The organism is Methylomonas rhizoryzae (assembly GCF_008632455.1).
Lineage (GTDB): Bacteria > Pseudomonadota > Gammaproteobacteria > Methylococcales > Methylomonadaceae > Methylomonas > Methylomonas rhizoryzae.
This window is the reverse complement of the sequence record NZ_CP043929.1, coordinates 2,765,198-2,880,540: the sequence shown is the minus strand read 5'-3', so window position 1 is coordinate 2,880,540 and position 115,343 is coordinate 2,765,198. Positions and strand designations below refer to the sequence as shown.

Genomic DNA, 115,343 nt, shown 5'->3' with positions numbered 1-115,343 from the left:
TTGCCGCCGCTGCCCGGTACTGATACCGATGCCGCCGCCGAAGCGGTAGTGGCGAATATTACTGTCAGTCGTGCCCTATACCGTACCGGTAATAATCAAATGGACGTGCGGGGGCGTATCGTTTGGCAAAAAGGCAGCACCCGCGCACAACGTGCGCTGGCAATTGCCAGAGCCGTGCAAGTGCTGGATGGCGACGGACAAAACCTATTGCTGGAGGTTCAAGCGCCGCTATCCGGTCAGTGGAAAGCCAGTTTCGCTTTGCCCTCGAGTATGAGCTCTACACCTACCAGCGTTTCAGCGGTATTTCGCGGGAGAACGAGTGAGGCTAAAGCGTTAAAGGTACGCCCATGAGCGCGTTTTTACATGGATACGCTTACGAAGCTCAACGCCGGTCGAATCCGTTAGCGTGTTGCGGAGTGATTTTGGCGATGGCGTGGTCTGCGCCGGTCCGGCCGACGACGGTGACTCTGTTACCCTCTCAGGACACGCCGATATACGCCGACGACGGCGTGACGACGTTTACTTTTGCCACACATTCCAACGGGGCCGGTGAAACGCTGTTTGTAGGTACCAACGGTACCGGCAGTGCGCGCCGCAGTCTGCTGCAATTCGACCTGAACGTATTGCCGGCGGGCAGCGTGGTAACGGATGCGCGCTTGACCTTATTTTGCGACCGGGAGCCGAGCAGCGATTATCAGACGCTGTCGCTGCACACCGTTACCGAAGCCTGGAGCACCGGGGCTTCCAATTCCGATGCCTTGGGCACGCCAGGGCAGGGAGCGTCCGCCGAGCCGGGCGACAGTACCTGGTATTACCGCAGCTGGCCGAGCACGGACAATCCCAACGGTTTGACCTGGAATACGCCGGGCGCTTCCTTCGATTCCGCCGTGTTGGTCAGCCGGCAAGTCGGGCCGTTGAGCGTCGGCGGCGATAGGCGTTCCGTTTACGTATGGAACAGCGCGGCGATGACCGACGCGTTGAACGCCTGGCTGACCGATCCGTCAAGCAATTTCGGCTGGATCATGACCGGCAACGAGAAGCAAACCCGCACCGTCAAGCGCTTTATCAGCAGCGAGGGCCGAGTTAACAATTGGCTGAAGCCGAACTTGATTTTGGAGGTCGATATTCCGGACCAGGCTCCGGCTGTATTGAGTTTGATATCGTCCGGCAATCCGGCTGATGACAGGCAGAACATCGATATTACTGCCTTGCTGTTGGGAGGGAATGCGCCGACCGGCACGGTGAGCTTCAGCGACGGCAACACGCCTATAGCCGGTTGCGAGGCGGTGCCGCTGAGCGGCGGCCAAGCCGTGTGTCGGATCAATAAAATATTGACCGGCACCTATTGGATAAACGCGCGCTATGCAGGCGACGGGTCTAACCCGGCTACTGCCGCGAACATCCTACGCCAAGACGTCGACGAGCCGAGCACGGTCAGCGACAACTCGACCACGACAGTGTTAAGCGCGTCGCAGGATAGCAGCGCCGCCGGTTCGTCGGTTACTTTTACTGCCAGCGTCCGCGGCGGTTTAGGCCCCGCCGGCCTCGTCACGTTTATGGATGGAACGCAAACGCTGTGCAGCGGGGTGGTATTGGAACACCGTAGCGCGAGTTGCACCAAGGCCACGCTGAAACAAGGGATGCATAAAATTAGAGCCTTGTATTCCGGTGACGGTAGCAATCTGGCCTCCAATTCCAAATCATTAAGCTATACCGTGTTAGCCGGACAAGCGGTTTGCAATCCCGCCAGCAAGCCGCAAATGGCGCCGATGCAGACGGTGTGGAGCGTCCGGGTAGGCGATACCCTGCATATAACGACGGCGGCGACCGATTGCTGGCAGCGTGAAATCGCGTTGCAGACCTACAAATTGCCGGCGGGCGCGGAGTTTTCGCAACGTTACGATGCCGGCGCCGTCAAGCAAATCGGCGAATTCACTTGGCAACCTAACGAGGGCGAGGTGGACACCGTCAAAACCATCCGGTTCGGCGCGACGGTAAGTGGAATTTACGGACGCAAACAGGTGATCGGTAGCGCTGTCAAAATTCGAGTGCTACCGCCGGAAAACCACGACGCGGATTGCGGCAAATTCAGTAGACCGGTGTTGGATGATTTGCCTGAACGATTGACGATTCCGGCAAACCAGACCTTGCAAGTGCAGGTATCGGCGTCCGATTGCTGGAACCGTATCCTTACCTTGAATACCGGCCGGCTGCCGGCCGGTGCCACCTTCGAGCAAAGTTTCGATCAGGCGAGCGGAAAACAAACCGGTGTGCTGCGTTGGACGCCGCAAGCTAGCGACGCTCAACGCCGCAAACGCGTGCGTTTCAGCGCATCGGCCAGCGGTTTGTACGGGAGAAAATCATCTATGAACCGGAAATTGACAGTCGAGGTGCTGTTGCCGCAACAAGCGAATTTGCCTGATGCTGAATTGGCTGCGGCGGTGGAGAGAGTGCGGATAAGCGCTGCACGTTGGCATGCGCAAAGCCAGCAGTTGGAGGTTAGGGGTAAAATCGTCTGGAAGCGCGGCGTGTCGCGCGGCGTCAAAGCCAATGCGTTGGTCGAAGTGGTGCAGTTGAAAGCCGGCGGCGACGTGTTGGCGACAGGTCAAGCCGGCATCGCCGGCAACTGGCGTCTGTTTGTCGATTTGGTATCGGCGCCGGGCAGCGTCCAGGCCGAATTCAGAGATACCTTAAGCGAGGCGGCTAGCGTTCGATAGGCTTGCTGCTCCTGGAACAAAGTGGTGGTCGGCGTGGCTCAGGCGTGTCCGGTCAGTGCGATGCGCAGGAAGCTGCATTTACGGCTAGGCTGAGTTTTGATTTTCGGCTGCAGCTTGTGGCCTATCTGCGGGTCTCGCAGGTTTGACCAAGCGGACTTTAGGTTTCTGGATGTGCCTTCGGGCCGGCGCGGAGCATTAATTCCCCATGAAAATATGGTTTTTTTAAAAAAAGTCTCTACACTACATCGAAACAAAAATACCTACTTGGTCGGTTAAGTATGGGTGCTAGATGAGGGAGGGTGCATGAAGTCAGAAAAGCGCGTTCATAGAAGGATTAAACCGAGAGGTTTGCAAGCCGGTTTAACCGTTAGCGCTGCGGATAGAGAAATTTCCCTGGACGCGGATATTTTGGATATCAGTTACAGCGGAATTCGGGTTAAATTGAAAAAACCCATCGCTTCCCATTTAACCGGTAACATTAAAATCAATTTGATTTTACCGGAGTCCAACGCCCCTTTTTGCGTGCACGGGGTGTTAAAGCACCAAAGCGCAGACGACGAGTGCGGGATTCATTACATCGATCACGTCCATGGTTCGATCGACGATTTAATGTTCGAATGCGTGGAACTGGACGAGACCACCGTTTTTATCAAAACCCATTAAAGGTACGCAAGGCGGCACAGGGCGTGTGTCCCGTACCGCCTTGCTTGTGTTATGCGGTAATGACGAAGCGCACTGCGTCCAAACGCAATTGGGTTTCCTGGATGCATTCGTGCGACAGCATGGTCATTTCTTTCAGTTGCTGAATTTCGCTGTCTTTGATGCCGGGATTGATTTTTTTCAGTCTGACCAAGCGCTTGATTTCTCCTGTTAGCGCGGTAATCATTTTGTTGCTGTTTTCGTTGATTAAGTTTTGCATTCTGGCTTGGGCTTTCTGTTCGCCCACTTTGATCATGTCCTGAATCAAGCTTCTTTGATTGTGCAAGAACTGTACGATTTGTTCTTTATCCAGCCCGTTGTCGTTGGTATCGGTCATTGATTCATGGCTGACCGCTGCCGACAAATCTATTTTATGCTGATCGATCAAAATTCGAATGGGCGTGGGCGGCATAAAGCGGCCCAGCAACAAGTGAGCCGGGGCGCTGCATTCGGCTAAAAACAACAATTCCAGCAAAAACTGGCCGGGCCGTAGTTGCGGCTGCTTCACGATGCTGACCGCAGCGTTGCCGGTTTCGCTGGAAAGTACCAAGTCCATGGCCGATAGCACCATGGGGTGTTCTTGAGTCAAAAATTGCATGTCTTCGCGCGCCAGTGCGATTTGCCGGTTGGTGGTTACCGTCAAGCCGTCGTCTTGCAGCATCGGAAAGTGTGCAATACGCAGGTTTTCGCTAGGCCACAGGATATGGCAGTCGGCGGAATGGTATTCGACGTCTACCCCGTAGCAATCGAACATGGCTTCCATGTAGGGCCACAGGCTGCCGTCGTTTTCCTCTTCCGTTAGTTGGGCGATCAGCGCGTCGGCTTGTTCCCTTCGGCAGGAATTCAACTCCAGCAATTGATCGCGGCCGTTATGCAGTTCGTCCTCGATTTTTGAGGTTAGCCGGCGCGTCTGCTCGATAAAGTCCGTCAATTCGCCTGAGTGGTGGGCGCTAAGCTGGCGTTGTAGCTCTTGGTCCAACAGTTTGGCCACGTGTCCTGCCGCCGAGCAATTTCGCCTGAACGCGTCCAAGCCTTCGTCGTACCAACGAAACAGCACGTGTTGAGCGCTGCCGACTATGTAGGGAATATGCAGCTGAATGACGTGTTTTTGGCCTATCCGGTCGAGTCGGCCTATACGTTGCTGTAGAAGGTCAGGGTTATCGGGCAAATCGAATAGCACCAGATGGCGGACGAACTGGAAATTGCGGCCTTCGCTGCCGATTTCCGAACATAACAGTATTTGGGCGCGGCTTTCGTCGTCCGCGAAAAAGGCGGCGGCTCTGTCCCGTTCGACTATGCTCATGCCTTCGTGGAATACCGCGCCGGTATGACCGACGTGCAGCCTAAGCAATTGTTCCAGTTGCACGACGGTTTCGGCCCGTCGGCAGATTAACAAGGTCTTTTCTTCGCCCAGCCGTTTTAAAAAGTCCAACAACCATACAAAGTAGGGGCTGTCTGCCAGGGGCAGGTTGTCTTCACCCTGCAACGGATAGTCGAAGCGTTGTCGCTCGGGAAAGCCTTGCACCGTATGCCGGGAATTCCGGAACAGGATTCGGCCGGTGCCGTGGTGATCCAATAATAAACCGATCAATTCTTCCCGCACGGCATCTTGTTCGGGGGCGGCCTGCAGACGCTCCAGCAAGGCATCGGCATTGTCTTGTTGCAGAATTTTTTTCAGTTGCTCACGTGCGGCGCGGTCCAGTGGGTGACCGGACAACAAGCGGTTGGCTAACTCCGCAACCGGGGCGAACTGACGTTCGTCGTTTAAATAGTGTTCGAAGCTGTAAAACCGGTCCGGGTCGAGTAAACGCAAGCGGGCGAAATGGCTCTCTTTGCCGAGCTGTTCGGGCGTGGCGGTCAAAAGAATCAGACCGTCTACGTTATGGGCCAGCCGTTCCACGAACGAATATTCGGCGCTGGGTGCGTGTTCGCTCCAGGCCAGATGGTGGGCCTCGTCCACTACAACCATATCCCAGCCGGCATCCAGGGCTTGTGATTGTCGTTCCGGGAAATCGGCGAAGAATTGCTGGCTGCAAAGCACCAATTGTTCCGATGCGAACGGATTGTCTTCTTGGCAGGCCAGACAGCGAGTTTCGTCCAATAAGCTAAAACGCAGGTTGAAACGGCGCAGCATTTCCACCAGCCATTGATAAATCAGAGCTTCGGGCACCAAGATCAATATTCTTTTGCTCAAGCCGTTCACCAAGCGGTGATGCAAGATCAAACCGGCTTCTATGGTTTTTCCCAAGCCGACTTCGTCGGCCAACATCACGCGCGGCGCTACCCGATTCGCGGCTTGGTGCGCGATATAAATTTGGTGCGGGATCAGCGCGGCACGCGCGCCTTGCAAGCCTTTAACGGCCGATTGCTGGTGACGCTGTTGGCGTTGCCAGGTGTCGAAACGCAAGCTAAACCAAGCGCTGGGATCGAATTGGCCGGTAAACAAACGATCTTGCGGTTTGTTGAACTGAATGGTGTGATTCAGTTCCATTTCGTCGATTTGCTGCAATTGGCCATCTTGGTCCAAGCCGAGGTAACTTAACAAACCGTTTTGTTGAGCGACCTGCTGTATGGTGATCTTGATGAATTCGCTGGACTCGATGATGTCGCCGACGGCGAATTTGACGCGGGTCAGCGGCGCATTGTCGCGCGCATACACCCGCTTATCGCCGGTAGCTAAAAACATTACGGTGACGCGGTTGTAATCCGCCTCCAAGATCATGCCCAAGCCCAGTTCGGACTCGGTGTTGCTAATCCAGCGCTGGCCGGGAATAAAGTCGTTCATTGTGTTACTGCGTCAAAAACGATAAGGGATCGATATTATATAGCGTTAGGAGCGTATGGCGGGTGTGCGGATGGATACGGACTTATGGAAGGTTAGGATAGACCACTGCGCGAGCGTCGTGCAGAATACTAGCGCAGTATGCAGTATATAAAAACGCGTGCTTAATTCTTCTCCGGACGTCAGTTGCTCCCGGTTGGAACTCAGTAGAAATTGTGCTGCCGAGAATAATCGGCCGTATTTAAATATAAATTGTTCGGTTCCCCAGTTAAACAATTGATAGCTCATGGGTAATGAAACAGCAAATATAATGCCTAGCATACCGGTTCTGATATACTGGCGATAGGATAATGCAGCCGCCAGGGAACTGCCGAGCCAAGCAAATAAAAATAAATAGATTAACAGGTTGATTGTTTTAAAAGAATAACCGGCGTTTGGCAATAACTCTATCAGGTTGTCTGTGCCTGCTTCTACGATCACTACCCAAAATGCCAGCCCTATACATATTCCGCTTTCAATCGCTCCTAAAATAACGGGTAATAAGGAATGGCGAGGATTGACGGCCGAGTAGATGGAGAAGAATGTTCCGGCTGTTATCATGGTGGAAAATATTCCAAATAGAAACACGAAGCGCAGCCCCATTTCCAATTCCGACGGCAGCGATAAAACCGGATTGCCGATCACGTCGTATATACTTTCCATAGGTAATGTGATTCTCACCAATAGCCAGGCGATTAGGGCATGAATCGACACGGTTTTGATGACGAAAAAACCAAGGTTTTTCGATTTGCCGCCAAGTTTCAGTAAATACCACATCGGAAACGAGAAACACCAATACAGTAAAACGGTGAAACCGAATGTATTCAGCAGCGGGTATTCCGAGGCAAACAATTCTCGAAAATTATAAGGAATCCTAGAACTGTTTTTAAGTAATGTCAGAGTTATAAAAGTCGCTAAAAAGGGTAAGGCGGAGAAAAATAAACCGAAAGGTGCGGGGGCGCTTGTCGAAATCGGCCGTGTCTGGCCGGTCGGATTTTTGGATTTTCTGTCGGTGAAAAATCCGCTTTGCGAGATTGGTACAGGCGCCGGAGCGGTGGCGAGTAACACGATGATTTTATATCCGGCGTAACCGCCCAATACTTCCAGCAGCCAATCGGTTATATCGGTGCTTTTTTGCGGTATAAAGGCTTGACCGAATTCGATCGTGAATGCGATCAAGCCTATTAAGGCTAAAATTAATGCCGGAATCTTATCGGTTTTTTTATTGAGCGGATACAGTGCGGCAAGCGCGCCTAGCGGGAAGAAAAATAAGGTTTTATGGAATACCTCGGTAATAGCTCGATATTCCGTGCCGTAATAATAAGAATAAAACGGTAGCTTGAAGAAACTTGCCGTCCAGTTTGTCAAGCCGAGTGTCGAATCGAAATGATAGGGATACCAAAATACTGCCGCTATGATAAAAGACCACGCGATAAAAGCGCCTATCAGTAGCGGTTTTAACAGTGTAATTCGGCCAGGCAAGCTTTGCCCGGATTGTGAAACGAGTTGCAAGCCGATGCCGCTTCCCATCAAGGCGGTAACAATATCGGTAGTATCGGTGGTTCGGCTATAGACAAATAATTGCAAAAATTCGATTACAGTCGCGGCAACCAGCGTTTTAATCAATAGTTGCGAACGGGTGAAATTTCCGTTCCGGCTCCACAACCACGGTACCGGGCACCACAACAGTATATCGGCGACCGTTTGATAAATGTTTTGAATGACGTCGGATTGTAAATGGGTGAAAGGAATCAGTACGATTCGGCCTTCTTGCCATTTATGAAAAAATTCCACCGGGCTGAGCGTCAAATCCAGCGGAATTACGCTGTAAAACAACAATCCGCCGATATAAAGCTTTAAATAAATCAGTGGATCCGATTTGTTTAAATAATATTTTTTAAGCCATTCAAAAAAACTATTTCCGCTGAAAAGCCAAGCAAATAAGCCGATAAATCCACCTAGGGTCTCGGCGATAATGTCGTTTAGAGAAACCGTCCTAGGAGGGAAAAACAATTGGCAAAATTCTATCGAAAATGTCAGCAGAATACAGGCAAATAAAACCAATGTATTGCCGATACCTCTTAATAGTTTGTTTTGCGTGGCCAGCGAAAGTCTGCCGCACCATAAATAGGCGAGCGGAATGAATAATAATATATTGGCAACCCAGTCCGCTCTGGAGGCTATGCCTAGATTGAGATAACGGATATTTTGAAACTTGGACCATGCTTCCGCAAGAGGAAACGGTCTGTAGTCCAATGGCACCAAGCTGCCGTAGACAACAAATATCGTATATAAAACGCATACTATAGATAATTGTTTTTTCACTGACTCATTTCCGCTACGGCAAAATATCAGCTGTATTGTAGAGTAAGATTGGCGATAAACGAGTCGAGTTGTTCGTGCGGTAAGTGATTGATCCCCGCCGCCGCCTTGCGTCCGCCGCCGGTAGGAAATTTGGCGCATAACTCGTCGGCGCCGGCTTTTTTGTGTAACGGAGCCCTAACACTTACTGTATAGCCGCCTTGCCGATTGTGGCTGAGCACGGCGTGCGCTCTGTCCGGATAGCGGTTGGCTAAGTCATTGCTCCACACTCCGCTTACCCGGCGGCTCCACCGCTCGTCCGGCAGAATAAACAACGCGGCGTTAGCCGATTCGTATTCCGGGGCAACTTGCCAAGCCAAGGCCAGATCGTTCGCATAGCCTTCACTCAAGCGGCGAAATAGTTCGTCGTGCTCGGCGATGAAATCGAGCGGAGACCGGTAGGGTCGCATCAGTTCGAAAAGCTCTTCCGGCGGAAAATGCAAATCCGCGACGCTCTCCCCGTAAGCGTTGTAATTGATGCAGATTCCCAATTGTTTGAGAGTTTCGCTGGCTGTTTGCTCGAGTCCGATCCGGTTGGCCAGGGCTTGCGCGCTGCTTGCCAAATTGTCGCCGAATGCCGCGGTCACCGCCCATGCCGAGAATTGGTGCTCTAAATGCCGATCGACCAGCAGGCTGGTGCAAACATTGGGATCCGTGTTGATTAGCGGTTGTAGCCCAGGGTGTTTGGGTATGTCTGCGCCGGGATTGTGGTGGTCGACGTAAAACACCTCGACTTGCCGGTCGAGTAACTTCGTTAAAGGCTCGCGGTTCTTTTCCAAGGCGATATCCAGCACGGTTACTTGCTTGGCGGTTTCCGGGTCTACCTGTTTTAGCAGACTGATATCGCGCTTGACGCCGGTAATCAATTTGGCTGCGCGCGGTTCGGCCAAGCGCAGCTGGATCAGCGCGCAAATTCCGTCGGCATCGCCGTTAAATACATCGAAATTCATGGGGCGGCCTTTGCCAGCGTTGCGGAATCAAGGACGCCGCGTTCAGCCAACAGTTTTAGCACTTGGTCTACGCATTGCTCGAGATTTTGGGCGCCGGTATCTACGGTTAACTCCGGTTTTTCCGGCGCTTCGTACGGAGAGGAAATACCGGTAAAGTGCTGAATCTCGCCCTGTCGGGCCTTTTTATACAAGCCTTTTACGTCGCGCTGTTCGCAGATAGTCAAATCGCAACTGCAGTAAATTTCGATAAAGTCGCCGTGAGGTACCAGTTTGCGGGCCAGCGCCCGTTCGGCTCTGAACGGGGAGATAAAGGCGGTTAAGGTAATTGTGCCGGCTTCCAGCATCAGTTTGGCGACTTCGGCGATGCGGCGAATATTTTCTTGTCGGTCCGCTTCGGTGAAGCCCAAATCGCCGCACAGACCGTGCCTGACGTTGTCGCCGTCGAGTACGAACGTTCTACAGCCGAGTTGGTGCAAGCGTTCTTCGACCGCATGCGCCAGCGTCGATTTTCCGGCCCCGGATAAGCCGGTAAACCATAGAATGACCGATTTGTGGCCGTTTTGCGCTTCGCGTCTCAGACGGGTAACGGTGGCGTGATGCCAAACGGTGTTGCTGCTTTTAGGTTCCATAGTATCTGGCGTTTGATGGTAAAGGGAGGGGACAGTTAGCGGCCGTAATCCAGTTGTTCGATATCTTTCAAAATGCCGTTTTCGAAGCGTAGGTACTCCCGAAAACGCCTAGGGCCGAAATTGTAGATCCACTCTTCGATTTCGACTTCTTCGAATTGCTCCAGCTGCAGTGCGCCGTAGGGATGGCGCAAGCGGCTGCCGCGTATGCCGCTACGTCTGTCTACAGTCGCCGGTTCGCCGCATTTGTCCAGCACGTCCAGTTTGTGATCGCCTATTCGCACCAATTCGTGACCGCAACGAAACGCATGGGCGTTGTTAGACAAGGCAAGGCCGCAAAGGCTTAAAACCAGAGTTGGCAAGATCTTCAAGGTTGGACCGGAAAGGTTTGACTGTAACTTTGCCCCTTGGCGCAGACTGCCCGGTCTATAGGGGATTCGCAGGATATATCGGTAAATTCGGCTTTTAATTCGCCGGGTTTGTCCGGTACGAAATAAAAGCGGAAATTGGGGTCGGCGCTGATGGCGATATCGATTTTAGCTTGCAAAACCGGTTTGTCGTTGAAGGTGACTTTCAACCGATCGACGAAATGCGACTTTCTAACGAAACGAGTCATTTGATCCATCTGCATGCCGGTGATGTTGGGATGGCTGATCATCAACTGCGCTAATGCCGCCTGACCGGATGGGACGCCTTCGTCCAAACGAAACTTCATTTTACCCAAACGCTTCATCGCTTCGTCCAGATCGGCGCCAATCGGTGCGGAACATCCGCCGCTGGCTTTCACGTATTTTTTGGCCATGCTCAGTTTGCCGTCGTTGGTTTCGGCAATCGCCCGAATATTGCTGTAGGTATTGACCCTTACCCGCATGGCGAGGTCAGCCTTGCCGCTTTCAGGAAAGAAGTCGAATTCGCCTACGAAGGGAAAGGGGTTGTTATCCACCAAAACCCATACCTTTTTTATGTAGCGGGCCGGCGTTTGCGCAATCTTACTGACAATTTTTACCGGAACGATCGCCGGGTCTTCGGCGCGGTACGGCGCTTCCAGTTCGATAATCGGGTTGGACTCTTCTATAGCCTTGCCGGCGAAATACTGGTTTTTCAGCAAATTGTCCCAGTTGCGCTCGTCGCCTTCGGCAAAGGCGATGACTGGCATCAATAAACACAAGCCGATTACCTTATACAATTTGCTCATTGTCGCTCTCTATGTTCAATGGTTTTCAGTCTTCCCATTCTAATTCCGCAAATGCGAGTGTGACATTTTTTCTATGGAATTGTTCGAACAGTTGCCACTGGCTTTGCTGCGACCAAGCGGCGTGTTCCATGGCATATTCCAGGGTTTTACCGTGCTTGATCATACCCCTGACTTCGTCGGCCAGTTGGCTTAAATAGGCCCGCTCGGCTTGCAGCGCTTGCGGCCAATCGCGAACCAAGCGGCCGTGTCCCGGTATTACCAATCGATAGCGTTGTTTTTCCAGTTGTTGCAGTTGCGTCAACCAACCGGTGATGCTGCCGTCGATGACCGGAACGTGTTCCAAGAATAGTAAATCGGCTGCCCACAAGGTATCGGTTTTGGCGTCGTAAATGCTTAAATCGTTATCGGTATGGGCGGTCGGATGAGCGGTCAGCAGCAATTCCCGATTGCCTAGGTCAATGCGCATGCGGTCTTGGACTTCGATGTCCGGGGCGACGATGTTTTTGGCGCTTACCCGAATATCCAACATGTCGTCGGCTTTACTCAGATAGTGCGGGGCACGGGTAGCCATGGCGCGGGCCAGCTTGGCGTGACCGACGAACCGAACTCCCGCTTGTTTGAACGCGAGATTGCCGTAGATGTGGTCGGGATGCACGTGGGTATTGATGACGTAGCAGATAGGCGTGCTGGTGACGCGGGTGATGGCGTTGCGCAGTGCCAAGCCTTGTTGCGGACTTCCGCCGCTGTCGATCACGGCGACGCAACGGTCGCCGACGATGAAGCCGATATTGGCGATTTCGCCGTGATTTTCGCGGTCGGGCCAATGATGCTCGGCAAGGTGGACATATACGCCCGGCGCGGCTTCGGTTATTTTTAAGGCCGGCAAGGCGTAGGCGTCCGCAGCCAGCATCAAGCCAATACAAAAAGACAATAAGCGCATGTTGAGTTGTTAAGCGGCGATCAATTTATAAAATTCGGATTCGGAGACGATGTCGCGGTTGTTTTCCACTCTGTCCAGATACACCAAACCCAGCAAATGATCGTATTCGTGTTGAAACACCCTAGCCGGAAAATCCTGCAACAGTAGTTGCTTTGCCGTGCCGGCGGCATCTTGGTAATAGACTCTGAGTGCGCGGAATCTGGGTACTAGCGCGCGGATGCCGGGCACGCTCAGGCAGCCTTCCCAGTCTTTGCCTATGGTGCGATCCACGATTTCGTAATACGGATTGATCATAACGACCGGCGGCATTTCCGGGGCATGGGGATAACGCGCGGTAGGGCGGGAAGCGACGATGACGATTTGTTTACCTATGCCAAGCTGTGGAGCCGCGATGCCCACGCCATTGTTTTCCAGCATTCGCTCGTGCAACGTTTGCAATAACTGCTGGAACTCCGGGCTTTTAAAATCGTCAACGGGGCTGGCGTGTTGACGCAATGCAGCGGCCCCGAGTTGCAGAATTTCCGGTTTGCTAAGCATAGGTTCCCAGATTGGCTACTAGAAAGATGCGTTCAGTATACTGTGGTTTATTAGAATTGGCTCACCTTTACATCATTGGGCTTTTTTGTGATAGTAGCCGCGCGTTTATAACGCCCGCGTTGACATGCCGGGGAATTAATCGATCAACCATCAGGAGTTACTATGAAAAAAATCCAAAAAACACCGTTCGCTCTGGCTATCGGCGCTTCGCTTCTGCCGTTTGCGGCTAACGCGGCTCAACCCGACGCCAATCCTTTTGCATTGTCGGATTTAACCTCCGGTTACATGCTGAGCGCGGAAGCGGAAAAAGATGCGTCTTCCAAGATGAAAGACGGCGCTTGCGGCGAAGGCAAATGCGGTGGGGCGATGATGCAAAAATCCACCGACGCCAAAGCGATGGAAGGCAAATGTGCCGGCAATAAACCGGCTCCGGCTCCATCCGCTGATAAATCGACCAAAAGCGACGAGAAAAAATAATTTATCCGCGCTATTTTCCGATAGCCGATGTTCGATCCAAGTCGTATCGATTCGAACATCGGTCAAAGTCGTTGCATCTTTTCCCCTCTTTTTAATCCCTCCTCAAGCTTGTGCTCTGCTGTTTGAGCGCGGCGCTTTTTTAAATTCGCAGCCAATCTTGCCGGCTGACCGGCTTTGTAGTCCGAGCAAATCAACCGGCTATGCCGGTTTATATGCACCCTCAAGCGGCTTTGTCCGGGCTTTGCGCCCGCATGGCATAACGGATTCGCGTTTGGCACGTATTCCGCTAATAACCCGATCGGATGACATCGGTGGAACCGTCTCCGCCGGTTCCGGACAACTTGCATTTGTTCGACGCCACCGCTCAGTTTGTGTAGGCCGCGACAAAGGAGGCTCAATGCGAAAAAAAATTTTGGAATGCATAAAAACAGTGCCGCTTTTCGGTTTGGCGTATGTGCCGATAGCCCAAGCACTGACCGACGATATGGGCGGGACCTGGTCCTCTTTAACCTTGTCCGGCAGTTTGCATGCCGTGTCGGCTAACTTGGCGGATGTCCGTTGGCTGCTGATGGAACAAGCGAGGACCCGGGACGATAACCCGGAGGGTATGCGCTTGGCGGAAAATTTAGCGTTTGCGCAAATAGGTTATGGGTTAAATCAACACGCCAGTGTTTGGCTGGGCTATGTGCACGATTGGGGGCATCCGCTGGGTAAAGCGTCTTATCAGGAAAGCCGGCCCTATCAAGATTTTTTATGGAATTCCTCTGCCGATGCTTGGCGTTTTACCAGTCGAACTCGATTGGAAGAACGGGTGCGGCAGGACAGCGGCGAGTTGGGTATCCGGCTTCGGCAGCTGGTGCAAGTCAGTTATCCCTTGGCCTGGATAGACGATAAACTCAGCGTTTATGCGGGTGACGAAACCCTTTGGTATCTGAACGGCAACGATTACGGCAGAAGCGGTTTTAGCGAAAACCGAGCGTTGGGCGGGGTGAGCTATCAATTCGACAAGGCGCTGGGTGCGGACCTCGGTTATCTGGGGCAATATGTCTATAGTTTGCCCGGCCTCGACAACGTCTTTACCCACAATGTCCAATTCAACCTGCGCTACCAATTTTAGCGTTAACCAGGCTTGTTAAAAGCGTATGCCGCCGGCGGTAAGGCGCTCGACGCAGCGTCCATCCAAATCAAAATGACAAGAAGGCATAGCCGCCAACCGAGAGCAGGCCGACCGCGATGATTTTAGCTTTGTCCAGCGCCGATTGTTCGCTCCACGCGTAAGCCAGGCTGGATTTTTTTCGGGTAAGGTAACAGCCGAGCCGGTAGAACGCGTCGGCCAGTTTACCGGGAAGCGTGCGCCAGATTAAATAGCCTAGTGTCAGTCCGGCAAGTAAGGTGAGATAAAACAGCAGCATCTCGGTTTGCCGGCTGTCGGTGGCCAGCGTCCGTTCGAGGGCTTTATATAAGTGGAATTGGCTGGATTCGTAAGTTGCGAGGGCTAAGTCGATCAGGCTTTCTATCGCGATTTCCGCAACCGAATAGAGATAGTCGGCGGTATCGATAGGAAAAAGCAGCACGATCAACAGGCAAGCACTCAACAGGCTGCGGCGCAACCATTGAAATCTTTGGTGGCGGCGGACGTAACGCAGCAACACCTCGCGGTCGCCGGCAGCGAGGTTGACGAATTGTGCCCCGACCGTATAAGGATAACGGTCGAGTTCGAACGGGTTGCTCGGTTTGCAATAAATCACCCGGCAGCAGGTGACGATGCTGGTCTGCGTACTCAATAGAAAAATCCGCACCCGCAACATGTCGCCTGGGTACAAGGGTTGCTCGCAGGTAAACGCGACGCCGTTGCTACTGATATTGACGCGCAGAGTGTCGTTTTCCTTGGCTTTGGAATTAGGCAAAACAGGGATTGGCGGGTATGCGCTTACCGCTGGCGGGAGCTGTTCCGGCTCTTGTTCCAGCTTGCTGAAAATCAAATGGGCTTGATCATAAACCCGGTAAGCAAGCCGGCGATTAATCGTTTTGACAGGTTCTTTGCTCATGGCAATCGCGTCCGAAATTAACAGTAGCCTCAACAGTGTAAGCGGCATGCTCACCGGATGGTCGTTTACCGAGCGTTAGGCTGTCGGGTTGTTACGGATAAAAGCTTCGATCATGCCGGCAAATTATAGGCTTTAAAATCCGAAAGCCGAGCGGCTCAGGCGTCGCTCGACGATTCCAGCATCTCCTTGGCGTGAGCCAAGGTGTTTTCGGTAATGGTGACTCCACCCAGCATGCGGGCAATTTCCTCTACCCGTTCTTGTTCGTTCAAACGTTTTACCGTCGAGGCAGTGACTTCCGCCCGTTGATTTTTGGCGACGAATAAATGTTGATGGGCTTGGGCGGCGACTTGCGGCAAATGGGTGACGCACAACACTTGCCGGTTGGCGCTTAGCCGGCGCAACTTTTGGCCGACGATTTCGGCGATGCCGCCGCCGATGCCGCTGTCGACTTCGTCGAAAATCATGGTCGGGGTGGTTTTATCGCTGCTGGTGGTGACCTGAATCGCCAAACTGATGCGCGACAATTCGCCGCCTGAGGCGACTTTTGCCAGGGGTTTGGCCGGCAAACCGGGGTTGGTGCTCACCAAAAACTCTATCGTGTCCCAGCCGTTCAGTTGCGGTTCGCGATTTTGCAAGGGACGTAATTCGACTATGAACTCGCCGTGCGGCATTCCGAGTTCTTTGATAGTGGCGGAAATGCGTTGCTGCAGTTCGGCGCCGGCCCGCGCCCGACTAGCCGAGAGTTGTTGCGCCAATTGGGTATATTGCGCTTGCAAGCGGCTGCAGTCTTGCTGCAAGGCTTCGATGCGCTCGCTGCTGTGGCTGATGCCGTCGAGTTCCGCGGCCAACTCGTCGGCCAATTGCGGTAATGTTTCCGGTTGGACTTTATGCTTGCGGCTTAAACTCTGGATGACGCCCAGCTGTTGTTCCAGCCAACCCAAGTGTTGCGGGTCCGCTTCTTGGTTGTCTAAAAAACGCCGCAGTTGTTGGCTGGCTTCCTGAATTTGGATGTCCGCTTCGGTCAGCAATTCGACCAGCGGCTGCAACTCGCCGGCGTACCGGCTTAAATCGCTCAACGCATGAAGCACATGCGCCAGCATATCGGCCACGGATTGCTGATCGTTGTCGTACAAGATTTGCAATTGTTGCTGGCCCTCGCTCAGGATTTTGCCCAAATTAGCCAGTTTGCGGTGTTGCTCGGTCAACGCGGCATAGTCGAATTGTTGCAGATCTAATTGGCGCAATTCGTCCAATTGATAGCGCAACAGTTCTTCGCGCTCGGCTTGGTCGCTGCCGGTTTTAAGTAACTGCTGCAGGGTTTTGTGCGCGTTTTTCCAGGCGGTTTGACAATCGTTGAGCGCGTGTAAAAGCGCTTGATGGTCGGCGAAATCGTCCAGCAAGCGCCGTTGGGCTTCGCTGTCCAGCAGGGTCAGATGGGCGTGTTGGCCGTGAATCTCCACTAACAGCCGGGCCAGAGCCTGCAAGGTGTGTAAATTGACCGGCCGATTGTTGATATAGGCTTTGGAGCGGCCATCTTCGCCGACCGTCCGGCGGATTAAGCACTGGCCGTCGTCGTCCAGCTCGTGTTCCGCCAGCCATTGACCGGCCAACGGCGCATCGCTCAGGTCGAATTCGATGTTGATTTCCGCGCGCTTGCAATGGGGGCGCACATAGCCGGAATCGGCGCGGTCGCCCAAAGCCAGTCCCAAGGCCGTCAACAAGATGGATTTTCCGGCGCCGGTTTCCCCGGTCAATACCGACATGCCGGGGTCCAAATCCAGATCCAGTTGATCGACGACGGCTAAATCGATGATGTTCAGATTTAAAAGCATGACTTAAGCGGGGTTGCCGCCGCTCCAATTCAATTTGCTGCGCAAGATGTGGAAATAGTCGTGGTCTTTGGGATGCAAAATAGTAATGGTTTTTTCGGCCTTTTCGATCAGAATTCTGTCGCCTATCGATACGTCCGGAATTTCCAAATGGTCGCAGGTGACCAAGGCGTTGATTTGCCGGGTTTGGTTGAAGCGAATTTCGATCACGGCGTCGTCGGCGATGACTATAGGCCGGTTGGACAAGGTATGCGGATTCAAGGGGACCAATACCAAGGCGTTCAAGGCGGGATGCAATATCGGACCGCCGGCGGACAGCGAATAAGCGGTGGAGCCGGTTGGCGTCGCCACGATCAAGCCGTCCGAGCGCTGAGTATTCAGGTAAACGCCGTCGATGCTGGTGACGATTTCTATCATGCTCGGCGTGACCCAGCGGTGAACCACAACCTCGTTCACCGCGGTTTGCCTATGGATCACCTGGCCGTCGCGGATGATGGAGGCTTGCAACAAGCAGCGGCGTTCGGTCAAGAATCGCCCGGATAAAATTTGTTCCAGGCGGTTGCCCGATTGGTCGGGGGAAATATCGGCCAAAAACCCCAAACGCCCCAAATTCACGCCGATGAGAGGGATTTCAAAATCCGCCGCGGCACGGGCTGCCGCCAAAAAAGTGCCGTCGCCGCCGACCGCGATGATCAAATCGCAATGTTGGGGCAACCGCTCCATGTGGAGGCCGCTGATGCCGGCTTCGGACAACAAGTCGGCGCTGTGATTGTCCATGACGACTTCATGCCCCCGTTCATGCAAAAAACGGAACAAATCGGCTAATGCGGAAGAAATGCCCGGATCGCCGAATTTGCCGATGATGCCGATACGGGGGAAGGTTAGGGACATGTCGTGTCAGAGCGGGTGCGTCGGTTGAAAGTGCGCCGGATTATACAAATAAAACCGTAGCTGGCTAAGGGCAATATCGAAAGACTGGGTGGGCAATAGCAAGCGGGGGCGCGCCAAACACCGAGTGGTTACATCAAAGTCACGTAGCGGCGCCGCTCCTACCAACTACCTTTCATTTGCCGGGCCTTCATGCGCGTTAGGTAAAAATCCGCCGAAGAAGTTGATCGGTAAGCGAGGCCGGCTGAAGGCGGAGCAGGCTGCTGCTCTAAACTGGATTTCTGCGCGCCGGTGCGGGTAGAATGCCGCGCTTTGAAAGCAAATTAGTTAACATTTTGTCGAATTGACGATTGCGGTGATGAAAGAAGTGTGGCGCGGTTTGACCGGTAACCGGATTGCGGGGCAGCGTTCCAGCGGACGCAGCGTTGCTTACCGTGCTGCGATTTTGTTGTTGGCGGCGGTACTGCTCGCCGGTCGGTTGATGTCGTTGGACGGCGTAGGTCTCAGTAGCGGTTTCTCGCATCCTTTAACCGGCTGGGACCACGTGCTGACCATGTTGGCGGTCGGCGTCTGGGCCGCTCAGTTGCGCGGTCACGCCGTTTGGATGCTGCCCATGACCTTTGTCGGCGTGATGAGTTTGGGCGGTTTTGCCGGAGCGGCGGGTTTTGCGTTGCCCAATGTGGAAAATATCGTGTTGTTGTCCTGCGCCGCTTTCAGCATGTTGATCGTGCGCAATGTACGGTTCAGCAACCGGACGAGTGCGGTTATCGTGGCGTTTTTCGCGTTTTTTCACGGTTTTGCCCACGGCCAGGAGATTTCGGCTTCTGCCGGTTTAATTTCTTACACGGCAGGCTTCATGTTGGCGACCTTGTTGCTGCATGGAGCCGGAATGTTGGTGGCGAAGTTGCTGGTATTGGCTGTTGGTTGCTTGGTGACGGTTTTGTTTTCAGGGCCCGCCTTAGCTAAAATCGCGCAGACTCAGTTTCCCGAGCGAACGGCGCAGGTTTCGCCGGCCGTTCGCGTGGATCAAAACGTCGACTATTTTGCCTTGTTTGCGCAGGTCCGGGGTTTTCCGGCTATGGCCGATGCAGGATTTTCAGCTCCCGGGTTTCAGCGAGCAAGTTCCCATTTCGAGATTCCCGAAACGTTGCAGGCCGAGACGCCGCAAGGCAAAGCCGCAGCGGGAACGGCGGCGGCGTCCGATCATCCGGCCCGGTTTCAAGCCGAGCGCGGGGGGAGCGAGGCGGTCTATTGCCAATTAACCGCCTTGAATGCAAGGATCGACTCGGCCGATACCCCGGGCATCGAATTCAAACGTTATTACCCCACTATCAACGCGACGCCAGGAAAAAGCGCGCGTAGCGATGCGGTTGGTCAAACCTCTCCGCCGCTACTATCCCTTGCCAATCCCATATGTCCTCCCGTTGTTACCCCGCCGCTTCCTTTTTTTGTCGAAGACAGTGTCGTTCAAACGCCTGCAGTCTTCGGTTGTTCTCCGTGTACTTCAGTCGCTAGCAACGCCGCCACGCCGCTGCAGTTAGTTCGTAGCGATCGCGACGCCGACTTTCCCTTATCTGCCGCCGGCTGTGCATCCGCCGATTTCGACGCTTCATCCCTAGTTTTTGCGGGTCCGGCTGCCGGTGCCAATGGCGCTAATCGCATGGCACTCGCTTACGCCTATCGTCAATTCGCCTCGTCCGGCTGAAACGGCGGCCATTTTTTATCACAGCATTTTTCTCAATCGGATCGAAGATCAAACCATGAGGGCATCATGAGCAAAATTTATACACATTCCGCTTTCAAATTGACGCCGTTAGCGCTCGGCTTAGGCCTTGCACTCGGCGCGTTTTCCGGGGTGGCCGGCGCGCACAACGTAGAAGAGTTGGACACCGTCGAGGTCGAAGAGGGGCGCGGCAAGGATTTGATCGGCATCGCCGAAACCGCCTCGCAAGGCGAAGTCAGTCAAAAACAATTCGAGTACCGGCCGTTGTCGCGCAATGGCGAATTGATAGAAGTAGTGCCGGGGGCGGTGGCGACCCAGCATAGCGGGTCCGGCAAGGCCAATCAGTATTTTTTGCGCGGGTACAATCTGGATCACGGTACCGATTTCACCACCTATGTCGACGGTATTCCGATGAACATGACCACTCATGCGCACGGCCAAGGCTATATGGATTTGAACAGCATCATTCCGGAACTGGTCAGCAAGGTGGAATACGGTAAAGGCCCGTATTATGCCGAGGTGGGCGATTTCTCCGCGGCCGGTTACGCCAAGATGTTTACCATGAACAAGTTGGAGCAAGGCTTGTTGAAATTCACCGCCGGCGAGTTCGACTATTACCGCACCTTGGCGGCGCATTCATCCAAGGTTGGCGACGGCGATTTGTTATATGCCGGCGAATTCAATTTATATAACGGTGTCTGGCAGGTGCCGGAAGATTCGCAAAAATTCAACGGCATGTTGAAATACACCTTGGATCAGCACGATTGGGGCTTGTCGATTAACGGTAAGGCCTACAGCAATAGTTGGACCGCGACCAACCAGATTCCGCAATCGGCAATCGATAGCGGAGCGTTGGGTTTGTACGGTTCTATGGATCCGAGCGACGGCGGCAAGAGCAACCGCTACAGCTTGTCGGCGAATTTTTGGCAATTCGGCGACAATTGGAAAAACGACGCCAACTTGTACACGCTGTATACCGATCTGGATTTATATTCCAACTTCAGCGGCTTTACCAGCGGTCCGCAAGGCGATCAGATTCTGCAAACCGAGCGGAGGGTGCAAACCGGCGGCAATATCGAGCATACCCGCTACAACAAATTACTGGGCTTCGAGATGGATAACAGCGTCGGCCTGCAATTTCGGCACGACGAAATCATGGGCTTGGGTTTGTACCATACCAGCCAACGGCAAATCCTCGATACCGTCAGCTTGAGCGATGTCGGGGTAACGACTATCGGTACCTATTTTAAAAATCATACCCATTGGCACGAAAAAGTGCGCACCATTGCCGGCTTACGCGGCGATTTCATCAACAACGATGTGAATGTGCGCGATACCGGCAGCGGCTTGGTCAGCGTCAATTCCGCCAATTCCGGCAGCCGCGGCAAGGTAATGGTCAGCCCCAAGCTTAGCTTGGTGTTAGGTCCCTGGTACGATACCGAGTACTTCTTCAATATCGGTTACGGCTATCATTCCAACGATGCCCGCGGCACCACCATCCGGTTCGAGCCGACTACCGGGGCCGCCCTGGGGAGCGAGCAGGCCCGGATTACCCCGGCGGCCTGGTCGCGCGGCGGCGAATTCGGCATACGCACCAATTACGTGCCTGGCTTGAATAGCACCTTCGCGTTATGGTGGTTGGAGTCCAGCCAGGAATTGGTGTTCGTCGGCGACGAAGGTACCACCGACGTCAACCGCAAATCCCACCGCTACGGCGTTGAACTGACCAACTATTACCAGCCTACCGATTGGTTGACCCTGGACGCCGATTACGCCTTGACTACCGCCCGTTATGCCGACGACGGCTCGTCCGTACCCAATTCGGTCGGTAGGGTGATCAGTACCGGGGTAACGGTGACGGCGCCTAACGGTTTGTTCGGGACCTTGCGTTTTCGTCATTTCGGCCACGTGCCGTTGGACGAAGCCGGCCAGTATTGGGCCGGCGATACCAATATCGTCAATTTGGGTGCCGGCTATAAGCAAAAACGCTACAAATTGGAATTGGACGTATTCAACTTGCTGGGTTCGGAAAGCAGCGACATCGCCTATGCCTACGATTACCAGTATCCCAACGCTGCGGGACCGCAATCCGGCATCTTGCGCCACCCGGTGGAACCGCGCATGGTCAGAGGTACGGTGACCATTAACTTTTAAACCGCATATCGGTTTTAGGACTTCAGCCAAGGTTATGTCGGTGGGCCGGCGTTTACGATCCGGTTCATCGCAGCTAGGACGGTATTTAAGGGGTTGGGTTAATTCTATGGTGCGAATTCGGGGGATGGGTTGCAGGGTGCTCCAGCTTATCTCGGAGCTGTGATGGCCTGAAACGAAAGAAGAGGTAGGAGCGACGCGAGTCGCGATTCGACGCCGCAATTCGTGACTCGCATCGCTATCCGGAATGGCTGAATAGTTACCTACTTGTATAGAGTGGATTGCATGCCATGACTATTTGCACCATGGATGTGCGGTTTTAGCCCGAAATGATTCAATCGTGTGCGAAAGCCCACTGTTGTAGCGAAATTTACACAGTTCCGGATGGAGCGTTTTTAGTCCTATTCATGGCGTTGTTATATAAATAATTGATTATTATCATTTTATTTTTTTGAAAATAATTGGCTGTTTTGAGTTGGCATCTCCTTTGCTAAGTAAAGGTCATAGCCCCAATGGTGGGGGCGACACCTGCTCGTAGTCGAGCAAACCGGACAAAGGCGTCTGTCGTGTGTGAGAAATCTCATATCGCGGCGACGCCTTTTTTATTTTCCGCTTCTTCGCATAGGACCACCCTCAATGATTACCAACAAAACGTTTGCTCCGAAGAAACTCTTGCTGGCGATGTCCGCAGCCTTGTCTGCGCTGACTTTTTCTACCAATCTGCTAGCTGCCGGCAGTTTGGAAAAAGAAGACTTGAAATTCGGTTTTATCAAGTTGACCGACATGGCGCCGTTAGCGGTAGCCGCTGAAAAAGGTTTTTTCGAACAGGAAGGTTTGTTTGTGCAATTAGAAGCTCAGGCGAACTGGAAAGTGTTGTTGGACCGCGTGATTAACGGCGAGCTGGACGGCGCGCATATGTTGGCAGGTCAGCCCTTGGGCGCGGCAATAGGTTTCGGCACCAAATCGGACGTCATCACCGCGTTCAGCATGGATTTAAACGGTAACGCCGTGACCGTTTCCAACGACATTTGGAATCAGATGAAAGCCCACATCCCTATGGAAGGCGGCAAACCTAAACACCCGATTAAAGCCGATTCGTTGAAACCCGTCGTCGAAAAATTCAAATCCGAAGGCAAGGCCTTCAATATGGGCATGGTGTTCCCGGTTTCCACCCACAACTACGAATTGCGCTATTGGTTGGCGGCCGGCGGTATCAAGCCCGGTTTTTACGCACCGCCGCAAGAAACCGTCGGCCAAATCAGCGCTGACGCGTTGTTGTCCGTGACTCCGCCGCCGCAAATGCCGGCAACCCTGGAAGCCGGAACCATCTACGGCTATTGCGTCGGCGAGCCTTGGAACCAACAAGCCGTTTTCAAAGGCATAGGCGTGCCGGTGGTCACCGACTACGAAATCTGGAAAGACAACCCGGAGAAAGTGTTCGGCGTGACCCAAGCTTGGGCGGATAAATATCCCAACACCCATAAAGCGGTGTTGAAGGCCTTGATCCGGGCGGCCATGTGGCTGGATGCCGAAAACAACAAAAATCGGATGGAAGCGGTCGAAATGTTGGCGCAACCGCAATACGTCGGTGCCGATGCCGAGGTGTTGGCCAACAGCATGACCGGTACCTTCGAATACGAAAAAGGCGACAAACGCCCGATGCCGGATTTCAATACGTTCTTTAGAAATAATGCGACCTATCCGTACTACAGCGACGCGATTTGGTACTTGACCCAAATGCGCCGTTGGGGACAAATCAACGAATTCAAACCCGACAATTGGTACATGGAAACCGCGAAAAAAGTCTATCGCCCGGACCTCTATATGGCGGCGGCTAAAGAACTGATCGCCGAAGGCAAAGCCAAAGCCGGCGATTTTCCGGCGGATTCCGAAACCGGCATCAAACCCCCGCAAAAAGAATTCATCGACGGCATCGTTTACGACGCCACCAAACCGAACGATTACCTGGCTAAATTCGCTATCGGCTTGAAAGGTAAACAAAAAGTAGTAGACGGCAAAGTCGTCGAATAACCAACTCTGGTGGGTGCTCGCGACAGGATGTCGGTTGGTGCAGGGATGCACTTTTTTCCCGCCTCGACATGTTTTTGGGTAAATCACTATGACTAACAAACTGATCAAATTCCTGACCATAACCGGCCTGACCTGGTTTGTGCCTTTGGTTAAAATCGCGGCCGGCGAAAACCCTGCGCAACAAATTCGGCAATTGTGGCTGATTATGGGGGTACCGCTGATCGCGTTCATGCTGTTTTTAGGCATGTGGAGCGTGTCGGCCGCCAAAGTCAACACCAGTTTAGGTACGATACCGGGACCGGTTGCCGTTTGGCACGAAGCGGGCGGACTGGTCGACGAGCATTATGTGGAAAAAGCCAAGGAAGAGGCTTTTTATCAACGCCAACAGGAACGCAATCAAGCCAAGCTGGCCGAGGATCCGAACGCCGAAGTCAAAATTCGCCCGTACACCGGCAAACCGACTTATTTGGACCAAATCGGCACCAGCTTGGAGACGGTATTTGCCGGGTTTCTGATTGCCAGTCTGATTGCGGTTCCGCTCGGCATTTTGTGCGGCATGAGCCCTGTCATCAATACCGCCATCAATCCCTTGATTCAGATTTTCAAACCGGTATCGCCGCTGGCCTGGTTGCCGATAATCACTTTGGTTGTTAGTGCGGTTTACGTGACGACCGACGATTCCTGGTTCGCCAAATCGTTTGTGACCTCGGCCATTACCGTCACGTTATGTTCGTTGTGGCCGACCTTGATCAACACTGCGGTCGGCGTTTCTTCTATCGACCGCGATTTGGTCAATGTCGGCAAGGTCTTACGCCTAGATTGGCCGACCCAGATCAAGCGGATTATTTTACCGTCGGCCCTGCCTTATATATTCACCGGCATGCGCTTGTCATTGGGGGTGGGTTGGATGGTGTTGATCGCCGCGGAGATGCTGGCGCAAAACCCCGGCTTAGGCAAATTCGTATGGGACGAATTTCAAAACGGCAGTTCCAGCTCGCTAGGACGCATCATGGTGGCGGTGTTCACCATAGGCATCATCGGCTTCGTCCTGGACCGCATCATGCACTCTCTGCAAGCCGTATTCTCGTTCAGCAAAATCTGAGGGACGCGCCATGACAGCAGCACCGGCAAAAGTAATCAATCTAGCTATGCATAAACAAGAATCGACCGTGAAACCGGCCCGGGACCTGCGCCCCTCGCTGATGCAATTGAACAATGTCTGTAAATCCTACGGCGAGGGAAAAGAGCGGGCGTCCGTGTTAAAAGACATCAATTTGGACATCAAGGAAGGTGAGTTCATTGCCATCGTCGGCTTTTCCGGTAGTGGAAAAACCACCTTGGTATCATTAATCGCCGGACTGATAGCAGCCGATCGCGGCGAAGTCTTGAAAAACGCTAAGCCGATCAGCGGGCCGGGTCCCGATCGCGGCGTGGTATTTCAAAACTATTCGTTGATGCCTTGGCTGACGGTATACGAGAACGTTGCCTTGGCGGTCGACGCGATTTTTAAAGATTGGACGCCGCGGCAACGCCGGGAACATACCGAAAAATACGTCAAGATGGTCAACCTGGGACGAGCCATGGACAAACGCCCGGCCGAATTGTCGGGCGGTATGCGGCAACGGGTGAACGTGGCCAGAGCCCTGGCGGCCAATCCGGATATTTTGTTGCTGGACGAACCCTTGAGCGCGTTGGATGCGTTGACCCGCGGTAACTTGCAGGACGAGATTCTGCAGATTTGGGATAAGGACAAAAAAACCGTCATTTTGATTACCAACGACGTCGACGAAGCCATTTATATGGCCGACCGGGTAATCCCGTTGAACCCCGGTCCGGACGCTACCTTCGGACCTAGCTTTTATATCGACATCGAACGGCCGCGCGACCGCACCGCCCTTAACCATAACGAAGAATTCAAGCGCCTGCGGGCGCAAATCACCCGCTATTTGATGGACATCGGCATGGAGAAAGCGGCCGAGACCAACGATCAGATCGCGCTGCCTAACGTCAGGCCCAACACCAGCAACGACTGGAAGTCGGACACCTCGGCCTTGAAACCGAGTCAGGAAGACTTGGGCAGACCGCGTTATCTGGAATTTTCGCAATTGTCTAAAATCTATCCGACCCCGGACGGCAACAGTACCGTAAAAGTGGTGGACGGCTTCGATTTGCGGATGAAAAAAGGCGAGTTCGTTTCGATTATCGGCCATTCCGGTTGCGGTAAATCGACAGTGCTGTCCATGACCGCCGGTTTAAACGAAATTTCCGAAGGCGGAATTATTTTGGACAACCGGGAGATTACCACCGCCGGCCCGGACCGAGGCGTGGTGTTTCAGGCGCCCAGTTTGTTTCCCTGGTTGACCGCGTTCGAGAACGTGATGTTGGGCGTGGACAAAGTCTATCCGCATGCGACTAAGGGCGAACGCATCGACATCGTCGAATATTATCTGACTCGGGTCGGTTTGGCCGACGCCATACACAAGAAAGCGGCCGACATGTCCAACGGCATGCGGCAGAGGGTTGGTATCGCCCGCGCTTTCGCACTGTCGCCCAAGTTGTTGCTGCTGGACGAACCGTTCGGCATGCTGGATTCGTTAACGCGTTGGGAACTGCAGGAAGTATTGATGGAGGTGTGGGAGCGTACCCACGTGACCGCCATCGTGGTGACCCACGACGTCGACGAAGCGATATTGCTGGCGGACCGGGTGGTGATGATGACCAACGGTCCGCGCGCCAAAATCGGCAAAATTCAACCAATCGATCTGCCTAGACCGCGCAGCCGTAAAGCCTTACTGGAACATCCCGATTATTACTACTACCGGGAAAGCTTGTTGACGTTCTTGAATGAATGCGACCACACACACTGATTTTTTTCGTTCTTACCAAGGGGGCCGTATGCCAAAACCACTCAAATCCTTACCCGGCCGATTAGGGCCGACTGCATTGTTGGCCATGCTGGCCGCCGGATCGGCGCAAGCCGATTTCACCAAGGAAGTGGAAGATGCCTTGAATTTTTACCATTACGGTAATAACGGTGCGATCAAAATGGATTTGAACTATCGCTGGGAAAACGTAGACCGCGACGCCGGCAAGGACCAAACCGCCAACGCCAATACCGCGCGCTTGCGTTTGGGCTTGTTGTCGCCGACCTTTTACGACTTGCAAGCCTATGCGGAATACGAAGGCAATTACGCGTTGCAAGAGGATTACAACAGCGTCGTTAACAAGAAAACCCAATATTCTACGGTGGTGGATCCGGACATCAGCGAATTGAACCAATTCTGGTTGAGTTACAAAGGCATAGCCGATACCTTAGTCAAAGTGGGCCGCCAGCGCATCAAATTCGACGACGACCGTTTTATCGGTAACGTCGGTTGGCGGCAAATGGAAATGACCTACGACTCCATCCTGGTCACCCATAAAAACCAAACCCTGTTCGGCTTGACGGTCAATGCCGGCTACATCGATCACGTACAAAATATTTTCGGTCAAACCGACGACATTAACGCGCCGATCTTGAACCTGAATTACAAAGTGGGCGATTGGGGCAATCTGATCGGTTACGGTTATTGGTTGGATTACCGGCAAAAAGAAAACTTCGGTAAGTCTTCGCAAACCTACGGCTTGCGTTTCGACGGTAAGTCGCCGCAGTTCTTCGATACCGTCAACGCCGTCTACACGGCCGAGTGGGGTAAGCAATCGGATTACGCGGACAATCCCAAGCACTATCAAGCGGACCGCATCAACTTGATGGCGGGCTTGAGCGCTTTCGGCTTGACCGCGTCCGGCGCGATCGAGCAACTGAACGGCTTTGGCGCCGGTAAAGCTTTCCAAACCCCGCTGGGCACCAACCATGCGTTCCAAGGTTGGGCGGACTTGTTCCTGGTGACCCCGGCCGACGGTATTCGCGACGTGTTCGCCACCGTCAGTTATAAAATGATGAACGACAGTCTGATCCTGACCGGGGTTTACCACGACTTTTCCGACGACACCGGAGTCGATCAATACGGTAAGGAATGGGATTTTTCGGTGTTGAAAAAATTCGGCAAACACTATTCGTTATTGGCTAAATACGCCAATTACAACGCCGATACATTCGGAACCGATACCCAGAAAATCTGGCTACAAGCCAACGTTAGTTTCTAGTTTGACTTTCCGCTGCCGTTCCAGCCAAGCGAAGGCCATTGATAGGGCCGGTTGAAACATTAAACCGGATTTTTGAAATTCACCAGTAACTTTCGGTTCTTCCGCTCAAAAAGGGTGGGCGCGGTTTTTTGCGCCCATGCGGATTGGCACCGGGTATTGAGATGCCGCCCCGGCGCCCGATAAAACCGTAACGCGCTTTGGGAGCGTTGCGGTTTTTCAAGGGATAAGACGGCGAGTGCCGATTGTCCGGGGAACCATAGTGTGTCCGGCTTGGTGGTTCAATCAATGGGGCGCGGTACCGGGGGTTGTGCCGCGTCGTTTGCCGAGTCTTGCGAACGTTGCAGCCAATAGTCGAGGATACCTTCCAGCCGCATCACGTCTATCGGCTTGGAAATGTAATCGTTCATGCCGGCGGCCAAACATTTTTCTTTATCGCCTTCCATCGCGTTGGCGGTCATCGCAATGATGGGCAGAGGATGGGCGTTTGCCAGCCGGGCTTCTTTGTGGCGAATTGCCGTGGTGGCTTGATAGCCGTCCAGGTTAGGCATTTGGCAGTCCATTAAAATTAAATCGTAAATCCCTAAGTCGAACGCCGCCACCGCTTTCTCGCCGTTGTCCACTACATCGACGATATAGCCCATTTTCTTCAACGCCATGCCGGCCAGACGTTGGTTGGCGATGTTGTCCTCCGCCAACAACAAGCGGCCTTTAGTGGTCGCATTCTCGGTTAGCTTTAACTTGAGTTTCGGCGCGGCTGCTACTTTCGGTCTTGCTTGGGCTTTCAGGCGGCGTTCGAATTCCACCCAAAACGTGCTGCCTTGGCCCTCTATGCTGACAAAGCCGATTTCGCCGTGCATGGCTTCGACCAGCCGTTTGGTAATGACCAGGCCGATGCCGGTGCCTTCGATGGTGCCGCGTTCTTTGCCAAGCCGGTCGAACGAATTGAATATCCGGTGCTGGCGGTCGCCGGGGATGCCGATGCCGGTATCTGTGACGTTGATCCGAATGTTGTGGCCGTTGAATTGGTGACTGAGGGTCACGTAGCCGTTGGGTTTGTTGTATTTGATTGCGTTCGACAAAAAGTTGACCAGCACTTGGCGCAAGCGGGAATAATCCGCTAGTACGCCGATGTTGTCTTCGATATCGATTTGATTGGACACGGTAACGTCGTGTTCGCAGGCCAGCGGGGAGACGATGGCTAGGCTGTCGGTCAACACGGATTTCACCGTGACGGTTTCGATGAACAGTTCGGTTTTGCCGGATTCGATGCGGGCCAGATCGATCAAATCGTTAACCAGCGATAACAGGTGATAGCCGGCGCGTTTGATTTCGTTGGCTTGATCGCGCACGTAATCCGAATGCTGGGTGTCCAGACTCAGCAGCTGCGAATAGCCGAGAATCGAGTTCAACGGTGTTCTAAGTTCGTGGCTCATGCTGGCTAAAAACTCCGATTTGGCGCGGCTGGCTTTTTCGGCTTGTTGCTTGGCGAGGGTGAGTTCGGTAACGTCGCTGATGATGCATTGCGCCGTATCGGCTTGAATCGCGGTAAAGGTCAATTGCAGGCAAATGGGGCGTTCGAGTAGTTTGACGGTATCGGTGACGGTTTGACCGGTTTTTAAACAGGTGTCCAGCGCAAGGTTCAGCTTTTCGGGATGATCGCAAGCTAAGGCGGTCAGGACTACGTTTTGACCTTGCAAGCCGGTCAGCCGCGCAAACGCCGGATTGTAAGAGCTGACGCTGCCGTGGCCGTCCAGTTGACAGATACCGGCGTCGGCATTATCGAAAATGGCGTGGTATTTCTTCTCGCCCGCTTCTCTTTGCCGGCGCAAGCTTTGTTCCGTTTTTACCGTAGACATCAAACGGCTGGCCAGAGCGTTGATGTCGTTGACCAGACTGCCGATTTCGTCGTCTTTATGTCCGGACGGAATCGCCAGCGTGTCGCCGGCGACCGCATCCATCGCGTGTAATTGGCCGGATACGCGTTTAATCGGTCTGATGATGATCAATGACACCATGGCTACGGCCACCAGGTTCAGTATCAACAGTCCGGCGATCAACAAGCCTTTTACGAAATAGACGTTACTTTGGGCGCGTTGATCTATTTCGACGAAATCGGGAATGATGGTGAGTTCGCCGACGGTCTGCTCCGGTGTGAATGGCGAAACGATGGCCCGTTTCAGCGGGGCCAAGGTTTCGGGAGGGGCTTGGGTAGGCGAAGTTCGAGACGCTTCGGCTAGAATTTCGCGGGTATCGCTGGTAATGATGGTGACGGCCGCGATTTCCCGGTTACTCAGCAAGCCTTGAACGACTTCCGCGGCCAAAGGTTTATCCGAGAGATAGCAAGCGATACTGGCAGTGCGCTCTACGGTATCGAGTAATTCGGTCAAACGGGTATGCGCTTGACGGTAGGACAATTCGGAAATAACCCACGACGCGGACAGAAAAAAGCCGCCGCAGGTCACTAACGAAGCCAATACTAGAATCAAAACGGTGCGGGCAAGTATGGTACGGGGTTTGAATACCGGCTTCATGGCATAGGCGGAGTGGGGAGTTCCAAGACGATTTTGATGCGTTTGTCGGTGCGCAAACGTTTGAGTGCGGCATCTAAATCCGCATAGCCTACGGCATTGGCGTTGTCGGCGACTTTGTCCAGCATGCGATCGGCAGTGTTGACGGCTTCGGGTGGCGACGTGCGTCCGGAAAATAACAAGCGCGCCCAATAAGCGTCAATCTCGGCCGGACTTTTGTTTACCAGGGCGCGATAAAACTGGGCTTTTTCCGGTGAGCCGGCGGGCAAGTCCAGCGGTAATGCGGCTTCGCCGTTTGGGAAACGCCGCAAACGGCCCATGTAGATATTGACGAGTTCTTCGCGCGCCAGCGCCGAGATGCCGGCTTCCGAGTTGACTATGACGGCGACATCCGCACAGACTGCATCGCAGGCTAAGCCGACCAAGGCAAAAACGATTGATTTCGGCAGTGTCACGGGCATGGAAGGCTTAGAATGCAAAGTCGAGGGCTAGCGACAACACCTGCATGCGTCCGTTCCAATCGCCGGATTCCCAGCGGTAGAGCAAACGGGAGTCCGGACTGCCTTGCATGACATCCCATTGCGCTTTTAAATCCATGCCCGGATAAAAGTCCCAGCGCAGTCCCAAGGTAAAGGTATGCTGATCCAGGCCGGTGCGAGCGATGGCGCTTTTCACCAAGACATCCAATCCGGCCGAGCCGGTCGAGTTTAGCCGGGCGGGAGTGGAACTGCTCCAGGATAAGCCGGCATAAGGGGTAAAGTCGCCCAGTCTATAACCGCCGAGCAAATAGCCCGATACGCTTTCTTGTAAAAAAGCGCTGTCCTGCTTGACGCCGCTGATCAGCAACTGGATTTGCAGCGGTCCTTCGTCGTAGATCAGACCGGCGGAAAAATGCCGCCCGGTGCTGTCCGCCGTGGCCAACGCATTGGCGGCTGCCAGCGCTCCGGGAGTGGGGGGGGTGCGCAGGACGTTTAGCAAGGTCTCGAACGAGCCGGGCAGATTGCGGCGGTTGTCGATTTGAAAATAGCCGAAGCGAAACTGCCAGCTACCGATGATGTAATCCAGGCTGCCGCCCAGAACCAAGGAGTTGTCGGATCTCCATGAGGGCGTCAGTTCCAGCGGGATTTTTTCATCGTTGAAACCGGCGAAAATTTTGCTGCGCAAGATACCGGAGCCTACAGGATAACTGAAGGAAGCGTCGACGCCGTCGAAGTAGTAATAGGGCACGCCGCCGTAGTAGTCTACCGAGGGGCGTATCGTGAGATTGGAATAACCGACCAAGCGCGAATCGGAGCGCATATAAAAATCCGTGCCTAAACGGCCGCCGCGCAAGTCCAAATCCGGACGCGGGGAATATCTGGCCAAAGCCCACATTAATTCGGGACGGTAGCTATCGTCGTAACGGTGCCGGCTGACCGCCTGGCTGACCAGTTCGAATTTTTCACCGAACTTCAGGTTGATTTGCCCGCCAATCAGAGAATCCACAGCCACCGACCATTGTCCTGCGGATGGCCCGCTGAGTTGAGTGACGTCCCGGATGAAATCGGCGTTGCCTTCCGGCACGTAAACCGTACCGCCGGTGCCGAAGGTGTGAAAAGAAAGCTGCGGAAGCTTCGGGTTGGCGTGAGCGTTAGACGTACCGATCAGACTGACGCAGCATAACATTGCCAACCGGTAGCGTCGCCAGTCTGCGCCGAGATTGGTAGCCGGGTTAAGTTGGCCTGGCGGGAGTCGTTGGAAATTGGCGGTCGGAAGCATGGTAGGCATTAACGATAACCCCATGAGTATATACGATGTCGTCCAACCCGGCGGTTTCTCATTGGGACCGGCAACCCGGACGCGGATGTGCTTTCGGGTGGACGCTGGATGGGCGGATTTGCTACAATTTTCCTCATTTTCGACGTTTAGCGCGTCGCTTCTCACGCATAATTTTTTACACTCACCCGGAGAATACTCTTATGGCAATTAAAGTTGCAATTAACGGTTATGGTCGCATCGGACGCAACGTGATGCGTGCATTGTACGAATCTGGTCGCACCAACGAAATTCAAGTCGTCGCGATCAACGACCTGGGTGACTCTAAAACCAACGCGCATCTGACCAAATACGATACCGTGCACGGCAAATTTCCGTTCGAGGTGTCCGTCGACGGCGATTACATCGTGATCAATGGCGATAAAATCCGGGTTTTCGCAGAAAGAGACCCTGCAAAGCTACCATGGGGCGAACTGGGTATCGACGTGGTGCACGAGTGCACCGGTTTCTTTACCAGTAAAGCCAAAGCCTCCGCCCATATCGCGGCCGGTGCCAAAAAAGTCATTATCTCCGCGCCTGGCGGTAACGATGTCGACGCCACCATTGTGTACGGCGTCAACCACCAAACCCTGAAAGCGTCCGATACCGTCATTTCCAACGCGTCCTGCACCACCAACTGCTTGGCACCTTTAGTTAAACCGTTGATGGACACTATCGGTGTTGATCACGGTTTGATGACTACCATTCACTCCTACACCAACGACCAAGTCTTGACCGACGTTTACCACAGCGACTTGCACCGGGCCCGTTCCGCTACTCAGTCGATGATCCCCACCAAAACCGGCGCTGCCGCGGCGGTAGGTTTGGTGTTGCCGGAAATGAAAGGCAAATTGGACGGTTTCGCGATGCGGGTACCCACCATCAACGTCTCCGTAGTGGATTTGTGCTTCCAAGCCTCGCGTAATACCAGCAAAGAAGAAATCGACAGCATTCTGAAAGAAGCGGCCGCCGGTTCCCTGAAAGGTATTTTGGCGGTCAACGAAGAGCCGTTGGTTTCCATGGATTTCAACCACAACCCGCATTCCTCCATCTACGAATTGGGCTTGACCAAAGTGACCGGCGGCAACTTCGTCAAAGTGTTGTCTTGGTACGACAACGAATGGGGTTTCTCAAACCGTATGTTGGATACGACTGTTGCATTGTTCAACGCTAAATAAAGGATTTACATGCTGTTACGAAGAACAAAAATCCTGGCTACGCTGGGACCTGCCACGGACAAGCCCGGTGTACTTGAGGACTTGTTCAAGGCCGGTATAGACGTTGTCAGGTTGAACTTCTCGCACGGTTCGGCGCAGGATCACATTAACCGCGCCAACCGTGTCAAAGAACTGAGTAAACAAACCGGCCGCAGGGTCGGCATCCTGGCCGATTTGCAAGGCCCGAAAATCCGCATCGAACGCTTCAAGGAAAACAAGGTTTGGCTGGAAGAAGGCCAGGCGTTTGCGTTGGACATCAATCTGGGCAAACTGGACGGCGACAATACCCAGGTCGGTATCAGTTACGAGCCGCTGGCGCGCGAAGTCAAACCCGGCACCCGCTTGTTGCTGGACGACGGACGGGTGGTGCTGGATGTGGTCAACGTCGAAAATAACACCCGCGTCAACACCACCGTGGTGGTGGGCGGCGATTTGTCCAACAACAAGGGTATCAACCTGTTGGGCGGGGGCCTGTCGGCGGCGGCTCTGACCGAAAAAGACAAGGAAGACATCAAAACCATCGCCATCATCAACGCGGATTACGTGGCGATTTCATTTCCCCGCACCGGTGCGGACATGAACGAAGCCCGTGCGCTGCTGGAAGCGGAAGGTTGCTATGCGGGTCTGGTCGCCAAGGTTGAACGGGCCGAAGCGATGGAAGTGATCGACGAAATCATCCTGGCGTCCGACGCCATCATGGTGGCGCGCGGCGATCTGGGGGTCGAAATCGGCGACGCCAACCTGCCGGCGGCGCAAAAATTGCTGATCCAGCGTTCGCGCGAGTTGAACAGGGTAGTGATCACGGCGACGCAGATGATGGAATCGATGATAGAAAACCCGATTCCGACCCGGGCCGAAGTGTTCGACGTCGCCAACGCCATCGTGGACGGCACCGATGCGATCATGCTATCGGCGGAAACCGCGTCCGGCAAGCATCCGGTCAAAACCGTGCAAGCCATGGTGCGAATCTGCCTGGAAACCGAAAAACAACCCAGCGTGACTCAATCCATGCACCGGATGACGGATAACTTCGCCCGTATCGACGAAGCGATTGCGATGTCGGCCATGTACATGGCCAACCATACCGAGATTGCCGGTATCGCCTCGCTGACCGAGTCAGGTTCCACGCCGTTATGGATGTCGCGAATCAGTTCCGATATTCCTATCTTTGCGTTCAGCAGTCATGAACGGACCCTGGGGCGGGTTACGCTCTATAAAGGGGTATTTCCTATTCCGTTTTCCCGGGAAGAGATGGCGTCTCCAAGCGTTACCCAATGTCTGATCACGGCGTTGAAAAAGCGCGGAGTGGTCAAGCCGGGTGATGCATTGATTCGAACCAAAGGCGATCTGACCGGCGCCAGTGGCGGAACCAACTCGCTAAAAGTCATCAAAGTCACCGAAGATTGAGTTTCCGGCACTGATTAACCGGTTTAGAGGGATGCCGCGTCAGCTGCATCCCTTTTTTGTGTCCGGCGTTTTCGAGGGTTTTATGCGGTTTCTAATTTCGCATAAGCCAGCATCAGCCATTTGATGCCGACATTGCGGAAATTGATTTGTACGCGTTCCTGTTCGCCCTCGCCCTCGGTTTGCAGCACCACGCCTTCGCCGAATTTTTCGTGTTTCACGCTTTGCCCCATGCGAAAGCGGCCGCCGGAAATGGCGGTTTTGCCGAGCGTAGAGTGGAATGCTGGAGCGGCGGGGCGGCTGACTTGGGCGCGCAAGCGGATTTCCTGCAGCGATTCCGGCGGAATTTCCCGTAAAAACCGAGACGGGGATGGGTAATTGTCTTTGCCGTATAAGCGCCGCGATTCGGCGTGGGTTAAATACAGTTGTTCCATGGCCCGGGTAATGCCTACGTAACATAAACGGCGTTCTTCCTGCAGCCGGCCGGGTTCGTCCACCGCTTGCTGGGACGGGAACAAGCCCTCTTCCATGCCGACCATAAACACCAGCTTGAATTCCAGGCCTTTTGCCGAATGCAACGTCATCAGCTGTACGCAGTCTTGGTCGGCTTCCGCCTGGTTTTCCCCGGCTTCCAACGCGGCATGGGTTAAAAACAAGTCGATTTCGCTGAGATTTTCGTCGTTTAAGCTATCGGCGTCGAACAGACGCGCCGCGTTGACCAGCTCCTCGAGATTTTCGACCCGCGCTTCGCCTTTATCCTGTTTTTCCTTTTGGTAGAGTTCTATCAAACCACTTTTCTCGACGACCAGCCGCACTGTTTCGTGTAGGGCCAAGCCGGCAATTTCGCCGGTCAGCTCCGTAATCAATTGCAGAAAACGTTTTAAAGCGCCGGCCGCGCGCGGTGGCAGACGATTCTCCGCAATCATCCGTTCCGCCGCTTGCCACAGCGACAGGTTGCCCGAACGCGCTAGTGTACGCATGTCGTCCAGCGTTTTCGCGCCGAGGCCGCGGGCGGGCGTATTGACCACCCGCTCGAACGAGGCATCGTCGTCCTTATGGCTGGCTAAGCGCAGATAAGCCAGGGCATTTTTTATTTCCATACGTTCGAAAAAACGCAAGCCGCCGTAAACCCGGTAAGGGATGCCGGTGGTCATCAAGCGTTCCTCGAATTGCCGGGATTGGGCATTGGAACGGTATAAAATGGCCGCTTCGCTACGCATGCCGCCGTCGTTGATCCATTGGCGAATTTTTTCGATGACGAAATAGGCTTCGTCTTGTTCGTTGAATGCCGAATACAGCGAGATTTTTTGGCCATCTCCGGCGTCCGTCCACAGTTCTTTACCCATGCGGGCGTCGTTGTTGGCGATCAGGGTATTGGCGGCTTTAAGAATGTGGCCGGTGGAACGGTAGTTTTGCTCCAGTCTGACCAGTTGGTGATCCGGGTAATGTTTGCGGAAGTTAAAAATGTTTTCGATTTTCGCGCCGCGCCAGCCGTAAATCGATTGATCGTCGTCGCCGACCACGAACAGATTGTTGTTACCCTCGGTCAACAGGCGCAGCCAGGCGTATTGTATGGTGTTGGTGTCCTGAAACTCGTCGACGTGCACGTGCTGGAAGCGCTGGCGGTAAAACTCCAGCAAGTCCGGGTTGTCGCGCAGGACTTCGTGCGCTCTTAGCAGCAGCTCGGCAAAATCGACCAGACCCGAACGTTCGCATAACTCCTCGTAGGCTTTATATAAGGACAGCATCTGTTGCTGAAAGAAATCGGCGCTGTCGTGCATATGACGAGCGCGCACGCCTTCTTCTTTCTGAGCGTTGATAAACCATTGCACCTGTTTGGCCGGCCATTTGCTATCGTCGATATTCAAGGTTTTCAATAGGCGTTTGACGATGCGCAGCTGATCGTCGCTATCCATGACTTGAAAATTATCGGGCAAGCGGGCTTGCCGGGTGTGTTGCCGTAACAAGCGGTGTGCCAAGCCGTGAAACGTGCCTATCCACATGGTGCGAGCGGAAATCTGCAGCAACTCTTCGATACGGCTGCGCATTTCGTTGGCGGCTTTGTTGGTGAAGGTGACTGCCAACAAGTGGTAGGGAGATAGTTGGTTGATTTTGATGTGCCAGGCGATGCGGTGTACCAATACCCGCGTTTTGCCGCTACCGGCGCCGGCCAGCACCAACATAGCTTGATTCGGAGCGGAAACGGCTTGGCGTTGGGCGTCGTTTAACGGGGCAATGATGCTGGAAACGTCCATTTCTATTGAGAGAATTCTATGAGCTGTGTATATTTGCGACTCTTGGCCGGAGAGCTTTGAATCGGGATATGTAACAAAAAATAAAACAGAGAGGGTCGAAAATGAATTTTGATTATAAACGCTTGACCAAATTCGAGTACAACATTGGCGGCAAAGACAAAAAAATTCGCATGGCAGCCGGTATCGTGCTGTTTGCCGTGTCCTTGTTTACCGCTAAAGTCTTACTGTTAATAGTGGGGTGCGCGCTGATTGCTACCAGCTTTTTCGGATGGTGTCCGGTTTATTCCGGATTCGCTAAAAATACCCTTGATCCCGAGGGTACAAGCGCTGCCGAATCGGCAGCCGAAGACAGTAGCGATACGCATTAATCGCATATTACCCTTGTCCCTGCTGCAAGCCCGTTGCGGCAGGGGCCGCTTCGAATTAGCGTCCCCCCGCTTGGCGGGACGTTGTCAACAAGTCTAGCAGCCTGTCTTTCTTTGCCGGTTCCTACCTCTTCATTCGTTTCAGGTTATCGCTGCTCCGAGATAGGCTGGAGCACCCGCTGAATATTTACGCCGCTTTACACTCAAATAACCGATTAATTTCGGGGATGTAAGAAGTAGGGCTTTCCGCATTTAAATTTCGGCAGTGGTGGGGTATTTGGCAGAGTTTTTGACGGTAGCAGGCTGTCACTAAGCCTGCGAGGCCGTATTCACTGCGCTTTCCGACAGATGCGGCGTTGCCGAATTACGAAGTGCTGAGAAGGGGGTATATGTATTTAAACTATGTTATTTAACTGATTTTAATTGAGCCATATCACTCATTTTTGTCGCGTTAGTCTTGTGTGTTATTTTGTTTCCATTTGTAAAACAGTTAATTAACATCTGGCATTTTTACTGCTGTAATCCCTAGTAGTCTTGTCACACTAGAGGATTAACATATGACGCAAGAACTGGTCGCTTCGAACTTAGCCGCTGCCGATTCCATGGGTACCGGCGCTTTATTACTCGGTGCGGGGCTGGCATTGACATCGATGATTTTAGTCCCGGCAATCGCCATGCGTCTGGGCTTGAGCGCTAGCTTGACCGGTGCCTTACGCATAGCGTTGATGAAAGCGTCCAGCAGGGCGGTGGCCAAATCCACGGCCGGTAATTTGGAACAAAAGCTATTGCGATAATAGAGTCGAGGCTACGTGAATTTCGAAACCGTCCGAATGGGGGCCTAAATGGTCCGCTCGGTTGTGTTGTTATTCAGGAAGGCTATAATGCGGCTGGAACGCTCTGGTTTTCCGGCTACTGTAAGTATTTCGAATAATTTGGCGATGAGTGATAGCAAAAAGCAGTGCGACTTGTGCGGGTTGAATGTGGAAGTCGATGGGTTTGAATTAAAAACCGTCGAAGGAGAAAAATGCTTTTGTTGCGAAGGCTGCAAAGGCATTTATCTGATGCTGCACGAGGAACAAATTATTCAAGAACAAGCGGGTAGCGAAAACTCTCCTGACAACAACTCCTGAGTATAGGTCTATATGGCACACAATCACGATTCCAAAAACATATCTATGGGTAAACAAGTCATGGCCGGCACCTTGGCAACGGCCACGGTATCTACCGGCAGCAAACTGATGGGCAAAGCCGCGAAACACCCGGCGTTAGTCTTCGGCTTGGGCGTGATAGCCGGTTGCTTGGTCTATAAATATCGTAAAGAAATCATTGCCAAAGCCAGCAAGACCATAGACGCCGGTAAGGATTTCGTCCTACACCAAAAAGAAAATCTGGAAGACATCGTTGCCGAAGCCAAGGAAGACTGATTAAGTTCGATTCGATCGTATTGATTCGCAATGTAGTTCTACCGGACGGGCGTATCTGAAATCAGGTTCGCCCGTCTTGCATTTCCGGTGTAGGGAATATGGCAATCCAAAAAGAATTCGTACTGCGCTACCGAGGGAGCGGGCATGTTCGTTTCCAAGTTCCTGCGCGCGCCACTCAAGCCAATGTTGTTCAGCTTATTACCGATAAGCTATGCGGTTTCGACGGTGTTTATCAAGTTAAACTGTTTCGCCGTTCCGCGAAGCTGGTTATTCGTTACGATGAAAAGCGTTGTAATTTCATTCAGTTGGCACGGCAACTCTCCGCCGCATTGACCGATCTGGAGCAGCAGGGTTGGTTTGATCCGCGTGCAGTCGTTCAATTGCAAAATAAATCCCGCTTCAACCTGAAATCCAAACTTAAAAACAGCCGGGTCAACCGCTGGTTGCACGCTAAAATCGTAGCCGCGCAAGAAACGGCGCAAGCCGCCAGAGTGCTTGGTAAAATCGGTACCCGGGGGCCTAAAGCCTTATTTAAAGACCCGGAAAAAGCGGTCATCGATTTTTTGAACGACATTTTGGTGTTGTACCTGATCAAAGTTCACTGGAACCGCATCACCCAACAATGGCTGGTCAAACCTATCGCCCACCGTTACGAATGGTTAGCGACTTTCTACATGTTCTTCTTGTTAGTTCGTTCGCGTAGGCCCAAATAACCCATCATCTTTCGATTCGCCGCTGCTATAGCGGCGACAGCACGCAGGTTTTCGTTTAGAGGACGTTCATGGAATCCGCTCAGACCGATTTCAAACATTTTCGCGTTATGCATCAACTGCGCAACCGATTGCGCATTGTCACGCCGGTTTTGAAAAACGATCCGGAGCGCGGATACATCTTCGAGATTTTGCTGAAAAAACGCCCCGAGATTAGCGGCGTGCGTTCGGTGTTCGGCATCGGCTCGGTAGTGATTCAATTCGATTCAGGCCGCTTGCCGGTCAAAAATTTGTTGATCATGTTGGATGCGGTGTTGGGAAACATCGCTAAAAAGCAAGCGGTAGCCAGGAAAAACAAGCGAAAGACTTTCGACGGGCCGGTGCAGGACATCGATTTGGCGGTAGAAGGCATGAGTTGCGCCTCCTGTGCGCTATTGATAGAAATGGTGTTGAACCGGGATGAGCGGGTAAAAAATGCCAGCGTTAATTTCGCGACTCAATCGGTTAGCGTACAAGGTAACCTCAGTAAGTCCGACGTCGTGGAGCACATCGAGAAATTGGGGTACAGCGCCGTTTTCGTGGATACCTTGTCGCAGCGCAAGAGGTTAATCGAAAAGGAGCGGCAGCGAATTGACGTAGCCCGGCGTCGATTTGCATCCGCAGGGCTGATGACGCTGCCGGTGGTCGGTATTGCCATGTCCATGCGGATATCGACCTGGATGCGCTGGCTGCAATTCGCCTTGACCACCCCGGTTGTATTCGGTGCAGGCGCGCAGTTTTTCGGCAAAGCATATCGTCTGTTCAAACAGCACGCCGCGAACATGGATACCTTGATTGCCTTAGGCGTGGGGGCGGCCTACGGATACAGTCTGCCCGCCTTGTTTCGCCGGCAAGGCCATATTTACTTCGAAGCGGCTTCGGCGATTATCACCTTCGTATTGTTGGGTCGATTTTTGGAGGAAAGGGCCAAGGGCAAGGCCGGAGAAGCGATTCGCCGATTGGTGGACTTGCAGCCGCAAACCGCTACGTTGCTGAGGGAAGGCAAGGAAATCGTCGTCGATGTCGATGATATTGCGGTAGGCGATTTGATGTTGGTGCGTCCCGGCGAGCGGATCCCGACCGACGGTGCGGTGGTATTCGGGTTGTCCACGGTGGACGAAGCGATGGTGACCGGCGAAAGCATGCCCGTTGTGAAAAACGTCGGCGATACCGTAATCGGCGGTTGCGTGAACGGTAACGGGGTATTGCAGGTGGAAGCGACTGCGGTGGGGATGGATACCGTGCTGGCCGGCATTGTTCACATGGTGGATCAGGCGCAAGCGGCTAAGCTGCCGATTCAAAAACAAGTCGACAAAATTTCGGCGGTGTTCGTGCCGGCGGTGATGGGGATTGCCGGGGCGACTTTGACCGGTTGGTTGCTTAGCGGTGCGCCGTTTGCGGTAGCATTCGGCAATGCGATCACGGTGTTATTGATTGCCTGCCCGTGTGCTTTGGGTCTGGCGACGCCGGCGGCGATCATGGTCGGCACCGGACAAGCCGCGAAAAAAGGCGTGTATATCCGCAACGGCGAGAGTCTGGAAATTGCAAGCAAGCTGAATGCCATCGTCTTCGATAAGACCGGAACCATTACCGAAGGCAGGCCCAAGGTCAGCGCGGTGTACAACGTTTCGGCGTTTGCGGATTATAAAATCGTCGAATTGGCCGCTTCGGCGGAATACGGATCGGAGCATTTTCTCGGCAAGGCTATCGTCGAATTCGCTCGGCAGGGTAATGTCGAGTTGCAAACCTGCAATTATTTTTACAGCGAAACCGGCCGGGGGATAAGAGCGGAAGTGGATGGCTACAAGCTACTGTTAGGCAATCGGCAATGGATGCTCGGCCAACAGGTCGAGCTTGCCGTACTGGAGGAGCAGGCCGAATGTTATGCCGGTCAGGGCAAAACCCCGGTTTTCATGGCGGTGAACGGTGAAGCGGCGGCCATTTTTGCCATTGCGGACGATGCGCGTAGCGAAGCGGCTGCCGCTATCAAACGTTTGCACGATAGAGGTATACAAACTTTGATGGTGACCGGCGACACCGAAAAAACCGCGTATTACATTGCCGATAAAGTAGGTATTACCGATGTCGTGGCCAATGCCAAGCCGGAAGAAAAACTGCAAATCATTCAGCAACTGCAAATGCAAGGCAAACATGTCGGCATGATAGGCGACGGCATCAACGACGCACCGGCCTTGGCCGCGGCAAACGTCGGTTTTGCGATAGGTAGCGGTACCGACGTGGCCATAGAGTCGGCCGATTTGACTTTGGTGCACGGCGACATTTCCCGGGTGACCGATACCATAGAATTGAGTGCCTTTACGATTCGAGTCATCAAGCAAAACCTGTTTTGGGCTTTTGGCTACAACACCATCGCCATTCCGGTTGCGGCCTTAGGTAAATTGAATCCCATGATCGCTTCCGCCGCGATGGCGGCGAGTTCGGTTTCGGTTATCGTTAATTCTTTGCGGTTGAGTAAGTAAATGGAAAACTCTATGGCGGGTATGGATCACTCCATGCACGGCGATCATATGAACCATGCCATGCACGGCATGACGGAATTGGCCGCGGCTACCGGGTTCGATTATTCTTTGGCGTTTATCGCCGGCTTTTTGGGCAGCGGGCATTGTTTAGGCATGTGCGGCGCGCTGGTTTCCGGTTATTTCATGAAGTCGGGCGCCAACAGAAGTTATCTGCCTTATCTGGCTTATCAAGTCAGCCGGATCAGCGTGTATACCGCGGTGGGCGTGTTAGCCGCCACCTTGGGGGTGGTGTTGGTGTCCAGCGGTTTGTTCGGCAAGTTGCAAAGCATTCTGCAAATGCTTATAGGCGCGATAGTGATCTTGTTGGCGATGGGCATACTCGGCTGGATTCCGTTTCAAGGCTCGATACGTTTGATACCCATGCAGTTGTGGCGCAAAGGCTATGTTTCGGCCAGTCAAAAAGGGCCGATCGCAGGTGCCGGGATTGCCGGTTTGCTAAACGGCCTGATGCCTTGCCCGTTGACGTTTGCGATGGCCGTGAAAGCCACCAGCGCTACCAGTTTGTGGGAAGGGGGAGCGCTGATGTTGACCTTTGGTGCCGGTACCTTGCCGATGATGCTGTTTATCAGTATCGCCTTCGGCAAGATTAGCGCCAAATTGCGCGGGCTCATGCTGAAGTTCGCGGCGCTGATCATGATGTTCATGGGATTGAATACCTTGCATAAAGGCATGGCTTTTTTTTCCGACCAAGACTTTCGCCACAGTACGTTTCTGAATTGGGTCAAAGGGCAGTTGGACGCTTTAGATGCCTTTCTGGCTCAAATCATGGATTACATCGCCGGTATGATCGCAACGTTGCAGGCGATGTGATGAGCGTTAACTGAGCCGTTTTGACGAATATCTTACTCATCGGTTGCGGCGACATCGGCCTTGCGCTGGCAAATGCGTTAGCCGCTCGCGGCTACCGGGTCACGGCGGTAAAACGCAGCCCTCTTAAGGTCCCCGTCGATTTTTCCGTGCTGTTAGCCGACATTTGCCGTCCGGCATCCATCCAACGTCTACCGACCGACTTTCGGCTGGTGATTTACGTAGTGGCGCCCGATCAGCGAGACGACGAGACGTATCGCGCTTTGTACTACGCCGCTGTCGACAATGTGTTGCAGCATTTTGCCCGCTTCGACCGCAAGCCCAAGTGGTTGTTCGTTTCTTCCACCAGCGTTTACGGGCAAAACCACGGGGAATGGGTCGACGAAAAAAGTCCCGCCCAGCCCGCTTCCGCGACGGGGCGTTGCTTGCTTGCCGCCGAGAATTTGTTGTATCAGGATAGCGATAAACACTGCGTGGTCAGATTTTCCGGGATTTACGGGCCGGGGAGGAATCGTTTAGCGCATCGAGCGGCTGGCGCGGACGCGGTGCAATATCAACCGGCTTACTTCAGCAATAGAATTCATCGCGACGATTGTGTCGGGGTGTTGCTGTTTTTAAGCGAAAAATTGCTGGCGGGCGATTTGCTGCAGTCATGCTATTTAGCTAGCGACGATGAGCCGGCCCCGATTTGGGACGTGCTCTGTTGGATAGCGGACCTCAACGGTTACCCGCGGCCTCAAGCTCTGGAATTAGCGGTAGGTTCCGCGCAAAACAAGCGTTGTTCGAATCGGCGGTTACGCGAGTTGGGTTATCGATTTCTCTACCCGAGTTATAAAGACGGGTACCGTTAAGCGCGCCTGCAAGGTTTGTTCAATTTGTGTCAGTTTATATAGCATATTGATTTTAAATAATAACTCATCCTAGCGAGCAGATTGTCTACATGTTTATCCACAGTTATTGTGGATATGTGCGGGAATATTTTCGGTTATATGGATAAAAACGCGTTGCCGTGGCTTGCTTGTTACCGGCGTTAAGTTGTATAAAAAGTGATCAATTTGTAGCAAGTAATTGATAAATATATGACTTTTTGCATTTGTTTCAGTTTTTCTACAGTGTTATCCACAGAAAATGGGGATAAGTCGCAATCTCTTGTATATCGTCAAATTACAGCTCCGCTACGCAGAAAATTCGTGGACGCGGCAATAGATTTAGAAGTTGGCGCAAGTTTGAACAATTGTGTAATTATATGATATTTAATAACAAACTGTGTTATTTTACATGTTGTCTACAATTTTATACACAGAATATGGGGATAAAAGCGGATATCTAACTCAATGTTGTTGAAAAGTAATGCCGCGATCTCATAGCCACCTCCGAATTGTTACTCCGTATGTCTTCAGAATCCAGCAAAAGCCGCTTTCAACGTTCCGCCGACGCCCCAGACCTGCCGACCGGTACTTTTCGTTTCGTTTTATATTGCTTAAAGCGGTTTAAGTGGCTGGTGCTAGCCATGATGGTATTGGAGGCGGGCCAGGCCGCCGGTAGCATTTTGGTGCCCTATGCGATAAAAGCGCTGATGGACGCCGTATCAGAACACAGCGTAAGCAACTTGTCTTGGCAGGCATTCGAAAAACCGCTGTTATTGCTGGTCGCTCTGAACATTGCGGAAATTCTGTTCAGTCGAGCCAGCGGTGCGTTGTTGATAGTCATAGGGCCGCGCTTGCGGCAACGGACTAACCAGTTGCTATACGCCTATCTGCAGCAGCATTCCCCACGCTATTTTGCCGATCACTTTGCCGGGAGCTTGGCGCATAGGATTAGCGAAACCGCCATGAGCGTCAATCACACCACCTGGTCGGTGTTGTGCGATTTTTGGCCGATCGCGGTAACCTTTGCGGTTTCTATCGTGTTGTTGTTTCAAGCCCACAGCGAATTGGGCTGGTTCGTGGCGGGATGGGTGTTGTTATATGTGTTGCTGTCCTATTGGCTGGCGACTCGCTGCCAGCCTTATGCGCAAAATTATGCCGCGACCCGTAGTTTGGTGAACGGCAAGATAGTCGATGCGGTAACCAATATGTTGAACGCCAAATTGTTCGCCCGCTTGGACTACGAGCGCGAATACCTGAACGGCTATCTGGAAACCGAAGTGAAACAAGGGCGGCGCACGTTCTGGTACATGGAACGGGTACGTTGGTTTCAATTCACCGCCGCTGCCGTGCTGAAAATCGGTGCGACCGCTTATGCATTATGGCTTTGGCAACGCGGGCAAATCGGCACCGGCGATTTCGCCATGTGCGCCAGCTTGGCGCTGTTGATCATCGGCGACGCCCGCAACCTGACGCGGCGATTTTTGGAGTTTTTCGAATATATCGGTAACGTGGCTAACGGCGTCGATACCATCGTCAAATCTCACGAAATCGTAGACGTTCCCGACGCCAGGCCTTTGCAGATCAAGCAAGGCCGCATCGAGTTTCGCGATGTCAGTTTCGCTTATCAGCCCGATAGGCCGGTGTTCAATCGATTGAATGTTTGTGTGGAGGCCGGTCAGCGCGTGGGTTTGGTCGGATTTTCCGGTTCCGGGAAATCGACGTTCGTGAATTTGATTTTGCGTAACTACGAGCCGCAAAGCGGGCAAATTCTGATAGACGGTCAGGACATAGGCAAAGCCACGCAAGCGTCGCTACACGGGCAAGTGAGCCTGATTCCGCAAGATCCCAGCTTATTTCACAGAAGCTTGCGCGAGAATATCGCTTACGGACGCTTGGATGCCGAGGACGACGAGATCGAACGGGCAAGCCGTTTGGCTAACGCCCAGGAATTTATTGCGGCGATGCCCGATGGTTATCAGGCGCTGGTTGGAGAAAGAGGCGTCAAATTGTCGGGCGGCCAGCGCCAGCGGATTGCAATCGCCCGGGTTATGTTGAAGGACGCGCCGATTTTAATTTTGGACGAAGCGACCTCCAGCCTGGATTCGGTAACCGAGAAAGCCATACAGGATAATCTGGACCGCGCCATGGGGCGTAAAACGGTGATCGCGATTGCGCACCGGTTGTCGACCATCGCGCATCTGGACCGGATTTTGGTATTCGACCAAGGCCAAATCGTCGAAGATGGCAGTCACGAGCAGTTATTGGCTAAACGCGGGTATTATTTTCGCTTGTGGACTATGCAAGCCGGCGGTTTCTTGCCGGAAATGCCGGCAGAGCAAACCTGAGTTGCTTACCGGCTGAATTGATTATCCTTGTGCGGCGTTTCCCCGCAATAACAACTCGGTAAATTGGTCGGCCGGTATCGGCTTTCCGAACAAATAGCCCTGCGCTTCGTCGCAATCGTGTTGCGTCAAATAGCCGGCTTGCTCTTCGGTTTCTACGCCTTCGGCAATGACTTTGAATTTGAGGATTTTGGCTATGGAAATGATAGCCAAAACGATAGCGGCAGCATCCGAATCGTTGGTGATATTGGCGACGAAAGAGCGGTCTATTTTCAGCTTGTCGAAGGCAAACCTTTTTAATTGGTTCAAGCTGGAATAACCGGTGCCGAAGTCGTCTATGGATATTTGCAAGCCGAACGCCCGTAATTTGCGCAGCACGTCTTGTTTACCTTCGGGATTCCTAATGAACAGGCTTTCGGTTAATTCCAATTCGACGTATTCCGGTTCCAAGCCGATGTCCGAGACGATGGCGAATACCTTTTCGGCAAAATGTTCTTGGTCCAATTGTTTGGCCGAAACGTTGACGGCTATGGTCAAGGCCGGATAGCCCCCGTGTTGCCACACCAGGTTTTGCCGGCAAGCTTCCCGCAACACCCAGGCGCCTATCGTGTCGATCAAGCCTATTTCTTCGGCGACCGGGATGAATTCGTCCGGCGAGATCATGCCGCGTTCGGGATGGTGCCAGCGAATCAAGGCTTCGGCGCCGATAATTTTTCCGTTGTCGAGAGCGATTTGCGGCTGGTAATGCAGCGAAAATTCGTTGCGCTGCAAGGCACGGCGCAAATCGCTTTCCAGGCGTAGTTTTTTGGAAACGGCAAACTCCATGCTTTCTTCGTAAAAACAAAAGGTATTGCCTTGTTCTTTGGCGCGGTACATGGCGGTATCCGCATGCTTGATTAACAGCCCGCTATCTTCGCCGTCCGCCGGGTATAAGGAAATCCCGATGCTGGCGCTGATGTAAAACTCCTGGTCTATCATTACGAACGGTTTGGCGATGGTATTGCAGATTTTATCCGCAACCTGCGCAGCGACTTGGGAGTGGCCGATGCGTTCCAACAGCAGGATGAATTCGTCGCCGCCGAAACGCGAAACCATGTCTCCCTTGCGCACGCAACTTTGAATTCGTTCCGCAGTAGCTTGCAGTAGCTGATCGCCAACGTCGTGCCCCATGGTATCGTTGGTTAGCTTAAACCTGTCGAGATCCAGAAACAGCACGGCGTGCATGTGCTCCTGACTGCCGGTCGTTTTGATGACCGAGTTCAAGCGGTCCATGAATTGGGTGCGATTGGCCAGGTTGGTGAGCGTGTCGTGATAGGCCAAGCGGTTCAAGGTGTTTTGACTGCGTCTGGCTTCCAACAGGTGGGAAATACGCTTGCGCATCACGGTAAAGTGAATCGGCTTGGGTATGTAATCGTTAGCCCCCATCGAGAAGGCTAATTCCACCGAGCGTTCGTTTTCCAACGCGGTGATCATCAAAATCGGTACTTCTAAGCCGTCGGGCAAGGCGCGGATAATTTTGCAGGCTTCGAAACCGTCCATTTCCGGCATCACCGCGTCCATTAGAATTAAATCCGGCATTTCTTTTTTACAGCTATTCACCGCTTGATGACCGGTACCCGCCAGTTCCACCGAATAGCCGTCTTTTTCCAGCACGTCTTGCAACGCGAAGCGCATGGTGCGGTCGTCGTCCGCAACCAGAATTCTCGGCCCGTGACACACATGGATGGATTCGTACACCGATTCGCCGGCAATTTCTTCCGACAATACTTGTTCGACAAAGGTGAATTGCTGGCGAATTTTTCTCAGCAACGCTTCGCCTTGGGCCAGATTGGAGGCCTCGCCGGCTTCTTCCAATTCCCGGGCAATCGCGGCGAGTTGAATCGCGCCTAAATTACGGCTTGCGCCTTTCAGATTGTGCGCCAATTGGCGTACTTGCACCGGGTCGGAGGCTGCCAGTGCAGCACTCAGTTGTTCGATTTGCAGCGGTACGTCTTCGAGGTAAACCTCTACCAAACGATTGAAATTTTGGCCGATTTCTTCTCGCAACTGGTGCAAGGCGTGAATGTCGAAATTGTAGGTTGTGGCCGGCGGCGCAAGTGTGGTGGCATTGCGCTTGGGTAGCCATTCCAATAATTTCTGCTTTAGCGGCTGTAATTTAATGGGTTTGGCCAAATAATCGTCCATTCCGGCGGCTTTGCATAAATCGCTATCGCCTTGTTGGGTATTGGCGGTCATGGAGATGATAGGTATACGAGCAATCGGGCTGGCCAATAAGCGGATATGGCGGGTGGCTTCGAAGCCGTCCATGCCCGGCATGTGGCAGTCCATCAACACGACGTCGAAGGGTTTGCTGGCCAGCCATTCCAAGGCTTCCGTTCCCGAGTTGGCTATCTCGTATTCGCAGCCCAGGCGCTCCAACATTCCGGAAGCGACAATCTGGCTGGCTCTGTTGTCTTCCACGATCAGCACCCGGCCGCCTAAGCCGTCGCTTTCGGAATTTTCCAGCGTCGGATGAGAGTGTAAGGCTGTACTCAGGCTTTGTCCCACGGTCAAAATCAGATCGTACAGCCTGGATATTTGTATGGGTTTCGGGAACGTGGCGGCCACATTGGGTAAACGTTTGGTGGAAATTCGATCTTGTTCGGTCAAGATGATGATTTTCAACGCCGCCAAACTGGGGTCTAGCGGAATGATGTCCAGCCAGCTGTTGTCGCCGGCATCCTTTAAATCAACGATCGCAAAATGATAGGCCTCGTCCTGCCGGCAGGCCGATTTTAACGCATCGATGGCGCGGATGCCGCTGCCGCTGTGGCGGTGCAGAATCTGCCAATGGTCCAGGCTTTGCGCTAAAAATTGGCGCATTTTGTCGTTGTCGGTAACGACTAAGATTCTTAGGTTGGCAAAATAAGCTTGTCGGGCTTCCGATAAAACCTCTATTCCCTTGGGCGGGTCGAGCGGCACGGTGAACCAGAAGGTGCTGCCTTGGCCTAATTGACTGTCTACCCCGATGTTGCCGCCCATCAGGTTGGCCAATTGCCGGCAAATGGCCAGGCCCAGACCGGCGCCTTCGTGAGCGCGCGTCGTGGAGCCGTCCGCTTGCACGAAGGCGTCGAATATGTTTTTTTGCGCGGCGGCCGGTACGCCGATGCCGGTGTCGGTAACGCTAAAGCGGACCAACAGGGATTGATCGTCGGTCGGCTCGCAACGCACGCCGATGGTAATCGAACCTTGTTTGGTAAATTTCAATGCGTTGCCAACCAAATTGATCAAAATCTGCCGAATGCGCGAGGCCTCGCCGTTGACCACCAGGGGAACGTCATCGGCAATGGAGTAATGCAGCCTTAGATTTTTGCGCTGGGCTTGTGCCGACATCAACTCGACGACCTCGTCCAGGGTTTCGTAAATGACGAAATCCACAGGTTGACGCTTGAGCACGCCGCTTTCGATTCGCGAAAAATCCAAAATGTCCTCGACCAGTTTCAGTAAGGATTCGCCGGCGTTGCGCGCGATCGTGGAATATTCCAGTTGTCGTGGGGTGAGCCCCATGTCTTGCAGCAGTTCCAACATGCCCAGCACCGCGTTAAGCGGGGTGCGTAGTTCGTGGCTGACATTGGCGGCAAATTCGCCTTTCAAGCGTGCCGATTCCAGGGCTTTGTCTCTTGCCTGTTCCAGTTCGCGTTCGCGGCTTTCCAACACGTCCATCATCGAATTGAAGGCGGCACACATGTTGGTGATGTCTTTCGGGCCGCTCAGGCGAGCCCGAACTCTTTTTTCGCCCGCCGATGCGCGGCCCATATTGTTGGCAAGTTGCTGGATGGGCGACGTCAGGCGTTTGGTGATAACCGGCAATATCAACAAAAACAGCACGGCGGCACAGATGGACACCACCAAGGTGGTCAATAAAATTTTCTTTTTCATGCCGGCAAGCGATTGCTTGCCTAACGTTAAACGCACGTAGCCGATCAATTCCGAAGTCGGAATCTGTGCTTCGAAGGGGGAATGTTCGGCTTCGCTGCCTATGCGTGCGAACACCGGGGCGCTAAAGTACCACGCCTGCTCGGTTTCCTGGCTTAATTGCAGCTTTTCCGGCCAGCCGCTGTTGCTTAGGCCCAACGGCACGGTGGTTTGGCCGCGCTCCAGCAACGGTTCGTGTTTGTCGTTGAATACCGCGACGCCCAGCACGTCCGGGAAAGCCAGGAAACGCCGAGCAGGATCTTCCGCGTTTTCTTGGCTGCCGTACAATAGCGCCAGTGTGCTTTGCGCGGCAAAGGTTTCCGTGGTTTGCAGGCCTTGGGCTATCCATTTGTCGCGGACGATTTGGTAGCTCAAGGTCGAAATGGCAAATGCCGAGAGCAGGGCAAATATAAATAAGCCGGTCGAGAACGAAATGGTCAGCTGTTGTAAGAAGGTCGCCCGTTTCGATTTGGGGTTCGGCAAGTGTTTCATTGATGGTTAAGGCGTTGGAAAAACCAGGGCGAATTCGCGCCGGGTTTGGTTGGAGATGCGCAGGCCTAAATGATCGGCTGTCCGTAAATTGACCGCGACTTGCAAATCTTTTAATAGCTGCACGGTCGAACCGGTCTGTTCGCCGCGCATTTTTCGGAGCGCTAAATTCGCCAAGCTGCGGCCCATTCCGAAATTATCCGGGAATAGAGAAAACAACACGCCTTTGCGTACATGCTCCAGGTTGCTGGAAAACACCACAAAATTTTTTTCCCAAGCTTCTTTCAGTATTTCGGGTAATAAGGATTGTTCGTCCATCGCTGCGTTCTCGCGCGGCAACCATAGTGCTTCCGTGCTGTCTTGAGCCGTATCCAGCAACTGACGGTACAAATCGGACGAATCTTTTAAGTTTCCGGTAGCTTGGGCATTCAATTGTAGCCCCAAAATTTTTGCGGCTTGCACGGCATGATCGACCTCCCAGGCGGATTGTCTGGGGTCGTAGATGACGGTGATTTTTTTGATTTCCGGAACCAGTTGCTTCAGGTAAGCGAACATGGCTTCCGGCGCAGGCGTCAAGCTAATTGCCGTCGCGTTGGACGGGACTTCGTTGGGATGAATGACGGTGGCGCCTATCACTATCGGCAGTGCCGGATCCAGGGATTTTGCGACATAAACTCCGGCCCGGCCGAGAGTGACTGCTACATCGATGCTATCTGCGCGCAGTTGTTCTTGCAGCACGGCGGGGTTGGTGATTTGACTCTCGCTGAGTTGGTAGTGGATGACCGCGCTGCCGAGTTCTTGCTCCATGCCGCGTGCGATTTCCTCGAATACCGTGCGGTAAGGTTCTCGAACTTCCGGATAGATCACGCCTACGGTAGGCGGTTTTGCATGCGCTGGGTTGCATATCGGCAGAAAACACCACCAAAACAGCAGCGTAAGTACGGCGCGAATGGTCAATGGCGCTCCTGAATTTTATAGTCCTTTTTGACGCGATAAGGCAGGTCACGGGCAAATTTAGAAATGGATGTTGATTTCTCCGTAAAAGCTACGCGGAGCCAAAGGCAAGTCGTTTGGAATAGCGGCAGTTGGGTTGCCGGCCAGACTGGGTTCACGGGCGCTGACGTCAAGAAGGTTGCGAATTGAGAACGCCATATCAACATATTTTGCTAAATTCTGTCTACGTAGGGTCAAATCTACCCAAGTATAGTCGGCAATAGGTTCGCGGCTGTCGCCGAAGCTGCGCTTGCGGTCTACCACCCACTTGGCTTGTGGGGAAAAAATCCAGTCGGGGAAAAACTCCCAGTTCATCCTTAAATAAATTTGGTGATGCGGCGCGTAACCGGCATCGTGATTCAGTGCCTGATCGCGGCTGTGCTGGTAGGCATAGTTACCGATCAATTTGAGGGTGTCGTTGGCCTGCCATTCCACTTCGAATTCTGTGCCGTAACCTTGTAGGTTTCCGGCATTTTGCGCGGTTGCGCTGGTTGTGTTGCTGTCCGGAACGAAGCGGATAATATCCTTCCACCAATAATTGAAGAAATTTAATCCCAGGCGCAGGTTTTCTTGAGGCCGGTAGTCGAAACCCAGTTCCACATTATCCAGGGTTTCCGGTTTCAACGCCGGATTTCCCAATTGCGCCGGATTGTTAATGATATACATTTCTTGGAACGATGGCGCGCGAAATGCCGAACCGTACATTAATTTAGCGGTTAAATCGTAGCTTGCCTCCCACACCAATGCCGCGCGGGGGTTAAACGTGTTGCCGAAATCCGAATAGCGGTCGTAACGGGCGCCTGCCGTCAAGGTCCAATCGTTGGCGAAATTCCATTGGTCCTGCACGAATAAATAAGCCACTTTACGATCTACCGTGGGTATGAAGGTAGAATCCGTATTGGAAACGTCGATGATGGGAATGCCCGGTAGAGTAGGAATGGGTTGGCCGGTGTTCGGATCTATGCCGAAATTTTGCGAAATTCTGGCCTTAAATAAACTGTCGTAATTAAAGCCGATTCCGCTACGCAGTTGGTGATGCTGAAAACCGCTGTAGGCGAACATCTGACTAATCCGTACATGTCGCTCCCAGACTTCCGGATTGCCGATATAACCGTTGGGAAAGGTGACGGGCACGCCGGTCGGGTCTATTTGGCCATTCGAGCCGATAGGCAAGGTGGTTCCGGGCGGAAAAAGGGTTAAATTCCTTTCTATTTCCTGACTGGTTTCGAAATAACTGACTTGCGTGGTCAAATCCCAATTTTCCGCCAACTCGTCGGTATGATAGGTGATATCGGCGTTCCAACGGTCGCTGGCATAGCGGTTGATGGAGTCCAAGGCTTGAGCGATGCCGCTGCCGCTGCCCCAGTTGCTGCGATGTTGCAAGCCTCCGCGAAATTGCCAATTTCCGCGGGAAATGTCTATTCTCGCGTCGATATTGTCGCGGGACAAGTTGACGGGTCCGGGAGCCAGCGATGCGTGGGTGCCGAAAATTTGATCGAATTGGGTTTGCTGGTCGGCGTCGATGATGGAATTTTGGCCTTGAGTTTTGTGGTATTCGAATGCCAGCGCGACGTCGAAGCCTCCCCATTCGCCGCCGTGTAGAGCCCAGCCGTCGTAAGTATCGAAGCTACCCACGCGGCCGCCGACTTCGTTGCCTTCTATGTCTTGCCGGGTTTTGGTGATGACGTTGATAACGCCGGCGAAGGCATCAGCCCCGTACACTGCGGAACCCGGTCCCCTGACCACTTCGATGCGAGCAATATCGCGTATCGGCATGCCTCCCCAAACTTCGCTACGGCTGCCGGTATAACTATTGGTAATCGGTATGCCGTTTATCATCATCAGCACTTGCGGGTTGAACGCCGAATAAATGCCGCGAAAGGTATAGATGGGGTTATAACCTATCGTATTTCGTTCCACGTGCAAGCCGGGTACGGTTTCCAGGACTTCGTCGATGTCGGTTGCGCCTATGCGTTTGATGTCCTCGGCGGTAATGACCGTGGCAATCGAAGGCGCTTTGGAGATGGGTTGTTTGTAGCCGCTGGCGATACTGACCATTTCTTCATCGCCATAGATTTGCGATAAGGCTTTTTCTTCCTCTTCGAGTAGCACCGGTTGCGCCCAAACCGCAGAGCTCAACCAGGCGCAAATATTTAATAACATCAAACGGTTAGACATATATGCGTCCTGATTGTGGAATGTTGCCAAGCAGGCGGGAGTTCCAACCTGACGGGGGTTTGGCGGGAGGCTATGCCAAGCCGGCGTCGGTTGGATTTATTATTTAGATATGCAGTGTAGGCGGAATTCTATTTATGCCAAGGCCGCTTAGCTTGGCCGTCATAGGTGACGTCGGGGCAGGGGATGGGATACAGAGTGCCTTCCGGGCGTTGTCGGGCTTCGATATAACCGGGAGGCATGCCGGCTAAAAACAACGGAAAAATAAATAGACATAATTCGTCGACGCTTAAGCCCAAGTCTTTGCCCAATGCGGCGATCAAGGCGGCATAGTTCATCTTCATGCGCCAGCGGCCACGCAACAAGAAGTCTTCGACCTCAAAAGCGAGTTTCAGATGAGGGCCTTCGTTTAAGCCCAAGCGCTTGGCCAATTCGAGCAATGGCACGATACGTTCGTCGCCGTTGACCAAAGGGCGGCCATACCCGGCGATGCTGCGATGCGCGGCAAATTCCTCGCGGACACAGGTTTCCAAATCGCTTCCACTCGCCATTTGCCGCAGACTGCGTTCTAAAAAGACTACCGCGCGCCGAAACACGCCTCCTCCGTATATTTCGGCTTCGGATACGGCCAACGCCGCAGCCAACCCTAAAGTACCGGTGCTGCGGGTGCTGCCGGCCAGCGCTGCGATGCGGTTATTCCATAAGCGTACATCCGGATAGCTGGTGTAGGTCCAAATCGCTTGCAGCAACTTCATTTCGGCCTGGCCGAACGTTTTGCCGGTAATGCCGTACAAATACAGTGCCAGCCAATCCATGTCGTTGAGCTCGTGTAGCAGATCCCGGCCGCGATACACGACGCGTTCGCCGGGGTAAAAGGTTCCCATCCGGCTACTCAATTTGCCAACGTGTTGTTTTAGTAGTTCCGGTCCGTTCATGCTGTTGACTCCTGTGTATCGTTTTCTAATTCGACCGTACCGAAAGGAAATTTTTTGTAACCCAAAGGATATTGCTCCAGTGCATGCGCTGCCGCACCGGGCAAGCGCAGTAACAGAAACAGCATTTCGCTTTGCTGAGCTGAAAAACCGAGTTCCGCCAACGCTGCCGCCGCCACTCCGGAGAGTGCGAGCGGTTTGCCGGCCAAGGCCTCCATGGCTTGTAAATTAGCGTGCAACCAAGGAAGAATGGAGCCGACTGCGTATCCCGCCAGACAATCCAATGTTTGGATCACAGTTAAGCCGGTGCTGACGCCATAGGGATCGAAGCCGGGCGGGTGATCGATTTCCGGCCAGATGTCGGCCTCGGTCGATTTTGGGCTGGTAAAAAAGTTTTTCCAAGCCGCTAAATCCTTACCGCACTGATGCCAGCCCGAGACGGCGTAAAACACCTCGCGTCCGCCTGCCAAATGGCCGGCGCCAACGGCTAATGCCGCTATCAGCGACGACGCGGCGCTGGAGCCGCACACGCCGCCGCACATCGCCGCATGCACCGAAGCGTCGCGCGGCCCCGGATTGGCTAAAGCCAAGGCCAAACTATCCAACAAATCCGCTTGGGCTTTGCCGGGTGCTTCCTCCTTAAAAAGCAAATAAAGCATATCGGACCAACGGGCGTGACCCAGCATCTCCCCGTAGACGTCGTAGCCTCTGCAATAGGCGGCGCGGGTGGCGAATGGGTTATCGGGTTCGGGTTCCTCCAGCCAGATTCGGGTACGAATGGTGTGTGGGGCGTTGCTGCCGCTCATTGTTGCTCCTAAGGTAGGCAAACCAGGGATATCCCGCCGTCGACGACAATCTCTTCGCCTACGACATAGGACGAGTCTTCGGATGCCAAGAATAGCGCAACTTTTGCAACTTCTTCGGCAGTACCTAGCCGCTTGCTGGGAGAACGGCCTTCGATGTCGCTTTTGATGGCCTGAAAAACTTCGTCGGGTACCGGAATGTTATTGAAACCCTCGGTATCGATGGGGCCGGGATTGACTGCATTGATGCGAATATTTTTGCCGATCAAACTGAGGCTTAAGGACTGAACTAAAGAACGCAACGCGGCTTTGCTGGCGGCGTACAAACTGAAGTTTTCGGTACCGCTACGATTGGTTATCGACGTGGTGACGACAATCGATGCGTTAGGCCGCAGTATAGGTAAGGCTTTTTGTATGGTAAAAAAAACACCTTTTAGGTTGACTTGCATGATGCGGTCGAATTGGTCTTCGCTTGCCGATTCCAGCGGGGTTGGCTCGGCAATCCCGGCATTCAAGAACAATATGTCCAAATGGCCGAATTGACGTTCGATGTGTGCCAGCAGGGCATCGATGTCCTCAAGGTTGCCCGCTTCGCTAGTGATGGCTAGGGTATTGGCACCCAATTCTTTTTTTGCGGTTGCCAATCGGCTGGCGTCTCTGCCGGTGATGGCCACTTTAGCGCCTTGAGCAATAAACAATTTAGCCGTCGCTAGGCCTATGCCACTGGACCCACCGGTAATCAGGGCGGTTTTATCGAGTAATTTTCCCATGACGATCCTCGTTATTTGCCGGACGTCAATACACGCATTCTGACGTTCATGGGCGGTTCCTCTTCGGGATCTATCAATACATCCAACAAGGTGGGGCCTTTTCTGGAGCATATTGCTTGAAAGTCCAGGGCAATCAGGTCGTCAGGCGTTTTGATAGTGTATGCCTCTGCGCCTAATGCACGGGCAATCGCCGCGAAATCGCTCGGCGGTAATTCGCAGCCGATTTGTTCGGCGCTGGCTAGCCGTTGGCCGTGCTTGACCATGCCGAGCGATTGGTCGTTGAGAACGACGAAAATGATGCTGAGTTCCTCGGCGACGGCTACCGAAATTTCTTGACCGTTCATCAGCATGCTGCCGTCGCCGGTGATGCAGACCACCGGACGTTTACGGTCTGCGATTGCAGTGCCGACCGCACCGCCTATGGCCCATCCCATGGCGGCAAAGTTCATGGTTACCCGTAGCCAGCCGCCGTCGTTTTTACGTTGTCCGGGCGTGGTTTTACGTCCGCCTCCACCCATTCGGCGCTCTCCAACCCGTCTGTCAATAGACGGATGCAGATAGTGTACCGACCAGGATACGCTATTGCCTGTGTCGGCTAAAAAGCGGGTGCTGGGTGGAAGATGTAAACCTAACTCCCGCATCAGTCGCTGGGGTTTTAACGGAATAGCGTCGCTTTCATATTTATCTTGTTCCGCTAATAAGCGTAGAGGATCTCCGTTTTGGATTGCATTTCTGTCGCGAGAGGCGCGATTGCGTGCATAGTCGAAGTCATCGGGTTTATGCCGGTTATGTAAATTTTCGACTAAACGGCTAAAAACGGACAAAATCCTGCCGCGCACGTGCAGCCGGGCCATAGGCGTGCGGGCCAAGTTTTCTTCGGACTCGTCGATGTGAACCAAACGCTCGTTCAACAAGCTTTCACTCCAACCGCCGCTGTTCCATTCTCCCATATTGGCTCCGACCGCCAGTATCAAATCGACTGAGTTGTCTCTGAGCGCGGCATCCGCCGTTTCGTGACCGCCGAACCCGAACACGCCCTTAAACAAAGGATGTCTGGGATTGACCAGTCCTTTAGCGTCCGGCGTCGTGACTATTGCCGTGCCTTTTAACGATGCGAACTGCAAGATCGAGCCGATTGCTTCGCCGCAGCCGCCGCCTATCAGCAAAACGATTTTTTGGGATGTGGATAGCTTTTCGGCTAAATGGTCTACCGCGTCGGCGTCAATCATCGATGCCGGAGCCAACAATTCATGCAGGTCGTAACTCGGCCTCTGAATGGTGGTAGGGCTGCGAAATACGTCCACGGGTACCGTCAAGTGCACCGGGCCGCGGGGTGTGCGAACCGCGCGTTGTAAAGCGGTAACCAGCTTGGTTTCCAGCTGCTTGGGGTGAGAGACCAAAGAGTTATACCGGGTACAGTGTCTGAACATGCCCAGTGTATTGATGCCGGTGCACGAGGATTCTTGTAAAGGATATTTTCCGAAGGCCGGCAATGCCGGTTGACCGGTGATGACTAGCATGGGAATGTTGTTGTCGTAAGCACAGGCAACCCCCGTGATCAAATTGGTTGCCCCAGGACCCGATGTAGAACAGCAGACGCCGATTTTGCCGGTTTCTCGCGCATAACCGTCCGCCATAAACGCCGCGCCGGCTTCGTGTCTGGCAAGGACGTGTTTAACTCCGCCGCGGCGGGTGCTGCGGGCGAGCGCATTGTAAAGAGGTTCGATAGCGCCGCCCGGAACGCCGAAAACGAACTCTATGCCCATTTGTTCCAAATAGGCGACCAGCAGGTCGGCTTGATCGATAGACGGAGCAAGCTTGAGTTCCGGATGTATTTCGGTTAAGGGTGTTTCTTTGCGGATCAGAGAAATTTGTGCACTCATGTAAAAATACCTCGCTGGTCGGATGTGGAATCAACTGAAAAGGTGCTTCGGTTTCGGCGGCTACCCGGTCTGTTCGGGAACGGATAGTTCGAGTTGTACTAGCACCAAACAAGCCTAGGGCTCTCGCCGCAGATTAACTGTTACCGGTTTTTGAAAATGTGGGCTTTGTCCGCTCTGCGTGCTAAGAACAGCCATGCATTTCGCAAATTTCGATATTGGTCAGCGTTTTGAGACTCCGCGGCTGCTTTTCGGGTGAATACCGTTACTTTTTACGGGGCTGAGTGGGGGCTTGACGACTAAACGCTGGTGGCACTGAACAGTAGGTGTTGAATTTTCCGGCGTTAACGATGCGGATTTTAGCGGTGGGCAATGCCGCTACGATTTCCAGTCTGTGTGGCGACATAGCTGCTTAGTTAACTATTCATGTTTATAAGACACCATTATTGTGAAATAAAGTTCAGCAAATACATATGTATGAAATGGCATGGACTAATAACCCGAGGCTATGGATAGCGTGTTCAGTTTGGGCTTAAGTTGAATAAGGCGCTAGCGCCAACAAGCCATACTAAGCCGACGGCTATTTCCGTTGCTGAGCTAAAGCAAAAATTATATATTTGCCGCAGGTGATTGTTGTTAGTATTTTAAAAGGGTTTACAGCGAAAACTATTTGCGTTAAAACAATGTAATACGTGATTTTTGTAGAATTAACATAAGTTTACATTTGCTGCATAAACTGGAAGAGGGTATCCGAATTATGAATGAGAAAATCTCGGCACTGGGGAATAAGTGTTTGCGTTTGGTAACTGCAGACGGAGAAATGTCGAGTTTTCTTGGCGGGAAGCCCTTGGTGGCAACTCATGTGCTTTGGCCGAGAAAGCACGATAAACCGCTTGGTTTTATTGGCCAAATTGATTTGGCCGAAATAAATAGAAATTCCGCTATCGATTGGTTGCCGGAAATAGGCCGCTTATTGTTTTTTTACGATTTGCACGAATGGCCTTGGGGATTCGATCCCGACGATAAAGGCGGTTGGGCGGTGATTTACGAAAACGGTTTAGGCGAGTTGAAATTTCAGGAAGCGCCTAGCGATTTAGCTCCCGAGTATCTGTCCGAGAAAATTAAATACCTTAAGTCCGAGCCTTTTATCAGTTACCCGGATAGCCGGCGCATTGATCCGAACCGGTTGGACTGGGAAGAAGACACGGAATATGATGAATTCATAGACAGTAATTACGGCGCGGGTCCCAGGCATCAAATCGGCGGATTTCCATACGCGATACAGAACGATACGATGGAAGAGGAGTGTCAATTGGCAAGCGGCGGCGTGTATTGCGGTAACTCGGAAGGTTACGACTGTAAGCAGGCCGAAGCATTGAAAGCGCACCCCAATGATTGGCGCTTGTTGTTGCAATTCGATTCCGACGAGGATATCGACGCCATGTGGGGCGACATGGGGATGTTGTATTTTTGGGTGAGGGAAAGCGATGCAAGAGCCGCCGGTTTCGACGATGCCTGGATGATATTACAATGTTATTGAAGGCTGTGGCGAGGGCGGGGCTAGTCGTTGATGATCCAACGGCATCGGAGGGAAGGGGCCTTAGTTCAAGATCAACGCGAACCAAGGCGTTTAACAGAAGCATGCAAGAGGGCTGGGAGCGATGCTTTGCGGTTTCTGCAGTCCGGCAACGTGCCGCTCCTCAACTTTTAGGTACTAACCAAAAGGGGTATTGCAAGTTCTAAGGCCGTTTATACGGCCAGGGCGAGTAAGAGCGATAGCCGTCGGTCAGGGTTTTCAAAAAAGCCACCAAATCGCTTCTTTCACGCGCGGTAAGATTAAGCTCGCCAAGTTCGTCGAAGTTTTCGTTGCGCTTAATTTCCGGCGCAGGCCAGCATTTACGCTTCAACGCCTCGGTGTCGTTCGGCGTATTCTTGCATTCTCGGCGTATGTCGCGGTTGTTGTAAAACAGCACTACACCTTCCAGGGTTTTAAAATAGCCGTTGTGCATGTAGGGGGCGGTAACCGCTACGTTGCGCAAGGTCGGAACTTTGATTTTTCCGCGTTCTCCGGCAAGCGGCACGTTGTTGGCCAGGCCTTTGTCCACGAAATTTTCACCGTCCGGATTTAGGTCGTTGGGCAGAGCGTAGAACAGGCTGTCCGGGTTTTTCGGAACGCCGATGTTGTCGTAAGAATGATCGGTAAACAACGGCGGCGTACCGTCAGAGTTTGGTTTGCTCGGATGGCAGGCGGCGCAATTGCCCTTGTCTTCTTCATCGAAGACCTTGAGTCCTCTCGCTTCTTTGGCGGTCAGTCTGGCTTTTCCCGCCAAATAAAAATCATATTTGGAACTAAAACGGTTGAGCACCGGCGACCTTTCGAAGCTCGCTATGGCTTGCGCCATACGTTGATAGGCCTTGATGTCGTCGTCTAAAGCCCCGCTGCCGAATACTGCTTCGAACATAGAGGCGTAGTCGGCGTTACGTACTTTGGCAATCACGCCGGCTATATCGGGATTGGCCATTTCCAAAGGGTTTAAAAAAGGCCCTTTGGCTTGTTCTTCCAAAGTAGCTGCGCGGCCGTCCAAGAATTGTCCACCGTAATACAAGCCGTCTTCGTTGTTTAAATGGAATTCCGGCGCGTACGCCGAATACATGGCGGTAGGGGTGTTGCGATTGCCTTGCAACGTGACCAATGCGCCTTGCGAGGTGGGGACGCCGTTGTCCGGATCGGTAAACGCCATAGCCGGATCGTGGCAAGTGGCGCAACTTTGGCCGGCTGGTTCCGATAAATTGGTATCGAAGAACAATTCCTGACCCAGTTTTGCTTTCAGACTTAAATTGGCGCTGCCCGGCAAGGTCGGTACCTCAGCCGAAGCCGTGGATGCGGCTATTGTTAGCAGCACAAGTGAGTGACTGAGTGTTTTTCGCATAAATACTCCAAAAACTTCGCAGTTCAAATAGGGAGCCCGGCCGAGGCCGGGCGCTTAGCCTCTTAATAAATGAAGCCTATACCCAAGTTGAACTCGTTGGCAGGAGAGTCTTGTTTGGCTTGAATGTTGCGGTAATCGGCTTTGATGACGATGTTGTCTATCGGCTTGTAGCTCAGGCCGCCTTGATAAATCCAGCGGTCCAGGCCCAGGTTGTCGGCGAATCCGGCTGCCACGGCAGCCATAGGATCGTATTTTTCAAAGCGGAAGAACGGCGCCAGATATTGGGTGCTGTCTTTCAACAGATGCGGCATGATGTCGTACGCCGCTTCGGCATACCAGCCGAAACTTTCCTTGCCTATGGTTTCGCCTATTGCTTGGCTGAGTATTTCGGTATCGTTAACTTGTCCCCAAGCGCCTAATGCCCGCAGTTCCAAACCCCGGTAACGGTATTGCATGTGTCCTTCGTACAATTGGGTGGCAACATCGAGTTTGCGTCCGAGATACAGTTCGTTTTGTCCGGAGTTGCCGATGAAAGCCGAGCCGCCCACCATCAAACCGGGCACGACGGCCGGCGAGTAGTCCACCCGGCCGGTAAATGCAAAATCTTCCGCCAAAGCCTGGCTGCCGCCTTGGCGGCCTTCGCGTATCCCTTCGCTTTCGAAGCTGCGGGCGTTCAGCCCGTTCATCGCATAGACCCGGTATTGCAAGCCGGGGATGATTTCGCCGAATAAGCCGGCACCCATCTCACGCCAGGTGGACGGGATAATGAAGCGTTCCACGTCCGGGCGGCGGTTGCCGTGAAATGTCGTGGGTTCGTGCATCTCGTTGATGAAGCCCATGGGCACTAGCATCAAACCGGCGCGGATGTTGTATTTAGGGTCGAGCAAGAAATCCAATTGCGAGAACTCCACCGATACCTCGCCTTTTTCCTCGGCTCCTTCACCGGTTGAGGCATGTTCGAATTCGATTTCGTTGTTCAAAATGATCCAATCGTTGAATTTGTAACCGGCGTATAAGACGGCGCGTTGCAAATCGAAAGAGTCGCTGGCGCCGGAGGCTTTTTCGTCGGTGTAATTGGTATAAAACGCCTCGCCGTAACCTCCGATGGATAGGCCGCGATTGACGCGATAGACATTGGACGCCGCGGGGCCCAAGCCGTATTCGCTTTTGTATTCGCGCGCTTCCGGAATGAATAACTGGGTTTTCAGTTTTTCCACTTCGCTAGCGAGTACGTCGGTTTTGCGTTCCAGTTCGCCTTTTCCCGCTGACGGGGAATTCGCGGCAACCACAGTGCCGGAAGCGGAGTTTTGTTGTGCCTGCTTCAGATCGCGGACTTCCTGTTTCAGTTGCTCGTTTTGGGCGCTTTTGGCTTTCAGCGATTCGATTTCCTTTTGTTGCTGTTGGATGATTTTCCACATTTCTTCCATGCTTGCCGGTGCTTGTTCGGCTATGGAAACATTGCTGCATAACAAACCTATGGATGCGGCTAAATACAAAGAATTCGTCGGTTTTTTCTGGAAAGTCATGTCTAACGGCCTCAATATCGGTTTAATATGCTTGCAGTTTAAAGGGTTAAAAGATTAAGCGCAAATCATTATCATTTGTAAGTCAATTATGCGCCGTACTCATATTAGTTAATTTGATGGTGTTACGCATACGACACCTAAAATGTACCCGGGGGCTGCAATAGTGCGGGCAAAGCCGGCGGCAATTTCGTATGATATTTAGTGTTTTTTATCTTGAGTGACTCATGCTTAGTTTCGAATCGTTACGCCGGTTTGTTTTAGCGCTTAGTGTTGTCGTATTTGCAATGCCTTGTTTTTCAACGGTTTATTTCAGTAAGGACGAGGCTTTGGAAATGGCGTTTGGAACGGATGCCAGCGTGGAATTGTTATCGCTGTTTCCCACTGAAAGTCAGATAGTGCAAATTGAACAGTTGGCCAAAAGTAAATTGGAGTCCAACTTAATCAGCGTCTTTGTCGGTAAAAAACAAGGACAAATTGTCGGTTATGCGATGATTGAATCGCATAACGTGCGTACTCAGCCGGAAACGATGTTGTTAGTGGTCGATGCCGCCGGCAATTTAGCCAACTTGCGCATCCTGGCGTTTCACGAGCCGCCGGAGTATCAGCCGCCAGATCGTTGGTATGCCAAATTATTGAATTTGCCGCTGGAGAAGTTGAGCTTCGATACAGACGTGCAAGCGGTTTCCGGTGCAACCTTAAGTTCGCGGGCTGCGTTAAACGGGGCTCGCAAACTATTGGCGATTTACCAAGTCATGTTGAAAAAGACTCAATAAGCCATGCGATTTTTTGTCACCGGCGAGCAGAATCGCCAACTGTTGATCAACACCTTGATTTTGCTTTTTTTAGGTTACGTGGCCTTGCTTTGGCTTAGCAACGGCTTGATGTACTTTCACAAAATGAGTCTGAGCGGCGATTCGGTTCTGGCTTATTATTTGGGGGACGAGGCACAATTCACGCAGCCTAAAAGCTATCAAAGCTTATTGGAAGTTACGCATTTTCATTTGTTTGCGATGGGTATGCTGGTGTTGACCTTAACCCATCTGATGCTGATGACGGATTTGCCGACTCCGGCAAAGGTTTGGCTCAGCGTGGTTATTTATTTTGCAGCCATCGCCGACGAGGCGGCCGGTTGGTTGGTCCGTTATGCGCATCCTTATTTCGCGTATTTCAAAATAGCGGCGTTTTTACTGTTGGAAACGTCATTATTGGCTTTGATCGTGATTGTTGCGCTGTCTTTGCTACAAGCGCGCAAACGGGCGCGCTAACTCTCTTGTGCTGTAACTTATGCGTAGCCGGTTGCTTCGCGAAAAATCGACAATGTGTTTGCGAATAGGAGGACATCATGAATAAGCACTTACAACTAGTCAGGGAGTTTCACGACAGCTTCGGCATCGTGCAGCCGGTTTATCCGGACAGCATGCATCTGGCGGATATGGACGTCGTGATGCGGCAGGCGCTACTGATGGATTGCGCCAGCGAAACTTTCAAGGCCTTAACCGCCGGGGATTTGGTGAAAATTTTGGCCGGCTTGGTCGATTTGGCCTATAACGCGTTGGCGGCAATCGCTTGTTCCGGCGGCGATGTGCTGGCTACTCCGGCCTCTTGGCGGCAAGACGGCTCGGTGTTGTCTATCGTCAAAGCGTTGTCGGAAAAAATCAGCCTGTGCGCGTCGGGAGAAACCGTGCACTACTCCGGGCTGTATATGCTTTGTGTGCAACTGGTACGCGGTTTCGTCAATGCCGATTTCGACAAGGCTTTTGAAATGGTGCACGCCAATTTGTTGAATAGCCTGTCGCAGGGCCGGTCCGGCGGCGATTACGGCGAGCGTATCGCGCGAGAAACCCTGCCGCCTGCCCCGGATTTAAGCGATGCGCTGTACGAATAAGCGATGATGGGTTCGAAACACATTTTAGGCTTCATCGGCATCGGACTGATGGGGCAACCTTTGGTCTTGCGTTTACTGGCTGCGGGTTTCGACGTTAGGGTATGGAATCGGACGGCGGAAAAACTGGCTACCGTGGCACAAGCCGGGGCCGGTATCTGTGATTCGGTGGCGGAATTGCTGAGGCAGGTCGACGTGGTTTTGCTATGTTTGGCGGATACTGCCGCGGTGGAACAGATCGCGGCAGCGGAGCTTTTTCCGCATGCCAAACCGAACACGCTGGTGATCGACTTGTCCAGTATCGCACCGGATGCGACCAGACGCTTAGCGGCGTCGGCCGGCGAATCCGGCATGCGCTGGGTAGACGCGCCGGTATCCGGCGGTACGGCTGGGGCCGAGCAAGGCAGTCTGACCATCATGGCCGGGGGCGATGCGGCGGATATTGCCGTCACCCGCACGGTTTTAGCGCCTCTGTACAGTCGATTAACCCACATGGGGCCGGTAGGGAGTGGCCAGATCACCAAAATTTGCAATCAAATGATCGTCAGTTGCAACGTGATGGTGATTGCGGAAATGATGGCACTGGCCAAACGGGCGGGTGTCGATAGTGCACAAATCCCGCACGCTTTAACCGGCGGTTTCGCCGATTCCAAACCGTTGCAAATCGTTGGGCCGGAAATGGCAGCCGAGGATTTCGCCTCGGTAAAATGGCGAGTCAAGACTTTATTGAAAGATTTAACACTGGCCGATCAGATTGCTGCGGAACACGAGTGTTCGGTGCCGATGTCCGCGTTAGCCGCGCAATTGATGCGCTTGCACGCCGGCCGCGGCTATGCCGAGCAGGATCCCGCTACCTTGATCAATCTTTACTCGAACCGGTAATGCTGCGGTTTTGTGCCAATCTGAGCATGCTGTTTACCGAGTTGCCGCTGGAACAACGTTTCGCTGCAGCGAAACGACACGGTTTTCAGGCGGTGGAGATCCAGTTTCCCTACGAATTGCCGGCCGAGCGGATTAAAGCCCTATTGGATGAACACGGCTTGCGCATGGTCTTGTTTAATGTCCCGGCCGATGATTTGCTACAGGGCGGGGAGGGCTTGGCGGCCGTGCCGGAAAAGCGTGAGCGGTTTTTAGACGGTTTGCAACAAGCCTGCGACTATGCGGTTACCCTCGATGCTTTGCTGGTGAATATACTGCCCGGCCGCTGTTTGAATCGTGCTCGTCTAAACGATTATTTATCGACTTTTATCCAAAATTTGCGCCTTGCGGCCGACCGCTTGGCCGGGATTGGCGTTACGGCCGTGTTCGAAGCGATCAATAGTGTCGATATGCCCGGTTTTTTGCTGGACGACCACGCTAAAATGCTGGCGGTGTTTTCAGAACTCGCTCATCCCAATCTGGGGTTGCAATACGATATTTATCACATGAGCCGCATGCAGCAGGATTGCACGCAGTTTTTGGCCCGGCACATCGACAAGATAAGCCATATTCAGTTTGCCGATTGTCCGGGACGCGGACAACCGGGCAGCGGCACGGTCGATTTCGATGCCTTGTTCGATTTGTTGCGGAAACTTAACTATTGCGGTTGGGTAGGCGCGGAATATAAACCGACAGGAAATACTGTAGACAGCTTGAGCTGGCTGCAAAGCCGTTAGAACGGCGGGCTATAATAGCCGTATCAATACACCCGGATGGCAGTCATGTCGAAATTCGCACTCACCCTACACCATGCCAGTTTAATCGTTTCCGATGCCGAACAATCCTTGCGGTTTTATCGTGACGTGTTGGGCATGACGCCGACCGAACGGCCCGATTTGCCTTTTCCCGGTGCTTGGCTGCAAATCGGCGAGCAGCAAATTCATCTGTTGGAATTGGATAATCCCGATCCGACTACCGGCCGTCCGGCCCACGGCGGCAGAGACCGGCATGTGGCCTTGCATTGCAATTCGGTAGACGCTTTGCGCGATACCTTGGACCGCGAAGGCATAGCGTATACGACCAGCATATCCGGACGAAAAGCCTTGTTTTGCCGCGACCGCGACGGCAATGCGCTGGAGTTTATCGAGCGCGGTACCTAGTGTCGGATCGGAGCGAACATGGTTAAGGCTATTGTGTACGGCGTATTGTTGGCTTGCAGCTTGGCTATCGGCTTGATGTTGACCGGCTTTTTCTGCTGGCGATTCGATATTCCGCTAGCAGCCGATTTTTGCTATGCCTGGGCCAATAAATTGCTATTGCTGGGTTTTGGCTGGATGCTGGTGCTCGGCGTTTTTCTCGTGGTACGTGCGATTGCGCTCGGGTTGTTTGACTTTTTCGATCGGAAAGCTGTTGCGCAGCGGCAATTGGCGTCGTTAACGGTAAGACGTCAGGATGCCGAGAGGCAGGCCTGTTTGGAAAAGAGTCAACAGCATTACTGGTTGCAAATCAAACGTAGCCGGTTGCTGGCCGCGGATAACAAAAAACAAAGCCGGCAATTGTATCAATCGATTCGGGCCGAAATAGCAGTCATGGTTCCCGAGGCCGAGCTGGAGCAGGCCTGGAAAGACTTGAAACGGCATAAACGCCTGGCGGATACCCAAGCCATGTTGACCTTGCGGCAAAAACTACTATGCCGCGGTTAGAACGCTGGTTGTCCGATGTTCTGGGGATTTGCCGGGCTAAGTTGGACGAAAATTTGCTATGGCGGCTTTCCCGGCAGGAAGACGTGGCAACATTGCGCAGACAACAGGCGCTGGCGGAACAGGCTTTGGTCGCCCAACTGAAAAAACAGGCTCAACGCTTGGCGCACGAAATGGCTATGGCGCAAGCCGAACACCAAAGCGAATTGGAAATGGTGAAAATCCGCTGCAAACAGGATTTGCGCGATTATCAGGAATATCTGCAGGCTTTGGATAACTTGAAAGACTCTCTGAAAAGCAGTTACGCGCATCTACCGGATGCCGTGGCATTTACCGTTCACCATCACGCCAAACAGCTGCTGAACAGAATGTGGGAAACCCGGAACGAGCAAGAGCGCTTGCAGAGCGAGCTAGCGTTAATTCAGTTTTTGACTGCGATACACGAAGACAGTCAGTTGTCTTTGCTGCGTAACGACGCGCTGGCGCTGCCGCGAAAAACCTTGGCCATCATCGACGGTTTGGACGGTGCGCGTTCTTAGGAGAGTTGCGGCGAAAATTTTACCCAATTGACCGGATTTTGGGTTTTGGGTCTTAGTTGAAAGATTCGATGGGCTGGAAATAGTGTTCGATCGATTTGATCAATTTCTTTTCCAAGGCGAACATGACCACGTGGTCGCCGTCGGAAAATACCGTATCGTGGTGTACCGGAATCACTTCGTGGTCGCGAATCAAGGCGCCAAGAATAACGCCTTCCGGCAGATTGATTTGGTCCACCCGCAACCCAACCACCGACGCGGTATCGTTTTGGCTGCGGTGAGCGATAGCTTCTATGGCCTCCGCGCTGCCGCCGCAGACCGAACTGACGCCGACCACGTCGCCTTTGCGTACGTGTTTTAAAATGCCGCCCAGGGTTTCCAGTTTGGGTTGAATCGCCAAATCGATTTCGCTGTTGTCCAGCAGTTTCAAGTAGGAATTGTTATTGATCAGGCAGATGGCCTTTTTGGCGCCTAACTTTTTGGCCAAACCTGCGGAAATCAAGTTGATGCCGTCGTTATTGGTGATCGCGCAAAACAAATCGATGTCTTCTATCATTTCCTCTTGCAGCAAGGATTCGTCCGTGCAGTCTCCATGTAAAATCAATGTTTTACGAAGATCGTTAGAGATTTCTTTGGCGCGGTTGATGTCTTGTTCGATGATTTTGACTTGATAGTTGTTTTCCAGGGCAATCGCTAGGCGCTTGCCGACGTGGCCGCCGCCGGCCAGCATGATGGATTTGATTGGCGACTCCAATTTGTTTAAATCCATCAATGTCTTACGTACTTTGTCGCGTGGGCAGACGAAAAAAACTTCATCCCCGGCGGTGATCACCGCTTCGCCGTTGACCGGTATGGCTTTGCCGTCGCGAAAAATGGCGACCACTCGAATCATACTGTCGGCCAGCTTTTCCTTGACGGTTTGAATGCGTTTGCCGGTCAAAAAGCCGGCTAAGGCGACCCGGATCGAAAATAAGCGCACCATGCCTTCGGCAAATTCGGAAACGTGCAGTGCGCCGGGGTATTTGATCAGGTTGTGTATGGATTCGGTGACCACTTGTTCCGGGCTGATGACGATGTCGATGCCGCCGGGTTTGAACAGCTCCGGATGGTTTAGAAAGTCGATGGCGCGAACCCGGGCGATGGTTTTGGGCTTTTCGTACAAGGTGTTGATGACTTGACAGGCCAGCATGTTGGTTTCATCGCGGTCGGTAACCGCAATGACCATGTCGGCCGAGCCGACTCCGGCTTGTTCCAATATGGTCGGATGGGCCGCGTTGCCCTCTATCGTAGCGATATCCAGTCTGCTTTTAAGCGCTGACAGCAATTGCGGATTCTTGTCGATAACCACAATATCGTTCTCTTCGCTGGCGAGTGCGCCGGCGACCGAAGAACCGGTAACACCGGCACCCAGAATGACAATTTTCATGAAAGCAAAAGATATTCGGAAATGGATGATGCGATAGCGCAGACGTATATCAGACAGGTAGGATAGACGGGTTTGCAAATTATAACCGGATCCCCTGAGCTGTACACGTCGACAACTTAGTGATTGCAACTTAGGATTGAATTATCGCTTGGCTTGATATGCCGGAACCAGTGGACTTTGGGGTAGCGTGACCGCTTTAAGCTTAGCGGCTGGGAAAAAACCAAGTCGCGCCCGCTTAAAATTAAGTAGGATAGCAGGCAACATGCGGCGTTTAGCCGTTAATCGGGACGTGGCGATGATAGAACGCATACTGATTTGTACCGATCTGGACCGAACCCTGTTACCGAACGGCAACGCGCCGGAATCGCCGTCGGCCCGGCCGCTGTTTGCGGCGTTGGCGGCCAGGCCCGAGGTGTTAGTCGCTTACGTGTCCGGCCGCGATAAAACCTTGGTACAGCAAGCGATTGCTGATTTCGGCTTACCGCTGCCGGATTATGTAGTCGGCGATGTCGGCAGCAGCGTGTACCGGCTCGATGGCAGCAGCTGGCAGGTTTTCGAGGCCTGGGAAAACCGGATCGCAGCCGATTGGCGCGGGCACGATCACGCCAGTTTGCACTTGTTATTCGCGGACCTGCCTAGGTTAACCTTGCAAGAGCCGGGCAAGCAAAACCGTTTTAAGCTGAGTTACTATTTAAACTTAGATAGGGATGCGGCCGAATTGCTGGAGATCATGCAGGCACGCATCGCCGATTGCGGCGTTAAAGCCGAGGTGATTTACAGTCTGGACGAAGCCGAGCAAGTGGTGCTGCTGGACGTGCTGCCGTCCAGCGCAACCAAGTACCACGCGGTCGAATTCTTGATGGAGCAACTTGGCATCGACCCCGGCCAAACCGTATTCGCCGGCGATAGCGGTAACGATTTGCCTGTATTGATCAGCCGGGTGCAATCGGTTTTAGTCGCTAATGCGGCCGACGCGGTGAAAACTCAAGCCCAAGAATTGGCCAGGCAAAACGGCACCGAAGCGGCGTTGTATTTGGCGCAAGGCGGTTTTATGGGTTTGAACGGCAATTACGCCGCCGGCATTTTGGAAGGCGTCGCCCATTTTCTACCGCATACCCAAACCTGGATGCAACACTATGGCTAAACCGGCGTTATACATTTTCGGCGAGGTGTTGTTCGACCATTTTCCGGACGGCAGCGCGGTGCTGGGCGGCGCGCCGTTTAACGTGGCTTGGCATCTGCAAGCCTTCGGGCAACAACCCTTGTTCATCAGCCGAGTCGGGGACGATGGGACCGGGAAACAGGTTAAACAGGCGATGCAGGAATGGGGTATGAACATGGCCGGCTTACAAACCGATAGCGTGCATCCCACCGGCAAGGTGCAGGTCGACATTAGCGACGGCGAGCCCGGCTATCTGATCGTTCCCGAACAGGCCTACGATTTCATCGCCGACGAGACGTTACAGGCCTTGCCGGCGGCCGGCTTGCTGTACCACGGCAGTTTGGCCTTACGCAATCCGGTGTCTCGGCAGGCGTGGGAGCGCTTGAAAGCTGGTTGCACCGGCTTGGTGTTTTTGGACGTCAACCTGCGCGAACCTTGGTGGCGAAAAGCCGAGGTGTTGGCACTAGCCGGCGAAGCGGATTGGATAAAACTCAACCATGTGGAATTGGCCGCCCTGCAAGCGGACAACGCGCCTGTCGAAACGGCGATGCGGCGGTTTATCGATGATTATCGGTTGCAGGGCTTGGTGGTTACCCGCGGCAAGCAAGGTGCGCTTGCCATGGATGCCGGCGGCCATCAAGCCGAGGTCGTTCCGGCGCAGAGCATGCCAGTGGTGGATACCGTCGGGGCCGGCGATGCGTTTGCCGCGGTTCTGTTGCTGGGCTTGCAACTGCACTGGCCGTTGAGCTTGAGTCTGCAACGCGCCCAATCTTTCGCTTCGGCCTTGGTCGGCCGCCGTGGCGCTACGGTACACGATCCGGCGTTTTACCGCGATTTTGTAACCGAGTGGGAGATTTGAACGGCCGGGTAGATAAAGCCCAACTGGATCAGATGTCCGCCCAGGATGTAACGTTGGCGGGCGGCTGGCGGCTCAAGGTAATCGGCAAAAGCGCTGCTATTCCGGCAACGAGGTGGGGCGAACCCGGTCAAGCGTTGTGACGCTTCAAACTCAATAAGCCCAGCAGCGTTGAGCCCATTAGCCAAATCGAGCCGGGCGGGGGCACGGCCGAGGTAGGAGCGCCGATAGTAGCTCCGTAGTAGTATTCGTAATCCGGAAGCTGGAAATGAATACTCGTATAACTGCCGTAAAACTGTATCAAGCCGTTACCTTCTTCCCCGGTTACCCGATTGCCGTCTTGAACTAAACTTCCGCCGCCCCAGTGACCGGCGCCTTCTGACACTATCTCGAAATTGCTAGTGTCGAACACGAACCTAACCTGATAGCCGGGCTGACCCACACTCCACAGCGCGAGCAAGGGATTAGTCACTGCGTGCGAAAAAGTGAAGCGACCTTCCCCGGTTCCGGTCAGCGCAATTGTGCCGTTGCTGCCGGGAGTATTGGTATAAACGGCATTGGTAAACGAACCGGGTACATCGTCGAAGATGCCGCTGGTAAAGTCTGTCCAGGCGTACTGGCCGGAATAGCTCACGTCTATCGGCTTGCCGTCTTGAACAAACGAGCCGTCTTGGCCAACCCAAGAAGCCCAACTGACCGTGTCGGCGTAGGCATACGGAGAAAGAACAGTAGAAATTAACAAGCATGTTGTAGCGAATTTATTGAACATGATGTGAGTCCTGTAAAGGTTAAGGGGGGCTTCTAAATTTCCGCCTCGACTCGGGTTCTATATGGGCAAGCTTGCATCTCTGCCGATAAGCGGCTTGCACTGGCATTTGCGCTTAACGAGGAGGCGCTAGACCGATGTCTTCATACCAGATCGCCGGCGATTGTTCGATGAAGCGCCGCATCAGCGCGATACAGCCGGGATCGTTCAGTTCGACGATTTGGACGCCGGCTTCGCGCAGCCAATCCGGATGACCGGCGAAGTTGACCGATTCGCCGATTACGACGGTGCCGATGTTGAATTGGCGGACCAGACCGGAGCAGTACCAACAGGGGGCCAAGGTCGTCACCAGGATCTTATCCCGATAATCGTTTTGCCGGCCGGCGTTGCGAAACGCGTCGGTTTCGCCATGCAGCGACGGGTCGTTGTTTTGCACCCGGCGGTTGCGGCCTTTTCCCAGCAAGCGGCCGTCGGCACCGAACAGTGCGGCACCGACCGGAACGCCTCCCTCGGCAAAACCCGTTTCCGCTTCGGCAAAGGCAACGGCTAATAGCTCCAGGTAGTTCATATCCTCTCCAAACATATCATCACTGCGGGCACGATGGGTGTCCGCGCTGGCTCATGCAAATGCTGGACAAATGACTCATTCCACAGCATTTGGCGGTACCGGGTGCCGGGCTTGCTTGGCCATCACTGCCGAGTTTGCGTCCGCCATCGGTTGACGATGTCGTCGACGTCCAGTTCGTCCGGGCCTTCGCGCCAGCCGGTGTAATAATCGACGTCGTTGCTTTTCGGTTCCGGGTTTGGACGGTAAATCTGCACCCGGGTCGGTAACGGCGCGGCTTCGCCCAAAACCAGGGCTTCGCCTCTGCCCAGCGATGTCAGAATATCGGTCAAGTCGCCTTCGGCTTCCGGCACCAAACCGCGTATATAAGCCTGGTCGTCCGGGTTGGTGGTACGCAAGCAAATGAAGGAGCTGCATTGGGCCAGCATGGTTTCCGACAACTCGGTCGGCCTTTGGCTGACCACGCCGATAGACACTCCGTATTTGCGGCCTTCTTTGGCGATCCGTTCCATCATCTTCTTGGTGCCTTCGAATGGGCCGCCTTTCTCCCGCGGAATGTAGGCATGGGCTTCCTCGCAGATCAAGGTGATCGGGAATTCGCGCCGGTGGGGATTCCAGTAGTTGAACTCGTAAGCCAGGCGACCGACTTGGGCGGAAACCGCCGGGCGCACGTCGGTAGGTACCGAGCTTAGATCGACCACGGTGATGTTGGCTTTTTTATCGCCCAGTCCGACGAATTGCCGCAATAAATCGGCCATGCTGTCGGAGGTGTTGCGCTTTTTGGGTTTCAACAAAAAGTCGTAACGCACGTCGTTGAAGCGGCTTTGCATGCGGACCAGGAATTCGTCGAATTGGCCGAATAAAGCGCCATGAGTTTTGCCGAAATCCTTGCGTTCTTCGTTGGCTGTCTTGAATTGCATATACATTTCCGCCAACGAAAAATAAATCGGGGTATCTATCGATACGCCGCTCAAGCCGATTTGTTTGGCTTCCTTGCGTTTGAGCTGCTGTAAAATCTCGCGCATGAAGGCCATTTGCATCGAAGCGCCTTTGTCGTCCCTGTCGATGAATAAATCGACCAGCTCGGCGTAAGTCATCATCCAATACGGCATTTCCAAGTCCATGGCGTCCACGTAGTTTACCCGTTCGGTGGGAAAGGCGGATTCGACGCGACCGTCTGCGGTTTTCCAGCAATATTCGCCGTGTAGATCCAACATGATCAAATGCGTTTTCGGCATGGCCTTGATCGTGTGTTGAATCAGGCTGGTGACTGTCCAGGATTTACCGGAACCGGATTGACCGAGAATCGCGAAATGGCGGCCGAACAAGGCTCTTGGATCCAGGCTCAGGTGGTAGTCTTTATGCGAGGCCAATTGGCCGATGAAAAACTGGTAATCGCGAAATTTGGAAAAGATGGCATTGATTTCGTCCAAGCCGACCGCAAACACGTTGGCACCGGGGGTAGGATAGTGACGTACCCCGCGAATAAAGGTGTTGGTTTCGTTGATTTCACCTACCGGAATCAGCGCGATAAAACGATCGCTGTAGCGATTGCCTTGCTGGTCGAAACGGTCGCGCTCCCACATTTTATAAACCAGGGCCAACACCTTGATTTGGGTTTGTTGGATCACCACGTAGGACCCCAGGTGTCCGGCCAGAATTTCCTGCTCGCCGATGCGGATGAGCGGCGCGGAAGTGGAATGCTCTGCGACGATGCGGGCGTCCATGCCGTCGCCGCGCACTTCCACCAAATGGCCGATTAGAATATGTTCGCTTTGCGCCATGTTTGTACTCGGTAACCACAAAATCCGGTAAAGCGTAGTTCAAATTTGCGGCTGCGAGGCGTGCAGTTATTGTTGCTTTGGATAGAGTGACTATTCGGTAAGCCCGAGGGATAAGCGATAAACGGAGACGTAACGAAGACGAGTGAGCGGTTTAGGTGAACATCCTGCAGCGCTGCTGCAGGATAGTGCCGGTACGATCAGGACAAGAAAGAACAGCAATAATCGCTGGCAACTTTGACTTTCATCGTGAATCGGGCGTTGCCGGGCACCTCGAAGGATTGGCCGCCGCTTACGGTTTGCCAGGCTTGGTCGGGTAACAGCACCTCCATCTCGCCTGCCAGGATTTCCATCAGCTCGGGGGCTTCGGTGTTGAAGGTATATTCTCCCGGCTGCATAAAGCCCAGGGTTTTCTTGCTGCCGTCGGCAAAGATCACGGTGCGGCTGACGACCCGGCCGTCGAAATAAACATTGGCTTTTTTGACGATGGTGACGTTTTCGAATTCAGACATTGTAATCGGCGTATAGTGATAAAAGTGGCATGATAGCAGAGCGGCGCAGGTAAAATGATCGGAATTAGCCGTAGCCGCCGCAAACGCCGTGCGTTCGGCGTTTACGGCAAAAGCCGAACCTTGGGCTCATTCACTTTTTAACCGAATATCGTTATGGATCATTTTTTTATCTGGAATATCGACCCGGTTCTGCTTGATTTTGGGGCCGTGAAAATTCGCTGGTACGGGCTAATGTTTGCTTCCGGATTCGTCGGTAGCTTTCTGACCATGCAATGGATTTATCAGCGAGAAGGAAAAAAAATCGAAGAGCTGGATACCTTGTTATGGTACATGGTGGTGGCGACCATCGTCGGCGCGCGCTTGGGACACGTGTTGCTGTACGATCCCGGCTATTATTTGTCGCATCCGCTAAAGATCCTGGCCGTTTGGGAAGGCGGGCTGGCGAGTCACGGCGCGACCTTGGGCATCATTGCGGCGTTGTTTCTGTACAGACGCCAATACGGCGACGGCTTTCTGTGGTTGTTGGACCGGGTTTGCATTCCGACCGCGTTAGCCGGGGCCTTGATTCGTGTCGGTAATTTCTTTAACTCTGAAATTCTCGGCATCGCTTCCGAGCAGCCTTGGGCGGTGATTTTTGCGCGTATCGACTGGACGCCGCGCCACCCGGTTCAGTTGTACGAAGCCTTTTGCTATTTGTTTATCTATGCGACCACTTTACAGCTTTATAAAAAATTCGCGGGGAAACAAGGCTTGGTGTTCGGTTGTTTTATTAGCTTGCTGTTTAGCGTTCGATTCGTGCTGGAATATTTTAAAACCGAACAAGCAATGTACGACAACGGTTTGACCTTGACCACAGGACAGTTGTTGAGCGTGCCGTTCGTGTTGGCCGGGCTGGCGTGCGTCGCTTTCTCGCTCACGCGGGAACGGCGCAAATCCGTCGGCTAATCGTTTATAATCGCTGGTTTTTTCAGTTTGCCGTGCTGTCGGCGAAAACAGCGTGACACTCGCATGCAAGAAATCAATCCGATCAAATACAAAATTGCCGATTTACGCGAACGCTGCGCGTCGTTGAAGGTTTATCTCGATTTCGATGCAAAAAGCGAACGTTTAATCGAGGTCATGCGCGAATTGGAGGACCCGGCGATTTGGAACAAGCCGGAACTCGCCCAAGCCTTGGGCCGCGAACGCGCCATGTTGGAAGGCATCGTCGAGACCTTGCGCGAGCTGGAGCAAAGTTTAAACGATGCCGACGAATTGTTGGCGCTGGCGGTGGAAGAACACGACGCCGATACGGTGGATACGGTTGTCGCCGATTTGGAGGAATCGGAAAAGCAGGTCGCGCAATTGGAATTTCAGCGCATGTTTGCCGGTGAAATGGATCCGAACAACGCCTTTTTGGATATTCAAGCCGGATCGGGCGGTACCGAAGCCCAGGATTGGGCTTCGATGATAGAGCGCATGTATTTGCGTTGGGGCGAAGCCAAAGGCTTTAAAACCGAATTGATCGAGGAATCGCCGGGCGAGGTCGCCGGCATCAAGAGCGCGACGATTCGCTTCGAAGGTCCGTATGCTTTCGGCTGGTTAAGAACCGAGACCGGTGTGCATCGACTGGTGCGCAAATCGCCGTTCGATTCCGGTAACCGCCGTCACACTTCGTTTGCCTCGGTGTTCGTCTCCCCGGAGATCGACGACGACATCGAAATAGACATCAATCCGGCCGACTTGCGCATCGACGTATACCGGGCCAGCGGCGCCGGCGGTCAGCACGTCAATAGGACCGAATCGGCGGTACGGATAACCCACGGTCCCAGCGGCATCGTGACCCAGTGTCAAAGCGACCGCTCGCAGCACAAAAATAAAGACACGGCGATGAAGCAACTCAAAGCCAAGCTGTACGAAATGGAGATGCTGAAACGTAGCGAAACCCAGCAAGCCCTGGAAGACTCCAAGTCGGACATCGGCTGGGGCAGCCAGATTCGTTCCTACGTACTGGACCAATCGCGGATCAAGGATCTGCGCACCAACGTCGAAACCGGCAACACCCAGGCGGTATTGGACGGCGCGCTGGATCAGTTTATCGAAGCCAGTTTGAAGAGTGGGTTGTAAAGTCATAATCTAGGTGAAAACAAATAGCAAGCCAGAGAATTCATATAAATGAATAAGCATGAGCTGGAATTATTATCTGCTATTAGAATAAAAGAAGCGGAAGTTCTTTTAAAAGCCGAGTGTTATCATGGCGCTTATTATCTCGCTGGGTATGCTTTGGAATGTATTTTGAAAGCTTGTGTTGCCAAGCAAATTAAGCAATTCGATTTTCCGGATAAAAAACTTGCTAACGATAGTTATACCCATGATCTGACTAAACTGCTTATCACCGCAGGATTAAAACAAGAGCTGATATTGCAAGAAAGTAAAGATGTTAATTTCAAGCTGAGTTGGTCTCTGGCCAATAAATGGTCGGAGGAGTCTCGTTATGATCATTCTATTCAAAGACAGGATGCCAGGGATTTATTTTTGGCTATTACCGAAAACGAATCAGGAGTATTGCCATGGCTAAAGAAGTATTTATGACGCAATGGTTTACGGACGCAATGCGCCTAGCGGGTGAAAGCTTGGTAAAAAAATTGGACGAGTCAGGTGTTCAGGTTGCCGCCGCTTTTTGGATACAGGATGTGGAAGAAAAAAATTGGGAGCTGACCATAGTATCTCCTCTGGTGGGAAGCGAAGGGCCTAGAAGTTTGTATAAAAGAATTAATGATATTTATGAGGCTTGCTCGGATGATGAAGATGTTATTTCCTTGCATGATATTAGGGTGTCTAGTATTCATAACCGTATAGTCAATGCAATGCGGAACAGTGTTTTGGCAGGGGCTCAATTAGCTAATAATCGAATGGGAAGAAATTATATAGATGGCATATATATTGAGGATATGTATCTATATAAAATTGATTGGGATATGCTTGCGAAATTAAACGATTTAAATCGGGTTGCTTAGTTTGTCCTTGTTGCCGCGCGGTGCGTGTAGTAACCAGGACGAAAGCAGCTGGAATTGACGATGCAGACTAAACTGGTGGAAGGAAATTAACAAATTTTACTAGAGGCTAGGAATGAATGCTTTTGCCGTTGACTTTCGGAGCCTGTTCCGCCAATTTTACCCTTCGGGAGTTAATCGTGTTTCTCGCCGATGGCCGAAGTATTTGGGTGGGCCATAGTGCGGTTTCCCCGTTCAGCTAAGGCAGATGCCAACCAAAGAGCCGATTTTGAAATATTGAGCTATTTCTTTGATTATTCCAAAGGTCAATAAATGCAATTCCCCGATACCAAGCGCTTTGCCTTGTTAATCGATGCCGATAATGCGCAGGCTAAAGCGATAGATGCGGTTTTGACGGAGGCGGCACGATATGGGGATACGACGTCAAGGCGTTGTTACGGAGATTGGACTAGTCAAAAACTTGCGCCATGGAAAACGGTTTTAAACAGACATGCCATTCAGCCCATTCAACAATTCAGCTATACCACTGGTAAGAATGCCACGGATTCCGCATTGATTATCGATGCAATGGATTTATTGTATACCGGAAAATTTAATGGTTTTTTTCTGGTTTCAAGCGATAGTGATTGTAGTGTTGGCTGATTTAGATCCGGAAAAATGCGCCCCGTGTATTAGTAAACGCAAAGAAATTATCGGTAACGATAATATTGATTTGGTGGTCATTGCCCGAAAAGCGATTGAGTCTTGGTTTTTAGCCGATACCGAAGCGATGAAAAGCTGGACTAAGCAAGGTCGTTTTTTTGAAGAATATCCGGAACAGACGCCCTCTATGCCCTGGGGGCGATTAAAGGAAATTGGCTTGCAGACTATTGGTCGCGGTCCCGGAAGCAGCAAAATCGCTTTTGCCGATAGATTTATCAAACACCATAATTTCAGCGTAGTTCGTGCTGCTCAGCATCCCAATTGTCCAAGTGCCGGATATTTTGTTGAGAAATTGAAATTATTGGCGTAACCAAATTATTTATTAAGCATTAGAAATTTACTAAGAAAACATGTCAGAACTCGAACACGACGAACAGGAACAGATTAAACAGCGCCGCGAAAAATTAACCGCGCTACGCGAAGAAGGCACTGCATTTCCAACCGATTTTCGCCGCAACGTGGTGGCCGGCGAATTGCTGGCGGAATACGGCGACAAGTCCGAAGAAGCATTATTGGCCGAACCGATCCGGGTCAAGATTGCCGGGCGGATGATGACCCGCCGCATCATGGGCAAGGCCAGTTTCTGTCATTTACAGGATATGTCCGGGCAGATTCAGGTTTATATCGCCCGCGATAATTTACCGGAAGGTGTCTACAACGACCAGTTCAAGAAATGGGACATCGGTGACATTCTCGGCGCCGAAGGGACGTTGTTCAAAACCAAGGTCGGTGAATTAAGCGTGCGCGTCGATGACATTCGTTTGTTGACCAAAGCTCTGCGGCCCTTGCCGGAAAAATTCCACGGCATCGCCGATCAGGAGATCAAGTATCGCCAGCGCTATCTGGATTTGATCATGAGCGACGAGGCCCGCAAGACGTTTACCATGCGCTCCAAGATCGTCAACTACATTCGTGACTTTCTGGTGGCCCGCGACTTTTTGGAAGTGGAAACGCCGATGATGCAAGTCATCCCTGGCGGCGCCACCGCGCGGCCGTTTACCACCTTTCACAATGCGCTGGACATGGAGTTGTATTTGCGGATTGCTCCGGAACTGTACTTGAAACGCTTGGTGGTCGGCGGTTTCGAACGCGTGTTCGAGATCAACCGCAACTTCCGTAACGAAGGTCTGTCGACCCGGCATAATCCGGAGTTCACCATGCTGGAGTTTTACCAAGCCTATGCCGAATACGGCGACTTGATGGATTTGACCGAAGCCATGCTGCGCGGCATAGCCGAGGACATTGTCGGCAACACCGCCATCGAATACCAGGGCGAGACTTACGATTTCGGCCAGCCGTTCGCACGGATGACCGTGCTGGAATCCATCCTGCACTTCAATCCCGAATTGACGCTAGACGATTTGAGCACGCGCGAAGCGGCGGTCAAGGTTGCCGAAAATCTGAAGATTCCAGTCAAGGACAGTTATGGTTTGGGTAAGGTGCAAATCGAGATTTTCGAGAAAACCGTCGAGCATCGCTTGATGAATCCGACCTTCATCACCGCCTATCCGGTGGAGGTGTCGCCGCTGGCACGCCGCAACGATAGCGATCCGCACGTCACCGACCGTTTCGAGTTTTTCGTCGGCGGCCGCGAGATTGCCAACGGCTTTACCGAGCTGAATGATGCCGAAGACCAAGCCGAGCGCTTCAGAAAACAGGTCGAGGAAAAAGAAGCCGGCGACAACGAAGCCATGCATTACGACGCGGATTACATCACCGCGCTGGAACACGGCATGCCGCCGACGGCCGGCGAGGGTATAGGCATTGATCGGCTGGTGATGTTGTTTACCAACTCGCCGAGCATTCGCGATGTGTTGTTGTTTCCGCACATGCGCCCTAAAGCCGTTTAGAACTCTCCGATAAACCACGATTCGGAGCGCGCCTACCTGCGACGGGCTAAATCTCCGGTTTCGGGCTAGTATAACGACAGGTAACGACTCCCAAAGCCGCGTGCCCGGCGGCTAGCCGGCTTGATGAGCGTCAGGGAGGGGATAAGCGTGGTAAATCGGCCTTTTCAAACTGCAGCGATGCCGATTCGGGAAAACAAACGAGAGATTGGCTTAATCTCCCGTCGGTACACGTATCTGATTATTCTTAACCGCGCTGAGTTTTATAAAATCGACATCATTCGGCGCCTCCATTAACATCGGTAGACGAGAACAGCATGAGCGTAGATCCAAATCAATTTAAAAGCGCATTGAAGTTGTGGGCTAGCGGCGTCACCGTCGTGACCGCTCAGTCGGCACAAGGCGCGAAAGGCATGACGGCGACGTCGTTTAGCAGCGTTTCCTTGGAACCGCCGCAAATTTTGGTCTGTTTAAATCAACACACCGATACGGGGGCTGTGGTGTTGCAGGAAAAACGCTTCGCAGTCAACATTTTACGGGCTGATCAAGAAGCGGTTTCCAATCGGTTTGCCGGGGGAAGCACTCAAGATGAGCGTTTTGCCGGCGTCGATTGGCAGGTAGGCGATTACGGCACGCCGGTTTTGAGCTGCGCGTTGGCATCCCTGGAATGCAAAATAGTGAATCAAATATTGGCCGGTACTCATTGGATCGTCATAGGCGAAGTTGAAAATGTGATTTGTCGGGAAGGCGAACCGTTGTTGTATTACCATAGTGCTTACCGGTATTTAAAATCCGAATGACCGGGAACGGCCGAGCCTGCTGGCGGTCTTTGAATGAGTGTGTATGGGTACGGAGCCGATAGCGTTATGAACGATAAGCAAAACTTTTTCGAGTTTTACAGGGTTTGTAAAGAATTCGTCATCAAATGGTGGGCTTGGGCGAATCGCTGGATTTCGTCTCAACCGGCGGAAGGAAAGCCGGCGCCTGCCGAGAATCCGGTTAGCCGACCGCCCCGTTTCGTGATTTACGTGTTGGCGTTAGTGCTGTTGGCAACCTTGATGGCCGGCGGCGAAAAACCGCAAGGCCGCGAGATTCCCTACAGCCAGTTTTTATCGCTGGTCAATGCGGATAAAGTCGATAAAGCCGTCGTTACCCAACGATTTATCAACGGCACCCTAAAAGACGACGACAAACAAATCGGCAAATATTTCTTTACCATCCCGTTGTGGGACGAGTCTCTCACTAAGCACTTGCAGGATCACAAAGTCGAGTACGTGGTAAGGAGCGGAGAAAATTGGCTCGGAAACATCGTTTTCAATTGGATTATCCCAATAGCGATATTTGCCGCGATTTGGATGTGGTTGCTGCCGCGGATGACGGGCGGGGCCGGCCGCTCTTTTTTGAATTTGGGTAATAAAATCAAGATTCAGCAAGAAAACGGCAAGATTACTTTCGATGATGTGGCGGGTGCGGACAGTGCCAAACAGGAATTGAAAGAAACCATCGAATTCTTAAAATCGCCGGAAAAATTGCAAAAGCTGGGCGGACGCATGCCTAAAGGTGTGTTGTTGGTAGGTTCACCCGGTACCGGTAAAACCCTGTTGGCGCGGGCGGTTTCCGGGGAAGCGGGCGTGCCGTTTTTCAACATCAGCGCGTCGGAATTCATCGAATTGTTCGTCGGCATCGGCGCCGCCCGGGTTAGAGACTTGTTTGAGCAAGCTCGCAAAACCGCGCCCTGTATCATCTTTATCGACGAACTGGACGCGATTGGCCGCTCTCGTAGCGGCCCGGTCAGCTTGGCCGGTAACGACGAGCGCGAACAAACCTTGAATCAACTGCTGACCGAAATGGACGGTTTCGATTCCACGTCCGGGGTAGTCGTGATGGCCGCGACCAACAGACCGGAAATTTTGGATAAAGCCTTGTTGAGAGCCGGGCGTTTCGATAGGCAAATCGTGGTCGATAAACCGGATTTGCTCGATAGGATGGCTATCTTGAAGCTGCATAGCAAGGCTATGCAATTGGCGAAAGACGTCGATTTAGCCACAGTCGCCAAACGAACGCCCGGTTTCGTCGGCGCGGACTTGTCCAATATTGCCAACGAAGCGGCGATTTTGGCGGCCAGAAACGAACGCGAGCAAGTAACCATGGCCGATTTCGAGGCGGCAATAGATCGTATCTTGGCCGGACCGGAAAAGAAAAACCGGCTGCTTGGTCCGGAAGAGAAACGTCGGGTGGCATTTCACGAAGCCGGCCACGCATTGGTGGCAGAATCCGTGCCTACCGGACAACCGGTACATAAAATATCCATCATTCCGCGCGGCGTGTCCGCCTTGGGTTTTACCTTGCAGTTACCGGTCGAAGAAAAGTATTTATCCACAGAGCAGGAATTGAAAGATCAAATGGCGATCTTGCTGGGTGGCCGAGTCGCGGAACAATTGGCCTTGGAGAGTGTTTCCACCGGTGCGCAAAACGACTTGGAAAAGGCCAGCGAGATTGCGCATAACATGGTTTGCTATTTGGGCATGAGTCAGAAGCTGGGACCGTTGATATACGGCCGGCGGCAACAACTGCAATTTTTGCCGTCGGAAGTTAGTGAACAGCGCAATTTCAGCGAAGAAACTGCACGTTTGATAGACGCGGAAATTAAAGTCTTGGTTGAAGATGCTCAGAGTCGCGCCATGGAAATTTTGTCCAAACAGCGGGACACACTGGATAGCTTAGCGGCGCTGTTACAGGAAAAAGAGGTCGTACAGCGCGAAGACATTGCCGCTATGTTGGGCAGCAGCCCCAAAAGCTAGATTATCGTCGTTATGGCTAGTCTGGACTGATGCAAATGCTCAGTACCGGCGTGAGAGGTCTCGCGCAATGCGACAAGGCGCCCGACTTGGCATTGGGTAAGCGTTTTTCAACCATTGAAATACGCTAACCGACTGAAAAAATCGGGCACGGGCTTACGAAACTGGGCTGTAAGTTGCCTAAAACTGCCATTTCACGCTGAAATATACTTGGCGTTGTACCCCGGTAGCGATGGACTGATAGTGGCTGTTCGCTTCGAAATGCACGCTTTCCAATAGATTTCGTCCTATCAAGGCGAATTCCACATCTTTGTTCAGCTGCCAAGCCAGACGGGCGTCCAGCTCGTGGTAGCTTTGGGTCGGTAAGGTGTTATAGGAAAACACGTTATTGGACTTGCCGCCCACGAAACGCCAATTGAGGTCGAAACTCCAATCGCTCGTCAATTGCAGTTGAGACCATACGGAAGCGTTGTTCACCGGATAGTTACCGGCGCTGGTGACGTAGGCTACGGATGGCGAGGTGCTGGATAGGCCGATTTCTTCGCGCGAATAGCTGTAACTCGCGCGTAACCGCCAGGCGTTGCTCACTTGCCAGTTGGCGCTCAGTTCGCCGCCGTAAATCTTGCTGAAACCGTAATTTTGAATTTTTATCGGTAGCACGACGTAGCCCGAGAACAAGGTATCCGTTTGCAAGCCGCCGCTGTTATAGGAGCGGACGTCGTCGTAGTTGTAGTAATACAAACTTAAATCGGTATCGAAGGTGCGCCGCCAATCGGCGCGCCAGCCCAATTGAAAAGCCAATAATTTTTCGGTGGTCATCCTGGGGTTGCCGTTGATGGAAATCAACGTGACCGGATTGGCAGGAGAAACCGGCTGTGCCGGGTCGGGAGGCGGGGCTAGGTAGCCCTGAAATTGTACGTTTTGCTCTATCCAATTGGGGGTACGCACCGCCCGCGCTATCGAGCCCCATACGGTATGTATTTCGTCAGGGCTCCAGGATAAACCGATGTTGGGTTGAATTTCGAATTGGGTGACGGGGTTGTGTTCGAACTTGCTGCCCAGCGTCAGTTTCAAGGTATTGGGCAGCAAGCTGATCTCGTCTTGTGCGAATAAACTGTAAATCCGGTCGGTACGTTTTTCAGGTGACAGCGCCACATAGAGACTGGGTTGATAATTATTGTGATTGAAGCGGACGCCGGCGCCCCAAACCCAATAATGCAGGGGATTGAGCCGGTAATTATGCTGAAAATCGAGGTCTATCGAATCCACTTGATAACTGACGTCTAAAGCGGGCGAGCGGCGATTGTGCCTATCCCAATAAATGCGCAATGCCGTGGTGGAGTCGGCGCTCTGCCGTTGCTGCCAGCGCGCCATGAGGTAATGGCCGGAGAACTCGTCGCCGGTCGGCAGTTGAATGTTGTAAGGTGGCTGAACCGACGGTACTTGCGGGGTTATGATATGCGGGAAAATCTGATTCGCGCCGTTCGATTCGCCGGTAAATGCCGTGCCCTGCACGGATAAATCGGCGTTGCCGAAAAAGTCTTTGTCGTAACGAAAGCCGAATTTGCTCATTTGCGCGGCATCGCCGGCGTCGACGCTACTGAAGCGGGCTTTGGAATCGTCGTGCTGGGCGTGGCGGGCGAACACGCTGACATGCGCGTCTTCGCCGGCTTCGAAACCGTAGCGCATTCCGCCGCCGTAGCGTAAAACGCCGAGGCTAATCCGCCTTGAGTGCTGCGTGCGGACTTGGTGACGATATTAATGACGCCGTTGACCGCGTTGCTGCCCCATAAACTGGCGCCCGGGCCGCGCATGACTTCGATGCGCTCGATGTCTTCCATCATGACGTCCAACTGATCCCAGAAGGTACTGGACAATAAAGGTGTGTACACGCTACGTCCGTCCACCAATACCAGCAACGTTTCGGCTAATTGGCTATTGAAACCGCGCACCGACACCGACCAACGGCCGCCGTCGATTTTGGCGACGTGCACGCCGGGCACCAGACGCAATGCTTCGGGAATTGTGGTGGCGCCCAGTCTGCGGATGTCTTCGCTGGAGACTACGTAGAACGCGGCGGGAAGCTGTTTGCGACTGCCTAGGGATTTGGTTATCGAGCTTAAATCCAACTCGACCAGCTGTTCTATGCTGAAATCCAATAACTCCGCGGTAGCGCTGTCGCTAGGGGCTTGATTGGCGGCTTGGCTGGATCCTGCGGCTAACCAGCATAAATAAACAGTTGAGCACAGCAGTTTAAACAGCGCATGGTTTCTCGGTGTTCCGGTTACGGGTGGTGCCGATTGCGCAGGGAATAGACGGGCTAAATCATGCCGTCTGCCGTAGCATCGTGTTGTTATACCGGCGAAAATGCCATACGCCAAGCCGATCATTTCGTCGAATAAATATGTTTGGCGAGTTTCAAAAGCTGCGCGCTGATTTTGACGTTGGCCTGATTAGCGACATCCAGATTGATTTCGAAACCCAGGTGGTTATCGGTTTTGATTAAGCCTATCATGCCGCCGCGTGCGGCGAAATTATCGCCGTCGCCGACGGTGACCACCGGCAGGTTTTGCAGCGCGCTAAGATCTTGATTGTTATGGCCGTTATCGGCAACGAACAACACGTTACAGGTTTTCATTTGGCTTATGCTCACCTCCGTCAAAAGAGTCAGCGGCTTGTCGTTCGGCGTTTTGCCGTTAAGGGCTGAAACGGCGCCACCAAGCTCAGCGGCGTTGACAATACAAAGAGTGTAGCCTTCCTGGGTATTGGCGCTATTAGGCCATTGAATAAATTTGAAGAAATTATAGATAAAGGCGACCTTGACCGCCGATTCGCTACCGCTCTCGCAACTGACGTTGCTTGATAGTGCCAGCAGGATTAAGCCGACGGGCAGCCGGTATTTCAACAGCCGCCGGCCGGTCAATTGACAACAAGAGCAGGGCTTGAATAGCCCGAAGCGCTTACTCAAGGCTGCCACCTGATTGTGGCGTACACTTCCCGCTGCGTGCCGGTCGCCACCTGGGTGAAGTAGCTGGTGGTTTCAAAATGTACGCTGTCCAACAAGTTGCGGCCGATTAGGGAGATCTCCAGGTTGGGCGCTAATTGCCAAGCCAGCCGGGCATCGACTTCGTGGTAGCTTCGGTTGGCAACGGTCTCGGCGGACAACCAACTCGGTGCGGTAGCGTCCACGAAACGCCACATCAGATCCAGTTTGAGGTCCGGTCTCAATTCGTGCATGGACCATAGGCTGGCTTTGTTGGCGGGATAGTTGCCTACACTGGCTGCGATGGCGCTAGGCATGGTGGCGGAGATGCCGAATTGATCCTCGGCATGGCTGTAACCGGCACGCAATTTCCAGTCGTCCGCAATTTGCCAATCGGCATTGATTTCGCCGCCGTACACTTGGGCGAAGGCGTAATTGCCCACCTCGAAAGTTTGCGTGACGTAACCGGAAAACAGGGTGCTGGTATCCGGTTTTGCCGGATTGTAGGTATGAAAGTCGTCGTAATTGTAATAATACAAGTTGAAATCGGTGTGGAAATTGTGCGTCCATTGCGCGCGCCAGCCGCCTTCGAACGCCAGCATTTTTTCCGCCGACATATCGGGATTGCCGCGGATTCTGACTAATACCGCCGGGTTGATCGGAGTAGCCGGACCGTTGCCGGCGGGAGGCAAAATCGTGCCGTTGAACAACACGTTTTGTTCCAGCCAGTTAGGCAACCGTACCGCTCGGGAAACGGCGCTCCATAGGGTATGCCGCTCGTCGGGCGTCCAGCTCAAGCGAATGTTGGGTTCGGTTTCGAATTGGGTGACCGGGTTGTGCTCGAATTTACTGCCTAGGGTCAAGGTCCATTTATTCGGTACCAGGGTAATTTCATCTTGTACGAACACGCTATAGATACGGTCGGTGCGCTCGCTGGGGTTTAGACTCAAATAGATCTCTTCATCGGTGTGACTGCTGTTGACCCGGTAACCGCTGCCCCACACCAGCATATGGGCCGCGTTCAAGCGCAGGTTGTGCTGAAAATCGATGTCTACCGTGTCGACCTGATTGTTAGCGTCTATCGAATTAATCCGGCGGCTGTGTTGATCCCAATAAAAGCGCAGCGCGGTCGTCGAATCGGCGCTTTGCTGGCTCTCCCAGCGCGCGAGTATGGAATGTCCGTGAAAGTTTTGCTCTGTGGGTAACTGAACGCTATAGGGCGGCGTTATTGCCGGTTTGTCAGGCCCGTTCATCGCCGGGAAGGTTTGGTTGGCACCACCGGATTCGCCGATGAAGGCGTTGCCTTGCAACATTAATTTGTGCCCACCTTGGACATCTTTGTCGAACCGAAAACCGAGTTTGCTCATCCCGGCCGAGTCGCCGGCGTTTTCGCGGCTGCCGCGGGCGCGGGAGTCGTCGAATGCGCCATGCCGGGCGAATACTTTAAGAAATCCGCCGTCACCTAAGTCGGTGCCGTAACGCAATCCGCCGCCGTAGCGTTCGCTGCCGTAATAGGCGGAGGCAAGCATGCCTTTGGCTTGTTGCGCCGACTGAGTGACGATATTGATGACCCCGTTGACCGCATTGGCGCCCCATAAACTGGTACCGGGCCCGCGTATCACCTCAATGCGTTCGATGTCTTCCATCAGCACGTCGATTTGATCCCACCAGGTTCCGGAAAACAGCGGCGTGTAGACGCTACGCCCGTCTACCAGCACCAGCAAGGGATCGCCGAATTGGCTGTTGATGCCGCGTACCGATACCGACCAGCCGCCGCCGTTGATTTTTGCGACGTGCAGCCCGGGCACCATGCGTAAGGCTTCCGGGATACTGGTGGCGCCGGTTCGCAGAATGTCTTCGTGGTTCAATACGAAAAGCGCGGCCGGCACCTTTTTGCTGTTGCTCGAGGTTTTGGTAATGGAGCTAATGTCGAGATCGAGCAACTGTTCGATCTCGAGATCGACTAGGCTTGCGGTGCCCGGCTCGATTGGATAATCGTTGGCGGCCAAGCCGGCTTTGCTGCCGATAGCGAACAATAGCCAAGCCAAGGTCGAAATACAGCGATGTACCGGACTAGTCATATCCATACGAGTTGTCGTCAAAATGTCAGTTGCAGCTTGAAACGGAATTCACGCCCGTTGCCGGGCAGTATAGCCGAGCGTATGTCGGCCGGCCCGGTGCCCCCGAGCATCGGATAGTGGCTGTCGAATGCGTTATACAGGCTAAAGCCAAGGTCTACCCCGCGCCAAAGCGTGTCGCTGGTCAAACTGATATTCAACTGGTAATAGCCGTCTGCCACAGTGCCTTGGGGCGTGGTCCGGGGGCCTATGTAAACATTTTCGATGCCGATTTTGGCCCGATCGGCGAACAGCGGTTCGGCGTAGTGCAATTTGAACAAATCGTTGGCCGTGCCGGCGTTGTGTACTTCGCCGTCGCCGTGGCCGGAAGCTTCGAATTCGTTATGGGTGTAGGAAATTTTGAACAAGCGGCCGTTATCCCAGCGTTTTTCGGCTTCGAGTTCGATACCGTAGATATCGTGGGCATCCGCGTTGACGAAGGGGCCGGTTGAACCGTAACCCGCTATGCTTTCCTGTTCGAGTAAGCGGGAAATGTGGTTGTAAAACAAGTCGGCGGTTAGTTTTAAACCCATGGCGGTGCGCCATTCCGCCACGGCTTGGTAGCTCTTGATCCGCTCTTCGGTATTATTGGGATTCGCCGCGGTCGGATACAGTTGGTATTGGCGTTCCCAGACGTTGGGCGCGCGAAAGGTGGAACTGTACAGCAGTTTGTAGGTGGCGGAATCCGTGGGATTCCAGATCAAGCCTAAGCGTGGGTTGAGCTGCAGATTGTTCAGCATGTGATGGTAATCCAGCCGCAGGCCGCCGCTGAATATCAGTTGGTCGGTCAGCCGGTAATCGTCTTGGGCGAACAATTCAAGCCGATGCCCGCTGTTGTGGGAGTCCAGGTAAGGCAAGTAAGGCTGGATATCGTAATCGAACATGTGCTGGCGCTGGTCGAACTGGTATTCCAGGCCCAGCAGCCAGCGGTGGTCTTCGAGCGCCGTGGTGGTCAACTGCAGTTCGCCGCCCCACCAGCGACCGCTGGCGGCATCGCGGTTGATGACAACGCTGTTGTCCACGTCGTAAGCTTCGTCGGAGGAATAGTCGTAGCCTTGGTAAAATCCGCGGGCCTGGATTCGGGTGTCTTCGCTTAGATTGGCAAGATATTTCAGGTTACCGAAGAATTGCCTGTCTATCGTGGAAAATGTCGGATCGTTGAAAATGCCTTCGTAAGCTGCAGTCGGTACCTGTTTGACCCGTCTGACCATGCCGGCGCTGGCGGTAAAACCCTGATGCTCCAGACGGGCAAACAGGCGTTCGGATTTTTCGCCGTCCAGTTTGTGGGCGATGCCGTTATTGGTGGCCGGCGAGTCATATTCCGGGAAATACAAATTCTCTATGCCCGCGCTGTCGAAGCGCGATGCGGAAATCAATACGTCGGTGCCGTTTTGCAGTTGCGTGCCGTAACTGACCCGGCCCTGGTAAGTGTCGAAGCTGGCGGCTTGGCCGTTGATCTGTAAACCGTTGATGGCGGCGCCTTTTTTTGTCACCACGTTGATCATGCCCAAAAATGCGTTGGCACCGTAAATGGTCGAACCGGCACCGGGAACGAATTCGATGCGATCCACCAAATCGACGTCCAACAAAAATTCTTGACTGATGTAGCCGCCGTCGTAGATGTTTTCGTTCATCCGTTGGCCGTCGATCATGATCAACACCCGGGAGTTGTAATCGTTGGGATGCAGAAAACCCCGGCTGCCGAGATAGCTGTAGCTACGGTCGTTGTTGACGTAAAGTCCGCGGATGCCGTTCAGCGCTTCGGCCAGTGTGCGCCAACCGAAGGTTCGAATGTCCTCGGCACCGATGATGGAAACCGAGGCCGGGGTTTCTGTGGATTTTTGCCCTAAGCGCGCGGCGCTGACGATCTCCACTTCCATCAGTTCTTCTATGGACAGCGCGGTCAAATCCTCGGCGGCGGCTCCGGCCATCACTGCCAAACCCAGTGTTAGCAAAGAGAGTGGTGGAACGATTCCCCTTGAGTGTCTCATTGTGAGTCGTCGGGCATGGCAGAGGCGATAAAATGCGAATCAATCGAAATTTTTAAGGGATTTGCCGATAGTCTAGCCGGGATGAATTCGCTTTTGGCCGGCCTTATTTTGATTGACGTCACATAAATTCGACGGTAGTTGGGGTAGGAGCTAGCCTTGAGGCAAGGCTACGGACTTGTTGTCCGAAGGCCATGAGCACCGGTTTACAAAGTCAGTTCGATTCCCACCGGACAATGATCGGAACCCTGAATCTCGGGCAGGATGAAGGCTGCCGAAATACGGTTCAGCAATACGGCATCGGTCAAGACGTAATCGATTCTCCAGCCGATGTTTTTTTCCCGGGCATTGGCTCGGTAGCTCCACCAGCTGTAGGCGACGGTATCCGGATGAAAATGCCGAAAGCTGTCCACCATGCCGGCCGCCAGCAGCGTGCTGAAGCCGTCGATTTCGACTTGGGTGTAGCCGGCGGATTTGTTGTAGTTGGCTTTGGGCCGGGCGATATCGATTTCCCTATGCGCCACGTTAAAATCGCCGCAGGCGATTACGGGCTTTTGCAATCGCAACTGTTGTATATAAGTCAGCAAGGCGGCGTCCCAGGTTTGCCGATAAGCCAAGCGTACCAATTGATCGCCGCTATTGGGCACGTACACGTTCAACAAATAAAACCGGTCGAATTCGGCGACGATCACCCGGCCTTCTTGATCGTGCTCGTCTACGCCGATGTCGTGCACTATGCGCAGGGGTGCGGTGCGGCTGAGAATCGCGACTCCGGAATAGCCTTTACGGTCGGCCGAGTTGCTGTAGACATGGTAGTGGTCGATGTCGGCCAGGGCGGTGACTACCTGTTCGTCCTGGGCTTTGGTTTCCTGCAGCAGCAAGCAGTCGGCGTTTAACTGCGCTAGGGTATCGGCAAAACCTTTGTCTTTAACGGCGCGGATGCCGTTGACGTTCCAAGAGACGATTTTCATGGTTGATTCCAAGCGGGCTAATTTGAACGATTCGGGATGCGATTGGGCAAGGGCGAGAGTATAACGGCTACAGCGGCTGTGTCGGTTTAAATCTTGGCGCCATTCGACCATCCGTATGGCGCGTTAACCGCGTTTTACCTTTGTACTCGGCGAATATCGTTCTGAGTTTGCCCTTAGCTTGTTATAATGCCGGCTGTTTTTGACGACGTTTTACGAGAGATTTGCATGATTCAAGGTAGTATCGTTGCTTTGGTAACCCCGATGACGGAAGACGGCGCGGTAGACGACGCTAGCTTGAAGAAATTGGTGGAGTTCCATATCGAGCAAGGTACGGATGCTTTGGTTGCCGTCGGTACCACCGGAGAATCCGCAACCTTGGACGACGACGAGCATTGTCACGTCATTCAAACCATTATCCAATGCGCGAACGGCCGCATTCCGGTGATCGCCGGTACCGGCGCCAACTGTACCCGCGAAGCGATAGCGCTGACGCGTAAAGCCCAACAACTCGGCGCCGATGCCTGTTTGTTGGTGACGCCTTATTACAACAAGCCTACCCAGCAAGGCTTGTATCTGCATTACAAAGCCATTGCCGAAGCGGTGAATATCCCGCAAATCCTCTATAACGTGCCCGGCAGGACAGGATGCGATTTATTGCCGGAAACGGTGGGGCGTTTGGCGGCGGTCGACCATATCGTCGGAGTTAAAGAAGCGACCGGTAAACTGGAACGGTTGACGCAAATTCGCGCGCTGACCGGCGACGACTTCGCCATCTATTCCGGCGACGATGCCACCAGCATGGAGTTTTGCCTGATGGGTGGCAACGGCAGTATTACGGTAACCGGCAACGTGGCGCCAAAATTGTTGCACGACATGATAGCCGCGGCAATCCGCGGCGAGCGGGCAAGCGCGCAAGCGTTGGATGCGCGCTTAAGTGGCTTGCATCGCGAGTTGTTCATTCAATCCAACCCGATTCCGGTCAAATGGGCGGTCGCGGAAATGGGGTTAATGGGCAAAGGTATACGCTTGCCTTTAACTTGGCTGAGCGAGGAATGCGTCGAGTCGGTCAAAACGGCCATGCGGCAAGCCGGCGTTTTAGCGGCATGAGAACCTGGGTGCGGCGGGGCGGTTTAGCCGGGGTTTTGCTGGCGGGTTTAAGCGCTTGTAGTACCATCAAAAGTTGGTTTCCCGACAAGGAGCGGGATTACCAATTCACCTATGAAATTCCCGAGCTGACGGTACCGGACGACTTGAAAAATCGCGGCTTGAAAAGTCCGACGCCGTCCGCCCGAGTCGCGCCTGCCGAGGTGGCGGAACCGGTGCGGCAAGCCGAGTCCGCCGAACAGTCGGAAAAAACCGCGCAAGCGGCTGCCGCACCGGCCGAAAAACCGGTTACGGCTTCGGCTTCCGGTGCCGGCAGTAGCCTGCAGATCGATCAGCCGCACGCGCAAGCGGTACGTATGGTGGCGCGGGCATTGAGCCGGCAAAAGCTGGAAATCGTCGAGCGTAACGTCGAAAAAGGGTATTTTTATATCAAATTCGATCCCAATGCGGTTAAAGCGCAAGATGCCAGTATTTGGGACGAATTCACTTTTTTATTCGGCGACGACCCCAGCCAAGAACAGGAGTTCAGGATCAATACGCAGGAGGTCGGTCCGCAATTGACCGAAGTGACGGTGCAAGACAGTGCCGGGCACAGCCTTTCCGACGCGACCGCGAACAGTCTGCTGCAACTGATTACCGACGCGATTAACGATACGGTCAAAGAAGACGCGTCGCAAAATCCTCAAACTCCGGCTGCGCCGGAAAACTAACGTTTTCACCATCGGTTATCCGTTCAGGATTCAACCGGCTTACTCTTTTGCCATTTGTACCATCAGATCCCCATGTTGACGATCCCAGGCTCATCCGCACTTTCTTCGTTTCGAATCGAAAAACTGCTAGACCGTTTGCGAGCCATCGATAGCCGCGTCAAGGCGATTGGCGCCGAATTCGTACATTTCGTGCAAACCGGCGAAGCCTTGCAGCCGGAGGCTTACCGGATTTTGTCCGGCTTGCTGGACTATGACGCGCACGCCGGCCAAGCGGAATTTGCCGTAGCCGAGGGCGAATGTGTGCACCGCATTTGGGTGGTGCCGCGTTTGGGAACGATTTCCCCATGGTCCAGCAAGGCTTCCGAAATCGCCCAGCGTTGCGGGTTGGCAGAAGTAAGCCGTATCGAACGTGGTATTCACTATCGGCTACTGGCAAGCGCACAATTGCAGCCGGGCGATTTGCAGGCCTTAGCGACGTTGTTGCACGACAGAATGACGCAACAAGCGGTTTCGGATCCGGCCGAATTGGTGTTGTTTGCCGAACACCAACCCAAACCATTGCAATCCGTAACGCTGATGGAAAACGGCCGTACGGCTTTGGAACAGGCAAATCTGCAACTCGGCTTAGCCTTGTCGCCGGATGAAATCGATTATTTGACCGAGGCCTTTACCCGGCTGGGCCGCAACCCGACCGACGTCGAATTGATGATGTTCGCCCAGGCCAACTCGGAGCATTGCCGCCACAAAATCTTCAACGCCAGTTGGAGCATAGACGGCGAAGAGCAGGCCAAATCGCTGTTCGCGATGATCCGCAATACCCACAGCCTGTACCCGCAAGGTGTGTTGTCGGCTTACAAGGACAACGCCTCGGTACTGCAAGGCCCGACCGCACAGGTGTTCATCCGCGACGCCCACAGCCATCGCTACGGTTACGTCGAGGAAGCCGCGCATATCTTGATGAAGGTGGAAACCCACAATCATCCGACCGCGATTTCGCCGCACCCCGGCGCGGCGACCGGCTCCGGCGGCGAGATTCGCGACGAAGGCGCCACCGGTCGCGGTTCCGCGACCAAGGCCGGCCTGACCGGTTTCAGCGTGTCGCATCTGAGAGTTCCCGGTTTCGAACAACCCTGGGAGGTCGACAACGGCAAGCCGGAACGTATCGCCTCGGCCTTGGACATCATGCTGGAAGGGCCGATCGGCGGCGCGGCCTTCAACAACGAATTCGGCCGGCCCAATCTGGCCGGCTATTTCCGCAGCTTCGAACAACCAGCGGAAAACGGCGAGGCCAACCAGTACCGCGGCTACCACAAGCCGATCATGATCGCCGGCGGCATGGGCAACATCCGACCAATGCTGGTGGAAAAACAGACCATACCGGCCGGGGCGTTGATTGTGATTTTGGGCGGGCCGGCCATGCTGATCGGTCTGGGCGGCGGCGCAGCCTCGTCGCAAACTTCCGGCGCCAGCGCGGCGGAACTGGATTTTGCCTCGGTGCAACGCGAAAACCCAGAAATGCAGCGCCGCTGTCAGGAAGTGATCAACCATTGCAACTCGCTGGGTGACAACACACCGATTGTGTCGATCCACGATATCGGCGCCGGCGGCTTATCCAATGCGGTGCCGGAAATCATCCACGATGCCGGCAAAGGCGGCCGCTTCGAACTGCGCAGGGTGCAGAACGCCGACAAAAGCATGTCGCCGATGCAAATCTGGTGCAACGAGGCCCAGGAGCGCTACGTGGTGGCGATCAAGCCCGAGTCGCTGGAATTGTTCCAAAGCTTTTGCGAGCGCGAGCACTGCCTGTACGCGGTGATTGGCCACGCCACCGATGAAGAGCATTTGACCCTGAGCGACGAATGGTTCGGCCACTCGGCGCCCATCGATTTACCGATGTCGGTCTTGTTCGGCAAGCCGCCGAAAATGCACCGCGATGTGCAACGGCTGCACAAAGCCTTGCCGGATTTGGCTTTAGATCAAGTCGAGCTGGCTGAAGCGATTAAACGGGTATTGGCGTTTCCGGCCGTTGCCGACAAAAGCTTCTTGATCCATATCGGCGACCGTTCCGTCACCGGCTTGGTGGCGCGCGACCAGATGGTCGGCCCTTGGCAAGTGCCGGTGGCCGACGTCGCGGTCACCGCGTCCGGCTTTTACGCCTACACCGGCGAAGCGATGGCGATGGGCGAGCGCACGCCGCTGGCGCTGATCGACGCCCCGGCCTCGGGTCGCATGGCGATCGGCGAGGCCTTGACCAATTTGGCCGCCGCCCGCATCGGCAAGTTGAACGACGTCAAGCTGTCCGCCAACTGGATGGCGGCCTGCGGCAGCCCCGGCGAAGACGCGGCCTTGTTCGATACCGTCAAAGCGGTTGGTATGGAACTCTGCCCGGAATTGGGCATCGCGATACCGGTCGGCAAGGACTCTTTGTCGATGAAAACCGTCTGGCAGGACGATCATGGCAACAAAACCATGACCTCGCCGCTGTCGTTGATCATCACCGCCTTCGCGCCGGTGCAAGACGTGCGCAACACGCTGACGCCGGAATTGCGCGATGAGGACAGCGTCTTGTTGCTGATCGACTTGGGACTAGGCAAAAACCGCCTCGGCGGTTCGGTACTGGCTCAGGTTTATAACCAACTCGGCAGCCAGGCGCCCGACCTGGACGATGCCGGCCTGTTCAAACGTTTCTTCGACACTGTCCAAGCCCTGAACCGGCAAGGTCTGATTCTGGCTTACCACGACCGCGCCGACGGCGGCTTGCTGGCAACGGTTGCGGAAATGCTGTTCGCCGGCCGCCAGGGCGTCGATCTGGATTTGTCCGATTTGCCCGGCGATACGCTTTCGGCGCTGTTCAACGAGGAATTGGGCGCGGTGTTGCAGATCAAAAGCAGCGAGTTGAATCGAGTCGCCCGGCTGTTGGATCAGGTCGGCCTGGACGACCACAGCTTCGTGGTGGGCCGCGTCGTCGATGGCCGGCAGTTGCGCATCTTCAAAGCCGGTCAGCAGCTCTATAGCGCCTCGCGCACCGAATTGCAGCAGACTTGGTCGGAGGTCAGTTACCGGATGCAGGCCTTGCGCGACAATCCCGATTGCGCCAAACAGCAATTCGAGCGCATCGCCGACGATAACGATCCCGGTCTGACGGTGCAGCTGACGTTCGATCCGAACGACGACATCGCCGCCGGTTTTGCCGGGCAGGTAAGGCCGAAAGTCGCCATTCTGCGCGAGCAAGGCGTCAACGGCCACGTCGAAATGGCGGCGGCCTTCGACCGCGCCGGCTTCGATGCCATCGACGTACACATGACCGACATTATCGGCGGCCGGGTCAGCCTGGGCGAATTCAAGGGTTTGGTGGCCTGCGGCGGTTTTTCCTACGGCGACGTGCTCGGTGCCGGCGGCGGTTGGGCCAAGTCGATATTGTTCAATGCCAAGGCCCGGGACGAGTTCGCCGCCTTTTTCGCCCGCCCGGATACCTTCGGTCTGGGCGTGTGCAACGGCTGCCAGATGATGTCCGGCTTGAAGGATATCATTCCCGGCGCGGAACACTGGCCGGCCTTCAAACGCAACCTGTCCGAGCAGTTCGAGGCGCGGGTGGCGATGGTGAAAATCCAGGCCTCGCCGTCTATTTTCTTTACCGGCATGGCAGGTTCGCTGCTGCCGGTGGTCGTCGCCCATGGCGAGGGCCGGGCGGAATTCGGCTCGGCGAATCCGGCGCAGGCGCAGGTGGCGGTCAGTTATGTGGACAATTACAGCCAGGAAACCGAAGTTTTCCCCGCCAATCCCAACGGTTCGCCCTACGGCATTACCGGCTTGACCACCGTTGACGGTCGTTTCACGATTATGATGCCGCATCCGGAACGCTGTTTCAGGACGGTGCAAAACTCCTGGCATCCGGCGCAATGGCAGGAAGACGGCGCCTGGCTGCGGATGTTCCGTAATGCCAGAGTTTGGGTCGGATAGTGTATGTCGGCCCATCCCGCGGAGATTCTGGCGCTGCTTGAGCGCGGCGATTGGGATGCTGCCCACAGGGCGGTGCAAGTCCGTTCGGATACTGTAAGCTGCTTGATCCACGCTTATCTGCATCGGCTGGAGGGCGATTTGTCCAATGCGCACTATTGGTATACCCGGGCCGGAGAGTCGTTTCCGGCAAATAATTTGGTGCAGGAATTGGCGCGTTTGCAGGCTTTGGCTGAGAGAGAAAGCTAGCCGAAGCGCGGGTAGTGGTACTGCTCGCGCCGTCGTACGAGAGCTTGTTCAGGTTTAGCGCTTGTCCGCCTGTCTACCGATACTGAATTTCAAGCAGGCGATCAGGCGGCGGAAACTTCCGGCCGGTAGGGCGTCGGATAATACAGGCAGATATTTTTTACGGCCGCGGCAGCGAATGTGCAGAAATATCGCGAAAGGAGTCAGCGTGGTGCCGGGCAACAATGTGGCCGGCTCAAACGCTTGGCCGGGCTCGGCGTATTGCCAAGCGCCGGCGCGGTAACGCAGTTGGAAACCGCTTGCTCGCTGCCGTTTTACCGAGCGCCACCACGAGCAGAGGAGTGCGATCGTCAATCCGCCACGCCAAATGCCGGACAGATCGTTCAGCCAACACGCCGGTAATGCGCACGAATGCAATAAGTGAATGAAACATTGCAAGCGCGGCGAATCGGTTACGACGAATTCTTGTAAGGAATTGAGATATTTCGGCATATTCCGATCGGTGTTGTTGTCATCTGACGGTAAAATGAACCGGCTGTCCAACTAAGATTGGCAGTGAGAATCCCGTTTTTTATTACTAGCTCATGAATCCAGCAAACTCAAACTCCGCTACTTATTATCCGTTACGGCATTTTGCGGTCATCGAAATTACAGGTGCGGATGCCGAATCATTCTTACAAGGCCAATTGACTTGTAACGTCAAGGAAATCGACTCAAGCTGCGCCGGTATTGCCGGCTATTGCAATCCGCAAGGGCGGGTAATCAGCACCGTGTTGCTGGTCAAATCGCCTGACGGTTTTTTAGCGATACTGCCGCGTAGCCTAGCTGAAAAGGTGTCCAAGCGCTTGCAGATGTACGTGTTGCGCTCCAGGGTCAATCTTGCCGTTGACGGCGGCTGGCGTTTATTCGGCTGTTGCCCGGAGCAGGCGGCGGAGTCGCGCGCACCGGCCGATAGGCTTTTCCCTTGCCACTTGGAAAACGCCAATCTGTGGGTCTGTTTGCCGGGCGGGCCGCTGCGTTATTTAATACTGACCAAGGCCGTACAGCCTATAAGCGCCGACGGGGACGACGCGCAGTGGGGCTATTGGGACGTGTTGGCCGGGGTCCCCTGGTTCGGGCTCGAACAATCCGAACAATTCATTCCGCAAATGTTGAATCTGGACCGATTAGGTGGAGTCAGTTTTACCAAGGGTTGTTATACCGGCCAGGAAATCGTGGCCCGCACCCATTATTTAGGCAAGAGTAAGCGCGCTTTATGGGTAGGGCGGGTAGCGGCGTCATTGCCTGTTGGTGATTACAAGGTTTTGGCAAGCGACGGCCAAACTAAGCAGGGAGACGTGCTGGCGGTACAATCCTATCAAGCCGAGACAGCGCTCCTGATGGTTTTACAGTCGCTTGATGAGATCGGGAAACAACTTATACTTAGCGATCAAAATCACACGCCGGTCACGGTCGTTTCCGGGTAAGCGCTGGATAGCTAACTATGCAATTTAAATCCGTTCAAGAGTTTTTGCACCACGTTCGAACCGAGTTGGAAGCTAATCGTCTGGTGCTGCCTACCTTGCCCGACGTGGCAATTAAAGTACGCGATGCGGTTTCCAAGGGAGAGGCATCGGCTCAGCAGCTTTCGGAAATCATCGTGACCGATCCGGCTTTGTCGGCAAGGCTGATCCAAGTGGTTAATAGTCCCCTGTACCGAGGCGCTAACGAAATCAGCAATATCCAAATGGCGGTGACCAGACTGGGCAACAGTACCATTCGCACCTTGGTAACCAGCTTGGTCATGCAGCAGATGTTCAAACCCACCAGTCCTTTGTTGGAGGGCTATTTCCGCTCCATCTGGGAACAAGGGGTGAACGTGTCGGCCATTTGTCGGGCTTTAGCGACTTTCGTGCCGCATTTGAACTCGGATGAGGCCATGTTGGCCGGCTTGCTGCACCAAATCGGCAAGCTGCCGATTTTGACCTTGGTGGAAAAAATTCCGGAGTTCAAGGACAGCCCGTCGCGTTTGGAAAAACTGTTGGAAAAGGCTCATCCGCACGTGGGAAAAATCATCATGGATACCTGGAATTTTCCGGAAGAGTTAAAACTGGTAGCCTCTGCCTATGTCGAATTTCAGCGCGACCATGACGGTCCCGCCGATTATGTCGATCTGGTGCAAGTGGCCTTCCTGCAAAGCATCGCCGGCACCGATCATCCGGCCTGCCGGGTCGATTGGCGTTCGGTAGCGGCCTTTGCCAAGGTGGGTCTGCAAGCCGACGCCGAGATTCTGGAAATCGAAGGTGTATCCGAAGAAATCGAATTAGCTCAATCCATGTTGCGATAAATGACAGCCGTAATAGAACCTAAAGCCGCGTCCCGGTTTCGCCGTTTAGGCACGTTGACCATCTGTGCCGTGTATTTCGTGATCTTGGTCGGCGGCATTGTGCGTGCTTCCGGTGCCGGCATGGGCTGCCCGGATTGGCCGACGTGCTTCGGCCAATGGATACCGCCGACCGACGAAGCCCAACTGCCGACCAATTATCACGAAATTTACGCGGCGCGAGGCTACCAAAGCACCTTGTTCAATCCGGTCAAAACCTGGACCGAGTACACCAACCGTTTGATCGGGGCGACAACCGGCCTCTTGGTGTTTTTGACCGCGTGGGCTTCGCGCATCTATCTAAGGACCGACAAAGCCACTTTTTATTTGTCTTTGAGCGCGTTTTTTCTGGTCGGATTCCAAGGCTGGTTAGGTTCGGCAGTCGTCGCCAGCAATTTGAAACCGTTGATGATTACCTTGCACATGTTGTTGGCGCTATTCATCGTCGCCCTGCTGATTTACGCCATTAGCCGATCGCAGAAAGAGCTGCTTAGTGCATTGAATACCGTCTGGGTCAGTGCGCGGTTTCGGTTGGTCCTTAACGTTGCGATGGCCATGACCTTGCTGCAAGTGGCCATGGGTACGCAGGTACGGGAAGCGGTGGATTTTATTTCCCACCAGCACGCTTACATCGAGCGCGAATATTGGCGCGACAGTTTTCCGCTGATTTTTTACGTGCATCGTTCGTTTTCGTCGCTGATTTTGTTTACCAACCTGTGGCTGGCTTGGCAGGTTTATCGGCACACCCAGGTACAAGATTTGTTGCGCCGGGTTGCTTACGGCTTGGTCGGTTTGATCCTAACCGCGATCTTGGCCGGCGTGAGCCTGGACCGCTTGGGCTTTCCGGCCGTCGCCCAGCCCTTGCATTTGTTGATGGCCAACCTGATATTCGGTTGCCAGTTTTTTCTGTTTATTTGCTTGCACTATTCGGCCGATAAGTGGCGTGCTTTTACCTAAATATCAACGCGTTAGTTAATTTCGGCCGGATTTAAGGTACAATAGTTGCTGTGCCCGCAATTTCGCGGGCATGTTTTTTTCTACAGGTATTATTTGATGTCAGACACCCCTGCGCCTTCCTTTCAAGATTTAAATCTCTCCGAACCCGTACTTAAAGCATTGCAAAACGTAGGCTACGAATCGCCTTCGCCGATTCAGGCCCGCATTATCCCGTTCGTGATGTCCGGACGAGACGTGCTAGGACAGGCGCAGACCGGAACCGGCAAAACCGCGGCGTTTGCATTGCCGATTTTGACCCGCATCGACGTCAAGCAAAAAGAACCGCAAGCCTTGGTGTTGGCGCCGACCCGGGAATTGGCCATTCAAGTGGCCGAGGCCTTTCAAAGTTATGCCGCTCATATCAAAGGTTTTCACGTATTGCCGATCTACGGCGGTCAGGATTACACCACCCAGTTGCGTCAGCTGAATCGCGGCGCGCACGTGGTCGTGGGGACGCCGGGCCGGGTGATGGATCACATGCGCCGCGGCACCTTGAAGCTGGATAACTTGAAAACCCTGGTATTGGACGAAGCCGACGAAATGCTGCGTATGGGATTCATCGACGATGTCGAATGGATTCTGGAACAAACGCCATCCGATCGACAAACGGCCTTGTTCTCCGCCACCATGCCGGCGGAGATTCGTAAAATCGCGCAGCAATACTTGAACGATCCCGAACAGGTGACGATTAAAGTCAAAACGACTACTGCGGAAAACATTCGTCAGCGTTATTGTTTCGTCAGCGGCCCGCACAAGATGGATGCCTTGACCCGGATTTTGGAGGCGGAAAATTTCGACGGCATGATTATTTTCGTCAGAACCAAAACTGCGACCGTCGAAGTGGCCGAAAAATTGGAAGCGCGCGGTTTTTCCGCCTCGGCGATTAACGGCGACATGTCGCAAGCCTTGCGGGAACGGGCGATAGAGCATTTGAAAAACGGCAAGCTGGATATTTTGATTGCTACCGACGTGGCTGCACGCGGTTTGGACGTGGATAGGATTACTCACGTGGTCAATTACGATATTCCGTACGACACCGAGTCGTACGTGCACCGCATCGGCCGCACCGGGCGGGCGGGGCGTACCGGTGACGCGATTTTGTTCGTATCGCCGCGGGAAAAACGCTTGTTGGCCAATATCGAACAGGCGACGCGGCAGAAAGTGGAAGAAATGCCGTTGCCGTCTACCGAGTTCATCAACAATGCCAGGGTCAAGCGGTTTAAACAACGGATTACCGATACCCTGGCGGCCGAAGAGTTGAGCTTTTACAGTCAGCTGATCAACCAATACCAGGTCGAACATAACGTACCGGCAACCGATATTGCGGCGGCGTTGGCCAAATTGCTGCAGGGCGATACCCCGCTGCTGCTGAAAGACACCGTCAAGAAAGCGGCTAAGGATTACGCCCGCGACGAAGCGAAAGACCAGGGCGGTAAAAACGAGCGCAGCCGAAAGCGCGAGCGGAATACCAATCGGGCGGGAGGGGTGGAAATGGAAGTGTTTCGCATCGAAGTCGGTCACCGCGACGGGGTGAAACCCGGCAACATCGTCGGTGCGATTGCTAACGAGATAGGCATAGACGGCGATCATATCGCCCGTATCAAAATCGAGGATCAATACAGCACGGTAGAGCTACCGGCCGGCATGCCTAAAGATTTGTTTCAAGCGCTGAAGAAGGTGAGGGTGGTCGGTAAGGCGTTGAATATTTCCCGGTTGGACGAAGCTTCGGTAAAAAAGGACAAAAGCAAAAAGCGCGTGGGTTCCTCATCCAAACGCGGCAAGTCGGCGGGAAGCGAGTAGTCGGTCCCGTGTAAGAAGCGGGTTAGGTAAACTGCCGGTTTATACCACAGCCCAAAGGCGGCGCCAGTTCATCGGATTCGGCTGGCGCGGCTAAATGGGTTTGATCGGTAATCACGAGGCCGTCCCCGGCCAATAAAAATCCCATAGACTAAAGACGGCATAACCGTTAAGTCCCGGGTTATTCCGGGGTATTCTTACGGCCTTGCAGGCGGGCCAGCTTGGGCGCGACTGCCGGTACGGTCAACATGGTGCTAAGTAGAGCCATCACTAGCAAGGCGGTAAAGGTTTGGCCGGTGATGATTTGTTTGTCCAACAGCACGTTGGCGAAAATAATCATGATCAAAGCCTTGGTTTGCAATAGCCAGCCGATGATGGACGCTTCGCCCGGTTGCCAGTTCAACAGTTTTCCGGCCAGTCTAAGGCCCAGTAATTTGCCGCTGACGGACGCAATCAGCAGGACGCCGGCGGCGATAAGCACTTCGAGCCCGCCGGACGACCAGTGAGTTTTTAGCCCGGTACTGAGAAAGAACACCGGCATTACCGTCAGCAACAAATTTTGGCGTAATTGGTCCATCCGGCCGTGTTCGAACCAGGCGCTGTCCAGAATGGCGCCGGCCAAAAAGGCGCCAACCATAAAATGCAAGCCCGCCCAATCCGCGCCCAGGCCGAAAAAAGCCAGACTGATGATGCCGAGATACCAGCGGTCGCGTTCCGGCAGCCAAGCCATCAAGCGGCGCACGCCATAAGCGAAGAGAGGAAATAGCACTAGAAAAGTCAGTTGCTTGCCGATTCGGGTCCAGTCCAGCAGGATGATCGACAATATGGCCCAGATTGCAATATCGTCTAAACTGGCGTACCGCAGGATGCGCTGGCCGAGGGGGTGGCGCAAGATCCGCAGTTTATCCAGCAGCAAAATCAATATCGGCAATGCGGTGACGGCACAGGACATACCTATGCCTAAAATAAACTGCCAATTCATGGCGCGTTCGCCTATCCAGCCCGGATAAAACTGGATGAGCATGGCTGCCGCGCATCCGAATAGCAGAGGAACTCCTAGGGCCAAGCCCGCAGTCACCGAGCTCTCCAAGCGGTATTCCCAGGCTTTGCCCAAATCCAGTTCGATGCCGGCCACCCAAACAAACAGCATCACCGCCCACCAGGCGATCCCGTTCAAGGCTTGCAGCACCGAAGGATTGAAAACAAAGCTGTAGTATTCCGGATAAACCGCGCCGAGCACCCCCGGCCCCAACAAGATGCCGGTACCGATTTGCACCACCACCAAAGGGGCGAAGTAGTCGGTTCTGGCGATGCGCCAAATCAGGTAAGGCAGGGTATAAATGCTGGAGATTGCAATCAGGAAAATTTCGCTGGTGGACATGACGGATAGTGATCGGCATTGTGAAACCGAGCATTATGACAAACATGGATTGGCCGCAGCTATGGCCGCGGTTTATTCGCTCGCACAAGCCGACTGCTGGCGTGTTATTTTGTAGAGGCGTTTGTGTTACCGATGGCGGTATCACCAATCAGGGAGAAATCCGATGACATCAGGCGAATATTTCAACGCCGTAGTGATAGGCGGCGGTCCGGCCGGCAGTAGTGCGGCAATTTTGCTGGCTCAGGCCGGTTTACGGGTGGTGCTGTTCGAACGCGAGCGCTTTCCACGCTTTCAAATCGGTGAATCGATGCTGCCGGCCGCTTGGGAAATTTGGCGCCGGTTGGGAGTTACCGAAAAAATAGAAGCCGAAGGCTTTACGGTTAAGCAGGGTATTCACTTCGGCATGTTCAATCAAAAGCCTGAGGTGCTGTTGTTAACTGCCGAGTATCCGGACTATTTCGAACGGCCTTATACCTACCATGTCGAACGCGCTCGTTACGACCAAATACTTTTGGAACACGCCGCATCGTGCGGTGTCGAGGTGCGGCGCGAATGGTCGGTAACGCAAGTGCTGTTCGACGGCGACGCGGCGATAGGCGTGACCGCCGGGCCGATAGGGGGCGAAGCACGGCCGATCCATGCGCCGGTCGTGATTGACGCGTCGGGGCGGGAATCCTTGATCGCGCGCAGGTTCGGCTGGCGGCGGCCGTTGCCGGAGTTAAACAAGATCAGCCATTTCGCCCATTTCAACGGCGGTTTTCGCCGCAATCCGCACGATTTCGTCAGCTTCGGCGCAGTCATGGAAGGTTCGGTAACGACCGATATTCATAGCATAGACGGCGGCTGGCTTTGGTATATTCCGCTACGCAACAACGTGGTCAGCGTCGGTGCGGTGTTGGATGCGAGATATGCCAAACGCTTGGGGGAAACTGCGCAACAACGTCTTCGCGCGGCGATAGACGGCTGCGATTGCATACGTCTATGGCTGGAGCACGCCGAGCAGGCGATGGACGTCAAGACGATTTCGGCTATCGGTTATACCACTGAACGCTTTCACGGCGATGGTTTCGTATTGGTCGGCGACGCGTCGATGTTCGTCGACCCGGTATTTTCCGCCGGCGTTACGTTGGCGATGCGTAGCGGAGTATACGCTGCGGAAACCATCTTGGAGGGGGTAGCGGCGGGCGGCGATTTCGGCGCCGCCCGCTTGCAGCGTTACGAACAGCGCATTCGCGAGCCGATGGAACGCATCTTTAAAATGATTTACAACTGGTACCGAATTTTGGAACAGCAGGATGCCAATAACATTATTGTGCGCTCGCGGAACAGTCCGATGTTGCGCGAGCGGTTCATCGTGCTGTTATCGGGCGGTTACGACAAAGTCAGTATGGAACAAATTTTGGAGGCCGCGCAGGAGCCGGAATCGACGTATTTGATGTCGTGACCGGTCATAGGGGAGCCTAGCCGGCAGCTGATTGCCACGGCTTTATCAAGCCTTCACAGCCTAAGATCCCCCAGGTTTTTTACTGAAGCTGATCATGCAGCCAAGCCCGATCATAAGCAAACCTAGGCCGGCAGGCACAGGCACGGGTTTAACGCTCAAGCGGGCAATTTCGACGTTGGCACTGTTATCACCCGTCAGATTGCCGAAATAAATTTGATAAGGCACAAACGCACCGGGGGCTATGCTTTGTGTCGCGATCAATTGCCCATCCACTGTAAATTGTAACCACCCGGCATCGGTCACGCGGAATCGATAGTCGTGAAATTGACTATTGTCGTAAACGACGCTGTTGACCGTTCCCGATTGCGACACGTAAAACCAATCCAGATAGGCGTCGTATAAAAATAGCGAGAGCACCGAGCCCAGTGGTTGCGAGCTTAGTTGAAATTGGAAGCCCGTCCTGTCGGATTGCGGGTCGAAATCGACTACTCTGGCGCGGATGTCGATTTCGAAGCCGTGCGAATAGGCTTGATCGAAGGTCCAACGGTAAAAATAGCGGGCGCCTTCGTTTACCGAGCTTGTTTGAGTTAACGTATCGTTTTGTGTCTGAAAAACTTCCGTTTCCGGTTGCAGGTATTGACCTTGCTCACCCCAGGTTCCGAAGTATTCCCAGCCTTGGGCGCTCGGTAAACTGTCGAAGGCCAACGAAACCGGGGACGCATGTGCGACGGATCCCAGCGACAAACACAACCATATTATTGAACGATCGAGTTTCATAAATTTCTCCGGATACGGTTAAACTGCTGCGGCTTGACGGTTTTTCCTGGTACGCAGGCTGATCGTCGGCGCCGGGTTGGCGGCCGATTGTGACCGCTTATATTCGGAAGACCTGCAGCACGGTCAAGTCATCAATCATCAGTTGCTTAGCGCTAATCCGTTTGGCGATTTACCTGCTGAGTGATTTCTGACCCGGCCATAGCTCCAATACGCCGCGCAAGCGCCTTCCGACGACACCATGCACGAGCCCATCGGGTTTTCCGGGGTGCAGACGGTTCCCAATAATTTGCAATCCTGCGGCTTTTTGGCGCCGCGCAAAATGGCCGGGCATTCGCAGCCTTTGACGTCGCTGGCTTTAATCGCCGGCATCGCGAAACGGCGTTCGGCGTCGAATTCGGCGTACTGCGGTTTGATGCGTAACGCGCTGTCGGGAATCAGTCCCAGGCCGCGCCACTCGAACTGCGGGCGCAATTCCAATACTTCAGCGACCAGCGCCTGGGCTTTGCTGTTGCCGTCGCGGGTGACGGCGCGGCTGTATTCGTTTTCGACCTGACGCCGGCCAGCATTGAGTTGGCGGATCAGCATCAGTGCCGATTGCATCACGTCCAGCGGTTCGAAGCCGGCGATGACGATGGGTTTGGCGTACTGCTCGGCGAAGGTTTCGTAGGGCCGGCTACCGATTACGCTACTGACGTGGGACGGGCCGAGAAAGCCGTCGATCTGCACCGGTTCCGGAGCGTTCAAGATGGCTTGCATCGCTGCCGGGGTCAGTACGTGGTTGCAGAATACGCTGAAATTTTTCAATCCTTCGGCCTGCGCTTGCTTGACGGCAACGGCGGTGGGCGGTGTTGTAGTTTCGAAACCGATGGCGAAAAACACCACTTGGCGGTCGGGGTTGTCGCGGGCGATATTCAGCGCATCTTGAGTCGAGTAAACCATGCGGATGTCGCCGCCGGCCGCCTTGGCTTTGATCAGACTTTGCCGCTCGCTGGCCGGAACCCGCATCAGATCGGCGTAGGTGCATAAAATCACCTCGTGCTCGCGCACCAGTTGGATGGCGTTGTCGATCCGTCCGGTCGGCAGCACGCACACCGGGCAACCGGGGCCATGGATGAATTCGACGTTGGCCGGCATCAGATCCTGCACGCCGTAACGGAAAATGGCATGGGTATGGCCGCCGCAAAACTCCATCAGCCGATAATGGCGGGCAGGATCGACAGTTTGGGCAATCGCGCCGGCCAGTTGTTGGGCAACGTCGCGCTGGCGGAATTCGTCGATGTATTTCATGAGGCAATCAAACCGGCTTCGGCAAACAAAGCCAGGGTCTTCAAGGCTTCGTCTTCGTCGATTTTGTTCAGGGCGTAACCGACATGGACCAATACATAATCACCTACTTTGATGTCTTCCACCAATGCCAGCGACACCTCGACCTTAACGCCGTCCACCGATGCGGTGGCCATGTCGCCGGCGGGTGCTATTTCAACAATTTGGGCAGGGAGAGCAAGGCACATCAGCAAAATCTCGTGATAATAAAGTCAAGACGTTGGACTATTTAACCGGCTTGCGATCCGGATCGGATTACGCCGTAAATCGAGCACCGCAACGACGATAATCGCCGAATCGGTAACGTCGTAATAAATCGCATAAGGAAAGCGTTTGGCCAGCATGCGGAATAAACCGAATTGCTTTTCATGTATGCCGGCGTATAAGTGCAGGGATTCAATATCGGCAATCAGGCTGTCAAAAAAGTATCCACCGACTCCAGGTTGGCTGGCGTCGTAAAACCGTTTGCCCGTTTGTAAATCGGCGGCCACTTTTTCTAAAAACAGCAATTCTTTAGCGATCATCGATTGCGGTCTTTCAACTCCTGCAACGTCAGCAATTTGGCTTGATGCGAGGCGAGGCGCTCCATTCTGCCGTTGAGCACCTCTTGGTGCCATTGCGGCGAGGCGATCGGCTCCGGCTCTCGGCAAAGACTGTCCCAGATTTCCTCCATTAACAACATGCGTTCGCTGACGGGGAGCGATTTGATTTCGGCTATGGTCATGGCGATACTCCTACTCTGCTCAAAGCCACTATACCCTATCTTTCGAGTTTGAAATGCAGGCGTCAGGCATAGCCAATCCCCTGCAACGCCAACTCCGCCCGCAGCCATTGCAGCCAATTGTCCATGCCCTCGCCGGTTTTGGCAGAAAGCTGCAACACGCGGATTTTCGGGTTGACCTGTTTGGCGTAGCGGATGCATTGTGCCACGTCGAAATCCAGATGCGGCAGCAGGTCGGTTTTATTCAAAATCATCAAATCGGCGGCATGAAACATGTCCGGATATTTGATCGGTTTATCCTCGCCCTCGGTGACCGACAGAATCACCACCTTGTGGGCTTCGCCCAAATCGAAGGCGGACGGACAAACCAGATTGCCGACGTTTTCGATGAACAGCAGGCTTTTTTCCGGCAGATTCAGACTTTCCAGGGCATGACCGACCCGGTGTGCGTCCAGGTGGCAGCCTTTGCCGGTGTTGATCTGCACGGCCGGCACGCCGGTAGCGCGGATGCGGTCGGCGTCGCGGGCTGTTTGCTGGTCGCCTTCGATTACCGCCATCGCTATCTGGTCTTTCAAACGCAGCACGGTTTCAGTCAGCAAAGTGGTTTTGCCGGAGCCCGGACTGGACACCAGATTTAACGCCAAGATACCGCGCTCGCCGAAATAGCGCCGGTTGTCGCCGGCATAACGGTTATTGGCGGACAAAATATCCTGTTCGATCTGCACCATCCGTGCCGGGGTCAAGCCGGGCGCATGCGCGTGTGCCGGACCATGGCTGTGGTTGTGTTCGTGGTGATGGTGGTGCTGGCTATGGCTGTGGGCACGCACATGGTGGTGTTCGTGCACGTCGCCATGTTGATGATCGTGATCGTGTTCATGCGAGTGGTTCAGGCCCTCGCCGCAGCCGCAGACGCCGCACATTACTCTACCTCCAATTCTTTAATCCGCATTTGATCGCCGCCGCTCACTTGAATCTGATGACTGCCACATAGCGGGCATTCGTCGTATAACTGCCGGACCGGCACGTTGCGCCCGCACGGCATACACCAGGCTTCACCCGGTATTTCGATAATTTCCAGTTTGGCCGCGTCGGCCAGAGAGCCTTTTACCACTAGATCGAAGCTGAACTTTAACGCTTCGATTTCCACCCCGGCCAAAGCGCCAATTTCCAGCCAGACTGTCTTTACCTTGGCATAGTTTTGTAGCGGCGCCTGCTGCTCCAGGGTTTGTAAAATACTTTCGCAGAGCGACATTTCGTGCATGGTGGTTATCGCGTCAGGTTGGTTAGAACAGTTAAATAGCGGCTATTGGGCGCATGCTAGATTTCCTCCAAAGTTAACCGATACGGCACGCAGGGATCTATCGCTTGTATCCACCATTGCGCTTGCCGGCGTAGCTCCTCATTGTCCTTCGCTCGTAAGTTGGCTAAACCGCGCGCCGCGACACCTTGCGGATGAAAATTCCACTCGGTCGGCGCCACGATGCGGTAATCGTACACCCGCTCATCGCGCAGTTCCAGCGCGTGAATTAATACGCCGCGAGCCGCCTGTACCTGCGCCAAGCCGGCGTCGCCGTCACCCACGCTATCGGTCAAAAGCACATTGGATTCAGTTGTGCGTAAGTGAGCACAAAACAGGCTTACCTCTTGCAGCAAAGCGACGAAGCGGGCGAGCAGACCGTTGCCGTAGTTAACACGCAATGCCGCCAGCAACGGTGACTGCTGCAAACTGTAAGGTGTATTCTCGAAGCACACTCCTTGCCAAGTCGGCGTAAGGCAAAACGCTTCGGCATCGTCCGCGCGCAGTCGCTGTAGCAGTTCATAACTGTCCAAATTCGGTAGTGCTGCTATCGGGTTGCAGCCGGCGGCTTGCCAGCCCCAGGGATACAAGCGCTGTACGATTCGACCTGCCCAACTGTTGTTGCCCGCCAACCAAGACCGCATATCCTCTTCATACTGCAACGCCGCGAACTCGGTCATGCAGCCGGAGAATACTGCGGCATCGATTAAATGAACCAATTCGTCCGCAACCAGTGCTGCGGCACTGAAGTTTAACGACGACTTTGCATCCAAGCTAAACGCCGCTGCTTCAACGAATAAGGCCGATTTAAAACGGCGGCTGCAGTTCAGCACACCGGCCAGCGCGGATTTGTCGGCCGCTTCATCGAGCATAACAGGCCAGTCGAGCAAGATACGCCAGACGTGTTCGCGCAAGGTTTCGGCATATAGCAGCTGTACGTGTGCTAAATCGGTTTCCTCGTCGTACGCTTGGTCCAATGCAGCTAAACACGCCATTAAAGCCGCGTAGCTATGCGCATCGGCACATAGCGAAAACAGCATGGGTACCAGCGCCAATACTTCGTTCGGCGTTTTGCCGATTAGCACCCGCGCTGCCAGCGGACGGGTCGAGCTAATCTTCGCGGACTGCGCTGTTCCGCCGCGATGGCGTAACAGAATCTCTAATTCGCCGCCGGGACTCATTTAGCAGGGCCGAACTGTCCGCGCAGTAAATCTCTACGGCTCATTGGTTGTTGCGGCACACTCAACAGGCCTTGCAACGCCGCTTCGCCAGCGGCGACTGCCGCCTTTTGATCTTCGAATTGGAACATCGGCGAAAACAGCGAGCATAGTCCGTAACGGCCTAAATCTTTTTCTTCGGCAACGGTAAACGTAAAAGAGCCGTACGGAAAAGCGCACTCGAACTTGCAACCTGGGGCTTGAGCAACCCAATCGCTATGCGCTCCTGGCAGTAACAGCAGGTTCATGAACCAGGGTGTCAGCAATATACCAACCCAGTCGCCGTTAAACGGGTAAAACGGCAACGCCTGCACCGACAATTTTGGATTGAGCAACGGCACGTCCTGCATCCGCTCGGTCAATATGGCGTTAAAGCGCGCTTCCAACGCGTGTTGGATTTGTGAGCTGTCCTGCCATTCCACGCTTACGATTCCAACAACAGGAAATCCCGTTTCGGCGCGCCGCATTCCGGGCAGCTCCAGTGATCGGGCAAATCGGCGAAAGCGGTACCCGGCGGAATTTGCCACACCTCGTCGCCGCAGTCCGGGTCGTACACGTGCCAGCAAATCTTGCATTCCAGCTTGGCTTTAGCATCCAGCCGTGCGGCATCGCCGCCGTAAGCGCCGGAGAAAAAGCTCTCGCTCATAGATAAACCTTCAATATTTCCTCCAGCCGCTGGGCGCTGTCGGCGATGTCTTCGCTAGAGGCGCAGGCGACGTTGGGCATGTCGCTGACTTCCAATGTGTTCAAAATCAACGTGTCCTGTGAATTAAAATAGCGCACCCACCAAACGTTACGGGTGGCGGTCGCCGTTATCCGGCAGTTGCCGTAGCCGCGCGACAATATCGTTACCGGCCCTTTGCCCAAGCGTTGTTCCAGCAAAGCCAAGTCTTGTTCGGTTTGCGGCAACAGGCTTAAATTGATGACGTGAGCTTCGGTGCCGGGCCGGTACTCGGCAATCTTGGCATTCAGTTCCGCTAGCAGCGGCAACGCATTCATCACGCCTTCCGGCAAGTTGACGATATCGGTCTCGACCTGCGCTGCCGCGCCGGCGAACGCCGACTGCAACAAGGCTTGCGGGATCACGCCGACTTCCAGGCAGTCGGCAATCACTTGCTGCCCCTCAAGCTGTTGCGAGCGCCATACTCCGGCCAAAACCGATTCCTGCACCCGCAGTCCGCCTGCACCCAGGGCACTGACTTCTCCCTCGCCGAGCAACTCATCGATAAACGCGCGGTTCGCCGAATCCAAACCGGTCAGATCGATGACCGGCATTACCTCAGGATAAGCCAGCAATGCCTGCTGCAAGCACTCGGCTACGGCCCGTGCCGGAGCCAGTTCCGGCGCTTTCAAGTCGGAAGAGATCTGCGGCATCCGATAGATGGCCATTTCTTCCGGCATGGTCAGGTAATCCAGCTCGGCGCCGTCTTCTTCGGCGGGTTGGGAGCCTTGGCCGAAAATTGGGAGGGGTATGCTTGTCATGTTTCGGTTTTCTGTTGAATTAAACTGTTGGCTGGATGAGCGAAGCGTCTCCGGCATTGGGTAATTGTTTATTCGGTGTCGCTAACGCGGTTGTCGTTTTCCTCGTTCCCACGCGCCGCGTGGGAATGCAGATTAACCGCGCCAGCGGTAACATAGAATCCAATCAAACCAGCAAGGTCAACTCCATGGGTCGCAGCCGATACCGCATTCTCCAGTCAGAGTATCCGCACTTTTTGACCTGCACAGTCTTGAACTGGATACCGCTATCCACCCGCCCGGCCACCGTGCAAATCGTACTGGACGCTTTGTCTTATCGCCGACAACAGAACGGCTGGCGGATTTACGGGTATGTGATATTGGAAAATCACATGCATTTACTGATACAAACCGACGATCTAGCCAACCAACTCGCCCATTTCAAATCTTACACTGCCCGCCAGTTGATCGACTATTTTCACGGAATCAAAGCCGAGCGGCTATTGGTCCAACTCACATGGTTTCGCAAAGCGCATAAAACCGACAGGGCATATCAATTGTGGGAAGAAGGCAGCCATCCGCAGTCGATCGATAATCCCGAAGTCTTAAGGCAGAAGCTGGATTACATCCACCTCAACCCGGCCAAACGCGGTTATGTCGATTTGCCGGAACATTGGCGATATTCCAGCGCCCGCGATTATGCTGGGTTGGCGGGTTTGTTACCGGTTTATCGCGATTGGTTTTAGCTTTACCGCAGCGCGGTTAACCTGCGCTCCCACGCGGCGCGTGGGAACGAGAGGAAAAAACCTATTAATTAACTCCTCGTTTTCACTCCGGGCGAGGGAACGGAAACTTTAAAATTCGTCGCCGCTTAATGGTGGTCTGTCGCAAACGTTTTGCAAAATAGCATCAAACGCATTTTTATCCGCTCGCTCGGAACGAGCGTTCAAGTAATCCTCAGTTGCCAATGCCGATACCTTTTCGGCCACGGCGCTAGCGATGAATTGGTTAATGGAAACCCCTTCCTTTTGTGCAAATTCTTTGACGTGTCTATGAACGGAATTGGGGAGTCTTAGGCTTAATGCACTCATTTCAAACGCTCCAGTAATGTTTTTGGGATGATGGCTCCAACGCCTAATTTTTCGCGGCCGGCAAAGTTCTAATTGTTGTGTAGTAACAATGGTTTTAACACTAGCAGCAACAGCCCTATCCGGCAGGATTCTACTAAAGCATGGTAGATGCAAACTTTTTGCTAGGCTTCTTAGCTCGAAGAAACTCATTGAGCCGGAAGTGCTACCAAATCACTTTGGTCTCCGGCGGTAGTATATAGAGTTGCTGATCCGCGAACGTCTGACTTTTTTCCATCCACTACTGTAAATTTACAAAATTGCGAATCTGTGTCTGAGCCACTTATAGCCTTAATGGAATTAGGCAATATAAGTACTGTAGAGTTTCTAACTAATTCTCCATTGCCATTATAAATTTCTAAAATAACTTTTTTTGAGGATTTATTGATATTAGCTATTTGGCAGTAAAACGAAGTACTGCTGCTAGGGCTTAATGGTGGGGTGTATAAAATTGCCTTTGCAGATGTGCCAGCAGAAAAAAACATAATAAATATTATTAGTGAAATATGTTTCATTTTATTCCTCTTAATATATAAAAATAACGGTGGATTGTTATTAGTTTTAATGCGAGATTTCCGCCTGTCGAAGTGACTCGTGGTTCATCTGAGCAATGTGCGGGCTTACTCGGCAACCGCTGTTCCGGAAATTGATTGCACTTTGCCCGAGTCAAAATCAGCCAAGCGACGCGCCGATTCGTCCCCCCAACAATTGCTCGAATTCCGACTCGGAAACTTCTTCGACACTCAATAACAAGCGTCGTGCCAGTGCGGCACGTTCTTGATGCGGTAGAGAAAATATTTCAGCTTCCAGTTGTGCGAGATTCATATCTGCAATACTCCTCGAAACTTAAGACAACAGGCTACTACGGTGCTGGCGCAGCAGGGATAGTATACGTCCAAGCGCAATCGGTCAGGATAGCGACACCAAATTGTTAAAGAGCTGTTGAGACTCTTAGTCTCAACAGGGAACCGCGGAGCGGTTCAAGCCTGGCTTCCACGCTGAGCGTGGGAGCTATAAAAAGTTACAGGTTTTCCAACGTATAAAATTCAGGCCTGCCCGCTACACACCTTGCCGATGTCAAACCCCGGCGGCGCGCTGGGCTGCGAGGCCAAGATGCGGCTGAATTCCCGGCCGTATTCCTGCCAGTCCTTGATGCCGGTAATCGCGCCCAAATACTCGCCGCGGCGCAGGAATATCAGGGTAGGCCAGCCGGTAAAACGGTAGCGGGCTTGTAGTTCGCGCTCAACCGTGCGGGCAATCAGCGCGCCGTGCAAGCGGCCGGCGTAGGCTTTAAGCAGCTCGGGCAACACGATGGCCACGTCGTGGCTTTCCGGAAATATACCCGGATCGTTAGCGAAAAACAGCACGACGTCGGCGTGGCCGTAAACGAACAGGTCGAAGTTGTCGGCGTCCAGCAGCGGTAGCCCGTGGCGGGTTTGCAGCTGTTCCAGTAAGGCGCTCATCGGCGTAAAAACTCCGGCAGTTCCGGCTCGCGGTCGACTAAGTCGGCAAATAAATGGTCAATGTTGGTTTGTCCTTGCATGGCCAAGCGCATGGCTTCCAGGGCGTCGCTGATTTGCGTGGCCTTTTCCGCGCTGACCACTTCGCGGGCGGTATCCAGAAACACCAAAATCCAGGTGCCTACCGGCTGGTCGCCAACCAGCATCATGTCGATGCGGCTCAGCTGGCCGCGATACTCGCAAATTGCCGAACCTAAGCCTGTTTCCACGACTTGCATGGGTATGCCTATGCACATCAGTATTTTCCCCGGTAGTCGACATCCACTTGCATGGCGTCCTCTAAAGAGTGCGGTGGACGTATTTCGAATGCGGCGGAGCGAACCACGCGTTCGTCGCCAAGCCGGCAGGCAAGCTCGGCATCGGGGCGCTCTTGCTCGTAGCGATGCATATTCAATGCCGGATCGTCCAACTCGGCGGCGCTATCCAACCGCTGCGCCGATACCCCAAATTCGGCTAGATAGGCCAGGGCCAGATCGATCGCCGGCTGGATTTGCGCTTTGACCGCCGGCCGCAGGCTG

General features: G+C 53.6%; 106 protein-coding genes and 1 pseudogene (2 of these 107 running past the window's edge). 52 read left to right on the top strand and 55 right to left on the bottom strand.

What is annotated here, in order from left to right; all coding sequences use genetic code 11:
* The 3 genes from F1E05_RS12865 to F1E05_RS12855 all read left to right on the top strand — a co-directional run.
* On the top strand, positions 1–351 hold the end of the coding sequence (locus tag F1E05_RS12865) for a hypothetical protein (protein ID WP_150049070.1). The gene continues 1,116 nt to the left of window position 1, outside the view; 351 of the gene's 1,467 nt are visible here — the last part of the coding sequence; its start codon lies off the left edge, out of view; it ends in the stop codon at positions 349–351.
* A complete protein-coding gene (locus F1E05_RS12860; protein WP_150049068.1) occupies positions 348–2,717 on the top strand; it encodes an Ig-like domain repeat protein in 2,370 nt (789 codons plus the stop codon). Before F1E05_RS12865 ends, F1E05_RS12860 begins: the two co-directional genes overlap by 4 nt.
* Before the next feature lie 303 nt (positions 2,718–3,020).
* Positions 3,021–3,380, top strand: a complete 360-nt coding sequence (locus F1E05_RS12855; RefSeq protein ID WP_150049067.1) for a PilZ domain-containing protein — start codon at positions 3,021–3,023, stop codon at positions 3,378–3,380.
* A 49-nt stretch (positions 3,381–3,429) separates the two neighbouring features.
* Here the strand turns inward: F1E05_RS12855 and rapA are convergent, their stop codons facing one another.
* From rapA to def, 8 genes are read right to left on the bottom strand one after another with little or no spacing between them, the layout of a single operon-like run.
* Positions 3,430–6,201, bottom strand: a complete 2,772-nt coding sequence (rapA, locus tag F1E05_RS12850; RefSeq protein WP_150049065.1) for an RNA polymerase-associated protein RapA — start codon at positions 6,199–6,201, stop codon at positions 3,430–3,432.
* 45 nt (positions 6,202–6,246) lie between these two features.
* Complete coding sequence (locus tag F1E05_RS12845) at positions 6,247–8,562, bottom strand: VanZ family protein (protein WP_190303132.1); 2,316 nt, start codon at positions 8,560–8,562, stop codon at positions 6,247–6,249.
* Positions 8,563–8,588: 26 nt separating this feature from the next.
* The gene (locus F1E05_RS12840; RefSeq protein WP_150049062.1) at positions 8,589–9,548 is read right to left on the bottom strand and encodes a DHH family phosphoesterase; all 960 of its coding nucleotides are present in this window, start codon (positions 9,546–9,548) and stop codon (positions 8,589–8,591) included.
* Positions 9,545–10,177 (bottom strand): adenylyl-sulfate kinase, encoded by a 633-nt coding sequence (gene cysC / locus F1E05_RS12835; protein ID WP_150049060.1) that lies wholly within the window; start codon positions 10,175–10,177, stop codon positions 9,545–9,547. The genes F1E05_RS12840 and cysC overlap by 4 nt, the downstream gene beginning before the upstream one ends.
* Positions 10,178–10,212: 35 nt before the next feature.
* The gene (locus F1E05_RS12830; RefSeq protein ID WP_232056649.1) at positions 10,213–10,500 is read right to left on the bottom strand and encodes a DUF2845 domain-containing protein; all 288 of its coding nucleotides are present in this window, start codon (positions 10,498–10,500) and stop codon (positions 10,213–10,215) included.
* A gap of 41 nt (positions 10,501–10,541) precedes the next feature.
* Positions 10,542–11,369 carry a quinoprotein dehydrogenase-associated SoxYZ-like carrier gene (locus tag F1E05_RS12825; RefSeq protein ID WP_150049058.1) on the bottom strand — a complete coding sequence of 276 codons (828 nt, stop codon included), beginning with the start codon at positions 11,367–11,369 and terminating at the stop codon, positions 10,542–10,544.
* Between the two features lie 25 nt (positions 11,370–11,394).
* Positions 11,395–12,309, bottom strand: a complete 915-nt coding sequence (locus F1E05_RS12820) for a quinoprotein relay system zinc metallohydrolase 2 (protein ID WP_150049056.1) — start codon at positions 12,307–12,309, stop codon at positions 11,395–11,397.
* Between the two features lie 9 nt (positions 12,310–12,318).
* Positions 12,319–12,846 carry a peptide deformylase gene (def, locus tag F1E05_RS12815; RefSeq protein WP_150049054.1) on the bottom strand — a complete coding sequence of 176 codons (528 nt, stop codon included), beginning with the start codon at positions 12,844–12,846 and terminating at the stop codon, positions 12,319–12,321.
* A gap of 162 nt (positions 12,847–13,008) precedes the next feature.
* Here def and F1E05_RS12810 point away from each other — a divergent pair, with 162 nt between their 5' ends.
* Both F1E05_RS12810 and F1E05_RS12805 read left to right on the top strand, forming a co-directional pair.
* Entirely contained in the window at positions 13,009–13,323 is a 315-nt protein-coding gene (locus F1E05_RS12810; protein WP_150049052.1) for a hypothetical protein, read from the top strand.
* Positions 13,324–13,720: 397 nt separating this feature from the next.
* Complete coding sequence (locus F1E05_RS12805; protein ID WP_150049050.1) at positions 13,721–14,440, top strand: DUF2490 domain-containing protein; 720 nt, start codon at positions 13,721–13,723, stop codon at positions 14,438–14,440.
* 67 nt (positions 14,441–14,507) lie between these two features.
* Here the strand turns inward: F1E05_RS12805 and F1E05_RS12800 are convergent, their stop codons facing one another.
* The 3 genes from F1E05_RS12800 to F1E05_RS12790 all read right to left on the bottom strand — a co-directional run bounded on the left by F1E05_RS12800 (position 14,508) and on the right by F1E05_RS12790 (position 18,091).
* Positions 14,508–15,371, bottom strand: a complete 864-nt coding sequence (locus F1E05_RS12800) for a PilZ domain-containing protein (RefSeq protein WP_190303131.1) — start codon at positions 15,369–15,371, stop codon at positions 14,508–14,510.
* Between the two features lie 155 nt (positions 15,372–15,526).
* Positions 15,527–17,203, bottom strand: coding sequence for a DNA repair protein RecN (gene recN / locus F1E05_RS12795; RefSeq protein WP_150049046.1), 1,677 nt, complete (start codon positions 17,201–17,203; stop codon positions 15,527–15,529).
* Positions 17,204–17,206: 3 nt separating this feature from the next.
* Entirely contained in the window at positions 17,207–18,091 is an 885-nt protein-coding gene (locus F1E05_RS12790) for an NAD(+) kinase (protein WP_150049044.1), read from the bottom strand.
* A gap of 355 nt (positions 18,092–18,446) precedes the next feature.
* Between F1E05_RS12790 and F1E05_RS12785 the strand changes: the two genes are divergently transcribed.
* The 6 genes from F1E05_RS12785 to F1E05_RS12760 all read left to right on the top strand — a co-directional run bounded on the left by F1E05_RS12785 (position 18,447) and on the right by F1E05_RS12760 (position 28,139).
* Complete coding sequence (locus F1E05_RS12785; protein ID WP_150049042.1) at positions 18,447–19,793, top strand: HupE/UreJ family protein; 1,347 nt, start codon at positions 18,447–18,449, stop codon at positions 19,791–19,793.
* A 66-nt stretch (positions 19,794–19,859) separates the two neighbouring features.
* Positions 19,860–21,965, top strand: coding sequence for a TonB-dependent receptor (locus F1E05_RS12780; protein WP_150049040.1), 2,106 nt, complete (start codon positions 19,860–19,862; stop codon positions 21,963–21,965).
* A gap of 633 nt (positions 21,966–22,598) precedes the next feature.
* Positions 22,599–23,993, top strand: coding sequence for a CmpA/NrtA family ABC transporter substrate-binding protein (locus tag F1E05_RS12775; RefSeq protein ID WP_150049038.1), 1,395 nt, complete (start codon positions 22,599–22,601; stop codon positions 23,991–23,993).
* An 88-nt stretch (positions 23,994–24,081) separates the two neighbouring features.
* Complete coding sequence (locus F1E05_RS12770) at positions 24,082–25,095, top strand: ABC transporter permease (protein WP_150049036.1); 1,014 nt, start codon at positions 24,082–24,084, stop codon at positions 25,093–25,095.
* 10 nt (positions 25,096–25,105) lie between these two features.
* Positions 25,106–26,860 carry an ABC transporter ATP-binding protein gene (locus F1E05_RS12765; protein ID WP_150049034.1) on the top strand — a complete coding sequence of 585 codons (1,755 nt, stop codon included), beginning with the start codon at positions 25,106–25,108 and terminating at the stop codon, positions 26,858–26,860.
* 28 nt (positions 26,861–26,888) lie between these two features.
* Positions 26,889–28,139 carry an alginate export family protein gene (locus F1E05_RS12760; RefSeq protein ID WP_150049032.1) on the top strand — a complete coding sequence of 417 codons (1,251 nt, stop codon included), beginning with the start codon at positions 26,889–26,891 and terminating at the stop codon, positions 28,137–28,139.
* Positions 28,140–28,417: 278 nt separating this feature from the next.
* Here F1E05_RS12760 and F1E05_RS12755 read toward each other — a convergent pair whose 3' ends face one another.
* From F1E05_RS12755 to F1E05_RS12745, 3 genes are read right to left on the bottom strand one after another with little or no spacing between them, the layout of a single operon-like run.
* The gene (locus tag F1E05_RS12755; protein ID WP_150049030.1) at positions 28,418–30,670 is read right to left on the bottom strand and encodes an ATP-binding protein; all 2,253 of its coding nucleotides are present in this window, start codon (positions 30,668–30,670) and stop codon (positions 28,418–28,420) included.
* Positions 30,667–31,122 (bottom strand): hypothetical protein, encoded by a 456-nt coding sequence (locus tag F1E05_RS12750; protein WP_150049028.1) that lies wholly within the window; start codon positions 31,120–31,122, stop codon positions 30,667–30,669. The genes F1E05_RS12755 and F1E05_RS12750 overlap by 4 nt, the downstream gene beginning before the upstream one ends.
* Positions 31,123–31,135: 13 nt before the next feature.
* On the bottom strand, positions 31,136–32,434 hold the full coding sequence (locus tag F1E05_RS12745) for a hypothetical protein (RefSeq protein WP_150049026.1): 1,299 nt from the start codon (positions 32,432–32,434) through the stop codon (positions 31,136–31,138).
* 191 nt (positions 32,435–32,625) lie between these two features.
* Here F1E05_RS12745 and gap point away from each other — a divergent pair, with 191 nt between their 5' ends.
* Both gap and pyk read left to right on the top strand, forming a co-directional pair.
* Positions 32,626–33,639 (top strand): type I glyceraldehyde-3-phosphate dehydrogenase, encoded by a 1,014-nt coding sequence (gap, locus tag F1E05_RS12740; protein ID WP_150049024.1) that lies wholly within the window; start codon positions 32,626–32,628, stop codon positions 33,637–33,639.
* A gap of 9 nt (positions 33,640–33,648) precedes the next feature.
* Positions 33,649–35,085, top strand: coding sequence for a pyruvate kinase (gene pyk / locus F1E05_RS12735; RefSeq protein WP_150049022.1), 1,437 nt, complete (start codon positions 33,649–33,651; stop codon positions 35,083–35,085).
* 80 nt (positions 35,086–35,165) lie between these two features.
* Here pyk and uvrD read toward each other — a convergent pair whose 3' ends face one another.
* A complete protein-coding gene (gene uvrD, locus F1E05_RS12730) occupies positions 35,166–37,337 on the bottom strand; it encodes a DNA helicase II (protein ID WP_150049020.1) in 2,172 nt (723 codons plus the stop codon).
* Positions 37,338–37,438: 101 nt separating this feature from the next.
* Here uvrD and F1E05_RS12725 point away from each other — a divergent pair, with 101 nt between their 5' ends.
* The 9 genes from F1E05_RS12725 (at position 37,439) to F1E05_RS12685 (ending at position 46,436) form a co-directional block, all read left to right on the top strand.
* A complete protein-coding gene (locus F1E05_RS12725) occupies positions 37,439–37,705 on the top strand; it encodes a YgaP family membrane protein (protein WP_150049018.1) in 267 nt (88 codons plus the stop codon).
* 554 nt (positions 37,706–38,259) lie between these two features.
* Complete coding sequence (locus F1E05_RS12720) at positions 38,260–38,496, top strand: hypothetical protein (protein ID WP_150049016.1); 237 nt, start codon at positions 38,260–38,262, stop codon at positions 38,494–38,496.
* A gap of 87 nt (positions 38,497–38,583) precedes the next feature.
* On the top strand, positions 38,584–38,832 hold the full coding sequence (locus F1E05_RS12715) for a metal-binding protein (protein WP_332095485.1): 249 nt from the start codon (positions 38,584–38,586) through the stop codon (positions 38,830–38,832).
* Between the two features lie 45 nt (positions 38,833–38,877).
* Complete coding sequence (locus F1E05_RS12710; RefSeq protein WP_232056648.1) at positions 38,878–39,126, top strand: hypothetical protein; 249 nt, start codon at positions 38,878–38,880, stop codon at positions 39,124–39,126.
* A 98-nt stretch (positions 39,127–39,224) separates the two neighbouring features.
* A complete protein-coding gene (locus F1E05_RS12705) occupies positions 39,225–39,839 on the top strand; it encodes a hypothetical protein (RefSeq protein ID WP_150049013.1) in 615 nt (204 codons plus the stop codon).
* Positions 39,840–39,907: 68 nt separating this feature from the next.
* Positions 39,908–42,355 carry a heavy metal translocating P-type ATPase gene (locus tag F1E05_RS12700; RefSeq protein WP_150049011.1) on the top strand — a complete coding sequence of 816 codons (2,448 nt, stop codon included), beginning with the start codon at positions 39,908–39,910 and terminating at the stop codon, positions 42,353–42,355.
* Entirely contained in the window at positions 42,356–43,225 is an 870-nt protein-coding gene (locus tag F1E05_RS12695; RefSeq protein ID WP_232056647.1) for a sulfite exporter TauE/SafE family protein, read from the top strand. It abuts the gene before it with no gap.
* Positions 43,226–43,245: 20 nt separating this feature from the next.
* Entirely contained in the window at positions 43,246–44,073 is an 828-nt protein-coding gene (locus F1E05_RS12690; RefSeq protein WP_150049009.1) for an NAD-dependent epimerase/dehydratase family protein, read from the top strand.
* A gap of 539 nt (positions 44,074–44,612) precedes the next feature.
* The gene (locus tag F1E05_RS12685) at positions 44,613–46,436 is read left to right on the top strand and encodes an ABC transporter ATP-binding protein (protein WP_150049007.1); all 1,824 of its coding nucleotides are present in this window, start codon (positions 44,613–44,615) and stop codon (positions 46,434–46,436) included.
* Between the two features lie 21 nt (positions 46,437–46,457).
* On the opposite strand, the gene F1E05_RS12680 is transcribed toward F1E05_RS12685, so the two are convergent.
* From F1E05_RS12680 to F1E05_RS12650, 7 genes are all read right to left on the bottom strand, one after another.
* A complete protein-coding gene (locus F1E05_RS12680) occupies positions 46,458–50,879 on the bottom strand; it encodes an EAL domain-containing protein (protein ID WP_150049005.1) in 4,422 nt (1,473 codons plus the stop codon).
* Positions 50,880–50,885: 6 nt separating this feature from the next.
* Positions 50,886–51,833 carry an ABC transporter substrate-binding protein gene (locus F1E05_RS12675; RefSeq protein WP_150049003.1) on the bottom strand — a complete coding sequence of 316 codons (948 nt, stop codon included), beginning with the start codon at positions 51,831–51,833 and terminating at the stop codon, positions 50,886–50,888.
* 57 nt (positions 51,834–51,890) lie between these two features.
* Complete coding sequence (locus F1E05_RS12670; RefSeq protein WP_150049001.1) at positions 51,891–54,047, bottom strand: TonB-dependent receptor plug domain-containing protein; 2,157 nt, start codon at positions 54,045–54,047, stop codon at positions 51,891–51,893.
* 128 nt (positions 54,048–54,175) lie between these two features.
* On the bottom strand, positions 54,176–54,979 hold the full coding sequence (locus F1E05_RS12665) for a citrate synthase family protein (RefSeq protein WP_150048999.1): 804 nt from the start codon (positions 54,977–54,979) through the stop codon (positions 54,176–54,178).
* Positions 54,976–55,782 carry a citrate synthase family protein gene (locus F1E05_RS12660; RefSeq protein ID WP_150048997.1) on the bottom strand — a complete coding sequence of 269 codons (807 nt, stop codon included), beginning with the start codon at positions 55,780–55,782 and terminating at the stop codon, positions 54,976–54,978. The genes F1E05_RS12665 and F1E05_RS12660 overlap by 4 nt, the downstream gene beginning before the upstream one ends.
* 8 nt (positions 55,783–55,790) lie before the next feature.
* The gene (locus tag F1E05_RS12655) at positions 55,791–56,549 is read right to left on the bottom strand and encodes an SDR family oxidoreductase (protein WP_150048995.1); all 759 of its coding nucleotides are present in this window, start codon (positions 56,547–56,549) and stop codon (positions 55,791–55,793) included.
* Positions 56,550–56,560: 11 nt separating this feature from the next.
* A complete protein-coding gene (locus F1E05_RS12650; protein WP_150048993.1) occupies positions 56,561–58,432 on the bottom strand; it encodes a thiamine pyrophosphate-binding protein in 1,872 nt (623 codons plus the stop codon).
* Positions 58,433–59,186: 754 nt separating this feature from the next.
* Here F1E05_RS12650 and F1E05_RS12645 point away from each other — a divergent pair.
* Positions 59,187–59,969, top strand: a complete 783-nt coding sequence (locus tag F1E05_RS12645; RefSeq protein ID WP_150048991.1) for a YwqG family protein — start codon at positions 59,187–59,189, stop codon at positions 59,967–59,969.
* Positions 59,970–60,168: 199 nt separating this feature from the next.
* On the opposite strand, the gene F1E05_RS12640 is transcribed toward F1E05_RS12645, so the two are convergent.
* Together F1E05_RS12640 and F1E05_RS12635 are read right to left on the bottom strand one after the other, a co-directional pair.
* Positions 60,169–61,359, bottom strand: a complete 1,191-nt coding sequence (locus F1E05_RS12640) for a cytochrome-c peroxidase (protein ID WP_150048989.1) — start codon at positions 61,357–61,359, stop codon at positions 60,169–60,171.
* A gap of 62 nt (positions 61,360–61,421) precedes the next feature.
* On the bottom strand, positions 61,422–62,885 hold the full coding sequence (locus F1E05_RS12635) for a porin family protein (protein ID WP_150048987.1): 1,464 nt from the start codon (positions 62,883–62,885) through the stop codon (positions 61,422–61,424).
* Between the two features lie 224 nt (positions 62,886–63,109).
* Here F1E05_RS12635 and F1E05_RS12630 point away from each other — a divergent pair, with 224 nt between their 5' ends.
* The 8 genes from F1E05_RS12630 to F1E05_RS12595 all read left to right on the top strand — a co-directional run bounded on the left by F1E05_RS12630 (position 63,110) and on the right by F1E05_RS12595 (position 67,924).
* A complete protein-coding gene (locus F1E05_RS12630) occupies positions 63,110–63,658 on the top strand; it encodes an FMN-binding protein (protein WP_150048985.1) in 549 nt (182 codons plus the stop codon).
* A gap of 3 nt (positions 63,659–63,661) precedes the next feature.
* The gene (locus tag F1E05_RS12625; RefSeq protein ID WP_150048983.1) at positions 63,662–64,150 is read left to right on the top strand and encodes a hypothetical protein; all 489 of its coding nucleotides are present in this window, start codon (positions 63,662–63,664) and stop codon (positions 64,148–64,150) included.
* A gap of 77 nt (positions 64,151–64,227) precedes the next feature.
* Positions 64,228–64,770, top strand: a complete 543-nt coding sequence (locus F1E05_RS12620; RefSeq protein ID WP_150048981.1) for a nucleoside triphosphate pyrophosphohydrolase family protein — start codon at positions 64,228–64,230, stop codon at positions 64,768–64,770.
* Positions 64,771–64,773: 3 nt separating this feature from the next.
* The gene (locus tag F1E05_RS12615; RefSeq protein WP_150048979.1) at positions 64,774–65,649 is read left to right on the top strand and encodes an NAD(P)-dependent oxidoreductase; all 876 of its coding nucleotides are present in this window, start codon (positions 64,774–64,776) and stop codon (positions 65,647–65,649) included.
* A complete protein-coding gene (locus F1E05_RS12610) occupies positions 65,649–66,422 on the top strand; it encodes a hydroxypyruvate isomerase family protein (RefSeq protein WP_150048977.1) in 774 nt (257 codons plus the stop codon). The genes F1E05_RS12615 and F1E05_RS12610 overlap by 1 nt, the downstream gene beginning before the upstream one ends.
* 45 nt (positions 66,423–66,467) lie before the next feature.
* The gene (locus tag F1E05_RS12605; protein ID WP_150048975.1) at positions 66,468–66,845 is read left to right on the top strand and encodes a VOC family protein; all 378 of its coding nucleotides are present in this window, start codon (positions 66,468–66,470) and stop codon (positions 66,843–66,845) included.
* 18 nt (positions 66,846–66,863) lie between these two features.
* Positions 66,864–67,388, top strand: coding sequence for a hypothetical protein (locus F1E05_RS12600; RefSeq protein ID WP_150048974.1), 525 nt, complete (start codon positions 66,864–66,866; stop codon positions 67,386–67,388).
* The gene (locus F1E05_RS12595) at positions 67,376–67,924 is read left to right on the top strand and encodes a hypothetical protein (RefSeq protein ID WP_150048972.1); all 549 of its coding nucleotides are present in this window, start codon (positions 67,376–67,378) and stop codon (positions 67,922–67,924) included. The genes F1E05_RS12600 and F1E05_RS12595 overlap by 13 nt, the downstream gene beginning before the upstream one ends.
* Before the next feature lie 52 nt (positions 67,925–67,976).
* Here F1E05_RS12595 and trkA read toward each other — a convergent pair whose 3' ends face one another.
* A complete protein-coding gene (gene trkA, locus F1E05_RS12590; protein ID WP_150048970.1) occupies positions 67,977–69,347 on the bottom strand; it encodes a Trk system potassium transporter TrkA in 1,371 nt (456 codons plus the stop codon).
* 262 nt (positions 69,348–69,609) lie between these two features.
* Here trkA and F1E05_RS12585 point away from each other — a divergent pair, with 262 nt between their 5' ends.
* Positions 69,610–70,491 carry an HAD-IIB family hydrolase gene (locus tag F1E05_RS12585; protein WP_232056646.1) on the top strand — a complete coding sequence of 294 codons (882 nt, stop codon included), beginning with the start codon at positions 69,610–69,612 and terminating at the stop codon, positions 70,489–70,491.
* Complete coding sequence (locus tag F1E05_RS12580) at positions 70,484–71,368, top strand: carbohydrate kinase family protein (protein ID WP_150048968.1); 885 nt, start codon at positions 70,484–70,486, stop codon at positions 71,366–71,368. The genes F1E05_RS12585 and F1E05_RS12580 overlap by 8 nt, the downstream gene beginning before the upstream one ends.
* A gap of 127 nt (positions 71,369–71,495) precedes the next feature.
* On the opposite strand, the gene F1E05_RS12575 is transcribed toward F1E05_RS12580, so the two are convergent.
* From F1E05_RS12575 to ppnP, 4 genes are all read right to left on the bottom strand, one after another.
* Positions 71,496–72,134 (bottom strand): hypothetical protein, encoded by a 639-nt coding sequence (locus F1E05_RS12575; RefSeq protein ID WP_150048966.1) that lies wholly within the window; start codon positions 72,132–72,134, stop codon positions 71,496–71,498.
* Between the two features lie 112 nt (positions 72,135–72,246).
* Positions 72,247–72,699 (bottom strand): nucleoside deaminase, encoded by a 453-nt coding sequence (locus F1E05_RS12570; RefSeq protein WP_150048964.1) that lies wholly within the window; start codon positions 72,697–72,699, stop codon positions 72,247–72,249.
* Positions 72,700–72,821: 122 nt separating this feature from the next.
* The gene (locus tag F1E05_RS12565; RefSeq protein WP_150048962.1) at positions 72,822–74,480 is read right to left on the bottom strand and encodes an ATP-binding protein; all 1,659 of its coding nucleotides are present in this window, start codon (positions 74,478–74,480) and stop codon (positions 72,822–72,824) included.
* A gap of 197 nt (positions 74,481–74,677) precedes the next feature.
* Complete coding sequence (gene ppnP, locus F1E05_RS12560; protein WP_150048960.1) at positions 74,678–74,989, bottom strand: pyrimidine/purine nucleoside phosphorylase; 312 nt, start codon at positions 74,987–74,989, stop codon at positions 74,678–74,680.
* A 153-nt stretch (positions 74,990–75,142) separates the two neighbouring features.
* Between ppnP and lgt the strand changes: the two genes are divergently transcribed.
* From lgt to ftsH, 9 genes are all read left to right on the top strand, one after another.
* The gene (lgt, locus tag F1E05_RS12555; protein WP_150048958.1) at positions 75,143–75,934 is read left to right on the top strand and encodes a prolipoprotein diacylglyceryl transferase; all 792 of its coding nucleotides are present in this window, start codon (positions 75,143–75,145) and stop codon (positions 75,932–75,934) included.
* A 63-nt stretch (positions 75,935–75,997) separates the two neighbouring features.
* Positions 75,998–77,095 (top strand): peptide chain release factor 2, encoded by a 1,098-nt coding sequence (gene prfB / locus F1E05_RS12550; RefSeq protein WP_150048956.1) that lies wholly within the window; start codon positions 75,998–76,000, stop codon positions 77,093–77,095.
* A gap of 48 nt (positions 77,096–77,143) precedes the next feature.
* Positions 77,144–77,560, top strand: a complete 417-nt coding sequence (locus F1E05_RS12545; RefSeq protein WP_150048954.1) for a HEPN domain-containing protein — start codon at positions 77,144–77,146, stop codon at positions 77,558–77,560.
* A complete protein-coding gene (locus F1E05_RS12540) occupies positions 77,539–77,985 on the top strand; it encodes a hypothetical protein (RefSeq protein ID WP_150048952.1) in 447 nt (148 codons plus the stop codon). Before F1E05_RS12545 ends, F1E05_RS12540 begins: the two co-directional genes overlap by 22 nt.
* Positions 77,986–78,294: 309 nt before the next feature.
* On the top strand, positions 78,295–78,624 hold the full coding sequence (locus tag F1E05_RS12535; protein ID WP_232056645.1) for an NYN domain-containing protein: 330 nt from the start codon (positions 78,295–78,297) through the stop codon (positions 78,622–78,624).
* Positions 78,578–78,994 carry a hypothetical protein gene (locus tag F1E05_RS12530; RefSeq protein WP_190303130.1) on the top strand — a complete coding sequence of 139 codons (417 nt, stop codon included), beginning with the start codon at positions 78,578–78,580 and terminating at the stop codon, positions 78,992–78,994. The genes F1E05_RS12535 and F1E05_RS12530 overlap by 47 nt, the downstream gene beginning before the upstream one ends.
* 40 nt (positions 78,995–79,034) lie before the next feature.
* Positions 79,035–80,534 carry a lysine--tRNA ligase gene (gene lysS, locus F1E05_RS12525; RefSeq protein WP_150048948.1) on the top strand — a complete coding sequence of 500 codons (1,500 nt, stop codon included), beginning with the start codon at positions 79,035–79,037 and terminating at the stop codon, positions 80,532–80,534.
* Between the two features lie 314 nt (positions 80,535–80,848).
* Positions 80,849–81,331 carry a flavin reductase family protein gene (locus F1E05_RS12520; RefSeq protein ID WP_150048946.1) on the top strand — a complete coding sequence of 161 codons (483 nt, stop codon included), beginning with the start codon at positions 80,849–80,851 and terminating at the stop codon, positions 81,329–81,331.
* A gap of 66 nt (positions 81,332–81,397) precedes the next feature.
* A complete protein-coding gene (gene ftsH / locus F1E05_RS12515) occupies positions 81,398–83,332 on the top strand; it encodes an ATP-dependent zinc metalloprotease FtsH (RefSeq protein ID WP_150048944.1) in 1,935 nt (644 codons plus the stop codon).
* A gap of 177 nt (positions 83,333–83,509) precedes the next feature.
* Here the strand turns inward: ftsH and F1E05_RS12510 are convergent, their stop codons facing one another.
* The 6 genes and pseudogenes from F1E05_RS12510 to F1E05_RS12485 all read right to left on the bottom strand — a co-directional run bounded on the left by F1E05_RS12510 (position 83,510) and on the right by F1E05_RS12485 (position 91,388).
* On the bottom strand, positions 83,510–85,018 hold the full coding sequence (locus F1E05_RS12510) for a TonB-dependent receptor plug domain-containing protein (RefSeq protein ID WP_150048942.1): 1,509 nt from the start codon (positions 85,016–85,018) through the stop codon (positions 83,510–83,512).
* A 134-nt stretch (positions 85,019–85,152) separates the two neighbouring features.
* Positions 85,153–85,719: pseudogene (locus tag F1E05_RS20620) on the bottom strand (TonB-dependent receptor plug domain-containing protein); the annotation flags it as partial.
* Positions 85,716–86,297 carry a YfiR family protein gene (locus tag F1E05_RS12500; RefSeq protein WP_190303129.1) on the bottom strand — a complete coding sequence of 194 codons (582 nt, stop codon included), beginning with the start codon at positions 86,295–86,297 and terminating at the stop codon, positions 85,716–85,718. The gene F1E05_RS12500 and the pseudogene F1E05_RS20620, both read right to left, overlap by 4 nt.
* Positions 86,294–88,393 carry a TonB-dependent receptor plug domain-containing protein gene (locus F1E05_RS12495; RefSeq protein ID WP_190303128.1) on the bottom strand — a complete coding sequence of 700 codons (2,100 nt, stop codon included), beginning with the start codon at positions 88,391–88,393 and terminating at the stop codon, positions 86,294–86,296. Before F1E05_RS12495 ends, F1E05_RS12500 begins: the two co-directional genes overlap by 4 nt.
* Positions 88,394–88,410: 17 nt before the next feature.
* Positions 88,411–90,360, bottom strand: coding sequence for a TonB-dependent receptor plug domain-containing protein (locus F1E05_RS12490; protein ID WP_232056644.1), 1,950 nt, complete (start codon positions 90,358–90,360; stop codon positions 88,411–88,413).
* A 263-nt stretch (positions 90,361–90,623) separates the two neighbouring features.
* The gene (locus F1E05_RS12485) at positions 90,624–91,388 is read right to left on the bottom strand and encodes an exodeoxyribonuclease III (RefSeq protein WP_150048933.1); all 765 of its coding nucleotides are present in this window, start codon (positions 91,386–91,388) and stop codon (positions 90,624–90,626) included.
* A 225-nt stretch (positions 91,389–91,613) separates the two neighbouring features.
* On the opposite strand from F1E05_RS12485, the gene dapA reads away from it, so the two are divergent.
* From dapA to F1E05_RS12465, 4 genes are all read left to right on the top strand, one after another.
* The gene (gene dapA / locus F1E05_RS12480; protein ID WP_150048931.1) at positions 91,614–92,495 is read left to right on the top strand and encodes a 4-hydroxy-tetrahydrodipicolinate synthase; all 882 of its coding nucleotides are present in this window, start codon (positions 91,614–91,616) and stop codon (positions 92,493–92,495) included.
* Positions 92,492–93,202: an outer membrane protein assembly factor BamC gene (gene bamC / locus F1E05_RS12475; RefSeq protein WP_232056643.1), complete on the top strand. Its 711-nt coding sequence runs from the start codon at positions 92,492–92,494 to the stop codon at positions 93,200–93,202. Before dapA ends, bamC begins: the two co-directional genes overlap by 4 nt.
* A gap of 72 nt (positions 93,203–93,274) precedes the next feature.
* Positions 93,275–97,162 (top strand): phosphoribosylformylglycinamidine synthase, encoded by a 3,888-nt coding sequence (gene purL / locus F1E05_RS12470; protein WP_150048928.1) that lies wholly within the window; start codon positions 93,275–93,277, stop codon positions 97,160–97,162.
* Positions 97,163–97,165: 3 nt separating this feature from the next.
* Positions 97,166–97,408, top strand: a complete 243-nt coding sequence (locus F1E05_RS12465; protein ID WP_150048926.1) for a hypothetical protein — start codon at positions 97,166–97,168, stop codon at positions 97,406–97,408.
* A 54-nt stretch (positions 97,409–97,462) separates the two neighbouring features.
* Here the strand turns inward: F1E05_RS12465 and F1E05_RS12460 are convergent, their stop codons facing one another.
* Positions 97,463–97,897 (bottom strand): protein YgfX, encoded by a 435-nt coding sequence (locus tag F1E05_RS12460; protein ID WP_150048924.1) that lies wholly within the window; start codon positions 97,895–97,897, stop codon positions 97,463–97,465.
* Between the two features lie 92 nt (positions 97,898–97,989).
* Here F1E05_RS12460 and ygfZ point away from each other — a divergent pair, with 92 nt between their 5' ends.
* From ygfZ to F1E05_RS12440, 4 genes are all read left to right on the top strand, one after another.
* The gene (ygfZ, locus tag F1E05_RS12455) at positions 97,990–98,871 is read left to right on the top strand and encodes a CAF17-like 4Fe-4S cluster assembly/insertion protein YgfZ (RefSeq protein ID WP_150048922.1); all 882 of its coding nucleotides are present in this window, start codon (positions 97,990–97,992) and stop codon (positions 98,869–98,871) included.
* 17 nt (positions 98,872–98,888) lie between these two features.
* Entirely contained in the window at positions 98,889–99,731 is an 843-nt protein-coding gene (locus F1E05_RS12450) for an HDOD domain-containing protein (RefSeq protein ID WP_150048920.1), read from the top strand.
* Entirely contained in the window at positions 99,732–100,724 is a 993-nt protein-coding gene (locus F1E05_RS12445) for a COX15/CtaA family protein (protein ID WP_150048918.1), read from the top strand.
* Positions 100,725–100,820: 96 nt separating this feature from the next.
* A complete protein-coding gene (locus F1E05_RS12440) occupies positions 100,821–102,563 on the top strand; it encodes a DEAD/DEAH box helicase (RefSeq protein WP_150048916.1) in 1,743 nt (580 codons plus the stop codon).
* A 178-nt stretch (positions 102,564–102,741) separates the two neighbouring features.
* Here F1E05_RS12440 and F1E05_RS12435 read toward each other — a convergent pair whose 3' ends face one another.
* On the bottom strand, positions 102,742–103,941 hold the full coding sequence (locus F1E05_RS12435) for a cation:proton antiporter (RefSeq protein WP_150048914.1): 1,200 nt from the start codon (positions 103,939–103,941) through the stop codon (positions 102,742–102,744).
* 163 nt (positions 103,942–104,104) lie between these two features.
* Between F1E05_RS12435 and F1E05_RS12430 the strand changes: the two genes are divergently transcribed.
* Complete coding sequence (locus F1E05_RS12430; RefSeq protein ID WP_150048912.1) at positions 104,105–105,385, top strand: NAD(P)/FAD-dependent oxidoreductase; 1,281 nt, start codon at positions 104,105–104,107, stop codon at positions 105,383–105,385.
* 60 nt (positions 105,386–105,445) lie between these two features.
* Here F1E05_RS12430 and F1E05_RS12425 read toward each other — a convergent pair whose 3' ends face one another.
* The 11 genes from F1E05_RS12425 to F1E05_RS12375 form a co-directional block, all read right to left on the bottom strand.
* Complete coding sequence (locus F1E05_RS12425) at positions 105,446–106,162, bottom strand: hypothetical protein (RefSeq protein ID WP_150048910.1); 717 nt, start codon at positions 106,160–106,162, stop codon at positions 105,446–105,448.
* Between the two features lie 138 nt (positions 106,163–106,300).
* Entirely contained in the window at positions 106,301–107,449 is a 1,149-nt protein-coding gene (gene hypD, locus F1E05_RS12420) for a hydrogenase formation protein HypD (protein WP_150048908.1), read from the bottom strand.
* The gene (locus F1E05_RS12415; protein WP_150048906.1) at positions 107,446–107,673 is read right to left on the bottom strand and encodes a HypC/HybG/HupF family hydrogenase formation chaperone; all 228 of its coding nucleotides are present in this window, start codon (positions 107,671–107,673) and stop codon (positions 107,446–107,448) included. Before F1E05_RS12415 ends, hypD begins: the two co-directional genes overlap by 4 nt.
* Positions 107,674–107,697: 24 nt before the next feature.
* Positions 107,698–108,009: a type II toxin-antitoxin system RelE/ParE family toxin gene (locus F1E05_RS12410; protein WP_197737360.1), complete on the bottom strand. Its 312-nt coding sequence runs from the start codon at positions 108,007–108,009 to the stop codon at positions 107,698–107,700.
* A complete protein-coding gene (locus F1E05_RS12405; RefSeq protein ID WP_150048904.1) occupies positions 108,006–108,209 on the bottom strand; it encodes an addiction module protein in 204 nt (67 codons plus the stop codon). Before F1E05_RS12405 ends, F1E05_RS12410 begins: the two co-directional genes overlap by 4 nt.
* 62 nt (positions 108,210–108,271) lie before the next feature.
* Positions 108,272–109,126 (bottom strand): hydrogenase nickel incorporation protein HypB, encoded by an 855-nt coding sequence (hypB, locus tag F1E05_RS12400; protein WP_150048902.1) that lies wholly within the window; start codon positions 109,124–109,126, stop codon positions 108,272–108,274.
* On the bottom strand, positions 109,126–109,467 hold the full coding sequence (gene hypA / locus F1E05_RS12395; protein WP_150048900.1) for a hydrogenase maturation nickel metallochaperone HypA: 342 nt from the start codon (positions 109,465–109,467) through the stop codon (positions 109,126–109,128). The genes hypB and hypA overlap by 1 nt, the downstream gene beginning before the upstream one ends.
* Positions 109,468–109,523: 56 nt before the next feature.
* Positions 109,524–110,684, bottom strand: a complete 1,161-nt coding sequence (locus F1E05_RS12390; RefSeq protein ID WP_150048898.1) for a nickel-dependent hydrogenase large subunit — start codon at positions 110,682–110,684, stop codon at positions 109,524–109,526.
* Complete coding sequence (hybE, locus tag F1E05_RS12385; protein ID WP_150048896.1) at positions 110,681–111,142, bottom strand: [NiFe]-hydrogenase assembly chaperone HybE; 462 nt, start codon at positions 111,140–111,142, stop codon at positions 110,681–110,683. The genes F1E05_RS12390 and hybE overlap by 4 nt, the downstream gene beginning before the upstream one ends.
* 2 nt (positions 111,143–111,144) lie before the next feature.
* Complete coding sequence (locus F1E05_RS12380) at positions 111,145–111,366, bottom strand: rubredoxin (protein ID WP_150048894.1); 222 nt, start codon at positions 111,364–111,366, stop codon at positions 111,145–111,147.
* Complete coding sequence (locus tag F1E05_RS12375) at positions 111,363–112,202, bottom strand: hydrogenase expression/formation protein (RefSeq protein WP_150048892.1); 840 nt, start codon at positions 112,200–112,202, stop codon at positions 111,363–111,365. The genes F1E05_RS12380 and F1E05_RS12375 overlap by 4 nt, the downstream gene beginning before the upstream one ends.
* A gap of 185 nt (positions 112,203–112,387) precedes the next feature.
* Between F1E05_RS12375 and F1E05_RS12370 the strand changes: the two genes are divergently transcribed.
* Positions 112,388–112,924, top strand: coding sequence for an REP-associated tyrosine transposase (locus F1E05_RS12370; RefSeq protein WP_150051974.1), 537 nt, complete (start codon positions 112,388–112,390; stop codon positions 112,922–112,924).
* A gap of 108 nt (positions 112,925–113,032) precedes the next feature.
* Here the strand turns inward: F1E05_RS12370 and F1E05_RS12365 are convergent, their stop codons facing one another.
* The 7 genes from F1E05_RS12365 to F1E05_RS12345 form a co-directional block, all read right to left on the bottom strand.
* The gene (locus F1E05_RS12365; protein ID WP_150051972.1) at positions 113,033–113,269 is read right to left on the bottom strand and encodes a toxin-antitoxin system HicB family antitoxin; all 237 of its coding nucleotides are present in this window, start codon (positions 113,267–113,269) and stop codon (positions 113,033–113,035) included.
* A gap of 185 nt (positions 113,270–113,454) precedes the next feature.
* Positions 113,455–113,820, bottom strand: a complete 366-nt coding sequence (locus F1E05_RS12360) for a hypothetical protein (protein WP_150048890.1) — start codon at positions 113,818–113,820, stop codon at positions 113,455–113,457.
* A 105-nt stretch (positions 113,821–113,925) separates the two neighbouring features.
* Positions 113,926–113,985 (bottom strand): hypothetical protein, encoded by a 60-nt coding sequence (locus F1E05_RS20910; protein WP_408631338.1) that lies wholly within the window; start codon positions 113,983–113,985, stop codon positions 113,926–113,928.
* Positions 113,978–114,130, bottom strand: a complete 153-nt coding sequence (locus tag F1E05_RS20280; RefSeq protein ID WP_190303127.1) for a hypothetical protein — start codon at positions 114,128–114,130, stop codon at positions 113,978–113,980. Before F1E05_RS20280 ends, F1E05_RS20910 begins: the two co-directional genes overlap by 8 nt.
* A gap of 221 nt (positions 114,131–114,351) precedes the next feature.
* The gene (locus F1E05_RS12355) at positions 114,352–114,768 is read right to left on the bottom strand and encodes a thioredoxin domain-containing protein (protein ID WP_150048888.1); all 417 of its coding nucleotides are present in this window, start codon (positions 114,766–114,768) and stop codon (positions 114,352–114,354) included.
* Complete coding sequence (locus tag F1E05_RS12350) at positions 114,765–115,061, bottom strand: HypC/HybG/HupF family hydrogenase formation chaperone (protein WP_150048886.1); 297 nt, start codon at positions 115,059–115,061, stop codon at positions 114,765–114,767. Before F1E05_RS12350 ends, F1E05_RS12355 begins: the two co-directional genes overlap by 4 nt.
* Positions 115,061–115,343: the final stretch of a HyaD/HybD family hydrogenase maturation endopeptidase gene (locus F1E05_RS12345; RefSeq protein ID WP_150048884.1), read on the bottom strand. It continues 398 nt past the right edge of the window; only the last 283 of its 681 coding nucleotides appear in the window; the start codon falls outside the window, past its right edge; the stop codon is at positions 115,061–115,063. The genes F1E05_RS12350 and F1E05_RS12345 overlap by 1 nt, the downstream gene beginning before the upstream one ends.

Coding starts and splice junctions, on each gene's coding strand:
- F1E05_RS12860 (WP_150049068.1), top strand. CDS start 348: ATGAGCGCGTTTTTACATGGATACGCTTACGAAGCTCAACGCCGGTCG.
- F1E05_RS12855 (WP_150049067.1), top strand. CDS start 3,021: ATGAAGTCAGAAAAGCGCGTTCATAGAAGGATTAAACCGAGAGGTTTG.
- rapA (WP_150049065.1), bottom strand. CDS start 6,201: ATGAACGACTTTATTCCCGGCCAGCGCTGGATTAGCAACACCGAGTCC.
- F1E05_RS12840 (WP_150049062.1), bottom strand. CDS start 9,548: ATGAATTTCGATGTATTTAACGGCGATGCCGACGGAATTTGCGCGCTG.
- cysC (WP_150049060.1), bottom strand. CDS start 10,177: ATGGAACCTAAAAGCAGCAACACCGTTTGGCATCACGCCACCGTTACC.
- F1E05_RS12825 (WP_150049058.1), bottom strand. CDS start 11,369: ATGAGCAAATTGTATAAGGTAATCGGCTTGTGTTTATTGATGCCAGTC.
- F1E05_RS12820 (WP_150049056.1), bottom strand. CDS start 12,309: ATGCGCTTATTGTCTTTTTGTATTGGCTTGATGCTGGCTGCGGACGCC.
- def (WP_150049054.1), bottom strand. CDS start 12,846: ATGCTTAGCAAACCGGAAATTCTGCAACTCGGGGCCGCTGCATTGCGT.
- F1E05_RS12810 (WP_150049052.1), top strand. CDS start 13,009: ATGAAAAAAATCCAAAAAACACCGTTCGCTCTGGCTATCGGCGCTTCG.
- F1E05_RS12805 (WP_150049050.1), top strand. CDS start 13,721: ATGCGAAAAAAAATTTTGGAATGCATAAAAACAGTGCCGCTTTTCGGT.
- F1E05_RS12800 (WP_190303131.1), bottom strand. CDS start 15,371: ATGAGCAAAGAACCTGTCAAAACGATTAATCGCCGGCTTGCTTACCGG.
- recN (WP_150049046.1), bottom strand. CDS start 17,203: ATGCTTTTAAATCTGAACATCATCGATTTAGCCGTCGTCGATCAACTG.
- F1E05_RS12790 (WP_150049044.1), bottom strand. CDS start 18,091: ATGTCCCTAACCTTCCCCCGTATCGGCATCATCGGCAAATTCGGCGAT.
- F1E05_RS12785 (WP_150049042.1), top strand. CDS start 18,447: ATGAAAGAAGTGTGGCGCGGTTTGACCGGTAACCGGATTGCGGGGCAG.
- F1E05_RS12780 (WP_150049040.1), top strand. CDS start 19,860: ATGAGCAAAATTTATACACATTCCGCTTTCAAATTGACGCCGTTAGCG.
- F1E05_RS12775 (WP_150049038.1), top strand. CDS start 22,599: ATGATTACCAACAAAACGTTTGCTCCGAAGAAACTCTTGCTGGCGATG.
- F1E05_RS12770 (WP_150049036.1), top strand. CDS start 24,082: ATGACTAACAAACTGATCAAATTCCTGACCATAACCGGCCTGACCTGG.
- F1E05_RS12765 (WP_150049034.1), top strand. CDS start 25,106: ATGACAGCAGCACCGGCAAAAGTAATCAATCTAGCTATGCATAAACAA.
- F1E05_RS12760 (WP_150049032.1), top strand. CDS start 26,889: ATGCCAAAACCACTCAAATCCTTACCCGGCCGATTAGGGCCGACTGCA.
- F1E05_RS12755 (WP_150049030.1), bottom strand. CDS start 30,670: ATGAAGCCGGTATTCAAACCCCGTACCATACTTGCCCGCACCGTTTTG.
- F1E05_RS12745 (WP_150049026.1), bottom strand. CDS start 32,434: ATGCCTACCATGCTTCCGACCGCCAATTTCCAACGACTCCCGCCAGGC.
- gap (WP_150049024.1), top strand. CDS start 32,626: ATGGCAATTAAAGTTGCAATTAACGGTTATGGTCGCATCGGACGCAAC.
- pyk (WP_150049022.1), top strand. CDS start 33,649: ATGCTGTTACGAAGAACAAAAATCCTGGCTACGCTGGGACCTGCCACG.
- uvrD (WP_150049020.1), bottom strand. CDS start 37,337: ATGGACGTTTCCAGCATCATTGCCCCGTTAAACGACGCCCAACGCCAA.
- F1E05_RS12725 (WP_150049018.1), top strand. CDS start 37,439: ATGAATTTTGATTATAAACGCTTGACCAAATTCGAGTACAACATTGGC.
- F1E05_RS12720 (WP_150049016.1), top strand. CDS start 38,260: ATGACGCAAGAACTGGTCGCTTCGAACTTAGCCGCTGCCGATTCCATG.
- F1E05_RS12715 (WP_332095485.1), top strand. CDS start 38,584: ATGCGGCTGGAACGCTCTGGTTTTCCGGCTACTGTAAGTATTTCGAAT.
- F1E05_RS12710 (WP_232056648.1), top strand. CDS start 38,878: ATGGGTAAACAAGTCATGGCCGGCACCTTGGCAACGGCCACGGTATCT.
- F1E05_RS12705 (WP_150049013.1), top strand. CDS start 39,225: ATGGCAATCCAAAAAGAATTCGTACTGCGCTACCGAGGGAGCGGGCAT.
- F1E05_RS12700 (WP_150049011.1), top strand. CDS start 39,908: ATGGAATCCGCTCAGACCGATTTCAAACATTTTCGCGTTATGCATCAA.
- F1E05_RS12695 (WP_232056647.1), top strand. CDS start 42,356: ATGGAAAACTCTATGGCGGGTATGGATCACTCCATGCACGGCGATCAT.
- F1E05_RS12685 (WP_150049007.1), top strand. CDS start 44,613: ATGTCTTCAGAATCCAGCAAAAGCCGCTTTCAACGTTCCGCCGACGCC.
- F1E05_RS12680 (WP_150049005.1), bottom strand. CDS start 50,879: ATGAAACACTTGCCGAACCCCAAATCGAAACGGGCGACCTTCTTACAA.
- F1E05_RS12670 (WP_150049001.1), bottom strand. CDS start 54,047: ATGTCTAACCGTTTGATGTTATTAAATATTTGCGCCTGGTTGAGCTCT.
- F1E05_RS12665 (WP_150048999.1), bottom strand. CDS start 54,979: ATGAACGGACCGGAACTACTAAAACAACACGTTGGCAAATTGAGTAGC.
- F1E05_RS12660 (WP_150048997.1), bottom strand. CDS start 55,782: ATGAGCGGCAGCAACGCCCCACACACCATTCGTACCCGAATCTGGCTG.
- F1E05_RS12655 (WP_150048995.1), bottom strand. CDS start 56,549: ATGGGAAAATTACTCGATAAAACCGCCCTGATTACCGGTGGGTCCAGT.
- F1E05_RS12650 (WP_150048993.1), bottom strand. CDS start 58,432: ATGAGTGCACAAATTTCTCTGATCCGCAAAGAAACACCCTTAACCGAA.
- F1E05_RS12645 (WP_150048991.1), top strand. CDS start 59,187: ATGAATGAGAAAATCTCGGCACTGGGGAATAAGTGTTTGCGTTTGGTA.
- F1E05_RS12640 (WP_150048989.1), bottom strand. CDS start 61,359: ATGCGAAAAACACTCAGTCACTCACTTGTGCTGCTAACAATAGCCGCA.
- F1E05_RS12635 (WP_150048987.1), bottom strand. CDS start 62,885: ATGACTTTCCAGAAAAAACCGACGAATTCTTTGTATTTAGCCGCATCC.
- F1E05_RS12630 (WP_150048985.1), top strand. CDS start 63,110: ATGCTTAGTTTCGAATCGTTACGCCGGTTTGTTTTAGCGCTTAGTGTT.
- F1E05_RS12625 (WP_150048983.1), top strand. CDS start 63,662: ATGCGATTTTTTGTCACCGGCGAGCAGAATCGCCAACTGTTGATCAAC.
- F1E05_RS12620 (WP_150048981.1), top strand. CDS start 64,228: ATGAATAAGCACTTACAACTAGTCAGGGAGTTTCACGACAGCTTCGGC.
- F1E05_RS12615 (WP_150048979.1), top strand. CDS start 64,774: ATGATGGGTTCGAAACACATTTTAGGCTTCATCGGCATCGGACTGATG.
- F1E05_RS12610 (WP_150048977.1), top strand. CDS start 65,649: ATGCTGCGGTTTTGTGCCAATCTGAGCATGCTGTTTACCGAGTTGCCG.
- F1E05_RS12605 (WP_150048975.1), top strand. CDS start 66,468: ATGTCGAAATTCGCACTCACCCTACACCATGCCAGTTTAATCGTTTCC.
- F1E05_RS12600 (WP_150048974.1), top strand. CDS start 66,864: ATGGTTAAGGCTATTGTGTACGGCGTATTGTTGGCTTGCAGCTTGGCT.
- F1E05_RS12595 (WP_150048972.1), top strand. CDS start 67,376: ATGCCGCGGTTAGAACGCTGGTTGTCCGATGTTCTGGGGATTTGCCGG.
- trkA (WP_150048970.1), bottom strand. CDS start 69,347: ATGAAAATTGTCATTCTGGGTGCCGGTGTTACCGGTTCTTCGGTCGCC.
- F1E05_RS12585 (WP_232056646.1), top strand. CDS start 69,610: ATGCGGCGTTTAGCCGTTAATCGGGACGTGGCGATGATAGAACGCATA.
- F1E05_RS12580 (WP_150048968.1), top strand. CDS start 70,484: ATGGCTAAACCGGCGTTATACATTTTCGGCGAGGTGTTGTTCGACCAT.
- F1E05_RS12575 (WP_150048966.1), bottom strand. CDS start 72,134: ATGTTCAATAAATTCGCTACAACATGCTTGTTAATTTCTACTGTTCTT.
- F1E05_RS12570 (WP_150048964.1), bottom strand. CDS start 72,699: ATGAACTACCTGGAGCTATTAGCCGTTGCCTTTGCCGAAGCGGAAACG.
- F1E05_RS12565 (WP_150048962.1), bottom strand. CDS start 74,480: ATGGCGCAAAGCGAACATATTCTAATCGGCCATTTGGTGGAAGTGCGC.
- ppnP (WP_150048960.1), bottom strand. CDS start 74,989: ATGTCTGAATTCGAAAACGTCACCATCGTCAAAAAAGCCAATGTTTAT.
- lgt (WP_150048958.1), top strand. CDS start 75,143: ATGGATCATTTTTTTATCTGGAATATCGACCCGGTTCTGCTTGATTTT.
- prfB (WP_150048956.1), top strand. CDS start 75,998: ATGCAAGAAATCAATCCGATCAAATACAAAATTGCCGATTTACGCGAA.
- F1E05_RS12545 (WP_150048954.1), top strand. CDS start 77,144: ATGAATAAGCATGAGCTGGAATTATTATCTGCTATTAGAATAAAAGAA.
- F1E05_RS12540 (WP_150048952.1), top strand. CDS start 77,539: ATGGCTAAAGAAGTATTTATGACGCAATGGTTTACGGACGCAATGCGC.
- F1E05_RS12535 (WP_232056645.1), top strand. CDS start 78,295: ATGCAATTCCCCGATACCAAGCGCTTTGCCTTGTTAATCGATGCCGAT.
- F1E05_RS12530 (WP_190303130.1), top strand. CDS start 78,578: ATGGTTTTTTTCTGGTTTCAAGCGATAGTGATTGTAGTGTTGGCTGAT.
- lysS (WP_150048948.1), top strand. CDS start 79,035: ATGTCAGAACTCGAACACGACGAACAGGAACAGATTAAACAGCGCCGC.
- F1E05_RS12520 (WP_150048946.1), top strand. CDS start 80,849: ATGAGCGTAGATCCAAATCAATTTAAAAGCGCATTGAAGTTGTGGGCT.
- ftsH (WP_150048944.1), top strand. CDS start 81,398: ATGAACGATAAGCAAAACTTTTTCGAGTTTTACAGGGTTTGTAAAGAA.
- F1E05_RS12510 (WP_150048942.1), bottom strand. CDS start 85,018: ATGCGCTACGGTTTCGAAGCCGGCGAAGACGCGCATGTCAGCGTGTTC.
- F1E05_RS12495 (WP_190303128.1), bottom strand. CDS start 88,393: ATGACTAGTCCGGTACATCGCTGTATTTCGACCTTGGCTTGGCTATTG.
- F1E05_RS12490 (WP_232056644.1), bottom strand. CDS start 90,360: ATGGCCGGAGCCGCCGCCGAGGATTTGACCGCGCTGTCCATAGAAGAA.
- F1E05_RS12485 (WP_150048933.1), bottom strand. CDS start 91,388: ATGAAAATCGTCTCTTGGAACGTCAACGGCATCCGCGCCGTTAAAGAC.
- dapA (WP_150048931.1), top strand. CDS start 91,614: ATGATTCAAGGTAGTATCGTTGCTTTGGTAACCCCGATGACGGAAGAC.
- bamC (WP_232056643.1), top strand. CDS start 92,492: ATGAGAACCTGGGTGCGGCGGGGCGGTTTAGCCGGGGTTTTGCTGGCG.
- purL (WP_150048928.1), top strand. CDS start 93,275: ATGTTGACGATCCCAGGCTCATCCGCACTTTCTTCGTTTCGAATCGAA.
- F1E05_RS12465 (WP_150048926.1), top strand. CDS start 97,166: ATGTCGGCCCATCCCGCGGAGATTCTGGCGCTGCTTGAGCGCGGCGAT.
- F1E05_RS12460 (WP_150048924.1), bottom strand. CDS start 97,897: ATGCCGAAATATCTCAATTCCTTACAAGAATTCGTCGTAACCGATTCG.
- ygfZ (WP_150048922.1), top strand. CDS start 97,990: ATGAATCCAGCAAACTCAAACTCCGCTACTTATTATCCGTTACGGCAT.
- F1E05_RS12450 (WP_150048920.1), top strand. CDS start 98,889: ATGCAATTTAAATCCGTTCAAGAGTTTTTGCACCACGTTCGAACCGAG.
- F1E05_RS12445 (WP_150048918.1), top strand. CDS start 99,732: ATGACAGCCGTAATAGAACCTAAAGCCGCGTCCCGGTTTCGCCGTTTA.
- F1E05_RS12440 (WP_150048916.1), top strand. CDS start 100,821: ATGTCAGACACCCCTGCGCCTTCCTTTCAAGATTTAAATCTCTCCGAA.
- F1E05_RS12435 (WP_150048914.1), bottom strand. CDS start 103,941: ATGTCCACCAGCGAAATTTTCCTGATTGCAATCTCCAGCATTTATACC.
- F1E05_RS12430 (WP_150048912.1), top strand. CDS start 104,105: ATGACATCAGGCGAATATTTCAACGCCGTAGTGATAGGCGGCGGTCCG.
- F1E05_RS12425 (WP_150048910.1), bottom strand. CDS start 106,162: ATGAAACTCGATCGTTCAATAATATGGTTGTGTTTGTCGCTGGGATCC.
- hypD (WP_150048908.1), bottom strand. CDS start 107,449: ATGAAATACATCGACGAATTCCGCCAGCGCGACGTTGCCCAACAACTG.
- F1E05_RS12415 (WP_150048906.1), bottom strand. CDS start 107,673: ATGTGCCTTGCTCTCCCTGCCCAAATTGTTGAAATAGCACCCGCCGGC.
- F1E05_RS12410 (WP_197737360.1), bottom strand. CDS start 108,009: ATGATCGCTAAAGAATTGCTGTTTTTAGAAAAAGTGGCCGCCGATTTA.
- F1E05_RS12405 (WP_150048904.1), bottom strand. CDS start 108,209: ATGACCATAGCCGAAATCAAATCGCTCCCCGTCAGCGAACGCATGTTG.
- hypB (WP_150048902.1), bottom strand. CDS start 109,126: ATGTGCGGCGTCTGCGGCTGCGGCGAGGGCCTGAACCACTCGCATGAA.
- hypA (WP_150048900.1), bottom strand. CDS start 109,467: ATGCACGAAATGTCGCTCTGCGAAAGTATTTTACAAACCCTGGAGCAG.
- F1E05_RS12390 (WP_150048898.1), bottom strand. CDS start 110,684: ATGAGTCCCGGCGGCGAATTAGAGATTCTGTTACGCCATCGCGGCGGA.
- F1E05_RS12380 (WP_150048894.1), bottom strand. CDS start 111,366: ATGAGCGAGAGCTTTTTCTCCGGCGCTTACGGCGGCGATGCCGCACGG.
- F1E05_RS12375 (WP_150048892.1), bottom strand. CDS start 112,202: ATGACAAGCATACCCCTCCCAATTTTCGGCCAAGGCTCCCAACCCGCC.
- F1E05_RS12370 (WP_150051974.1), top strand. CDS start 112,388: ATGGGTCGCAGCCGATACCGCATTCTCCAGTCAGAGTATCCGCACTTT.
- F1E05_RS12365 (WP_150051972.1), bottom strand. CDS start 113,269: ATGAGTGCATTAAGCCTAAGACTCCCCAATTCCGTTCATAGACACGTC.
- F1E05_RS12360 (WP_150048890.1), bottom strand. CDS start 113,820: ATGAAACATATTTCACTAATAATATTTATTATGTTTTTTTCTGCTGGC.
- F1E05_RS20280 (WP_190303127.1), bottom strand. CDS start 114,130: ATGAATCTCGCACAACTGGAAGCTGAAATATTTTCTCTACCGCATCAA.
- F1E05_RS12355 (WP_150048888.1), bottom strand. CDS start 114,768: ATGAGCGCCTTACTGGAACAGCTGCAAACCCGCCACGGGCTACCGCTG.
- F1E05_RS12350 (WP_150048886.1), bottom strand. CDS start 115,061: ATGTGCATAGGCATACCCATGCAAGTCGTGGAAACAGGCTTAGGTTCG.